At 72.6% G+C, this 114171-nt stretch carries 107 protein-coding genes, 1 tRNA gene, 3 rRNA genes and 1 riboswitch (2 of these 112 cut by a window edge); of the genes, 69 read left to right on the top strand and 42 right to left on the bottom strand.

The annotated features are described in order from the left end of the window. Both CLV35_RS06140 and CLV35_RS06145 read right to left on the bottom strand, forming a co-directional pair. On the bottom strand, positions 1 to 51 hold the 5' portion of the coding sequence (locus CLV35_RS06140) for a spermidine synthase (protein WP_121192586.1). 888 nt of this gene lie to the left of the window's left edge; only the first 51 of its 939 coding nucleotides appear in the window; it begins with the start codon at positions 49 to 51; its stop codon lies beyond the left edge, outside the window. After that, on the bottom strand, positions 26 to 1588 hold the full coding sequence (locus CLV35_RS06145; protein WP_121192976.1) for a DEAD/DEAH box helicase: 1563 nt from the start codon (positions 1586 to 1588) through the stop codon (positions 26 to 28). The genes CLV35_RS06140 and CLV35_RS06145 overlap by 26 nt, the downstream gene beginning before the upstream one ends. A 588-nt stretch (positions 1589 to 2176) precedes the next feature. On the opposite strand from CLV35_RS06145, the gene CLV35_RS06150 reads away from it, so the two are divergent. Next, positions 2177 to 3850, top strand: coding sequence for a serine/threonine-protein kinase (locus CLV35_RS06150; protein ID WP_231121601.1), 1674 nt, complete (start codon positions 2177 to 2179; stop codon positions 3848 to 3850). Positions 3851 to 3875: 25 nt separating this feature from the next. Here the strand turns inward: CLV35_RS06150 and CLV35_RS06155 are convergent, their stop codons facing one another. From CLV35_RS06155 to CLV35_RS06165, 3 genes are read right to left on the bottom strand one after another with little or no spacing between them, the layout of a single operon-like run. Then, the gene (locus CLV35_RS06155; protein ID WP_121192588.1) at positions 3876 to 4550 is read right to left on the bottom strand and encodes a GOLPH3/VPS74 family protein; all 675 of its coding nucleotides are present in this window, start codon (positions 4548 to 4550) and stop codon (positions 3876 to 3878) included. Between the two features lie 9 nt (positions 4551 to 4559). Next, the gene (locus CLV35_RS06160; protein ID WP_121192589.1) at positions 4560 to 5012 is read right to left on the bottom strand and encodes a SufE family protein; all 453 of its coding nucleotides are present in this window, start codon (positions 5010 to 5012) and stop codon (positions 4560 to 4562) included. 2 nt (positions 5013 to 5014) lie between these two features. Then, the gene (locus tag CLV35_RS06165; RefSeq protein WP_121192590.1) at positions 5015 to 5890 is read right to left on the bottom strand and encodes a sulfurtransferase; all 876 of its coding nucleotides are present in this window, start codon (positions 5888 to 5890) and stop codon (positions 5015 to 5017) included. 115 nt (positions 5891 to 6005) lie between these two features. On the opposite strand from CLV35_RS06165, the gene CLV35_RS06170 reads away from it, so the two are divergent. Beyond that, entirely contained in the window at positions 6006 to 6848 is an 843-nt protein-coding gene (locus CLV35_RS06170) for a serine hydrolase domain-containing protein (protein ID WP_121192591.1), read from the top strand. Here CLV35_RS06170 and CLV35_RS06175 read toward each other — a convergent pair. Together CLV35_RS06175 and CLV35_RS06180 are read right to left on the bottom strand one after the other, a co-directional pair. Beyond that, on the bottom strand, positions 6845 to 8368 hold the full coding sequence (locus CLV35_RS06175) for an ATP-dependent DNA ligase (protein ID WP_121192592.1): 1524 nt from the start codon (positions 8366 to 8368) through the stop codon (positions 6845 to 6847). The genes CLV35_RS06170 and CLV35_RS06175 overlap by 4 nt on opposite strands. 18 nt (positions 8369 to 8386) lie before the next feature. After that, the gene (locus CLV35_RS06180) at positions 8387 to 9070 is read right to left on the bottom strand and encodes a sigma-70 family RNA polymerase sigma factor (protein WP_121192593.1); all 684 of its coding nucleotides are present in this window, start codon (positions 9068 to 9070) and stop codon (positions 8387 to 8389) included. A gap of 96 nt (positions 9071 to 9166) precedes the next feature. Here CLV35_RS06180 and CLV35_RS06185 point away from each other — a divergent pair. The 4 genes from CLV35_RS06185 to rrf all read left to right on the top strand — a co-directional run bounded on the left by CLV35_RS06185 (position 9167) and on the right by rrf (position 15035). Continuing rightward, positions 9167 to 9239 (top strand) — tRNA-Trp (locus tag CLV35_RS06185). Between the two features lie 486 nt (positions 9240 to 9725). Continuing rightward, positions 9726 to 11242, top strand: a 16S ribosomal RNA gene (locus CLV35_RS06190). Positions 11243 to 11651: 409 nt separating this feature from the next. After that, positions 11652 to 14758, top strand: a 23S ribosomal RNA gene (locus CLV35_RS06195). A gap of 160 nt (positions 14759 to 14918) precedes the next feature. Then, positions 14919 to 15035, top strand: a 5S ribosomal RNA gene (gene rrf, locus CLV35_RS06200). Together the 16S, 23S and 5S rRNA genes with 1 tRNA gene alongside form the textbook arrangement of a ribosomal RNA operon. Positions 15036 to 15149: 114 nt before the next feature. Here rrf and CLV35_RS06205 read toward each other — a convergent pair. Beyond that, on the bottom strand, positions 15150 to 15644 hold the full coding sequence (locus CLV35_RS06205; protein WP_231121547.1) for a DUF456 domain-containing protein: 495 nt from the start codon (positions 15642 to 15644) through the stop codon (positions 15150 to 15152). Between the two features lie 58 nt (positions 15645 to 15702). After that, positions 15703 to 16674 carry a sigma-70 family RNA polymerase sigma factor gene (locus CLV35_RS06210; protein ID WP_231121548.1) on the bottom strand — a complete coding sequence of 324 codons (972 nt, stop codon included), beginning with the start codon at positions 16672 to 16674 and terminating at the stop codon, positions 15703 to 15705. A gap of 175 nt (positions 16675 to 16849) precedes the next feature. Between CLV35_RS06210 and CLV35_RS06215 the strand changes: the two genes are divergently transcribed. Then, complete coding sequence (locus tag CLV35_RS06215) at positions 16850 to 17242, top strand: DUF2267 domain-containing protein (RefSeq protein ID WP_183061780.1); 393 nt, start codon at positions 16850 to 16852, stop codon at positions 17240 to 17242. Between the two features lie 81 nt (positions 17243 to 17323). After that, on the top strand, positions 17324 to 18601 hold the full coding sequence (locus CLV35_RS06220) for a CehA/McbA family metallohydrolase (protein WP_121192596.1): 1278 nt from the start codon (positions 17324 to 17326) through the stop codon (positions 18599 to 18601). A gap of 167 nt (positions 18602 to 18768) precedes the next feature. Here CLV35_RS06220 and CLV35_RS20760 read toward each other — a convergent pair whose 3' ends face one another. Then, the gene (locus tag CLV35_RS20760; protein WP_269203886.1) at positions 18769 to 19530 is read right to left on the bottom strand and encodes a transglycosylase family protein; all 762 of its coding nucleotides are present in this window, start codon (positions 19528 to 19530) and stop codon (positions 18769 to 18771) included. 2 nt (positions 19531 to 19532) lie between these two features. Beyond that, positions 19533 to 19728: riboswitch (cyclic di-AMP (ydaO/yuaA leader) on the bottom strand. Between the two features lie 126 nt (positions 19729 to 19854). Here CLV35_RS20760 and CLV35_RS06230 point away from each other — a divergent pair. From CLV35_RS06230 to istB, 10 genes are all read left to right on the top strand, one after another. After that, positions 19855 to 20115, top strand: coding sequence for a DUF3072 domain-containing protein (locus tag CLV35_RS06230; RefSeq protein ID WP_121192597.1), 261 nt, complete (start codon positions 19855 to 19857; stop codon positions 20113 to 20115). 135 nt (positions 20116 to 20250) lie between these two features. Beyond that, a complete protein-coding gene (locus tag CLV35_RS06235) occupies positions 20251 to 20652 on the top strand; it encodes a universal stress protein (RefSeq protein ID WP_121192598.1) in 402 nt (133 codons plus the stop codon). Between the two features lie 200 nt (positions 20653 to 20852). Beyond that, entirely contained in the window at positions 20853 to 22583 is a 1731-nt protein-coding gene (locus CLV35_RS06240) for a SpoIIE family protein phosphatase (protein WP_183061782.1), read from the top strand. Positions 22584 to 22895: 312 nt separating this feature from the next. Next, positions 22896 to 24395 (top strand): RNA polymerase sigma factor, encoded by a 1500-nt coding sequence (locus CLV35_RS06245; RefSeq protein WP_407938195.1) that lies wholly within the window; start codon positions 22896 to 22898, stop codon positions 24393 to 24395. 117 nt (positions 24396 to 24512) lie between these two features. Next, a complete protein-coding gene (locus CLV35_RS06250) occupies positions 24513 to 25415 on the top strand; it encodes a tyrosine-type recombinase/integrase (RefSeq protein WP_231121549.1) in 903 nt (300 codons plus the stop codon). Between the two features lie 1294 nt (positions 25416 to 26709). Then, complete coding sequence (locus CLV35_RS06260; RefSeq protein ID WP_121192603.1) at positions 26710 to 27024, top strand: hypothetical protein; 315 nt, start codon at positions 26710 to 26712, stop codon at positions 27022 to 27024. Next, positions 27021 to 27308 carry a hypothetical protein gene (locus tag CLV35_RS19950; RefSeq protein ID WP_183061784.1) on the top strand — a complete coding sequence of 96 codons (288 nt, stop codon included), beginning with the start codon at positions 27021 to 27023 and terminating at the stop codon, positions 27306 to 27308. The genes CLV35_RS06260 and CLV35_RS19950 overlap by 4 nt, the downstream gene beginning before the upstream one ends. After that, positions 27305 to 28450 carry an AAA family ATPase gene (locus CLV35_RS06265; protein ID WP_183061786.1) on the top strand — a complete coding sequence of 382 codons (1146 nt, stop codon included), beginning with the start codon at positions 27305 to 27307 and terminating at the stop codon, positions 28448 to 28450. The genes CLV35_RS19950 and CLV35_RS06265 overlap by 4 nt, the downstream gene beginning before the upstream one ends. Before the next feature lie 331 nt (positions 28451 to 28781). Next, positions 28782 to 30377 carry an IS21 family transposase gene (gene istA, locus CLV35_RS06270; RefSeq protein WP_121192605.1) on the top strand — a complete coding sequence of 532 codons (1596 nt, stop codon included), beginning with the start codon at positions 28782 to 28784 and terminating at the stop codon, positions 30375 to 30377. Beyond that, on the top strand, positions 30374 to 31174 hold the full coding sequence (gene istB / locus CLV35_RS06275; protein ID WP_121192606.1) for an IS21-like element helper ATPase IstB: 801 nt from the start codon (positions 30374 to 30376) through the stop codon (positions 31172 to 31174). Before istA ends, istB begins: the two co-directional genes overlap by 4 nt. Positions 31175 to 31177: 3 nt before the next feature. Here istB and CLV35_RS06280 read toward each other — a convergent pair whose 3' ends face one another. After that, positions 31178 to 31957 carry a hypothetical protein gene (locus CLV35_RS06280; protein WP_147431892.1) on the bottom strand — a complete coding sequence of 260 codons (780 nt, stop codon included), beginning with the start codon at positions 31955 to 31957 and terminating at the stop codon, positions 31178 to 31180. A 178-nt stretch (positions 31958 to 32135) separates the two neighbouring features. Between CLV35_RS06280 and CLV35_RS06285 the strand changes: the two genes are divergently transcribed. The 6 genes from CLV35_RS06285 (at position 32136) to CLV35_RS06315 (ending at position 35985) form a co-directional block, all read left to right on the top strand. Then, positions 32136 to 32666 carry a hypothetical protein gene (locus tag CLV35_RS06285; protein ID WP_147431893.1) on the top strand — a complete coding sequence of 177 codons (531 nt, stop codon included), beginning with the start codon at positions 32136 to 32138 and terminating at the stop codon, positions 32664 to 32666. A 415-nt stretch (positions 32667 to 33081) separates the two neighbouring features. Continuing rightward, positions 33082 to 33384: a WhiB family transcriptional regulator gene (locus CLV35_RS06290; protein ID WP_121192609.1), complete on the top strand. Its 303-nt coding sequence runs from the start codon at positions 33082 to 33084 to the stop codon at positions 33382 to 33384. Continuing rightward, the gene (locus CLV35_RS19680; RefSeq protein WP_147431894.1) at positions 33381 to 33896 is read left to right on the top strand and encodes a hypothetical protein; all 516 of its coding nucleotides are present in this window, start codon (positions 33381 to 33383) and stop codon (positions 33894 to 33896) included. Before CLV35_RS06290 ends, CLV35_RS19680 begins: the two co-directional genes overlap by 4 nt. Before the next feature lie 17 nt (positions 33897 to 33913). Next, the gene (locus tag CLV35_RS06300; RefSeq protein ID WP_183061788.1) at positions 33914 to 34321 is read left to right on the top strand and encodes a helix-turn-helix domain-containing protein; all 408 of its coding nucleotides are present in this window, start codon (positions 33914 to 33916) and stop codon (positions 34319 to 34321) included. Positions 34322 to 34780: 459 nt separating this feature from the next. Then, complete coding sequence (locus CLV35_RS06310; protein ID WP_147431895.1) at positions 34781 to 35233, top strand: helix-turn-helix domain-containing protein; 453 nt, start codon at positions 34781 to 34783, stop codon at positions 35231 to 35233. Next, on the top strand, positions 35230 to 35985 hold the full coding sequence (locus CLV35_RS06315; RefSeq protein WP_121192614.1) for a hypothetical protein: 756 nt from the start codon (positions 35230 to 35232) through the stop codon (positions 35983 to 35985). Before CLV35_RS06310 ends, CLV35_RS06315 begins: the two co-directional genes overlap by 4 nt. Before the next feature lie 139 nt (positions 35986 to 36124). On the opposite strand, the gene CLV35_RS06320 is transcribed toward CLV35_RS06315, so the two are convergent. After that, on the bottom strand, positions 36125 to 36622 hold the full coding sequence (locus CLV35_RS06320) for a hypothetical protein (RefSeq protein WP_121192615.1): 498 nt from the start codon (positions 36620 to 36622) through the stop codon (positions 36125 to 36127). Between the two features lie 80 nt (positions 36623 to 36702). Here CLV35_RS06320 and CLV35_RS06325 point away from each other — a divergent pair, with 80 nt between their 5' ends. The 6 genes from CLV35_RS06325 (at position 36703) to CLV35_RS06345 (ending at position 42262) form a co-directional block, all read left to right on the top strand. Beyond that, positions 36703 to 38859, top strand: coding sequence for a transglycosylase SLT domain-containing protein (locus CLV35_RS06325; protein WP_121192616.1), 2157 nt, complete (start codon positions 36703 to 36705; stop codon positions 38857 to 38859). 71 nt (positions 38860 to 38930) lie between these two features. Beyond that, positions 38931 to 39425 (top strand): hypothetical protein, encoded by a 495-nt coding sequence (locus tag CLV35_RS19685; RefSeq protein ID WP_147431896.1) that lies wholly within the window; start codon positions 38931 to 38933, stop codon positions 39423 to 39425. Positions 39426 to 39542: 117 nt separating this feature from the next. Next, on the top strand, positions 39543 to 39791 hold the full coding sequence (locus tag CLV35_RS06335) for a DUF3761 domain-containing protein (RefSeq protein WP_121192618.1): 249 nt from the start codon (positions 39543 to 39545) through the stop codon (positions 39789 to 39791). 88 nt (positions 39792 to 39879) lie between these two features. Next, positions 39880 to 40149 carry a hypothetical protein gene (locus tag CLV35_RS06340; protein WP_121192619.1) on the top strand — a complete coding sequence of 90 codons (270 nt, stop codon included), beginning with the start codon at positions 39880 to 39882 and terminating at the stop codon, positions 40147 to 40149. A gap of 425 nt (positions 40150 to 40574) precedes the next feature. Beyond that, positions 40575 to 41393 carry a HipA family kinase gene (locus tag CLV35_RS19690; protein ID WP_183061790.1) on the top strand — a complete coding sequence of 273 codons (819 nt, stop codon included), beginning with the start codon at positions 40575 to 40577 and terminating at the stop codon, positions 41391 to 41393. Next, positions 41390 to 42262 (top strand): DUF3037 domain-containing protein, encoded by an 873-nt coding sequence (locus tag CLV35_RS06345; protein WP_183061792.1) that lies wholly within the window; start codon positions 41390 to 41392, stop codon positions 42260 to 42262. The genes CLV35_RS19690 and CLV35_RS06345 overlap by 4 nt, the downstream gene beginning before the upstream one ends. Before the next feature lie 17 nt (positions 42263 to 42279). Here CLV35_RS06345 and CLV35_RS06350 read toward each other — a convergent pair whose 3' ends face one another. The 3 genes from CLV35_RS06350 to CLV35_RS06360 all read right to left on the bottom strand — a co-directional run bounded on the left by CLV35_RS06350 (position 42280) and on the right by CLV35_RS06360 (position 44282). Next, the gene (locus tag CLV35_RS06350) at positions 42280 to 43209 is read right to left on the bottom strand and encodes a tyrosine-type recombinase/integrase (RefSeq protein WP_121192621.1); all 930 of its coding nucleotides are present in this window, start codon (positions 43207 to 43209) and stop codon (positions 42280 to 42282) included. Continuing rightward, entirely contained in the window at positions 43206 to 43829 is a 624-nt protein-coding gene (locus tag CLV35_RS06355) for a DUF6907 domain-containing protein (protein ID WP_121192622.1), read from the bottom strand. Before CLV35_RS06355 ends, CLV35_RS06350 begins: the two co-directional genes overlap by 4 nt. Positions 43830 to 44054: 225 nt before the next feature. Next, entirely contained in the window at positions 44055 to 44282 is a 228-nt protein-coding gene (locus CLV35_RS06360) for a DUF7455 domain-containing protein (RefSeq protein ID WP_121192623.1), read from the bottom strand. A 196-nt stretch (positions 44283 to 44478) separates the two neighbouring features. On the opposite strand from CLV35_RS06360, the gene CLV35_RS06365 reads away from it, so the two are divergent. Both CLV35_RS06365 and CLV35_RS06370 read left to right on the top strand, forming a co-directional pair. Then, the gene (locus CLV35_RS06365) at positions 44479 to 46593 is read left to right on the top strand and encodes a DNA gyrase/topoisomerase IV subunit B (RefSeq protein WP_121192979.1); all 2115 of its coding nucleotides are present in this window, start codon (positions 44479 to 44481) and stop codon (positions 46591 to 46593) included. 89 nt (positions 46594 to 46682) lie between these two features. Continuing rightward, the gene (locus tag CLV35_RS06370) at positions 46683 to 49415 is read left to right on the top strand and encodes a heparinase II/III domain-containing protein (protein WP_121192624.1); all 2733 of its coding nucleotides are present in this window, start codon (positions 46683 to 46685) and stop codon (positions 49413 to 49415) included. Between the two features lie 4 nt (positions 49416 to 49419). On the opposite strand, the gene CLV35_RS06375 is transcribed toward CLV35_RS06370, so the two are convergent. Continuing rightward, positions 49420 to 51039 carry an ATP-binding cassette domain-containing protein gene (locus CLV35_RS06375; RefSeq protein ID WP_121192625.1) on the bottom strand — a complete coding sequence of 540 codons (1620 nt, stop codon included), beginning with the start codon at positions 51037 to 51039 and terminating at the stop codon, positions 49420 to 49422. Positions 51040 to 51111: 72 nt separating this feature from the next. Further along, a complete protein-coding gene (locus CLV35_RS06380; RefSeq protein ID WP_121192626.1) occupies positions 51112 to 52230 on the bottom strand; it encodes a TIGR03118 family protein in 1119 nt (372 codons plus the stop codon). A 154-nt stretch (positions 52231 to 52384) separates the two neighbouring features. Here CLV35_RS06380 and CLV35_RS06385 point away from each other — a divergent pair, with 154 nt between their 5' ends. Then, positions 52385 to 53032, top strand: coding sequence for a helix-turn-helix transcriptional regulator (locus tag CLV35_RS06385; RefSeq protein WP_121192627.1), 648 nt, complete (start codon positions 52385 to 52387; stop codon positions 53030 to 53032). Here CLV35_RS06385 and pip read toward each other — a convergent pair. Together pip and CLV35_RS06395 are read right to left on the bottom strand one after the other, a co-directional pair. Further along, entirely contained in the window at positions 53025 to 54020 is a 996-nt protein-coding gene (gene pip / locus CLV35_RS06390) for a prolyl aminopeptidase (protein ID WP_231121550.1), read from the bottom strand. The genes CLV35_RS06385 and pip overlap by 8 nt on opposite strands. Further along, entirely contained in the window at positions 54017 to 54958 is a 942-nt protein-coding gene (locus CLV35_RS06395; protein ID WP_121192628.1) for an NAD(P)/FAD-dependent oxidoreductase, read from the bottom strand. Before CLV35_RS06395 ends, pip begins: the two co-directional genes overlap by 4 nt. A 90-nt stretch (positions 54959 to 55048) precedes the next feature. Between CLV35_RS06395 and CLV35_RS06400 the strand changes: the two genes are divergently transcribed. Beyond that, positions 55049 to 55651, top strand: coding sequence for a helix-turn-helix domain-containing protein (locus CLV35_RS06400; RefSeq protein WP_121192629.1), 603 nt, complete (start codon positions 55049 to 55051; stop codon positions 55649 to 55651). A 70-nt stretch (positions 55652 to 55721) separates the two neighbouring features. Here CLV35_RS06400 and CLV35_RS06405 read toward each other — a convergent pair whose 3' ends face one another. After that, positions 55722 to 58187, bottom strand: coding sequence for a DNA gyrase/topoisomerase IV subunit A (locus CLV35_RS06405; RefSeq protein WP_121192630.1), 2466 nt, complete (start codon positions 58185 to 58187; stop codon positions 55722 to 55724). Positions 58188 to 58267: 80 nt separating this feature from the next. Here CLV35_RS06405 and CLV35_RS06410 point away from each other — a divergent pair, with 80 nt between their 5' ends. From CLV35_RS06410 to CLV35_RS06435, 6 genes are all read left to right on the top strand, one after another. Further along, entirely contained in the window at positions 58268 to 60961 is a 2694-nt protein-coding gene (locus CLV35_RS06410) for a bifunctional acetate--CoA ligase family protein/GNAT family N-acetyltransferase (protein WP_183061794.1), read from the top strand. A gap of 44 nt (positions 60962 to 61005) precedes the next feature. After that, complete coding sequence (locus CLV35_RS06415) at positions 61006 to 61581, top strand: DUF5998 family protein (protein ID WP_121192632.1); 576 nt, start codon at positions 61006 to 61008, stop codon at positions 61579 to 61581. 9 nt (positions 61582 to 61590) lie between these two features. Beyond that, positions 61591 to 62718 carry an alkaline phosphatase family protein gene (locus CLV35_RS06420; protein ID WP_121192633.1) on the top strand — a complete coding sequence of 376 codons (1128 nt, stop codon included), beginning with the start codon at positions 61591 to 61593 and terminating at the stop codon, positions 62716 to 62718. Positions 62719 to 62764: 46 nt separating this feature from the next. Continuing rightward, on the top strand, positions 62765 to 63421 hold the full coding sequence (locus CLV35_RS06425; RefSeq protein ID WP_121192634.1) for a thymidine kinase: 657 nt from the start codon (positions 62765 to 62767) through the stop codon (positions 63419 to 63421). Between the two features lie 118 nt (positions 63422 to 63539). Next, the gene (gene sigK, locus CLV35_RS06430; protein ID WP_121192635.1) at positions 63540 to 64142 is read left to right on the top strand and encodes an ECF RNA polymerase sigma factor SigK; all 603 of its coding nucleotides are present in this window, start codon (positions 63540 to 63542) and stop codon (positions 64140 to 64142) included. Then, the gene (locus tag CLV35_RS06435; protein ID WP_121192636.1) at positions 64139 to 64864 is read left to right on the top strand and encodes an anti-sigma factor; all 726 of its coding nucleotides are present in this window, start codon (positions 64139 to 64141) and stop codon (positions 64862 to 64864) included. Before sigK ends, CLV35_RS06435 begins: the two co-directional genes overlap by 4 nt. A gap of 120 nt (positions 64865 to 64984) precedes the next feature. On the opposite strand, the gene CLV35_RS06440 is transcribed toward CLV35_RS06435, so the two are convergent. Then, entirely contained in the window at positions 64985 to 65920 is a 936-nt protein-coding gene (locus tag CLV35_RS06440; RefSeq protein ID WP_121192637.1) for an aldo/keto reductase, read from the bottom strand. 152 nt (positions 65921 to 66072) lie between these two features. Here CLV35_RS06440 and CLV35_RS06445 point away from each other — a divergent pair, with 152 nt between their 5' ends. Together CLV35_RS06445 and CLV35_RS06450 are read left to right on the top strand one after the other, a co-directional pair. Continuing rightward, positions 66073 to 66726, top strand: coding sequence for an AzlC family ABC transporter permease (locus CLV35_RS06445; protein ID WP_231121552.1), 654 nt, complete (start codon positions 66073 to 66075; stop codon positions 66724 to 66726). Then, positions 66726 to 67025: an AzlD domain-containing protein gene (locus CLV35_RS06450; RefSeq protein ID WP_121192639.1), complete on the top strand. Its 300-nt coding sequence runs from the start codon at positions 66726 to 66728 to the stop codon at positions 67023 to 67025. The genes CLV35_RS06445 and CLV35_RS06450 overlap by 1 nt, the downstream gene beginning before the upstream one ends. 4 nt (positions 67026 to 67029) lie before the next feature. Here CLV35_RS06450 and CLV35_RS06455 read toward each other — a convergent pair whose 3' ends face one another. The 3 genes from CLV35_RS06455 to CLV35_RS06465 form a co-directional block, all read right to left on the bottom strand. Then, positions 67030 to 67956: a class I SAM-dependent methyltransferase gene (locus CLV35_RS06455; RefSeq protein ID WP_121192640.1), complete on the bottom strand. Its 927-nt coding sequence runs from the start codon at positions 67954 to 67956 to the stop codon at positions 67030 to 67032. A 39-nt stretch (positions 67957 to 67995) separates the two neighbouring features. Then, a complete protein-coding gene (gene sepH, locus CLV35_RS06460; protein ID WP_121192981.1) occupies positions 67996 to 68940 on the bottom strand; it encodes a septation protein SepH in 945 nt (314 codons plus the stop codon). A 98-nt stretch (positions 68941 to 69038) separates the two neighbouring features. Further along, positions 69039 to 70292, bottom strand: coding sequence for an MFS transporter (locus CLV35_RS06465; RefSeq protein ID WP_121192641.1), 1254 nt, complete (start codon positions 70290 to 70292; stop codon positions 69039 to 69041). A gap of 95 nt (positions 70293 to 70387) precedes the next feature. Between CLV35_RS06465 and CLV35_RS06470 the strand changes: the two genes are divergently transcribed. Together CLV35_RS06470 and CLV35_RS06475 are read left to right on the top strand one after the other, a co-directional pair. Next, positions 70388 to 71461: a ferrochelatase gene (locus CLV35_RS06470; RefSeq protein ID WP_121192642.1), complete on the top strand. Its 1074-nt coding sequence runs from the start codon at positions 70388 to 70390 to the stop codon at positions 71459 to 71461. Between the two features lie 34 nt (positions 71462 to 71495). Further along, positions 71496 to 72326: an inositol monophosphatase family protein gene (locus tag CLV35_RS06475; protein ID WP_121192643.1), complete on the top strand. Its 831-nt coding sequence runs from the start codon at positions 71496 to 71498 to the stop codon at positions 72324 to 72326. Between the two features lie 4 nt (positions 72327 to 72330). On the opposite strand, the gene CLV35_RS06480 is transcribed toward CLV35_RS06475, so the two are convergent. Then, the gene (locus CLV35_RS06480; RefSeq protein ID WP_121192644.1) at positions 72331 to 72564 is read right to left on the bottom strand and encodes a hypothetical protein; all 234 of its coding nucleotides are present in this window, start codon (positions 72562 to 72564) and stop codon (positions 72331 to 72333) included. 126 nt (positions 72565 to 72690) lie between these two features. Further along, the gene (locus CLV35_RS06485; RefSeq protein WP_121192645.1) at positions 72691 to 73209 is read right to left on the bottom strand and encodes a gamma carbonic anhydrase family protein; all 519 of its coding nucleotides are present in this window, start codon (positions 73207 to 73209) and stop codon (positions 72691 to 72693) included. A gap of 191 nt (positions 73210 to 73400) precedes the next feature. Between CLV35_RS06485 and CLV35_RS06490 the strand changes: the two genes are divergently transcribed. Together CLV35_RS06490 and CLV35_RS06495 are read left to right on the top strand one after the other, a co-directional pair. Then, positions 73401 to 73697: a DUF4193 domain-containing protein gene (locus CLV35_RS06490; RefSeq protein WP_121192646.1), complete on the top strand. Its 297-nt coding sequence runs from the start codon at positions 73401 to 73403 to the stop codon at positions 73695 to 73697. Continuing rightward, complete coding sequence (locus CLV35_RS06495; protein ID WP_121192647.1) at positions 73688 to 74536, top strand: hypothetical protein; 849 nt, start codon at positions 73688 to 73690, stop codon at positions 74534 to 74536. Before CLV35_RS06490 ends, CLV35_RS06495 begins: the two co-directional genes overlap by 10 nt. 16 nt (positions 74537 to 74552) lie before the next feature. Here the strand turns inward: CLV35_RS06495 and CLV35_RS06500 are convergent, their stop codons facing one another. Then, positions 74553 to 75044, bottom strand: a complete 492-nt coding sequence (locus CLV35_RS06500) for a DUF3093 domain-containing protein (protein WP_183061796.1) — start codon at positions 75042 to 75044, stop codon at positions 74553 to 74555. Positions 75045 to 75081: 37 nt separating this feature from the next. Here CLV35_RS06500 and CLV35_RS06505 point away from each other — a divergent pair, with 37 nt between their 5' ends. The 6 genes from CLV35_RS06505 to CLV35_RS20765 all read left to right on the top strand — a co-directional run bounded on the left by CLV35_RS06505 (position 75082) and on the right by CLV35_RS20765 (position 80532). Continuing rightward, complete coding sequence (locus CLV35_RS06505; protein WP_183061799.1) at positions 75082 to 76728, top strand: DUF885 domain-containing protein; 1647 nt, start codon at positions 75082 to 75084, stop codon at positions 76726 to 76728. After that, positions 76725 to 77279, top strand: coding sequence for a dUTP diphosphatase (gene dut / locus CLV35_RS06510; RefSeq protein ID WP_121192650.1), 555 nt, complete (start codon positions 76725 to 76727; stop codon positions 77277 to 77279). Before CLV35_RS06505 ends, dut begins: the two co-directional genes overlap by 4 nt. 7 nt (positions 77280 to 77286) lie before the next feature. Further along, positions 77287 to 78078 (top strand): DUF3710 domain-containing protein, encoded by a 792-nt coding sequence (locus CLV35_RS06515; RefSeq protein ID WP_121192651.1) that lies wholly within the window; start codon positions 77287 to 77289, stop codon positions 78076 to 78078. A 32-nt stretch (positions 78079 to 78110) separates the two neighbouring features. Then, complete coding sequence (locus tag CLV35_RS06520; RefSeq protein ID WP_121192652.1) at positions 78111 to 78497, top strand: OB-fold nucleic acid binding domain-containing protein; 387 nt, start codon at positions 78111 to 78113, stop codon at positions 78495 to 78497. Next, positions 78494 to 79183, top strand: coding sequence for a DUF3159 domain-containing protein (locus CLV35_RS06525; RefSeq protein ID WP_231121556.1), 690 nt, complete (start codon positions 78494 to 78496; stop codon positions 79181 to 79183). The genes CLV35_RS06520 and CLV35_RS06525 overlap by 4 nt, the downstream gene beginning before the upstream one ends. A gap of 68 nt (positions 79184 to 79251) precedes the next feature. Beyond that, positions 79252 to 80532: a methyl-accepting chemotaxis protein gene (locus CLV35_RS20765; protein WP_121192653.1), complete on the top strand. Its 1281-nt coding sequence runs from the start codon at positions 79252 to 79254 to the stop codon at positions 80530 to 80532. A gap of 17 nt (positions 80533 to 80549) precedes the next feature. Here the strand turns inward: CLV35_RS20765 and CLV35_RS06535 are convergent, their stop codons facing one another. Together CLV35_RS06535 and CLV35_RS06540 are read right to left on the bottom strand one after the other, a co-directional pair. Next, the gene (locus CLV35_RS06535; RefSeq protein ID WP_121192654.1) at positions 80550 to 81212 is read right to left on the bottom strand and encodes a potassium channel family protein; all 663 of its coding nucleotides are present in this window, start codon (positions 81210 to 81212) and stop codon (positions 80550 to 80552) included. A 1-nt stretch (position 81213) separates the two neighbouring features. Then, positions 81214 to 81879 carry a potassium channel family protein gene (locus CLV35_RS06540; RefSeq protein WP_121192655.1) on the bottom strand — a complete coding sequence of 222 codons (666 nt, stop codon included), beginning with the start codon at positions 81877 to 81879 and terminating at the stop codon, positions 81214 to 81216. A gap of 166 nt (positions 81880 to 82045) precedes the next feature. On the opposite strand from CLV35_RS06540, the gene CLV35_RS06545 reads away from it, so the two are divergent. The 8 genes from CLV35_RS06545 (at position 82046) to dxs (ending at position 94803) form a co-directional block, all read left to right on the top strand. Continuing rightward, on the top strand, positions 82046 to 84106 hold the full coding sequence (locus CLV35_RS06545; RefSeq protein WP_121192656.1) for an APC family permease: 2061 nt from the start codon (positions 82046 to 82048) through the stop codon (positions 84104 to 84106). After that, the gene (locus tag CLV35_RS06550) at positions 84103 to 85431 is read left to right on the top strand and encodes a class I SAM-dependent RNA methyltransferase (protein WP_121192657.1); all 1329 of its coding nucleotides are present in this window, start codon (positions 84103 to 84105) and stop codon (positions 85429 to 85431) included. The genes CLV35_RS06545 and CLV35_RS06550 overlap by 4 nt, the downstream gene beginning before the upstream one ends. 149 nt (positions 85432 to 85580) lie before the next feature. Next, positions 85581 to 88370, top strand: a complete 2790-nt coding sequence (acnA, locus tag CLV35_RS06555; protein WP_121192658.1) for an aconitate hydratase AcnA — start codon at positions 85581 to 85583, stop codon at positions 88368 to 88370. A 34-nt stretch (positions 88371 to 88404) separates the two neighbouring features. Continuing rightward, the gene (locus tag CLV35_RS06560; protein WP_231121557.1) at positions 88405 to 88803 is read left to right on the top strand and encodes a hypothetical protein; all 399 of its coding nucleotides are present in this window, start codon (positions 88405 to 88407) and stop codon (positions 88801 to 88803) included. Positions 88804 to 89082: 279 nt separating this feature from the next. Further along, positions 89083 to 90249, top strand: a complete 1167-nt coding sequence (locus tag CLV35_RS06565) for a sugar ABC transporter substrate-binding protein (RefSeq protein WP_121192659.1) — start codon at positions 89083 to 89085, stop codon at positions 90247 to 90249. 203 nt (positions 90250 to 90452) lie between these two features. After that, the gene (locus CLV35_RS06570; protein ID WP_121192660.1) at positions 90453 to 91235 is read left to right on the top strand and encodes an ATP-binding cassette domain-containing protein; all 783 of its coding nucleotides are present in this window, start codon (positions 90453 to 90455) and stop codon (positions 91233 to 91235) included. Between the two features lie 11 nt (positions 91236 to 91246). Beyond that, entirely contained in the window at positions 91247 to 92731 is a 1485-nt protein-coding gene (locus tag CLV35_RS06575; RefSeq protein ID WP_121192661.1) for a sugar ABC transporter permease, read from the top strand. 173 nt (positions 92732 to 92904) lie between these two features. Beyond that, on the top strand, positions 92905 to 94803 hold the full coding sequence (gene dxs / locus CLV35_RS06580) for a 1-deoxy-D-xylulose-5-phosphate synthase (protein ID WP_121192662.1): 1899 nt from the start codon (positions 92905 to 92907) through the stop codon (positions 94801 to 94803). Between the two features lie 8 nt (positions 94804 to 94811). On the opposite strand, the gene CLV35_RS19700 is transcribed toward dxs, so the two are convergent. Then, the gene (locus tag CLV35_RS19700; protein WP_147431898.1) at positions 94812 to 95678 is read right to left on the bottom strand and encodes a hypothetical protein; all 867 of its coding nucleotides are present in this window, start codon (positions 95676 to 95678) and stop codon (positions 94812 to 94814) included. Between the two features lie 150 nt (positions 95679 to 95828). Between CLV35_RS19700 and CLV35_RS06590 the strand changes: the two genes are divergently transcribed. Beyond that, positions 95829 to 97028 (top strand): GNAT family N-acetyltransferase, encoded by a 1200-nt coding sequence (locus CLV35_RS06590; protein ID WP_147431899.1) that lies wholly within the window; start codon positions 95829 to 95831, stop codon positions 97026 to 97028. 48 nt (positions 97029 to 97076) lie between these two features. Further along, positions 97077 to 97286: a hypervirulence associated TUDOR domain-containing protein gene (locus CLV35_RS06595; RefSeq protein WP_121192665.1), complete on the top strand. Its 210-nt coding sequence runs from the start codon at positions 97077 to 97079 to the stop codon at positions 97284 to 97286. Positions 97287 to 97292: 6 nt separating this feature from the next. Here the strand turns inward: CLV35_RS06595 and CLV35_RS06600 are convergent, their stop codons facing one another. The 5 genes from CLV35_RS06600 to CLV35_RS06620 all read right to left on the bottom strand — a co-directional run bounded on the left by CLV35_RS06600 (position 97293) and on the right by CLV35_RS06620 (position 102699). Next, a complete protein-coding gene (locus tag CLV35_RS06600; protein WP_121192666.1) occupies positions 97293 to 98549 on the bottom strand; it encodes an HRDC domain-containing protein in 1257 nt (418 codons plus the stop codon). 26 nt (positions 98550 to 98575) lie between these two features. Then, a complete protein-coding gene (locus CLV35_RS06605; protein ID WP_121192667.1) occupies positions 98576 to 99208 on the bottom strand; it encodes a response regulator transcription factor in 633 nt (210 codons plus the stop codon). A 269-nt stretch (positions 99209 to 99477) separates the two neighbouring features. Further along, positions 99478 to 100374 carry a carbohydrate ABC transporter permease gene (locus CLV35_RS06610; RefSeq protein ID WP_121192668.1) on the bottom strand — a complete coding sequence of 299 codons (897 nt, stop codon included), beginning with the start codon at positions 100372 to 100374 and terminating at the stop codon, positions 99478 to 99480. A gap of 1 nt (position 100375) precedes the next feature. Then, on the bottom strand, positions 100376 to 101212 hold the full coding sequence (locus CLV35_RS06615) for a carbohydrate ABC transporter permease (protein ID WP_121192669.1): 837 nt from the start codon (positions 101210 to 101212) through the stop codon (positions 100376 to 100378). A 77-nt stretch (positions 101213 to 101289) separates the two neighbouring features. After that, a complete protein-coding gene (locus CLV35_RS06620) occupies positions 101290 to 102699 on the bottom strand; it encodes an extracellular solute-binding protein (protein ID WP_121192670.1) in 1410 nt (469 codons plus the stop codon). Between the two features lie 350 nt (positions 102700 to 103049). Here CLV35_RS06620 and CLV35_RS06625 point away from each other — a divergent pair, with 350 nt between their 5' ends. Together CLV35_RS06625 and CLV35_RS06630 are read left to right on the top strand one after the other, a co-directional pair. Continuing rightward, complete coding sequence (locus tag CLV35_RS06625; RefSeq protein ID WP_121192671.1) at positions 103050 to 105518, top strand: glycoside hydrolase family 3 N-terminal domain-containing protein; 2469 nt, start codon at positions 103050 to 103052, stop codon at positions 105516 to 105518. Continuing rightward, positions 105487 to 106548 (top strand): LacI family DNA-binding transcriptional regulator, encoded by a 1062-nt coding sequence (locus CLV35_RS06630; protein WP_121192672.1) that lies wholly within the window; start codon positions 105487 to 105489, stop codon positions 106546 to 106548. Before CLV35_RS06625 ends, CLV35_RS06630 begins: the two co-directional genes overlap by 32 nt. Before the next feature lie 53 nt (positions 106549 to 106601). Here the strand turns inward: CLV35_RS06630 and CLV35_RS06635 are convergent, their stop codons facing one another. Beyond that, a complete protein-coding gene (locus tag CLV35_RS06635; RefSeq protein ID WP_231121559.1) occupies positions 106602 to 107285 on the bottom strand; it encodes a DUF3000 domain-containing protein in 684 nt (227 codons plus the stop codon). 1 nt (position 107286) lies between these two features. Beyond that, the gene (locus CLV35_RS06640) at positions 107287 to 107514 is read right to left on the bottom strand and encodes a hypothetical protein (protein ID WP_121192673.1); all 228 of its coding nucleotides are present in this window, start codon (positions 107512 to 107514) and stop codon (positions 107287 to 107289) included. Positions 107515 to 107681: 167 nt separating this feature from the next. Here CLV35_RS06640 and hemE point away from each other — a divergent pair, with 167 nt between their 5' ends. From hemE to CLV35_RS19960, 5 genes are read left to right on the top strand one after another with little or no spacing between them, the layout of a single operon-like run. Further along, positions 107682 to 108737 carry a uroporphyrinogen decarboxylase gene (gene hemE / locus CLV35_RS06645; RefSeq protein WP_183061851.1) on the top strand — a complete coding sequence of 352 codons (1056 nt, stop codon included), beginning with the start codon at positions 107682 to 107684 and terminating at the stop codon, positions 108735 to 108737. Between the two features lie 47 nt (positions 108738 to 108784). Further along, positions 108785 to 109141 (top strand): PRC-barrel domain containing protein, encoded by a 357-nt coding sequence (locus tag CLV35_RS06650; protein WP_121192675.1) that lies wholly within the window; start codon positions 108785 to 108787, stop codon positions 109139 to 109141. Then, entirely contained in the window at positions 109138 to 109458 is a 321-nt protein-coding gene (locus CLV35_RS06655; RefSeq protein ID WP_121192676.1) for a hypothetical protein, read from the top strand. Before CLV35_RS06650 ends, CLV35_RS06655 begins: the two co-directional genes overlap by 4 nt. After that, a complete protein-coding gene (locus tag CLV35_RS06660; RefSeq protein ID WP_121192677.1) occupies positions 109455 to 109742 on the top strand; it encodes a hypothetical protein in 288 nt (95 codons plus the stop codon). Before CLV35_RS06655 ends, CLV35_RS06660 begins: the two co-directional genes overlap by 4 nt. Beyond that, the gene (locus tag CLV35_RS19960; RefSeq protein WP_183061852.1) at positions 109739 to 109909 is read left to right on the top strand and encodes a hypothetical protein; all 171 of its coding nucleotides are present in this window, start codon (positions 109739 to 109741) and stop codon (positions 109907 to 109909) included. Before CLV35_RS06660 ends, CLV35_RS19960 begins: the two co-directional genes overlap by 4 nt. Here the strand turns inward: CLV35_RS19960 and CLV35_RS06665 are convergent. The 5 genes in view from CLV35_RS06665 to CLV35_RS06685 are tightly spaced (at most 3 nt apart) and all read right to left on the bottom strand, a layout consistent with a single transcriptional unit that may run on beyond the window. After that, entirely contained in the window at positions 109906 to 110913 is a 1008-nt protein-coding gene (locus CLV35_RS06665) for an N-acetylglucosamine kinase (RefSeq protein WP_231121560.1), read from the bottom strand. The two genes, CLV35_RS19960 and CLV35_RS06665, sit on opposite strands and share 4 nt — an antisense overlap. After that, entirely contained in the window at positions 110910 to 112187 is a 1278-nt protein-coding gene (locus tag CLV35_RS06670; protein ID WP_121192678.1) for a 6-phospho-beta-glucosidase, read from the bottom strand. Before CLV35_RS06670 ends, CLV35_RS06665 begins: the two co-directional genes overlap by 4 nt. Further along, the gene (locus tag CLV35_RS06675; RefSeq protein WP_121192679.1) at positions 112184 to 113083 is read right to left on the bottom strand and encodes a carbohydrate ABC transporter permease; all 900 of its coding nucleotides are present in this window, start codon (positions 113081 to 113083) and stop codon (positions 112184 to 112186) included. The genes CLV35_RS06670 and CLV35_RS06675 overlap by 4 nt, the downstream gene beginning before the upstream one ends. A gap of 1 nt (position 113084) precedes the next feature. After that, the gene (locus CLV35_RS06680; protein ID WP_231121561.1) at positions 113085 to 114050 is read right to left on the bottom strand and encodes a carbohydrate ABC transporter permease; all 966 of its coding nucleotides are present in this window, start codon (positions 114048 to 114050) and stop codon (positions 113085 to 113087) included. Between the two features lie 3 nt (positions 114051 to 114053). Next, positions 114054 to 114171, bottom strand: partial view of an ABC transporter substrate-binding protein gene (locus CLV35_RS06685; protein WP_121192680.1) — the final stretch only. It continues 1229 nt past the right edge of the window; 118 of the gene's 1347 nt are visible here — the last part of the coding sequence; its start codon lies beyond the right edge, outside the window — the gene reads right to left on this strand; it ends in the stop codon at positions 114054 to 114056.

Genomic DNA, 114171 nt, shown 5'->3' on the forward strand with positions numbered 1-114171 from the left:
CGCCCGCCCTCCGGCCGGGCGCCGGTCAGGCGCGGGAGCTCCCCGCGTCACCGGCCGGGCGGCCGTCGCGCCGCGGGCGGGCCGAGCGGCTGGGGCCCTCGGGGTGCGCGCGGCCGGGGCGGCTGTCGCGGCCCTCGCCGAAGCGGCCGCTCGGGCGCTGGCCCCGGCGCGGAGCGCCGAAGCGGGCGTCGCGCGAGGACTCGGAGCGCTCGGGCAGCGGCTGCACGACGACCGGCTCGCCGGACTCGGCGAGGGCGCGCACAGCGGGGTGCCCCGGCGCGACGTCGACGACCTCGGCGTCCACGTTGGCGCGCCGGCGCAGCTGCTCGGCACCGCGGCGCTCCGAGGGGAGCAGCAGGCTGAGCACGACGCCGGAGTTGCCGGCGCGAGCCGTGCGGCCCGAGCGGTGCAGGTAGTCCTTGTGGTCGTTGGGCTGGTCGACGTGCACGACCAGGTCGACGTCGTCGACGTGGATGCCGCGGGCCGCCACGTCGGTGGCCACCAGCACCCGGGTGCGTCCGGCCGAGAAGTCGTCGAGCGCGCGCTGGCGGGCGTTCTGGCGCAGGTCGCCGTGGATCGCCGCGGCCTGCACGCCGGAGCGCTCCAGCTTCGTGGCGAGGCGGTCGGCGCCGTGCTTGGTGCGCACGAACAGGATGCTGCGGGCCGGTCGGCCGCTGATCTCGGTGAGCACGGCCATCTTCGACTCCTGGTCGGAGACGACGAACGCGCGGTGGTCCATCAGCTCGACGTGCGAGTCGGCCGACGCGACGGCGTGGAGGGCCGGCTCGTGCAGGTAGCGGGTGACGACGGTCTCGACCGCACCGTCGAGGGTGGCGGAGAAGAGCAGGCGCTGACCGTCGGGCCGGGTCTGGCCGAGCAGGCGCAGCACGACCGGCAGGAAGCCGAGGTCCGACATGTGGTCGGCCTCGTCGATCGCGGTGATCGTGACGTCGGCCAGCGAGCAGGCGCCGCGCTCCATGAGGTCCTGGAGCCGGCCCGGGGTGGCGACGATGAGGTCGACCCCGCGCTCGAGGGCGTTGATCTGGCGGCCGATCGAGGCGCCGCCGAAGATCGCGGTCGAGCGCAGGCGCACCGCGGCGCCCAGCGGGTCGAGCGCGTCGCGCACCTGCACGGCGAGCTCACGGGTCGGCACGAGCACCAGGGCGCGGGGGCGGCCGGGCGAAGGAGCGCTGACCTCGCGCAGCTCGGCGAGGCGGGCGAGCAGCGGCAGGCCGAAGGCGAGCGTCTTGCCGGAGCCGGTCTTGGCGCGGCCGAGCACGTCGCGGCCGGCGAGGGCGTCGGCCAGGGTGGCCGCCTGGATCGGGAAGGGCGCGGTGACGCCGCGCCGCTCGAGCGCGGTCACCAGGCGCCCGGGGAGGCCGAGCTCGGCCCAGGTGGCGGTGCTGTCAGGCGCGACCGGCGCGGCGGCGAACGCCTGCTCGAGCGCGCTGGGAGCGGGTGCCGGGCGGTCGGCGCGGGCCGAGGACGAGCCGCGGCGGGGGCCGCCGGGGCGTCCGGAGCGCGACGGCCCGGGACGGAACGAGGTGGAGCGGGAGGACGAGGAGCGAGGTGCAGGGGTCTGCGGCATGAAGAAGGGGACTCCCAAGAGGATCGGGTGCGCTGCGTAGTCGGCGGAGTGCCGGGCGCGGGGTCGCACGCATGATCTCGAGGGCCCGGGGTCTGAGCGCAGAGTCTGGTCTGCGGCGTCCGCGGAACGGCGGCGCCGGAAGGACCCGGGACAGGACGACCCGGACCAGAACGACCCCTGAGAGGAGCAGGCGACCCGCGGGCGTCGTCGCCCGCGCTGTCGTACAACCCGAGAGGCTACACGACCATTCCCCCAGGCAGCGGCTTCGCCGCGGTCGGCGGCGGCGCGTACGGGCACCAACCGGGACGAAAGGGATCGTTACCATCCCGAGACCCGCAGATGCTTGCCTCAGGCTCGTGCACCAGATTGCATGGGACACAGGGACGGGCGCAAGGGCGCGCCCGGCTCCGCACGATGGGGTCGGCCCGGGCGCAACGGCGCTCCCGGGCCCTTCGTGTCTCCGGACCCGTGCACGTCCCCGCCGCTGCGCGCACGGGCTGCCCACCCCGCGCGCGACACGCCGGCCGCGTCGGCCGCTGCAGGCGCTGCGGCGCAGGTCAGGACGGCTACGGTGCGGAGGTGGACGTGATGGAGACCGGCGAGCGCCTCGGTCCCTACCGTCTGCTGACCCGCATCGGCGAGGGCGGCATGGGCGTCGTCCACCTCGCCCTCGACGCCGACGGCCGGGCCGTCGCGGTCAAGGTCCTGCGCCCGCACCTGGTCACCGACGAGAACGGCCGTCGCCGGCTGGCCCGCGAGGTCGAGGCGCTGCGCCGGGTCGTGGGCCCCCACGTCGCCGAGGTGGTCGACGCCGACGTCGCCGGCCCGAGCCCCTACGTCGTGATGCGCTACGTGCAGGGCCGCTCGCTGCCCGAGCGGGTCGAGCGCAGCGGCCCGCTGCGCGGCGACGAGCTGCACGCCGTGGTCGTCGGCCTGGCCCGCGCGCTCGGCGCCATCCACCGCGTCGGTGTCGTGCACCGCGACCTCAAGCCCGCCAACGTGCTGCTCGCCGACGGCGAGCCGGTCGTCGTCGACTTCGGGCTGGCCCAGTTCAGCGACGACACCCGCCTGACCGCCACCGGCATGCTGCTGGGGACCCCCGGCTACCTCGCGCCGGAGGCCATCGGCGGCGCCGCGGCCGACGCCTCGGCCGACGTCCACGGGTGGGGCGCGACCGCCGTCTACGCCGCCACCGGCCGCCCGCCCTACGGCACCGGCGCCTTCGAGGTCGTGCTCGCGCGCGTGCTCGCCGGCGAGCCCGACCTCGACGGCGTGCCCGGGTGGCTGCTGCCGGTCGTGGAGGCGGCCCTCGCTCCCGACCCGGCCGACCGCCCGGACGCCCAGGAGCTGCTGCTCGCGGTGCAGGACGCGGCGATGGGCTTCGCGCCGCGGCTGCCGGCGCGTACGCCTCGCGACCGCGCCGACGACGCCACCGAGCTGCGCGCCGACGGGCGCGAGCACGCGACCGAGCACGTCGCGGCGCTCGCAGCTGCGCCGGTGCCGCCGCTGCCGCGCCAGGACGCGGGGCCGGAGCACACCCGGCTCGAGACCTGGGTGTCGTCGCCGGCCGGCTGGGCCGTCCCCGACGACGACCGCCCGCACGAGGGCACCGCTGGCGGACACCTCGACGACGGGTCCGAGGGGGTCGGACCGGCGCGGCTGGTGGCCCACCCGCTGCTCCTGCTCGTGGCCCTCGCCGCCGCGGCGGCGGCAGCGGTCTTCGCGCCCGTGGCAGCCGCGGCCGGTGCGCTCGGCGTCAGCGTCTCGCTGCGTGCGGTCGACGGCGCCGCCTCCTACCTGGCGCGCCGGCGCAGCGCCTACGGCCGGCGCCGCGCCGACGCGCTGCTGGCCCTCGCCAGCCTGCCGTGGTACGCGGTGCGCGGGACCCTCACCACTCTCGCCACGCTGCCGCAGGCGGTGCTCGGCGCGCTCGCCCCGGGTGCGGTGGTGCTGGCCAGCACCCACGGGCTGCGGCCCGAGGTGGACTCAGGAGCCTTCGACGGGCTGGTGGGCGCCCTCGCCGCAGGGGCGCTGCTCGCCGTCTTCTACGGCCCGGCCTCGGCGCCGCTGCGCCGGGGCTTCGACCGGGTCGCCGAGGCGCTGGCGCCCGGGAGGCTGGCCCCCGTGCTCACGGGCCTGGTGCTCCTCGGGGCCGGCGCGCTGCTGGTGTCGGTCGCGGTGGGGGAGCGCACGCGCACCTGGCCCGTGCACCACACGCCCGAGCCGGTCGCGAGCTGGGTCGACACGCTGCGCAGCTACTGACCCTGCACAGCAGGGGGCCCTGACGCTAGGTGCTGCTGATGACCGCCGCCGTCGTCGACGCGGTGACCGCACCCGCGACGGCCGCCGAGACCGCGCGCACGGCGCTCGCGACCGCACTCGCCGCCCACACGTCCTCGCTGATCGCCTTGGCGCGCTTGCGCGCCTGCTTCTTGTCGACGCCCGGCACCACCTTGTGAACGGCGTCGACCGCGGAGAGCAGGGCGAGCAGGGCGGCCGCCCGCTGCGTCGGCTCCTGGCCCTCGAGCGCCCGGCGGAGCTCCTCGACGACCGCAGCCTCCCCGCTGCCGTCGGCCTGCGGGAAGCGGTGGCGCGGGAAGACCCCGAGCACCTTGTCGTCCTGGCGCCGGACGGCGCCCGCGTCCTCGACCCGGCGCAGCAGGTCGGAGCGCAGGCCCTTGGCCAGCTTGGGCACCCACGACTCCGGCTTGCGCTGCTCCACCGCGATGCGCGAGAGCACCTTGTCGAGCAGCGGGTCGTCGACCGGGTCGCGGTCGAGCGCGTAGAGCCGGCCCTTCTTCACAGAGCTGCCCTCGCCGGCGACGTCGATGCGGCCGGCGAGGGCGAGCTCGAGCAGGAGCGAGCCTGCGAGGGCGTAGTCGACCGAGGTGGAGTCCACCACGGTCGACCCGCGTCTGTCGTCGAGCAGCAGGAGCAGCAGGTCCTCCGCGAGCAGCGCCATGGCTAGACGCTACTCGCTGGCGCCGGTCGCCCGGCCGTCGCGGGCCGCCCGCACCTGGCCCTTGATGCGGGCGAGCATGGCCGCCATGCCGCGCAGCCGCAGCGGGCTGACCAGCTCGGCCAGACCGAGCCGGACGTAGAAGTCGTCGGGCACGTCGAGGACCTCGTCGGGCGTGCTGCCCTCGAGCCCGGCGTGCAGGATGCCGGCGAACCCGCGGGTGGTCGGCGCCTCGCGCGGCGCGTCGAAGAACAGGTGCACGGCACCCGGCTCGGTCTCGACGGCGAGGAACAGCGGCGACTGGCACTCGTGCACCTGCTCCATGGCCTCGTGCGAGGCGGTGAAGCGCTCCGGCAGCGGCGGCAGCTCCTGGCCCATCTCGAGCAGGAGCTGGAGCCGGTCGCGCGGAGCGACCGCCGCGAAGTCGTCGACGACCTCGGCGAGCGCGGGAGGCAGGGCCGCCACGCTCAGGCGCCCTGCTCGATCGGCACCCGCACGCTGTTGCCCCACTCGGTCCACGAGCCGTCGTAGTTGCGGACCTTCTCGTAGCCCAGCAGGTGCGTCAGCACGAACCACGTGTGCGACGACCGCTCGCCGATGCGGCAGTAGACGACCACGTCGTCGTCCGCCGAGAGCCCCGCCTGCCCCTCGTAGAGGTCGCGCAGCTCGTCGACGGTGCGGAAGGTGCCGTCCTCGGCGGCGGCCTTGGCCCACGGCACGTTGGTCGCGCCCGGGATGTGGCCGCCTCGGACAGCGCCCTCCTGGGGGTAGTCGGGCATGTGCAGCGTCTCGCCGGAGAACTCGCTGGGGGAGCGCACGTCGACCATCGGGCGCCCGAGGTGGGCCAGCACGTCGTCGCGGAAGGCGCGGACCGGTGCGTCGCTGCGCTCCACCACGGGGTAGTCGGCGCGCGTCCGCACGGTCTGCTCGGTGGTCATGGGTCGCCCCTCGGCGAGCCACGCCGCGCGACCGCCGTCGAGCAGCCGCACGTCCGGGTGGCCGAACAGCGTGAAGACCCACAGCGCGTAGGCCGCCCACCAGTTGTTGCGGTCGCCGTAGAACACCACGGTGGTGTCGCGCCCGATGCCCTTCTCCGACAGCAGGGCAGCGAACCGCTCGGCGTCGACGTAGTCGCGCGTCACCGGGTCGTTGAGGTCGGTGTGCCAGTCGACCTTGACCGCGCCGGGCACGTGGCCCGTCTCGTAGAGCAGGACGTCCTCGTCGGACTCGACCACGACGAGGCCGGGGTCCGACAGGTGCTCGGCCAGCCAGGCGGTCGTCACCAGCCGCTCGGGGTGCGCGTAGGCGGCGAGCTTGGCGTCCGGGTCGGTGGGCAGGGGCACGGGCTCTCCTCGGGGTTCGGCGCGCTCGTGCGCGTCGGTCGACTCTTGCACGGCCAACGCCGGGGAGCCCGTCCTGCTTCCACAGGGGGCCTGGCCTCGCCCTAGGGTCGGGAGCGTGACCCCGCTCCCCGACGTGCTCGCCACGATCGACACCTGGCCGGTGCCCGCGGCAGCGGCCGCCGTCGTGGTGCGCGGACGGGGCACCGTTGCCGAGCACGGGCCCGTCGATCGGGCGTTCGCGCTGGCGAGCGTGACCAAGCCCCTCACCGCGTACGCGACGCTGCTCGCCGCCGAGGAAGGTGCCCTCTCGCTCGACGACCCGGCGGGCCCGGCCGGGTCCACGCTGCGCCACCTGCTCGCGCACGCCTCGGGCCTGCCGCTCGAGGGGACGGTGCCGCTCGCGGCGCCCGGGGTGCGCCGGATCTACTCCAACTCCGGGTTCGAGGTGGTCGCCGACGTCGTCTCCGGGGCGGTGGGGATGCCGTTCGCCGACTACCTGGGTGAAGGCGTGCTCGCTCCGCTCGGGATGCGTACCGCTGCCCTGCGCGGCTCGGCGGCGCGCGCGGGCTGGGGGAGCGTGCGCGACCTCGCCGCCTTCGTCGGCGAGCTCCTCGAGCCCCGGGTGCTGCACGTGTCGAGCTCCGAGGAGCTCGCCCGCGTGCAGTACCCCGAGCTGCGCGGTCTGGTCCCCGGCTTCGGACGCCAGGACCCCAACCCGTGGGGGCTCGGGGTTGAGGTACGCGGTGCGAAGTCCCCGCACTGGACCGGCCCCTCGCAGAGCCCCGCGACCTTCGGGCACTTCGGCCAGAGCGGCACCTTCGTCTGGGTCGACCGCGCGGCCGGCGTCGGGTGCGTGTGCCTCACCGACCGCGCCTTCGACACCTGGGCCGCCGAGGTGTGGCCGCCGTTCAACGACGCGGTCCTGGGCGCTGCCGTGGCGGACCTGCGGGTCGTCTAGCGCCGGTGCAGCGCCCGTACCGCGTCGAGCGTGTCAGCCTCGTCGGGCCGCTTGTCGGGCCGGTAGCGCACCACGCGGGCGAAGCGCAGGGCGACGCCGCCGGGGTAGCGCGGCGAGGTCTGCACGCCGTCGAGCGCGATCTCGACGACCAGCTCGGGACGCACGACCACGCCCCACGGCGGCCGGTCGACGACCAGCTCCTGCAGAGCGGCGGTCTGCTCCTCGAGCATCGCGTCGGTGAGGCCCTTGAAGGTCTTGCCGAGCATGACGGGCGGGCCGCCCTCGGGGTCGCGGGCGCCGAGGTGCAGGTTCGAGAGCCACCCGCGCCGGCGCCCGGAGCCCCACTCGGCGCCGAGCACGAGCAGGTCGAAGGTGTGCACCGGCTTGACCTTGAGCCAGGCGGCTCCGCGCCGGCCCGCGTCGTAGAGCGAGCCCGGCGCCTTGACGACGACTCCCTCGTGCCCTTGCGCCAGGACGTCGGCGGCGAAGCGCTCGCCCGCGTCGGCGTCAGCGGTCTCCAGGCGCGCGACGCGCAGACGGGCCGGCACGACGGCGTCCAGGACGGCGTGCCGCTCCGAGGCCGGCAGCGCCAGCAGGTCGCGGCCGTCGACGTGCAGCACGTCGAAGAACAGCGGGGTGAGCGGCAAGCGGGTGCGGGCGCTCGCCACGTCGACCCTCGACCCTGTGCGCCCGGCCGTGGCCTGGAAGGGGTGGGGGCGCCCGTCGTGCCCGAGCGCCACGGCCTCGCCGTCGAGCACCACGGTGTCGACGGCCAGCTCCCGCACGAGCTCGACCACGTCGGGCAGGCGCTCGGTGATGTCGTCGAGGCTGCGGGAGAAGACGCGCACCTGCTCGGCGGAGCGGTGCACCTGCACCCGGATGCCGTCGATCTTGGCCTCCACCACGGCCGCGCCGAGCCGCTCGAGCGCCTCGGTCACGCTGCCCGCGGTCGAGGCGAGCATGGGGAGCACGGGCCTGCCCACCTCGAGCACGAACCGGTCGAGCGCAGCGGGCCCGTCCGCGCGGACGGCGGCAGCCACCGGCGGCAGCGAGCCGGCGAGCATGACCGCGCGCCGCAGTTCCGGCAGCGCGAGCCCGTCCGAGCGCGCGAAGGCCTCGATGACCTGGGCGTCCAGGGCGCCCTGCCGCAGCTCGCCCAGCGCCAGCCCCCGCAGCAGCCGCTGCTCCTCGGGAGTCGCCCGGGAGAACAGCGCGTCGAGCAGCGCCCGGCGCCGTGCCTGCGAGCCCGTCCCCGAGACCTGGCTGACCTCCTGCCACGCGCGATCCGTCCCGGCGATGGTGAGGGTCGGCTCGTCGGCCGCCGGCGGGAGCTGCTGGAGCGCTGCCCACCCGGCACCGGTGCGCCGCTGCGGCAGCTCGCCCGAGAGGTAGGCAGCGACGACCGCCACCTCGTCCGGCGTGGCGGCGGACAGCACCTCCGCGAGCCGGGCGGTCTTGGCCAGTCGCGAGCGGGTGCGCTGCAGGTCGGCTGATGCGGCGGCGATCTCGGCGAGGAGCATGGCCGCACCCTAGGACGGTCAGGCGGTGCCGAGCGCTCCCGTGCGCAGCGCCGGCAGCGACAGCGACGGCGTCGTGCGCTGGCGGGAGACCGGCTCGCGGTGGGCGAGGGAGACCCGCAGGAGCGCGCGGCCGCGGTGGAGACGGCTGCGCACGGTGCCCAGCTTGATGTCGAGCACCTCGGCCGCCTGCTCGTAGCCCATGCCCTCGAGGTCGCAGAGCACGACCGCAGCGCGGTAGGGCGCCGGCAGCTCGGCGATCGCCGCGCGCACGTCGACGTCGAGGGAGGCAGCGGCCCAGGCGTCCTCGGAGGAGGGGCTGGCCGTGCCGAGGGCGGCGAGGTCGTCGTCGACGGCCGGCTCGATGAGGATCCGCTTGCGCCGGCGCCAGCGGTCGCGGAAGAGGTTCATCGTGATGCGGGTGACCCAGCCGTCGAAGTTGCCCTCGGTGTAGGTGTGCAGCGAGTTGAAGATGCGCACGAAGACGTCGTGGGTGAGGTCCTCGGCGTCGGCGGCTGAGCCGGTGAGCCGGTAGGACAGCCGGTAGACCCGTGCCTGCTGCTCGGTGACGATCCGCTCCCAGTCGGCGGGGGTGAGCGCCGACGAGCCGCGCCCGGCCGCCGAGCCCTGCGCAGACCCCGCCCCACGAGGAGCCGTCCCGGCCGGACCCGCCGGCACCTGTGCTGCACCCACCGTACTGATCATGGGCACCATGGAACGGCGCGGTGGCGAAAGCAGTGCGAAAGCAGTCCGGGGCGCACGGTAGTCTGTCCGCGCGCTCGGCCGAGAGGCTGCGTGCGTAGGGGCGTAGCTCAACTGGCAGAGCAGCGGTCTCCAAAACCGCAGGTTGCAGGTTCAAGTCCTGTCGCCCCTGCTCCGACACCTCCTGGGCTCCGGTACGCCGGAGCTCCTCGGTCGTCGAGGCACCCGCTGGTCGGGGAGGCCTCGTCGACCGTCGAGGAGGTGTCGGCAGGCCCCGGGAGGCCGGACTTGACAAGGGTCCGGCAGAGCCGTAAGTTTTCTCCTCGTGCCTCGCGAGAGGAACGGACGGATCGGGGTCTTCTCCGAGCGGCCGGTCTGGCGGGAAAGGCGCAACGCAGGGTCTGCTAGAGTAGACCACGCACACAACAAGCCCCGAGACTGAGGCCGAAAGGCCGAAGCTTCGAGCGCGTTCGTTTCTTGAGAACTCAACAGCGTGTTTTTCGAGGATTTGCCATATGTTTTTTCCTCGTCATGTCTCGCGCTCTCTTCGGGGGGTGTGGGGTGGTGATGTGGTTTTTGTTGGTTGCCGCACGGTCTACGCGGGTCGTGTGGTGGCTGGCGTTTGCTCTGCTTCGAGAGTCCTAGTTTTCTAGGTTCTTTGTTGGAGAGTTTGATCCTGGCTCAGGACGAACGCTGGCGGCGTGCTTAACACATGCAAGTCGAGCGGTGAACCTGCTTCGGTGGGGGATCAGCGGCGAACGGGTGAGTAACACGTGAGCAACCTGCCTCTAGCTTCGGGATAACTCCGGGAAACCGGGGCTAATACCGGATATGACTTCTCGCCGCATGGTGGGGGGTGGAAAGATTTATCGGCTGGAGATGGGCTCGCGGCCTATCAGCTTGTTGGTGGGGTTGTGGCCTACCAAGGCGACGACGGGTAGCCGGCCTGAGAGGGTGACCGGCCACACTGGGACTGAGACACGGCCCAGACTCCTACGGGAGGCAGCAGTGGGGAATCTTGCGCAATGGGCGGAAGCCTGACGCAGCGACGCCGCGTGGGGGATGAAGGCCTTCGGGTTGTAAACCTCTTTCAGCGCCGAAGAAGCGAAAGTGACGGTAGGCGCAGAAGAAGCACCGGCTAACTACGTGCCAGCAGCCGCGGTAATACGTAGGGTGCAAGCGTTGTCCGGAATTATTGGGCGTAAAGAGCTCGTAGGTGGCGGGTCACGTCGGGTGTGAAAGCCCGGGGCTTAACCCCGGGTCTGCATTCGATACGGGCTTGCTAGGGTCCGGCAGGGGAGACTGGAATTCCTGGTGTAGCGGTGAAATGCGCAGATATCAGGAGGAACACCGGTGGCGAAGGCGGGTCTCTGGGCCGGTACCGACGCTGAGGAGCGAAAGCGTGGGGAGCGAACAGGATTAGATACCCTGGTAGTCCACGCCGTAAACGTTGGGCGCTAGGTGTGGGGAGCATTCCACGTTCTCTGTGCCGTAGCTAACGCATTAAGCGCCCCGCCTGGGGAGTACGGCCGCAAGGCTAAAACTCAAAGGAATTGACGGGGGCCCGCACAAGCGGCGGAGCATGTGGCTTAATTCGACGCAACGCGAAGAACCTTACCAAGGCTTGACATCCACGGAAAAGCCGCAGAGATGTGGTGTCCTTCGGGGTCGTGGACAGGTGGTGCATGGCTGTCGTCAGCTCGTGTCGTGAGATGTTGGGTTAAGTCCCGCAACGAGCGCAACCCTCGTCCCATGTTGCCAGCATTCAGTTGGGGACTCATGGGAGACTGCCGGGGTCAACTCGGAGGAAGGTGGGGATGACGTCAAGTCATCATGCCCCTTATGTCTTGGGCTGCACACATGCTACAATGGCCGGTACAAAGGGCTGCGATACCGTGAGGTGGAGCGAATCCCAAAAAGCCGGTCTCAGTTCGGATCGGGGTCTGCAACTCGACCCCGTGAAGTCGGAGTCGCTAGTAATCGCAGATCAGCAACGCTGCGGTGAATACGTTCCCGGGCCTTGTACACACCGCCCGTCACGTCACGAAAGTCGGTAACACCCGAAGCCGGTGGCCTAACCCGCAAGGGAGGGAGCTGTCGAAGGTGGGACTGGCGATTGGGACGAAGTCGTAACAAGGTAGCCGTACCGGAAGGTGCGGCTGGATCACCTCCTTTCTAAGGAGCACCTACCTCTTAGTCACGCTCACCGGTTGGTGAGGGTGGGGGGTCAGGAGCCACGCGCGGGCCGTACGTGTCCGTGGTGGTGCTCATGGGTGGAACGAGTCCTCGAAGTAGTCCTTCCCGGTGCCGGCTGTGTCTGGTGCGGGGGTGGGCGGCACGCTGTTGGGTCCTGAGGGAACGAGCGGCCTCTGTGGCCCTGCTTCGGCGGGGTGGTGGGGGTGCTGGTTTCTTCTGGCCGGTCCATCGGCTGCATCGCATACCGTCCTCGTCGTGGGGGTGGGTGGGTGTGTCGGGTTGGTGGGTGCCGGGTGGTGTTTGAGAACTGGATAGTGGTTGCGAGCGATTCATCTTTACTGTTTTTGTGGTGTGGTTTTCGTGGTGTGTGTCTGTGTTCGTTCGATGTGGTCAAGTTGTTAAGGGCGCACGGTGGATGCCTTGGCACCAGGAGCCGATGAAGGACGTGGGAGGCTGCGTTAAGCCTCGGGGAGCTGCCAACCGAGCGTTGATCCGAGGATGTCCGAATGGGGGAACCCGGCAGCAGTCATGTGCTGTCACCTCCGCCTGAATATATAGGGCGGTTGGAGGGAACGCGGGGAAGTGAAACATCTCAGTACCCGCAGGAAGAGAAAACAACAGTGATTCCGTGAGTAGTGGCGAGCGAAAGCGGATGAGGCTAAACCGTTCCCGTGGGATACCCGGCAGGGGTTGCGGGGGCGGGGTTGTGGGGCGTGTCTGTGTCGATGCTGCCGTGTCGGCGCGCGTTGTCCGTTGGGGTAGTCGAAGGCTCTGGGAAGGGCCGGCGTAGAAGGTGAGACCCCTGTAGGCGAAAGTCCAGCGGCGCGTGTGGGACGTGTCCCCGAGTAGCACGGGGCCCGAGAAATCTCGTGTGAATCTGCCAGGACCACCTGGTAAGCCTAAATACTTCCTGGTGACCGATAGCGGACTAGTACCGTGAGGGAAAGGTGAAAAGTACCCCGGGAGGGGAGTGAAAGAGTACCTGAAACCGTGTGCCTACAAGCCGTCGGAGCATCCTTGTTGGTGTGACGGCGTGCCTTTTGAAGAATGAGCCTGAGAGTTAGCGGCGTGTGGCGAGGTTAACCCGTGTGGGGAAGCCGGAGCGAAAGCGAGTCCGAATAGGGCGTCTGTAGTCGCACGTTCTAGACCCGAAGCGGAGTGATCTACCCATGGGCAGGGTGAAGCGCGGGTAAGACCGCGTGGAGGCCCGAACCCACCAGGGTTGAAAACCTGGGGGATGACCTGTGGGTAGGGGTGAAAGGCCAATCAAACTCCGTGATAGCTGGTTCTCCCCGAAATGCATTTAGGTGCAGCGTCGCGTGTTTCTTGCCGGAGGTAGAGCTACTGGATAGCCTAGGGGCCCTACAAGGTTACTGAAGTTAGCCAAACTCCGAATGCCGGTAAGTTCAAGCGCGGCAGTGAGACGGCGGGTGATAAGATTCGTCGTCGAGAGGGAAACAGCCCAGACCACCAGCTAAGGCCCCTAAGCGCGCGCTAAGTGGGAAAGGATGTGGAGTCGCACAGACAACCAGGAGGTTGGCTTAGAAGCAGCCACCCTTGAAAGAGTGCGTAATAGCTCACTGGTCAAGTGATTCCGCGCCGACAATGTAGCGGGGCTCAAGCGCGCCGCCGAAGCTGTGGCATTCCCGTGTTAACCCCAGCATGTATGTGTTCAGGGGCGGGGATGGGTAGGGGAGCGTCGTGCCGTGGGTGAAGCAGCGCTGGAAGGTAGCTGTGGACGCGGCACGAGTGAGAATTCAGGCATGAGTAGCGAAAGAAGGGTGAGAATCCCTTCCGCCGGATGACCAAGGGTTCCTGGGCCAGGCTGTTCCGCCCAGGGTGAGTCGGGGCCTAAGGCGAGGCCGACAGGCGTAGTCGATGGATAACGGGTTGATATTCCCGTACCCGCTGTGATGCGCCCATGCTGAATCCAGTGATGCTAAGCCCTCTCAACGTGTGGATCCTTCGGGTGATGCGCGGGCGGACGGTGACCCGATCTGGTAGTAGGCAAGCGATGGGGTGACGCAGGAAGGTAGCCCATCCCGGGCGATGGTTGTCCCGGGGTAAGGATGTAGGGCGTGCGGTAGGTAAATCCGCCGCGCACTGAGCCTGAGATCTGATGCCGAGCCGATTGTGGCGAAGTGGGTGATCCTATGCTGCCTAGAAAAGCCTCTAGTGAGTGTCACGGCGGCCCGTACCCCAAACCGACACAGGTGGTCAGGTAGAGAATACCAAGGCGATCGAGCGAACCGTGGTCAAGGAACTCGGCAAAATGCCCCCGTAACTTCGGGAGAAGGGGGGCCTCGTCTGGTGATAGGCCTTGCGTCTTGAGCTGGGTGGGGCCGCAGAGACCAGTGAGAAGCGACTGTTTACTAAAAACACAGGTCCGTGCCAAGTCGCAAGACGATGTATACGGACTGACGCCTGCCCGGTGCTGGAACGTTAAGGGGACCGGTTAGCTCTTCGGGGCGAAGCTGAGAACTTAAGCGCCAGTAAACGGCGGTGGTAACTATAACCATCCTAAGGTAGCGAAATTCCTTGTCGGGTAAGTTCCGACCTGCACGAATGGCGTAACGACTTCTCAGCTGTCTCGACCACGGACTCGGCGAAATTGCACTACGAGTAAAGATGCTCGTTACGCGCAGCAGGACGGAAAGACCCCGGGACCTTCACTACAGCTTGATATTGGTGGTCGGCTCGGCTTGTGTAGGATAGGTGGGAGCCTGTGAAGCCCGGACGCCAGTTCGGGTGGAGGCGACGTTGAAATACCACTCTGGTCGTGCTGGCTGTCTAACTTGGGCCCGTGATCCGGGTCAGGGACAGTGTCTGGTGGGTAGTTTAACTGGGGCGGTTGCCTCCCAAAAGGTAACGGAGGCGCCCAAAGGTTCCCTCAGCCTGGTCGGCAACCAGGTGTCGAGTGCAAGTGCACAAGGGGGCTTGACTGTGAGACCGACAGGTCGAGCAGGAGCGAAAGCTGGGACTAGTGATCCGGCGGTGGCTTGTGGAAGCGCCGTCGCTCAACGGATAAAAGGTACCCCGGGGATAACAGGCTGATCTTGCCCAAGAGTCCATATCGACGGCAAGGTTTGGCACCTCGATGTCGGCTCGTCGCATCCTGGGGCTGGAGTAGGTCCCAAGGGTTGGGCTGTTCGCCCATTAAAGCGGTACGCGAGCTGGGTTTAGAACGTCGTGAGACAGTTCGGTCCCTATCCGCTGCGCGCGTTGGAGACTTGTGAAGGGCTGTCCCTAGTACGAGAGGACCGGGACGGACGAACCTCTGGTGTGCCAGTTGTACCGCCAGGTGCATGGCTGGTTGGCTACGTTCGGAAGGGATAACCGCTGAAAGCATCTAAGCGGGAAGCCTGCTTCAAGATGAGGTCTCCCACCCCTTCGAGGGGGTAAGGCCCCCAGCAGACCACTGGGTTGATAGGCCGGACGTGGAAGCACTGCAAGGTGTGTAGCGGACCGGTACTAATAGGCCGAGGGCTTGACTACCTCGAACGAGCACACACGCACATCATCACGCCCTGCCACACGAGCTTGTGAAGCATGGACTGCGCCCGCAACCACTACCCGGTTCTGAGACACCACCACACAGACCCGCCCCGCCCCCGTGACAGGGGGATGTGGGGAGGGTGTGTGGGTCTCGTAGAGTTACGGCGGTCATAGCGGAGGGGAAACGCCCGGTCCCATCCCGAACCCGGAAGCTAAGCCCTCCAGCGCCGATGGTACTGCCCGCGCCAGCGGGTGGGAGAGTAGGACACCGCCGAACAACCATTCCCTTGTAGGGGTGCCACCGACCACCGGTGACACCCCTACAAGCGTTTCCAGGGCTTTCTAGCCACGCGGCCCCCCAGGCGCTGTCACGCGCTGGGAGTCGCAGGCCTCACAGGTGCAGCGCCAGGGCGCCGCCGGCCCAGGTGGCCACGGCCAGGACGCCGGCCGTCAGCTCGAGCAGCATGCCGAGCCCGATGCCCTTCAGCGTCGCCCACGTCGACGCCCAGGCGCCGGCCGCCGTACCGACCCGTGCCAGCTCGGCGACGAAGACCCCGAGCACGAAGCCGACGACGAGGCCCACCACCGGCACCACGAAGAAGCCGACGACCGCGCAGACGACGCCGACCAGCATCGTGCGCCGCGGCGCACCGGTCTCGCGCAGCGAGCGGGAGGGCACCGCGTACTTCGCCAACGTGCCGGCGACCAGGACCGCGAGCACGACGGCGCACACGACCCACCGCCCACCGCCGCTGTCGTCCAGCACCGCCCACAGCACCACCGCAGCGGCGATCAGCAGCAGGCCCGGCAGGCCAGGCACGAGGACGCCCGCCAGCCCGACGAGCATCAGCAGGGCGACGAGGACGGCGAGGGTGGAGGAAGGCACGAGGGCCAGCATGCCGCGTGCGGCGTGCTGGCCCTCGTGGGGTGCTGCGGGTCTGCTGCTAGCTGGCCCAGGCGAGCAGGCCGACAGTGGCGGCGGGCGAGCGCAGCTTGCTCATCGCCTCCTTCTCGAGCTGGCGGATGCGCTCGCGGGTGAGACCCAGAGCGCGGCCGATCTCGTCCAGGGTGTGCGGACGGCCGTCGTAGAGGCCGTAGCGCATGCGCACGATGGTCGCCTCGCGCTCCGGCAGCTGGTCGAGCGCCGACTGCAGGTCGCTCAGCAGCGCCCGGTGCTCGAAGGCCTCGGAGGCGCTCACCGCGTCGGTGTCGACGACCAGCTCACCCACGCTGGTGTCGGCCTCGTCGCCCACCGGGGTGTCGAGGCTGATGGCTTCGCGGCTGACGCGGCGCAGGTTCGTCACGTCGGGCAGCTTCCAGCCGAGCACCTCGGCCAGCTCCTCGTCGGTGGGGTCGCGCTCGAGCGTGCTCGAGAGCTCCCGCAGCGCTCGGGTCAGCTTGCCGATCTGCTCGTGCACGTGGACGGGCAGCCGGATCGTGCGGGCCTGCTCGGCGAGCCCTCGACCGATCGCCTGACGGATCCACCAGGTCGCGTAGGTGGAGAACTTGTAGCCCTTGCGGTAGTCGAACTTCTCGACGGCGCGCACGAGCCCGAGGTTGCCCTCCTGGACGACGTCGAGGAACGGCAGTCCGCGGTGGGCGTGCTTCTTGGCGACCGAGACCACGAGCCGCAGGTTCGCCCGCAGCATCTGGTCCTTGGCACGCTCGCCGTCACGGACCAGCGAGCGGAGCTCGGCCGCGTCGTGCCCGTCGGTCTCGCCCTCGGCGAGCAGGTGCGCGGCGTAGAGGCCGGCTTCGATGCGCTGCGACAGCTCGACCTCGTCGGCCGCCGTGAGCAGCGCCGTGCGTCCGATGTCGTCGAGGTAGAGTCGGACCAGGTCCGAGGTGGGTGCTGCCTGGTCGAGGTCGGCACCGGGGGCCGGCTCGAGGGTGCTGTCCTCGCTGACCGGTGCCACGGTGGCTGGCTGGAGTGTCGCTGTCTGCGTTGTCATAACGTCTTCTTCAACGCACAACCGGCCCTGTCTGCTTCCGCGCCAACCTTGTGACTCGCTGTGAACGTGTGTCTCCGGCGTGTGTGTGCTTCCCAGGTGCGGGGTAGACCTGCGGGCAACCGAACGACGGGGGTGCGCAGTGCGCTACGAACAGCTGACCCGACTGGTCCAGACACGGGCCCGACTGGCCTCGGCCGACGACGCTGCGCGCGCGACCAGCATCACCCTCTGCGCGCTGGGGGAGCGGGTGCCCGACACCGTCGCGGCCACGCTGGCCGAGCGGCTCCCGCCCGACCTCGCTGCGCACGTGCGCGACGGCGCGGGCCACCCGTTGGGCAAGGACGCCCCGCTCGCCGACGACTTCGTGGCCCTGCTGGCCGAGCGCGCCAGCATCGACGCCCTGCGCGCGGCCTCCGTGGCCCGTACGGTGTTCCGCGTCGTCGACGTCGAGACCGGTGGCGGCCTCGCCCAGCGGGCGCGCGGCGTGCTGCCCGAGGACGTCCGCGACCTCGTCGCGCGCGGCCGGCGCTAGCAGCCGCGCACCCGGCGCACCCACCCGCCTCGCGCCGACCCACGTGCGGGCGGGGTCGGCCCGACCGCGTAGGTTCCCCGCGTGAGCTCGTACTCCGCCTCCGGGCTGATCGTCGCCGGCGGCCGGCCGACCCTCGCGGTGGCCCAGGGGCCAGGGGCCGACCTGCACGGCGCCGAGGGCGCCGAGCGCGCGCCGCGGCTGCCGGGCAGCGCCGGCACCGTCCTCGTGCACGCCGACCTGCACAACCACACGCTGCTCTCCGACGGCGCCGGCAGCCCCGAGGACGCCTTCGCGGCGATGCGCGCGGCCGGTCTCGACGTGGCGGCGCTCACCGACCACGCCTCGGTCGCCCCCGGGTTCGACATCCCGGAACGCACCCGCGACAACGCCGAGGCCGTGGCCCGCTGGACCATGGCGCCGCGCAGCATCGACGCGGCGGGATGGGCGCGGACCGGGCGGCTGGCCGACGAGCAGGACTCGCCCGGCGAGTTCACCGCCGTGCGCGGCTTCGAGTGGACCGAGCCGTGGCTGGGCCACGTCAACGTCTGGTTCTCCGAGGACTGGACCGACGTGCAGGAGCTCGGCGGCACGAGGCACCTGTTCGACTGGCTGGCCGAGCGCTCCGCCCCCGGTCCCGCCGGCACGCCGGCGCTCGCGGGGCTCAACCACCCGGGCCGCGAGCCCGGGCGCTTCGACGGCTTCCGCTACGACGCCCGCCTGGCCGACCGGGTCGTGTCCATGGAGATGTTCAACCGGGGCGACGACTACCTGTTCGAGGGCTGGGCCGAGGGGCGCCCCTCGCCGCTGCTCGCGGCTCTCGACGCCGGTTGGCGCCCGGGGCTGCTCGGCGTCACCGACGAGCACGGCCGCACCTGGGGCTCGGCCGAGGGCCGCGGCCGCGGCGGGCTCTGGGTGCACGAGCACAGCCGGGCCGGCGTGGCGGAGGCGCTGCGCGCCCGCCGGTTCTTCGCCACCCGGCTGTCGGGGCTGCGCCTCGACGCGGCGCTCGACGGCGTACGCATCGGCTCGGAGCTCCCCTCGCCGCCACGAGCGGCGCGGCTGGAGCTCGACGTCGACCGCGGGCCGGCGTGGGCCGGGCGCGAGCTCGTCGCCCAGCTCCTGCGACCCGGCGCCGACGACGACGTGCCGCGCGTAGCGGCCGAGGTCGCGGTCCGCTGCGGCGAGCCCGTCGACTGCGAGGCCGAGCTCGGCGACCCTCCGCCCGCCGGGCGCCCCGACTGGGTCGTGCTGCGCCTGGCCGACCCCGACGCCGCCAACCGCACGCCCGGGCCGCGCGGGCACGCCGCCAACGCGCTCGCCGTCGCCTACGCCAGTCCGTGGTGGGCGGGCCGCGCCTAGCCGACGCCGCCGGGCGCCAGGTGTGTCCGAACGCCGCCGCGCTGACCTGCGCGGACGTCGCGGTGGCTTCGGACACGCGCCCGGGGCTGCTCAGCACGACGGCGCGGCACCCCCGAGGGGTGCCGCGCCGTCGTCGTGCCGGACGCGCCGCGACGGGCGCGAGGGGGTCAGCTGTAGAGCAGCCGGCCGCAGGTCGGCCACGGGCTCGAGCCGCGGCGCGCGTAGAGCAGCTGGGCGCGGTAGGTCTGCTCCTCGGCGCTGGCCGAGGAGGGGGTGCCGCTGCCGCCGACGCCGTGCCAGGTGCCGATGCTGAACTGGTAGAGGCCGTAGTAGCCGGCCGCGTTGTAGGCGCGGGGGTTGCCGCCGGCCTCGCAGCGCGCGAGCGCCGACCAGTTGAGGCCCTCGACGCTGTCGGAGACGCGCGCGTCGGAGCGGGACACCCGCTTGCTCGAGACCTTCGTGCGCGTCGTCGACGCCTTGGTGCGCGAGGTCGTGGCCTTCGTGGCGGCGACCGGCTTGCTGATCGCCTTCGCGGCGGGCAGGGCGCGCCAGGTCAGCTTGTCGACCACGCCGGTGGAGTGCAGCCCGTGGCGGGTCTGGAAGGCGCGCACCGCGGCGCGGGTCTGGACGCCGAAGCGGCCGTTGACCGCGTCGAGGCCGAGCCGGGCCTGCAGGCTGCGCACGGCCGGGCCGTGGGCGCCGAAGACGAGGACCGGGGTGCGGTGGGCGACGGTGCGGCCGTGGGACGAGCTGCCCGACGCGTTGGTCGAGGCGGGCGCGGCCGACGCGCTGGTGGCCGTCGCCGTGAACGCGGCCCCTGTGACGCCGAGCCCGGCGATGGCGACGGCAGCGCGCGGGACGGCGGCGCTGGGCGGGGCAGGACGGCGGTGGCGGCCGGCGTAGGGCCGCAGGGTACGCGAGAGCGTCACGCGAGTTCTCCGTGCGCCTGCGAGGTGAGCTGTCGGGTTCGGGATGGAGTCTCCCGGCCGCTGGTAGGCGGCTTCACCCCAAGGACGCCCCGGTGACGCTCGGCGCTCGGCCCAGGTCAGGGCGCCCGCGGAATGGTTCCCCCGCTCCTGCCCGAGGACGTGGACCCCGTGCCGGGCAGGACTCGGCGCTTGCACGGGGGACCCGGACCAGAGTCCGGGCCGTCCGAGGATACGGGGCGACGCGTACGCACGTCCAGACCCCGACCCGCGGCGCGGCGCCCGCGGAGGGTTGCGCACGCCTGGGCAGGGGGTAGTCGAGGGGGCATGAGTGAGCAGGACGACACCACGACCGGCACGACCGGCACGACCGACGAGACGACGGGGAGCACGACCAGCGGGAGCGGGCGCTCCGCGGAGAAGGACCCCAGCGACTGGGTGACGGGCGACGAGCCGTCGACCGGCCCCCAGGAGAGCTACCTGGCGACGCTGGCCCGCGAGGCGGGGGAGCCGGCGCCCGAGGGACTGACCAAGGCCGAGGCCAGCGAGGAGATCGACCGGCTCCAGGAGCAGACGGGCCGGGGCTGAGCGGGCGCCGACCGGTAGCGTTGGCGCGAGCCAGCGCCACCCCGACCAGCGCCGCCGACCCCCCGCCAGCCAGGCGGGCGCCACCCACGGTGGCGCGGTCGGCGCGCTGGCGGTCGACGAGCAGGAGGTCCGGCAGTGACGATCGTGGTCGGCTACGTGCCCAAGCCCGAGGGCCGGGCCGCGCTGCGCCGGGCCGCCGAGGACGCCCAGAGCCGCCGCGAGCGCCTGGTCGTCGTCAGCTCGGTGCGCGACGCCTCCGCCGACGGCCTGGCCGACTACGAGCGCGAGCTGAGCGCGGTCGGCGCGGCGCTGCAGCAGGCGGGCATCGACTACGAGGTCCGGCAGCTCGTGCGCGGGCAGGACGCCTCCGAGGACCTCATCGCCATCGCCGAGGAGGTGCAGGCCGACGTCATCGTCATCGGGCTGCGCCGGCGCACCCCGGTCGGCAAGCTGATCCTCGGCAGCAACGCCCAGCGCATCCTGCTCGACGCCCCGTGCCCGGTCCTCGCCGTCAAGGCGGGCGAGGACGACCGCTGACCGAGACCTCCCTGGGCCGGACGAGTCCGACTCGTGCCGAAACGCTGACCGTGACCGCGCCCTGCCGCTAGCGTGAGTGCCAGCAGCAGCAAGGTCGCACGGAGAGAGGCAGGTAGGCCGTGGCTGGGCACGCTCCTGCGCCCCCTCCCTCGGCGGCCGCACCCGAGGCGACGCCTCCAGGAAGCCCCGTAGGGAGCTCCGTGGAGGGCGCTGACGTCGAGGCGGTGTTCGACGCGACCGACGCGGCCCTGCTCGACACCCTCGTGCGCGAGGCGCCGCTCGGGTTCGCGCTCTACGACGCCGACCTGCGCTACCGCCGCATCAACCGCGTGCTCGCGCTCGCCAACGGGCTGACCGTCGCCGAGCACCTGGGACGCCGGCCCTCGGAGGTGCTGGGCGACCTCGGCGAGGCGGTCGAGGCCGTGCTGCGCCGGGTGCTCGTCGACGGCGCGAGCATCCACGACGACGACTTCGTCGGCACCAGCGCCGACGGCGTGCAGACCCGCTGGCAGTCGCAGTGGTTCCCGGTCCGCTCCCGCTCCGAGGTGGTCGGCGTCGCCGTCTTCGTCTCCGACGTGACCGCCCGCCGCCAGACCGAGGACGCGCTGCGCGCCGCCTACCGCCGCGGCGAGCGCCTGCTCGCCGTCACGACCCGGCTGGCGCAGGCGCTCACCCTCGAGCAGGTCACCTCAGTGGTCACCGAGGAGCTCCGGGACGGCTTCGGCGCGCTGGGGGCGGGGCTCGCCCTGGTCGAGGCCGACCAGCTGGCCTACATCTCCGGCCCGGGCATGCCCGTGATGGGCGCGCGCCGCGTGCCGCTGCGGGTCGACGCCGACGCCACCACGCCCACCGCCCAGGCCATGCGCACCGGTCGCCCCGTCTACGTCGCCTCGCTCGACGGGCTCGCCGAGGTCGGGCTCGACCCGGCGGCCGTCGGGCCCGGGCTCCAGTCGGCCGGCGAGCGCAGCTGGGCCTGGCTGCCGCTCAGCACCGCCGCCGGCGTCCTCGGCGTGATGCGCGTGGCGTTCGGCGAGGCCCGCGTGCTGCCGCCCGAGGAGCGGGTCTCGCTCGAGGCGGTCGCCACGCAGTCGGCCATCGCCGTCGAGCGGGCGCTGCTCTACGACCGCGAGCACAGCACCGCCGAGGAGCTCCAGGGCAGCCTGCTGCCCGACCGCCTCCCCGCGGTCCCCGGTCTCACGCTGGCGGCTCGCTACCTGCCGGCGACGCTGAGCACCCTGCGCGCCAGCGGCGCGGCGAGCGTAGGCGGCGACTGGTACGACGCGTTCGTCCTCCCCGGCGGCCGGCTGGCCTTCGTCCTCGGCGACGTGATGGGCAAGGGCGTACGAGCGGCGGCCGGCATGGGCCGGGTCCGCTCCGCCCTGCGCGCGCTGGCGTTCACCGACGAGTCGCCGGCCTCGGTGCTCTCCGGGCTCGACCGCGTCTTCACCGCCACCGAGGACGTCGACCAGATCGTCACCCTCGTCTACGCCGTCGTCGACCCGGCGACCCGTGAGGTCGTCGCCACCTCGGCCGGCCACCCGCCCGTGCTGCTCGTGCCGGCCGAGGGGGCTCCTCGCCTGCGCCCGATCGTCGAGGGCTCGATGCCCCTGGGCATGCCGGAGCCGCGCGTCGAGCAGACCCTCCAGCTGGACCCCGGCGACAGTCTCGTCGTCTTCTCCGACGGACTGGTCGAGACCCGCGAGGGCGGGATCGGTGCAGGCCTCGACGACCTCGTGCGCGGCGTGTCGACGGTCTACGGGCCCGACGCGCGCCCGCCCGTGGTGCCGCGCGGCCGCGTGGGCCGACGACCTGCGGAGGTGGCGCCCGAGCCCGGCGTCCTGCTCGACCGGCTGCTCGAGACCGTCGTCGGTGCCGGGGTGCCGCTCACCGCCCGTCGGGACGACGTGACGCTGCTGGGCATCCGCGTCTAGGGCGGTGTCCGGGTCGCGACCGGGCCGAACTGCTCAGGCGGAGCCCGCCACGATCGAACAGGGACGGGTAACGTGGCTGGGATCCCGGCCTGACCCGCTCCGTGAGCCCTCGGGTGCGCCCTGCGCGCCGACCCGCTGGCCTACGTCGCGTGTCACAATGGGATGTTGCTGCGCTCCGCAGCTCCCAGCCCAAGACGTGGTGCGGCGGCTCGTCGCCCAGGTCCTTCGCAGCTCCACACAGACGAGAGGTCGTAGGTGTCGGTCACGCCCCGCCCGCTCCCGCCAGAGTTCGCCGTCCCCGAGGTCCAGGAGCTGCTGACGCAGGGCAAGGCCACCGGTTCGGTGTCCGCCGCCTCCGTCCGCGCCGCCTGCGAGGGCCGCATCGAGGTGTCCCGGGTGAAGGCCGTGCTCCGCGCCCTCGCCGAGGAGGGTGTCGTGGTCGCGCTCGAGCCCCAGGCCACCGCCGCTGCCGCGCCGCGCCGCCGCGCGGTCGCCGCCGCGGCCGCACGCCGCACCACCGCCACCTCGAGCCTCGACGCCGAGGTGCCGAGGCCGGCCAAGAAGGCCACGGCCAAGAAGGCCGCCACCAAGAAGGCCGCCTCGCCGGTGGCCGAGGTGCCGCCGGTCGACGCCGCCGACGAGGCCGAGGGCGACCTCGACATCGCGCTCGAGGAGATCGTCATCGACCCGGCCGAGCTGGCCGAGGTCGACGGCGCCGCCGCCGTGGTCGACGTCGTGGCCGTCGGAGCCGAGGCGACCGAGGTCGTCGAGGGCGTCGTCGTCGAGGGGGCCGCCGCCGCGGCGGCCGTCGCTCCCGCCGCCGAGGGCGACGGCGAGAGCGAGGGCTTCGTGCTCTCCGCCGACGACGACGACGAGCCGGCCCAGCAGGTCGCGACGGCCGGCGCCACCGCCGACCCCGTCAAGGACTACCTCAAGCAGATCGGCAAGGTCGCGCTGCTCAACGCCGAGCAGGAGGTCGAGCTCGCCAAGCGCATCGAGGCCGGCCTGTTCGCCGACGAGAAGCTGGCCTCCGGCGACAAGCTCCCGATCAAGCTGCGCCGCGAGCTCGAGTGGATCGCCACCGACGGCCGCCGCGCCAAGAACCACCTGCTCGAGGCCAACTTGCGACTCGTGGTCTCGCTGGCCAAGCGCTACACCGGCCGCGGCATGCTCTTCCTCGACCTCATCCAGGAAGGCAACCTCGGCCTGATCCGTGCGGTCGAGAAGTTCGACTACACCAAGGGCTACAAGTTCTCGACCTACGCGACGTGGTGGATCCGCCAGGCCATCACCCGCGCCATGGCCGACCAGGCGCGCACGATCCGCATCCCGGTGCACATGGTCGAGGTCATCAACAAGCTCGCGCGCGTCCAGCGCCAGATGCTCCAGGACCTGGGCCGCGAGCCCACGCCGGAGGAGCTGGCCAAGGAGCTCGACATGACCCCCGAGAAGGTCGTCGAGGTCCAGAAGTACGGCCGCGAGCCCATCTCGCTGCACACCCCGCTCGGCGAGGACGGCGACAGCGAGTTCGGCGACCTCATCGAGGACTCCGAGGCGGTCGTGCCGGCCGAGGCCGTGTCGTTCACCCTGCTCCAGGAGCAGCTGCACTCGGTGCTCGACACCCTGTCCGAGCGCGAGGCGGGCGTGGTCTCGATGCGCTTCGGGCTCACCGACGGCCAGCCCAAGACCCTCGACGAGATCGGCAAGGTCTACGGCGTCACGCGCGAGCGCATCCGCCAGATAGAGAGCAAGACCATGTCGAAGCTGCGGCACCCGTCGCGCTCGCAGGTCCTGCGCGACTACCTGGACTGACGATAGTCGGCGTGTCGGGACATCTTCGCAGGTCAGGGGCTAGTTGTGCGGCCTGACGAGAGACACGGTAGGCGGCTACACCGCTCCTAGTCAAGATATTCGGCTAGGCTGCGTGTCGTGCCGCCTGCCGTGGACCCCGATCTGCCGGTCCTGCTCGAGTCGTGGGAGCTCGCTCTGCGCGCCGAGCGCAAGAGCCCGCAGACCATCAAGGCCTACGGAGACGGCGTCCGACGCTTCCTCACCTGGTGCCAAGCCAACGACCGGCGCGCCGTCCTCGACCGTCCGACGGTCACCGCGTTCGTCGCGGCCCTGCTTGAGGCCGGCGCCGAGGCCTCGACCGCCCGGTCGCGCCAGCTCGCGCTGCGGAGGTTCTCGGCATGGCTGCTCGAGGAGGGCGAGTCCAGCACCGACGCGCTGCTCGGGACCAAGCCGCCCAAGCTCGACACCAAGGTCGTCGAGCCCTTGACTGACGGCCAGCTCAAGGCCCTGGTCGCGGCGTGCTCCGGCACTGAGATGCGCGACCGGCGTGACGAGGCCCTCGTGCGCTTTATGGCGGAGTCTGGTGCGCGCGCCGGCGAGGTCGTCGCCCTCGCGGTCGCCGACGTCGATCTCAAGGCCGGTACGGCCACCGTACGGCGAGGCAAGGGCGGCAAGGGCCGCACCGTGCCCTTCGGACCGCAAACCGTACGATCGATCGACCGCTACCTACGCGCACGACGCACACACCGGCTCGCCGAGGACCCCGCGCTCTGGCTCGGCGACCGCGGCAAGGCGTTCAGCTACGACGCCCTCCACAAGACCCTCGCCATGCGCGCCGAGCGCGCCGGCATCGACGGTTTCCACCCGCACCGCCTTCGGCACACCGCCGCGCACCGCTGGCTCGCCGCCGGTGGCTCCGAAGGCGGCCTCATGGCCGTCGCCGGCTGGACCCGCCCCGACATGCTCTTGCGCTACACCAAGGCGCAAGCCTCGGCGCGCGCCGCCGACGAAGCCCGCCGACTCAACCTGGGGGACTGGTGATCAGAACCTTGAGTGACGCGAAACGCCTGGCGGAGGGACAGGCGTTCTGGTCCCAGGAGGCAAATTGGCGGAGGCTTCGCCTCAAAGCGCATCGTTGGCAGGAACAGGGTTGCCCCCGACCCATTCCTAAGACGCTGCCAATCGTGGACCGACCATGTTGCCCTTTGTCTCGGCGAGACTTGGCCGTCATAGAGGTGTTTGACAGCGGTCGGGCGTTTCGGAGCCGGCAACTCGGGGCGCGCGTCCTCCTGACTGTTCGGTGCGCCCGAAAAGGGCACACCCTAGCGTTCGTGCACGCTTCCGCCTTCGGTTCAGTGCTCGTCCCGACTTCCTCCCTATCACCCGTCGATCCGACGGCGTCTGCTCAGAGAAGGAACCTTCGGGACCAGCTCGACTTGAACACGGACGACGAGGTGCACCGCATCTTCCTGGAGTTGACTGCGCCTCGTGATCCGTGGGCGACAGATCGTGCTCAGATCGCGGTGGAGCTTCAAGGAGGCGCATGGGCGATGGATGACGGGTCGTGGCAACTCGTCGCCGCAACATCGATGAGTCTTCTGTGCCGATGCGGTTCTCGACGGCTCGACTTCGAGCTGCTGCGCTCGCTCATAGGCGAAGGCGTTCCTACCGTGAGTGTCTAACCGTCCGCTACAGCGCTTGGGTGGTATGTTCGTCATGTAGCCCGAGCTGTTGCAGCCGAACAATACTGCTAGCCGAGTTGGGCGCGGTGCAGATCCGTCAAGGGATCTCACTGTCATGTCTGAAGCCCCATCCGGGCAGGCTGCCTTCAACGGCCGCATCGGCGCCGCAGTGCGGTGGGCCGCAACCGAAGACCGCGTGGCTGCCACAGCGCCCGCACGCAAGGCCTTCGACCGCAGCTTCGAGAAGCAGGTCGACCCCGACGGGGTCCTGCCGCCTGACGAGCGAGCCATCCGTGCAGCTCACGCCCGCAGGGCGTACTTACTACGCCTCGCCCTGAAGTCCGCCCAGGCCCGCCGCAAGCGCGGCACGAGCGACTTGCGACCCCCGGCCTCTACCCTCGCCGACGAGGGAGGGTCTGCCGCATGATGAGGCCACCCGAACGAAGAAGCCGGCCTGGGAAGTCCCCACTCCCCAAGCCGGCCACAAGTCAGGTCGCCGCCAAGCTCACCGACATCGTCAGTATGGCGCAGGCCCGCACAGAAGGCGAGCAGCGCCGGCTCAAGGCCGACCTGTACCGCGTCGCCCGCGACCGCCGCGCAGCCGGTGACCGTGAAGCCGCTGACCTCGCGCTCGCATGGGCTGAGAGTGCCGCATGAGCGCCGAACGCGACCCGTTCGAGCGGGCACGACTCTCGAGCGAGACAGAGCTCGACGCCTTCTACAACCTCGGGCTGTCGAGCACCCATCACTGGCTCGAGAGCCGACCAGGCACTCAGTACGCCGAGGTCGAGGCCATGGCGCTGACGGAGCGCCGACACCGCCTTCACCGCATCGTCGACGGGATGATCGACCGCATCGCCGCCGAACGGCTGCGGGAGCGCCGACGTGGGCTGCTTGTCCCGCCCGGCGTGCTGGCCACCGTGTCCAGCATCGACGACGCGCGGGCGCGGCGAGGCGGTGCAGCGTGAGCGCCGACGTCCCGTTCTTCCTCGACGGCCCCGACTGGCTCCCGCCGCTGCTGCGGCAAGGGTGGGAGGCCTACCAGTGGCACCTCGAAGGCCTGGAAGCTGAGGCACCAGCTCCCGCTGCCGCCTGGCACCGTCACAGCCCCGAGCGCGCCGCACGCGTCGCCGCCGGATGGGTTCCTCGGGACCTGACACTGCAGCCAGCCTTGCCGCGTTACCTCATGACCACCGAGGAGCTCGCTCGACCGGAGACCCACGCGACCAGCCGGCACGTGGAGGCCGCGTGAGCGCCGCCACGCACGGGTGGAGCATCAACGGGCCCGACCCGACGTACCAGCCGATGGACGAATACGACGACCGCCACGACGATTACGACGCCCCGGTCGTTCTGCCACTGCCCGGCCTGGACATGACCCGCCTCGACGGTCCACTACCGGAGCCACGCTGGCTCGTCGAGAACCGCATCGTCCGTCAGAGCCTCACAGTCCTGGGCGCGAAGCCCGGAGTCGGCAAGTCCTGGCTCTCCATGGACCTCGCCGTCGCCCTCGCGGCCGGACGCCCATGGGTCGGCATCGACATCCCCCAACCGATGCGCGTCCTCTACGTCGACGCAGAGAACGGCGACGACATCGCGCTCGAGCGGATCCAGCAACTCGGCGGCACAAGCACGTCGCTCGGTGGGCGCCTGCACTACGTCACCGCCAGCATTCAGCTCCCTGCAGCGTCGGGTGTCGCCCGACTCAGAGCGACCATCGAATGGCACCAGCCCGACCTCGTCATCGTCGACACACTCGCCTCAGTCGCGCCCCTCGCGGAGAAGGACACCGAGAACTCGTCACTGTTCCTCGCCGGCGTCTGGCACCTCGCCAGAGACCACGGAGCCGCGATGCTCCTCCTGCACCACCTCCGCAAGTCACTGCAAGGCGCACCCCGGGACGACCCCAAAGACGCCTTCCGCGGCGCGGGCCACCTCATCGGGACAGCGTCGCGGGCGTGGGTCCTCGACCCGCTCCACCCGAAAGAGCCCAAGTTCCTCTGGCACGACGCCAAAGCCCGACGCGGCAAGGCGCAGCCCGCCACCCGCGTCGAGGTCGTCGACTACGAGGACGACGACGGCAACAAGCGCACGCGACTCGAGACGCAAGGCACCGTCGCCGGCGTCGAAGGTGGCTACGACGCGTATCTCGCGGCCGTCCTCGCCTACATCGACGCACGCCCCCTCAGAGAGGCCCGCACCGTCGACCTCCTGGCCGTCGAAGATGCACCGGCCGAGCGGACAGCGAAGGACTACCTCAACCGGGCCACCGCCTCCGGCGTGCTTCACAAACCACGCCGCGGCGTCTACCGGCGAGCCGAACCAGAAGCCCTCATGGACCCACCCCGAAGTGGATCTTTGCACGAACCTAACGACCCGGAGGACGACGACTGATGTGCACGAACCCTGCACAAACCCCGCACGAACCCTGCACAACCAGTGCCCAAGACGCCCGTCGTGCCGCCCGCAGGAAAGCGGCGACGACGAAGTGCACGAAGTGCAGGAGGTATATAGAGATGCACGTCCCGCACTTCGCAGGAACGAAGGTGGCCGTGACAGCCTGAACTGGCCCCGGTAGGACGCCTCGATCCGGCCCCACCTGTTGCTGGCTGTGACGGTTTGATCTGGCCCCACTTCGACACGCCGGGTTGGTTGTGACGGTTTGATCTGGCCCCACCCTGAGGGTGGTCATCGACATCGGTGACCAGCGGAGGGCGGGGCGGGGATGGGGTCGAGAGTGGAACAGTTCGCGGCGATCAGGCGGGACGAGCGGGTCGAGGGGTTGTCGATCCGTGAGCTCGCTGAACGTCATCACGTTCACCGGCGAACCGTCCGGCAGGCGTTGGCCAGTGCGTTGCCGCCGGAACGCAAAACGCCAGTGCGAGTCTCGCGTCGCCTTGAGGTGTTCAAGCCGGTCATCGACACGATGCTCCGCGCGGATCTCGACGCGCCGCGCAAGCAACGCCACACGGCCCGCCGTGTCCTGGCCCGTCTGGTCGATGAGCACCAGGCCGTCGAGGTGTCCTACTCGACGGTGCGGGACTACATCGCTCATCGACGGCCGGAGATCGCGATCGAAGCAGGACGGGCGTCAGCGGACGGGTTCGTGCCGCAGACCCACCCGGCCGGCGCGGAGGGCGAAGTCGACTTCGCAGATCTGTGGGTGGTGCTGGCTGGGGTGAAGACAAAGACGCAGTTGTTCACGTTGCGGCTGTCGCACTCGGGCAAGGCGATCCACCGGGCGTTCCCGACACAGGCTCAGGAAGCTTTCCTGGAAGGGCACGTCTACGCTTTCGAGCAACTCGGTGGTGTCCCCACAGTGCATGTTCGCTACGACAATCTAAAGTCGGCGGAGTCACGGGTCCTGCTCGGTCGCAACCGGGAGGAATCCGACCGGTGGGTGGCGTTCCGCTCGCACTACGGCTTCGACGCGTTCTACTGCCAACCTGGAGTCAACGGGGCGCACGAAAAGGGCGGTGTCGAAGGCGAAGGCGGCCGGTTCCGCCGCAACCACTGCGTCCCGATGCCCGTCGTCGACTCGATCAGCCAGCTGAACGAGCTGTTGGCTGCGGCCGATGCGAAGGACGACTACCGGCGCATCGCGAACCGGGCCACGACCGTCGGCCACGACTACCTCATCGAGAAGCCACTGCTGCGGCCGTTGCCGGCGACGGAGTTCCCGACCTGGCTGACCCTCGAGCCGCGGGTGGATCGCTACGCCCGGATCACGGTGCGGCAGTGTCACTACTCGGTGCCGGCGAAGCTGATCGGGCGCCGAGTCCGCGTTCGGCTCGGCGCAACGACGTTGACCGTGTTCGACGCCCGGCACGAAGTCGCTCGACACGAGCGGATCACAGTTCGCGGTGAGCAGTCGCTGAACCTGGACCACTACCTAGAGGTGCTGCAACGCAAACCGGGTGCGCTGCCCGGCGCGACAGCGTTGGCCCAAGCCCGCAAGGACGGCACGTTCACCCCAGCGCACGAAGCGTTCTGGGCCGCCGCCCGCCACGCGCTCGGCGACTCCAAGGGCACCCGAGCGTTGGTGGAAGTGCTGCTGCTGCACAGACACCTGCCCGCTGCTGACGTGATCGCCGGGATCACCGCGGCGTTGCGCCTGGAGTCGGTCAGCCCTGACGTCGTCGCCGTCGAGGCCCGCAAGTTCGGCAACGCGGCCGCGCCGCCGTCGCCTGGATCCACCGGGCCCCAGGTGATAGACCTTGCCCAACGTCGAACCATCGCAGGCGCCGTCGTCCCAGTCGACGAGCGGCCTCTGCCGTCCGTGGCGCCCTATGACGATCTCCTCGGGCAGGTAAACCGATGAGTACCCGCACAGGCGTGACGGAGCAGGCCGCGTTAGCAGCGATCGACGGCGGTTGCCGCACGCTACGGCTACCCACGATGCGCTCACGGTTCGCCGAGATCGCGACTGCCGCGGAACGGGAACAGCTGTCCTACCTGGGATTCCTCGCCGAACTGGTGATGGCCGAATGCGATGACCGCGACACCCGCCGCGCTGCCCGGCGCCTCGCAGCAGCTGGGTTCCCACGCGACAAGCGAGTCGACGAGTTCGACTTCGCCGCCAACCCCATCGTCACCGCCGCCGTGATCAACCAGCTCGCGACGTGCGCCTGGGTCAGGAACGGGCAGCCGCTCTGCCTCATCGGGGACTCCGGCACCGGCAAAACGCATCTGCTCATCGCGTTGGGAACCGCCGCCGCCCAGGCTGGGCACTCGGTCCGCTACGTCCTCGCCTCAAAGCTGGTCAACGAGCTGGCCGAAGCGGCCGACGAGAAGCAGCTGTCAAAGACGATTGCCCGCTACGGCCGCCTCGATCTCCTGCTGCTCGACGAGCTGGGCTACATGGAACTCGACCGCCACGGTGCCGAACTGCTCTTCCAAGTGCTCACCGAACGCGAAGAGAAGTCCGCAGTCGCGATCGCATCCAACGAGCCGTTCTCCGGCTGGACCAAGACCTTCACCGACCCCCGGCTCTGCGCCGCCATCGTCGACCGCCTCACCTTCAACGGCCAGATCATCGAAACCGGAACGACCAGCTACCGGCTGGCCCACGCGCGGGCGAAGCGGTCAACGACCACTGAACGCCGCGCGCAGGCATGACCGTCAAGCGGATCGCAGCCTGACTCCCGGCGGTCGAATTGGCTCGGGCATGTATTCGACGTGGTACTCCTGACCCAGTTCGGCCTGAAGTTTCGACACAAGCTGGCGACCCGCGTCGACGAACCGTTCAGCATCCGTCGCGGACTCGAACCCACCTCTCTCCGGCCAACCCGCCATTACCCAGGCATGCTGGGCGTTCCACGCTGCCAGGTCGGAACGAAGTCCCTCGCTGATCGCCAGGTCCGCGGGGTCGACTCCGACAGCGCCGTCGCGAGCACTGCGCGAAAGGCCGGAACCGCCGTTCACCGCCATCAGCTTGATCCAGACACGTGGAGTCGACCGCTGAAGCAGCTCCACCGCCTCGGCGAGAACCTGAGTCTCCAGAAGAGCGCGGTCTTCAGGATGGTCCTCGAGCTCCGACGCCAGCCCGACGAAGATCCGCAGGTCTCCGCTGTCTTCGACCTCTGAAGCCCACCGCCAAATCCTGCGCGCTCCGGCCTCCGGCACGATCTCAGCCTCGACAACGGCGCGCGCCGTCTCGCGGACCAGGTTCCACCGTGCTCGATCCTGGTCAGGAAGCTCGATGCCAAGTTCGTCGAGCACCCGTACGAACAGATCGCGCGAGGCCCTCACATCTGACGGGCTCTGCGCCGCGAGCTCGCCCAAAGTCGGGCTGTCCACTCCGCGCCCGAGCGCTTCAACTGCGAGCGCGGGCAACTCCTCCGTTCGGAGCTCTCCAGTGACAAGCTCCCACGCTGCAATCGCCAACGGGTCTGCTCGCACCTCATGAACCCTAGCGACACGAACGCCTGGCGGGGCCACTTCGAGGCGTCACACCGGGGCCAGTTCAGGTTGACATGGCCACGAAGGACAGGAACCGTCCCAAGACACGCTCCGTCGGCAGGTGGGCAGCAGGTAGTCGGGGACCCCTTGGAGCGGTCGACCTCATGGGAGTCGGCCGATGACGACGCCGCTGTCTTCCCGGTGTCCCGCCCGGTCTAAGCGCTCGGGAGAGCAGTGCAAGAGGTTCGTCGTCGGGGGCGGTGTCTGCCCGATGCATGGCGGGTCGGCCCCGCAGGTACGCGCGAAGCGTGAGGTGCGAATCGCGCTTCAGGAGCAGCTCGCGTCGTCTGAGCGTCGTTCCTCGGCTGACATCTTGGTCGACGCGCAGCACGCCGCTGACGTGGTCGCACGAGACCTGCAGACGAGCATCGAGCGCGGCACGGCGACCCCGGGCGACGTCGAGCAGCTGATGGCGGCGTGGCAGCGGGCTGCGTCGCTGGCGAAGGTGACGGCGGACGCGCGGGTCGATGAGCGGCGGGTCGGTATCGCGGAGCAGCAGGGCGACTTGATGGCCGCCGGTGTGCAGTGGTTGCTCGACGAGCTCGGTCGGAACGACGCGGCGGGTCGTGCGCTCGCCGGCCGCATGTTCAGCGCCCTCGGGCAGGGTGTGTTGCCGTCTCGGGTGGTCCCCGGGGAGGTGTCGGCGTGACGGAGGAGGAGTGGATTCGGCAGCAGGTGCGGCGCGACTTCACGGCCGCGGCGAGGGAGTTCGAGCGGTTGCTGGCAGACCGCGACCGACGCAACCTAATGCCGAAGGATGGTCAAGACGAGGCCTCGGGCGCCCTGTCTGGGGCGCCCGAGGCCGCTTCCTCAGCTCGTGTGCTCAGTGGACGGGCAACGCCTCACGACGTCGAATCGGACGGGGAAGTCGCTCTGCGCGGATCGGATCGCGATCTCGACCTCGATCGGCACGAGGTCGGGGTGGTAGGGGCACCTGTCGGCGGTGCTGGTTGTGGCCATGGCGTCGCGGTCCAATCCGTAGGCGGTCCAGTGCTGGGTCGTTCAAGCGTTGAGAACGCTACGGACGACGCCAGCGTTACGTCCGGTCGAAACGAGTTGACCTCGTGAGCGGCCCCGGCGCCCTGTGGGAGCTCGGGCAGGATGCGGCGTCGGCGTGGCTGGCGCTGGCGAAGGCGCTCGAGGTGTCCGGGCCGACGCCGTGCGAGGCCGCCGACGCCCGCCTGTGGTTCCCAGAGGGCAACGGGCAGCGGTTGGCGTCGCAGGCCGCGAGGGAGGCGTGTGGGGGCTGCCTCGCCCGTGCTGAGTGCCTGGCGTTCGCACTGGCCGCGGACGAGCGGCACGGCATCTGGGGCGGGCTCGACGTCGACGAGCGGCGTGAACTGCGCCGGCAGGGGAGGGCAGCGTGAGCTACGACGAGCTCTCACGCCGACTTGATGATCACGAGGAGTCCGATGAGTGCGATGGCGGCGGTGGCCCACATGAGCAGATCGTCGAAAGAACCCCATGGGCGCTTTCCGCGACGCTTGCGCCAGCGGTCCTGGAGGAAGCCGAGCGTGCCGACGGCGAGCAGCACTATCCCGAACGTCAGGTCGTCCACGTCCGAATCCTCGCAGGCGGTGTTCTGATGAGCAGCGGGCTGTCGTCTGCGGAGATTACGCGGGTCGCGGTGCGGGTGCTGCAGGTCGCGCATGCTCAGCCGACCCCGAACGCCGCGGTGGCGGCGGTGCGGAACGTCCTCGAGTCGGTGTCGGATGCGGACGCCCGCCGGGTCGTGGCGTGCCTGGCGGTGCTGTCGACGCAGATGGCTCCGGTACGGGCTGACGTGCCGCGCTGGCTGTCGTGGCTTGACCGGGAGCGCAAGCGCGGCGAGGAGCTGCTGCTGTTGCGCCAGCTGTGGGATGAGGAGGTGGCTCCGTGAGCGGGACAGGTGTGGACGTGGCGCGCGTGCGGGAGTTGCGGGACGAGGGCATGTCGGTGCGGGCGATCGCGGCCGAGCTCGGGACGTCGAAGTCGACGGTCGCGAGGCTGCTGCGTCCGCCGGCCGTGATGAAGCCTGAGGCGCCGCCGGTTGAGCCTGAGCGGTACTTCCGGTCGGTGCGGACTGGTGGGCGGTGGCCGGACGACCGGGCCACGGTCGAGCTGTTCCTGGCTGAGCGGTGGGGCCGGCAGGTGCTGGTCGACGCGAGTGGGCGGTACTTCTGCTCCGCGTGCCAGCGTCTGCTCGACGAGGCGGAGACCCTCGAGCTGGGGAACGGGCATGCGGGCACGCCGGGCTTCGGCGTGCGGTCCCGCCGGTGGGTGCAGTTCGGTGACGAGCCGGTGCGGGTGGTGGGGTTGTGGTGAGCGCGTGGGCGTCGGGGGAGGGCGTGTCGTGGCGCGGCGGTGGTTGGCGCCGGCTGGTGTGTGTGGTGCGTCGTCACCGGTGGTCGTCGTCGGTGGTGTCGGGGTCGGGCGCTGTTGCTGTGGCGTGTGTCCGGTGTTCGGAGTGCCTGCTGGTGCCGTTCGCGGATCGGGCGGACGTGTTGGGCGCGGAGCGGGAGGTGCCGGGGGCCGCGTGGTTGGGGACGGGTGTGCCGTCGCGGCGGGCGTTGGCGATGTTGGGTGCGTTGAACTTGGACGACGGTCCGTCGCTGGCTCGGCTGCGGGCGGAGGCTGCGTCGTCGCCTGGCCCGTCGTTGGATGCCCAGTTGCGGCTGTCGTTGCTGTTGCTGGACTTCGCGGCGCGGGACGGGTGGGCGTCGCGGGGGGCGCTGTTGAACCGGGTGGGGTTGCTGCACGAGCGGGACTTGCTGGAGGCGCAGCGTGTGGCGGCTGGCGGTGAGGGCCTTGTCTGATGAGCGGTTGGTGACGGCGTTGTCTGGCCCGTGCCTGGTGGTCGGCCCCGAGGGGGCGTTCTTGTTGCTGCGGGCGCTGCAAGAGATGGAGCGCCGCCTGCGTCGGGACGGTGTCGGTGTGTCGGGTGAGGTGCGGCGGTTGAGGGAGGCGTTGGAGCCGGCGGCGTTGGCGTGGGTCGAGTCGGTGGGTGGTTCCGCTGGCGGTAGTGCGGAAGTTCCGCAGCGGCCGGAGTCGTCAGAGTGGGTGGAGTCGATGACGGTGGAGGAGGTGGCGCAGGTGCTGGGGACTTCGACACGGTACGTGCGCTCTCTGGCCATGTCGGAGGCTTTGCCGGCTCGCAAGGTGGGCCGGTCGTGGACGTTCGATCAACTCGATGTGCTGGCGTTCGCCGGCGCCCGGCAGGACAGGAACAGCGCATGAGCAAGCACGGCACGGACGCGCAGGACTTCATCGCGGCCCGCCCTCTGGGTGGTGGCGCGACGAAGGTCGCTGCTGCGGCGGCGGAGTCGCTGAGTGACGTCGAGTTGGTGAAGTGGGCCTATGCGACGGGGCGCGTCGATGCGCGAGGAGCCGACAAGGCCCGCATCATGATGTTCTTCGACAAGAAGCGTGCGGAGACGCGTGCAGAGCTGCTCGCCGCAGAAGGCGACCGGCATCCCACCACCGGCAGCTACCTCGACCTGAGCGAGCAGGCCGTGATCGAGCGGCTCGGCGAGTACAAGAAGCAGAACGACGAGGCGGCCCGCGAAGCGCGACAGCGAGCGGAGATCGCCGCGTCTAGGGCGGCGACGCAGGCGGCTGTTGCCGCGGCGTCTGCGTCGCGCGCGCCCGTCCGGTTGTCGGCTGTGGCGGCGACGCAGGGTCTGCCGCCGGTGATGGCGTCGGGGATCGACCCGTCGGTGCTGCTGCGGGTGCCGCAGGTGGCGTGGAACGGGCTGGCTCACAACCCGAACCGGGCGGAGGTGGCGCAGGCGATCCTCGAGCTGACGTCGCTGCCGGCGGGGAGCGCGGAGCTGACGGACACGGCGCTGATCTACGCGAGCAACGAGGACGCGACGGCGCATCACCACGCCGCGGACGCGGCGGCGCGTGCGGCGGACGAGGCCGCGGTCGACAACGACCCGGAGTTCAAGGCGTTCGTGCAGGGCCTGTCGGAGTGGGACGGCCGGTAGTGCGGGTCGCGGCTCGCGGCGTCAACGTCACCCCTGGGCTGTTGCTGGTCCGGCGCGGGGGAGCGAAGGTAGGTGAGCGGTGCAGTCCCTTCTCGCTGCGGTGACCCTGCCTGCGCCAACGGCCGCTGTCCCCGTCTTCTCAGAGCAGCTTGGAGAAGCGGTCGAGTTCGCTGCGCGCCCGCAGCAGACTGTACGCAAGCTGCGGCATTGTGGCCGCATCGAGGTGCTCAAGGAACTGCTCGGCGAGGGTGAGGCAGTCGTGGGCGACGGAATTCATCCATCGTCCGAGGTCGCCGATGACTTGGAGTTCGTCGAGGTTGGCCGGCACTCGGTGCAAGCTGAAGTGCACGACGTGCTGCGACGCGGTGTCCCACACCGCGCCGAGACGCTCTGCTTCGGGGCCGGTCGCGCGAGGGACTCCGAAGTGCGACGAGTTGAAGTCGCGACGGTCGCCGTGCTTCACCAGGAATTCGATGAGCAGCCGTGCGCTCGTGAGGAAGGACTCGATGCACGCTTCCTGGATGACCAGGTCGCTGGTGGCGGCCATACGCACGGGTGTCCCGCCGACTTGGTCGATCGCGAGCCGCAGGTAGTCCGTCATGCGCTGCAACTGGTCAGTGTTGGGCTGCGTCGGCATGGTATTGCAGGCTAGGGCGCGGCATGCAGTCCCGGGAGGCAGGCATGCCTGAAGCGCCTACGAAGGAGCCGCGGAGCGCCTTGGCGGCGCTGGTGCCGTCCCCCTCGCCGAACGCGCGGCCGGTGTCGCCGGACTACAAGCCGACCCCCGCGCCAAAGCCGACGTTCACCGTCATCCCACCGTCGAAGACGCAGCAGGCGGAGGACGACCGGGTCGCGAAGCTCGCGCCGCGCACGCTGGGCGCGTACGAGATCGCGCTCACCGCGCAGAAGGCGGGGTTCAAGGGTGACGCGCTCGTCGTCGCCGTAGCGGTCGCCGAAGCCGAGTCGTCCGGGCGGACCGACGCGACCGGCCCGGTAGTCCCCGACATCCCCGCCAACGACTGGATCGGCGCGGTCCGCTCGGCGATGGGCCTGTGGCAGATCATGCCGGCAGCGGCGCAGTCCGGGGCCGCGTACACCGGCTCCGCGTACGACCGCGTCCTCGACCAGTCCGTGTCGGGTGTGCGGGACTCGCGGCTGCTGTTCGACCCCGACTTCAACGCCCGCTCCGCGTACGCCATCTCCAAGGGCGGCACCAACTGGAAGCCGTGGTCGACCTACACCAGCGGCGCTTACCTCACCCACATGGCTGACGCCCGCGCCGCCGTCCAGTCCATCGGCGCCGCACCCGTCGACGGCAACCCGTCGGCGTCGACGTCCGGTGAGCCGTTCGTCGACGTCACCTGGTCCGACGGCGCCCTCATCGGCGTGCACTTGGGCGGCACCGCCCGCGGCACCGACTTCGGCGCGAAGGTCGTCGGCGGCTCCATCGACCAGTCCGTGAAGCAGCCGTCGGAGCTCACCCTTGAGATTCACGACGCGACCCTCGGCTACCTCACGTCGTCGAAGCTGAAGCGCGGTGTGCGGTTGCAGGTCAACCGGCAGCGGTTCACAGTCACCGCCGTCGAGATCAGCGACGGCGGCGCGGGCGCGCACCTCACCGTGCAGGCCATGCCCACCGGCATCGTGTCGCTGATGCACACCGACCCGCCCACCGTCACCGGCATGCCCGCCGGCGACTACGTCGGTCTCCTCGCCCGCGCCGTTGGCGTGAGCTACATGCCCGCGTCAGGCAAGGGGGTAGCGACCGGTGCGGGGGACGCCGGGCAGGGCGCCACGGAACCGCAGGACGTGAAGGCGAACCCGACTGATGACGTGCTGTCGGTGCTGAACCCTTACCGGCCGACGCCGCCGGCGGGTCAGCGGCGGGAGAACGCGTGGGAAGTCGTGCAGCGGCTCAACACCGCCAACGGGTACGAATGTTGGGAAGACGCCCGCGGCCTGTACTGGGGGCCGGCAACGTCCAGCATGTTCGCGCCGGCGCTGTACGTGTCGTGGCGCGGGCAGCCCGCGACGTCCCCGTCGGGGGCGGTCCGCGCGCTGCAGGTGCCGTCGGTGTCGTTCTCCACGCCCGGCAGGGGCCGGTACGCGCGCGTGTCCGGTTCGTTCCAGATCGCCGCCGCCGACGCCGGCAGGGTGGTGCTGGGGCAGCGCGTCGACATGGCGCTCGGCGCGCTACTCGTCGCCCGCCCCGACGTGACCGACCCGCGCGGCATCCTCGGCTCCAACGCCCCGGCCGTGCACTCACCGACCGGCGGGCCGGCCACAACGCAGGCAGCGGACGGCATCACCGACACCGGGCAGCTGCGTGTCACGCGCATCCACCGTGACCTCGGCCGGCTCGAGCAGCCGTTGACGGTCGAGTTTGAGTCGGCGGTCAACCTGATCGGTACCGACGCGCCTGACCCGGCGATGAAGGCACCTGTCGGGCTGCCCGTGCCGGCTCTGTTGGACGGCACTGTGAACCCGTACAGCTCGGACGTGGCGGTGGCGACGGCCAGGAAGGCATCGCGTGGGACTTGTGTGCCGAACTCGTGCATGCACACGGTGGGGAACTGGTACGGCTACCAGTCATCGGGCTGGGAGCGGGCGATCGACGGGTGGAACGGCACCCCCGACCGGTACAAGCACCCCGACGACCCGAACCCGCCGGCGGGCGCCCTGTGCTACTGGGCGGGCGGAGCGGCCGGACATGTGGCGATGTCGATAGGCGACGGCACGGTCATCAGCACCGACGCCCCTCAGATCGGGCGGGTCGGCGACCCGCTGCCCCTGGCATGGTTTAGCGCACATTGGCGAGGCAAGCGGTACCTCGGTTGGTGCAGCCCCTACTTCCCGCACGGGGTGCCCTATTGACCGAGCCGGTGGGATGTGCCGGTTACCTTGTTCCGCTGACGTCGGCACTCTCATCCTCTAGCGTCAGCGTGGTGCGCCGGAACGACTGCCTGAGCCCTTCGTCTATGGGTCGCCTCACGTTCGGGCTTGTGGGATTAATGCTCGCCGCAGTGCTGGTGGGCTGCTCCTCGTCTGGTGCTGCCAGCAGCGTGGCGGCTGAGCCGGCCGCGTCCGCCCCTCCACCCGCTGCGGCGCCTACGCCCGCCGAGTGCCCACCGATCAAGGCTGTGCTGACAGAATTGGCGGCGCACAGTGGGGATTCGCCGGAGCAGTTGTCCGACTTGAGCGAGCAGTTGGCGAGCGCGCACCTCGACGCTGTCGCGGCGCCGCCCGACGACGCGGGGTTCATGTTGTTGACGACGAGCCAGGCCTTGCTAGACCTGCTGATGACCGAAGCACTGCCGAGCATCCCTGTCGATCAGTTGGAGTCTTCAAAGGCAGCGGCTGCGGCCAACTTCGGCCACGCTCACGATCAGTTCGTCGCGGTCTGTGGGCCCCTTCCGGCGACGACCTTGAGCGTCGGGTAGCAACAAGATCACTCCTGCAGCTGCCGCGCACTCGCCGTTGATTGAGCCGTTCGCCTGACGAACAACCACCGGCCGTCTTACGGTGCTCACCGTCCGCTAAGTCCTTGGGGGGAAACGATGAGCCGTCACACCACCAACCGCGTCCTGGCCGCACTCGCCGGCGTAGGCATCGCCACGCTCAGCATCGGGGTCATCGCGCCCGCAGCCGAGGCAGCGCCCAGCCACTCGATCATCGTCGCGGCTAAGCCCATGCACCCCCGCGGCCCCGGTGGTGCGACCGCCAAGTGCCGCGACGGGTCCTACTCGCACAGCAAGCACCGCCAGGGCACCTGCTCGCACCACCACGGTGTCGCCCGCTGGTACTGAGAGCGTCACAGTGGCTGGCAAAGGCAAGAAGGGCGGCTCGGCCGGTGGGTCGGAGTCAGACGACAGGCAGTGCGTGATTTGTCGGGACGTGATCGAGCCCGACCCTGACGAACCGGGTTCATGGATCGACGCGTGGGGCGATTACCGGGGCAGTGACCTCGAAGGGCTCGACGTCTACCACGATCACGATCCCGACCCCGACAGCGTTCGCACGATCGCGTCCCAGAGGGCTCTTGTGCGTGCTCGCGCTGACGAGCGACGGACCCGGGAGAGGCAGCGGCTGATACAGGGTGCCCTCGTTGGAGGGTGGGTCGTGTTCACCGTGGTCTGTCTGTGGGTGGCCTTCACGCGGTACTGAAGCTAGGTGCCTGCCAGTCGGGCTGTCGAACAGGGCCAAGCCCGCTCACACTCGACGCAGACACTCAGGCCATCGACGTCCGGATGAGACGCCTGGTGCAGCGTGAGCAGAGCGGCGACGAGGCGTTCGTACGGTCGGCCTCCGTGGTGCCGGTCGAGGTGCGGCTCAGCTGCCAGTAGGACCGCACGGGCGACGGCGTACTCGCCCCCAGCTGGGACCGTGGGGGGCAGCATGCGAGCCGCGGCCTCCACCGCCTCAGCCAGGTGCGCGCTCATGCCGCAGCATCGGCTCGCCGCTCTTCCGCTTGAGGCGGCGACGGCGAACTGTCCGCCGCAGCTCACCGACGAGCCCAAGGCGTCAGAGTTGCGTCGAGATCGTCTATCAGGCATCTACGATGCCAAGCCACTAGATCTGGGGGTTATCGCGTGGTGGAGATGAGCGACTGGGCCGGGCTCGTCAGGGGCCGGACAGACGACTTCGACGCCCTGACCGTCAGTGCTACCGTCGCGCCGGCTGGGGGCAGTTGGAGCGGGCCGTTCCGGGTCGTTGGTAGTGACGGGAACGACTACTTCGTCAAGTCCCTCGAGACGTGTCCCGCTGGAGAGGGCGCGTCTCTGGCGATCGAGCACGTAGTGGCGGGTGTTGGCCGGCTGATCGGTGCTCCGGTCTGCACCACCAGTCTGATCCGCATCACCTCAGACATCGCTGGCTGGGAACCTCGCCCCGGCGTCCCGCTGGCCCCAGGCCTTGCTCACGCGAGCCGGGCGCTCGAGCACGCAGACGAGATGGGTCGGCCGGCCCTGTCGGCGCGCCATCAGGACGACAACCGCCGTCGCCACGCCGGCATCTACGCCCTCTTCGACTGGTGCGTGGGCTCTGACAACCAGTGGTTGTACGACCTCGACAACGACCGGACCATCTACAGCCACGACCATGGCCTCTACCTTCCCCCGCCCGGGCGTGCGATTATAGATGCAGCGTCGCTTCAAGCCCAGGTGGACGTGCCGAACCAGCTCTCAGACCCCGCTGACGGTCTTCTCCCGGGTGCGGTCGAGGATGTGGCGCAGGCGTTGGAGCGGGTGACGCGAGCCGACTTGGCGGCGGTGCTGAACTCCGTTCCCGCTGCGTGGCCCGTGACCGATGCGGACCTCGAAGCACTCGGCTGGTTCTTGGAGAGGAGATGCACCCCGGTGGCGGAACGACTTCGGCGGATGCCTCTAACGACGACTGGGACCGCTCAATGAGCCGGTTCAGCTACTCCCTTGTGCGCTGTGTGCCCGACCCCAGGACGGGCGAGTTCGTTAACGTCGGCGCGATCGCCGGCAGTGCCGAAGCCGGAGAGTGGGCCGTCCGGCAGGTCAGCAGCGAAGCGCGCGTGCGCAAGCTCGCCGGCCCGCGCGAACTTGAGGCGGTTCATGGCTTCCTTGCGCGCGTTGGCGAGCAGGTCGACATCCAGATGGAACTGGACGCGGGCGATGTCAATGAGTCGCTACCCGCGTCCTGGCTTGAGGACCTGCACCATGATCACCGCAATGTGGTCCAGCTATCGCCGCCGGCCGTGGTCGCCGCATCCAGCGCGGAGTCGGCCCTAGACTTGATCTTCGAGCGCATGCTCATCGACCCCGTATCACAGCCGCGCGACTTCGTCGATAAGAAGAAGGTTGTAAGCGGTCTTCGTGCCGCCTACAAGCGCGCAAGTATCGCTGACGATCTTGTCAAGACTCGCGTTGACCTCTTCGTTGGGGACCACCTCCGAGCACCCCTGGACTTCGCCATCGCCAACGGAGTCGCCCTCCAGTTGACGCAGGCCTGGTCCTTCCAACGGGCGAGTGTTGACCAGGTAACGACCGAAGTGAAGGCATGGGGGTATGCCCTCGCCAGGCTGCGAGAGGGCGCGGCCGCTCGCGTCGTCGGTGTCGGCGGTCACGTGAGCTCCCTGGCGCCCGAAGTTGACCTCGAGGTCGTTGTCGCCCTACCGAAGACAAAGGACCAGGAGGCCGCATACGAGGAGGCCACGCAGGTGTTCAATCAGTTGGACGCTTCGGTGCGCCCCCTGGACGAGGTCGACTTCGTTAGTGCTAAGGCGGCTGAGCTTGTGGCTGCACATCACTAAGGAGGAACTCCACTGAGTCATGACACGGCACCGACCCGGGGTAGGTTCAGGAGCGCGGCGGTCGTCTCCTCGTCCGCGACCTGCACGTACCCCGCGGTCGTCTGCAGCGACGCGTGCCGCAGCAGCTCCTGAGCGACCCGCAGGTTGGCGCCGGAGCGCACGAGCTCGGTGCCGTACCAGTGCCGCAGGCTGTGCGGCGTGCCGGGGATGCCGGCGCGGCGCATCGCGTTCCCGATGATCGTCGACACCGACCCGCCAAGGATCGGCGCGGCGGCCAGCGACTCGTCGGGCCGGCGCCGACCGGAGCCCTGCACGTTGCCGACGTGCGTCGGAAACCAGAACCCGCGCCGCGGGTAGCTGGCCGCTTCCGCGGCGATGATCGGGTGCAGCGGCAGCGCCGAGTCGAGCCCGCCCTTCCCGACGACCCGCAGCTGCTGGGAGACGAGGTCGACGTCCTCGCCCCTGATCTTCGCGATCTCATGCACCCGCAGCCCCTGGTACGCGGCCAGCAAGATCATCGTGCGGGTGCGCCTGTGCATGCGGACGTTGAGCAGCGCCTCGAGATGCCCGGTCGCGACCGGCTTGGGGCGGCGGCGCGGTGTCCGCGGCGGGGGGAGCAGGTCGCACGGATTGTCCGTCCGCAGGCCCATGGCCTGCAGCCACTTGAACCACGACTTGAGGCTGGCGTAGTACGTCTGCTTGGTGCCGGCGCTAAACGGGCCGTCGAGCCCGCGTGCGATCTCCTGAGCGGAGGCGTGAACCGGGTCCGCGCCGGTGCGGGCGGCGAACCGGACGACGAGGTTGTGCCGATCGTGGATGGTGCGAGCGCCGTTGCCCTGGGCGCGCTGCCAGATCGCCCACTGCCGCAGCAGCAGGTCGAGCTCGACCGTGGGGATGTACCGGGGGCGGATCGCTGTCCCAGGTCGCGTGGCGAGGGCGGTGCTCACGCCTGGCCGCCGGCCCGCTCGACCGTCGCAGCGGCACGGAGCACCGCGCGGGACACGCGGCGCGCTTCCGCCGCGGTGAGCGCTCGACCGGTCGGCACGTTGACGACGACCTCCGGCTCGAGCAGTTCGTGCACGGGCGCGTCGCCGAGGATGGCGCGCTCGTACTGGTCGACGGCCACGCTCACCTCCCCGCCACCGAGCAGCGGGAAGCGGTCGAGCACCGCGTGGTGCGAGCGTGACGTCTCACCGCCGAGCACCTCGTCGAACGCGTGCGACTCCGCGCGCCGCTCGCACCACGCCGGGCACGGGAGTGCGGTCGCCGCCAGGTCGGGCGCCGCTTCCGCTAGAGACGGGTCCTGAGGCGCGCGGCCGGCAGTCGCGAGGAGCTGCTGCAGCGCGCCGGAGAGGGTGCCCGCGTCCGCCAGCGACAGGACGCCGGCGGCCGGCAGGTCGACGACGACCCGGGTCGGCTCGCCACGGTCGGCGATCAGCCACCCGCTCGGCCCGGCCTGCGGCCCGAGCGGCTCGCTCACGCACTGGTCGACGCCGGCGACGTCGGGGCTGTCAGGGGCGATGTGCTGGCTGCACCACGGCTGGTGGGCGGTGGTCGTGATGGTCATTGCGGGCGTCTCCCTTAGTCGGAGATATTGCGCCGCACAACGCTTCCACCTGCGACGCTGTGGAAGTGGTGCACCACAGCGCTAACTCGTTCCTAGTGCGCGACTACCTGGACTAGCAGCTGTCGAGCAGAGCGGTCGACGACAGAGCCCCGGCCCCCCGCGAGGGGGGACCGGGGCTCTGTCGTGCTCGCGGTCGTACGCGTGCTGCCTCGGGGCGCCGGGCGCCTACCGCTCGTCGGCGGGCGCGACCGCCGGGGTCTCCTCGAGCCGCTCGGTCTCGTCCTGGATGTCGGTGGCTACCTGGCGCAGCGCGTCGGCGTGCTCACGGCCGTGGTGCGCGCAGAACAGCAGCTCGCCGCCGCTCTCCAGCGTGACGCGGACGTAGGCCTGGGCGCCGCAGCGGTCGCACCGGTCGGCTGCCGTGAGGGCAGCGTGGGCAAGGGTGGTGGTCACGGTCCCTCGTCTCTTTCGTCTGGCCCCTGCTCGCAGGGGCGGGTGTCCGGTGCTCAACAACGTCCTACCACGTTACGTTCGTCGCCCACCCTCCCACGGACGTGTTCGCGCACCGCGATGCGCGTCCCCGCCCGCGGGCGCGTCGCGGGATAGCCTGGCGCCGCCAGTCAGCACGAAGGAGCAGGTGTCAGCCACGGTGGCAGCCAACCCCGAACCCGTCCCCACCGCCAGCGGGGGCGCCGACCGCACCAGCGGCTACACCGCCCGCCACCTCTCGGTCCTCGAGGGGCTCGAGGCGGTCCGCAAGCGTCCCGGCATGTACATCGGGTCCACCGACGGCCGCGGCCTCATGCACTGCATCTGGGAGATCATCGACAACGCCGTCGACGAGGCCCTGGCCGGCTTCTGCAGCCACATCGACGTCGTGCTGCGCGCCGACGGCTCGGTGGAGGTCCGCGACGACGGCCGCGGCATCCCGGTCGACGTCGAACCGCGTACCGGTCTGACCGGCGTCGAGCTGGTCATGACCAAGCTGCACGCCGGCGGCAAGTTCGGCGGCGGGTCCTACGCCGCCTCCGGCGGCCTGCACGGCGTCGGCGCCTCGGTGGTCAACGCGCTGTCGAGCCGGCTCGACGTCGAGGTCGACCGCGCCGGCAAGGTCCACCTCATGAGCTTCCGGCGCGGCGACCCCGGCGTGTTCGCGGGCGAGGGCCCCGGCGCGCCGTTCACGCCGCAGTCCGGGCTCGTCGTCGCGGGCAAGGCCAAGCGCGGCGTCACCGGCACGCGGGTGCGCTGGTGGGCCGACCCGCAGGTGTTCCTCAAGGACGCGGTGCTCGACCTCGAGCAGCTGCGCTCGCGCGCCCGGCAGACCGCCTTCCTGGTGCCCGGGCTGCGCATCGCCGTCCACGACGAGCGGGGCGTCGACGGTGCACCGGCGAGCGTGGAGGAGTTCCACTACGTCGGCGGCATCGCCGAGTTCTGCGAGTTCCTCGCCCCTGACGCGCCGCTCAGCGATGTGGTGCGCCTGCAGGGAGTGGGGCACTTCAAGGAGACCGTGCCGGTGCTCGACGACCAGGGCCACCTGGTCTCGACCGAGGTCAGCCGCGAGATGGCGGTCGACCTCGCGCTGCGCTGGGGCACCGGCTACGACAGCGTGACCCGCTCGTTCGTCAACATCGTCGCCACCCCCAAGGGCGGCACGCACGTCTCGGGCTTCGAGCGCTCGATCACCAAGACGCTCAACAAGCGGCTGCGCGACGCCCGCGTGCTGCGCGCCGCCGAGCCCGACGTGACCAAGGAGGACGTGCTCGAGGGGCTCACCGCGGTCGTCACGGTCAAGTTCCCCGAGCCGCAGTTCGAGGGCCAGACCAAGGAGGTCCTCGGCACCAACGCGGCCTCCCGCATCGTGGCCCACGTGGTCGAGAAGCAGCTGGGCGACCTGCTGGCCAGCACCAAGCGCAACGACAAGGCGATGGTCGCCGCGATCCTCGACAAGGTCGCGTCGGCGGCGCGCACCCGCATCGCGGCGCGCCAGCACAAGGAGAACCAGCGCCGCAAGAACGCGCTCGAGACCTCGTCGCTGCCGGCGAAGCTCAAGGACTGCCGCTCCGAGGACGTCACCCGCACCGAGCTGTTCATCGTCGAGGGCGACTCGGCGCTCGGCACGGCGAACTACGCCCGCGACTCGGCCTACCAGGCACTGCTGCCCATCCGCGGCAAGATCCTCAACGTCCAGAAGGCCTCGGTCTCGGACATGCTCAAGAACAACGAGTGCGCCTCGATCATCCAGGTGATCGGCGCCGGCAGCGGGCGCACGTTCGACCTCGAGGCGGCGCGCTACGGCAAGGTCATCCTGATGGCCGACGCCGACGTCGACGGCGCCCACATCCGCTGCCTGCTGCTGACGCTGCTCTACCGCACGATGCGCCCGCTCGTCGACGCAGGAAGGGTCTTCGCGGCGATGCCGCCGCTGCACCGGATCGAGGTCACGGCGCCGAAGAAGGGCCAGCCGAAGTACCTCTACACCTACACCGACGTCGAGCTGCGCCGCACGCTGCACGACCTCGAGCGCCGCGGCGTCAAGTGGAAGGACCCGGTGCAGCGCTACAAGGGCCTCGGCGAGATGGACGCCCACCAGCTGGCGGAGACCACCATGGACCCCGCGCGCCGGACGCTGCGGCGGGTGTCGGTGAGCGACGCCGAGGCGGCCGAGTCGGTCTTCGAGCTGCTGATGGGCAACGAGGTGGCGCCCCGGCGCGACTTCATCGTCGACGGCGCCGCCAAGCTCGACCGGGAGCGGCTCGACGTCTGAGCACGTACGCCGTCGGCCAGCGTTGCGATCAGGCAACGACCCGGCGTGGCTGGTCAGGAGCGCGGCGAGTCGCACCGATACTGGTGCAAGTGTCCCGCCCTGCTCGCCTCGTCGCCCTCTCGCTCGCCGTCTCGCTGACCCTCGGCCTGGCGGGGACGACCGCTGCCCGCGCCGAGGACCCGCTGTCCGCGCCCGCGGACCTCGCCGCAGCCGTACGCCTCGCGGCTCCTGCCGCTGCAGGCGCGACGACCGCGGCCGCCGCCTCGCCTGTCGACCAGGCCGCTGCCGCGGCGCAGTGCGACCTCTCCTTCGGGAAGGCAGCCCCGACCCGCGACCCGGCCGACGCCAACGCCCTGATGCACGGGCGCGTCGTCATCGGGCACTACGGCAGCTTCCGGCTCACGAAGGACCCGAGCTGGCGCCCGGTCCGCACGCTCGACAGCTCGGGCAACGACCACATGCACAGCCTGTTCTGGCTGCTGCCGCTGCTGCGCGAGGGCGTGCGGCGGCACAACAAGGCGATGGTCGACCGGTTCTACGCGGTGCTGGCCGACTGGGTGGAGGACAACCCGCCCGGCGGGCGCACGCAGGCGCACGCCTGGGGCGACCCGATCCAGCAGGGCTACCGCGCGCTGGTGCTGACCTGCGCCGCAGCCGGCCCCTTCGGCACGGCGCCGTGGCTCGTCGCCTCGATGAAGCAGCACGTCGCCTACCTCTCCAGCGCGCGGCACTACCAGGGCAGCAACAACGCCTCGCTGCACCAGCAGATGGGCGTCTACGCGCTGTCGGCCGCGCTGCGCTGGCCGGCGCCGCGGGCGGTCGCGGTGCGCCGCATGAGCGCGCTGGTCACCCGCCTGGTGAAGGCCGACGGCTCCGACGGCGAGGCGTCCCCGGCCTACGCGCTGAGCAACTACGGCTGGTTCCTCGACGCGGCCGAGCGGATGCGCCGGGTCGGCGACCCGATCCCGGCGAGCTTCGGCGTGCTGGGCAACGTCCCTGGCTTCATCGCCGCCGCCACCCGCCCCGACGGCAAGCTCGAGTCGCTCGGCGACACCAGCCCGGCGGCCGTCTCGCCGACGCTGTGGCGCGGCACGGTGGCCGAGTTCGCCGCGACCGGCGGCCTCACCGGTCCCCGTCCTGAGTCGGTCTTCGCCGCCTACGCCGGTGGCTACGTGTTCGGCCGCTCCGGGTGGGGGCAGTCGCGGCCGCTGACCGACGAGACGTTCTTCTCGCTGCGGGCCGGCGCCCGCAGCGGCATCCCGCACGCCCACGACGACGCCACCTCGCTCACGCTCTACTCCCACGGCAGCCCGCTGGTGCTCGACCCGGGCCAGTGGCAGTACCAGTACGGCCCCATGCGCTCCTACGTCATCGGCCACTCGGCGCACAACGTCGTCGTGGTCGACGGCGCCCGCCGGGTCTCGCAGGGCACGCCGCCGCTGCAGGTGGCCTCGACCGGTGACATCGACGTCGCCACGACCGTCGACCGCGGCTACCGCGGGACGACGGTGACCCGCACCGTCGCCTACGACCGGGCGCACGACGCGATCGTCGTCTGGGACCGGCTGCACAGCGCCACGTCGGTGCGCGCCGCCCAGCAGTGGACGCTGGGCGCCGACCGCAGCGTGCAGCTCGCCGCCGACGCCGCCCACACCGGCGGCGCGGGCGGCAACCTCGACGTGCTGGTCAGCACGCCAGGCACGGCGCTGACGGTCGCGTCCGGGGCGAAGAGCCCCTACCGCGGCTGGGTCTCGTCGGGCTACGGCACCATCAGCGCCGCTCCGTCCCTGCGCTCGACCGCCACCGGCACCGACCTGCAGTGGGTCACGGTCCTGGTGCCGCGGGCGGCCGGCACCTCGGCCTCGGCCGCGGCGAGCTCGGCCTCGGTCGGCCCCGCGGGCCTCTCGGTGCGGGTCGACACCGCGGCCGGCTCCTCCGTGCTCACGCTCGACGGCGGCACGGGCGCTGCGCGCTCGGGCACCGTGACCCCGACGGTCGCGGCCTCCGACGGTCTCGTGCTGGCCGGCACAGCGGCCGGCTTCTCCCTCAGCGGGCTGGTGCCCGGCGCGCCGGTCTCGCTCGAGGCGGCCCCGGTCGACGGGGCGACCGGCTGGGCCCCCGTGGTGGCCGGCACCGCCTCGGCGGCCGGCACCTTCACCACCTCGGCCCCGGTGCCGGTGTCCACCCAGTTCCGCGCGGTCTCGGGCGGCACGGCGTCGACGCCCGTCCTCGTCGCCGCCGCTGTCGCCCCCACTGCGCCGGTCGTCTCGGTGAGCGCGGGCGCCGCGGGCTCGGCCACCGTCAGCTGGACCCCGCCCGTCTCCGACGGCGGCGCGCCCCTGACGGGCTACACGCTGGCGATCGGCGGCCGGACCACCAAGCTGGCCCCCGACCGCACGAGCGTGTCGCTGACCGGGCTGGCTCCCGGGCCGCTGCCCGTCGTGCTCACCGCCACGAACGCGGTCGCCCGCTCGGCGGCCGGCCGTGCCCGCGCGGACGTCGCGGTCTACCCGACGCTGGTCTCGGTGTCGCCGCGCGGGCGCATCCGCGACGGCCACGTCGTGACGCTGCGCCTGGCGGGGCTGCTGCCCGGCCAGGCCGCCGTGGTCGAGGCGACGCCGCCGGCACCCGCGGCGGGCGGCGCGGCGGTCGCACCGTCGCGTACCCGCGTGCGCGTGGCGGCCGACGGCACCGCGGTGCTGCGGATGACCCCGCACGCCACGGCGACCTGGACCGTCACCTCGGCCGGCGTCACGTCGAGCCCGGTCGCGATCACCGTGGTCCCGAAGCCGGCAGCGAAGCCGGCGCCGAAGAAGAAGTAGCCCGCTAGCGGGGGCGCACCACGCGCGCCTCGTCCCACACCGGCTCGGGCGCTTCATAGACCGTGCCGTCCGAGCCGAAGACCAGGAAGCGGTCGAAGCCGCGCGCGAACCACCGGTCGTGCGTCACCGAGACGACCGTGCCGTCGAAGCCCTCGAGACCCTCTTCGAGCGCCTCTGCCGACTCGAGGTCGAGGTTGTCGGTCGGCTCGTCGAGCAGCAGCATCGTCGCGCCCGACAGCTCGAGCAGCAGGACCTGGAACCTCGCCTGCTGGCCGCCCGACATCGAGTCGAAGGCCTGCTCCGCCTGGCCGTTGAGCCCGTAGCGGCGCAGCACGCTCATCGACGCGCGCAGGTCGAGCCCCGAGCGGTCGCCCTCGCCCCGGTGCAGCACCTCGACGAGGGTCCGCCCGAGCAGCTCGGGGTGGGCGTGGGTCTGCGCGAACCAGCCCGGGACGACCCGCGCGCCGAGCCGCGCGACGCCGGTGTGGGCGACGGGTTCCCCTGCCTGCAGGCGCAGGAAGTGCGACTTGCCGGAGCCGTTGGAGCCGAGCACCGCGAGACGCTCGCCGTAGAACAGCTCGAGGTCGAACGGCTTCATCAGCCCGGTCAGCTCGAGCGACTCGCAGGTGAGGGCGCGCACGCCGGTGCGCCCACCGCGCAGGCGCATCGTCACCTTCTGCTCGACGACCCGCTCGGGCGGCGGCCCGGCCGCCTCGAACTTCGCGAGCCGGGTCTGCATGGCGGAGTAGCGGCTGGCCATGTCAGGGCTGATCTTCGCCTGCTGGCGCAGCGTGAACACCAGCTGGCGCAGGCGCTCGTGCTCTTCCTCCCAGCGCTTGTGCAGCTCGTCGAGCCGGTCGCGTCGCGCCTGCCTCGCCGCGGCGTAGGTCTCGAAGCCCTCGCCGTGCACCCAGGCGCCGTGCGCCTCGATCGTCACCACCCGGGTGGCGCTGCGGGCGAGCAGCTCGCGGTCGTGGCTGACGAACAGCACGGTCTTGGCCGACTCCTGCAGCGCGGCCTCGAGCCAGCGCTTGCCCGGCACGTCGAGGTAGTTGTCCGGCTCGTCGAGCAGCAGCACCTCGTCGGGCCCGCGCAGCAGCGCCTCGAGCGCCAGGCGCTTTTGCTCCCCGCCCGAGAGCGTCGAGAGCCGGCGGTACTGGCAGGAGACGAACGGCATGCCGAGCGCGGCGGTCGTGCAGACGTCCCACAGCACCTCGGCCTCGTAGCCGCCCGCGTCGCCCCAGTCGGAGAGCGCGTGCGCGTAGGCCATCTGCGTCGCCTCGTCGTCGCGCTCCATCATCGCGAGCTCGGCGGCGTCGAGCGCGGCGCCCGCAGCGCGTACGGGTGGCGGCGCGACGGAGAGGAGCAGCGAGCGCACGTCGCTGTCGTCGCGGATCGAGCCGATGAACTGGCGCATGACGCCGAGCCCGCCCTGGTGCACGACCGCTCCGCTGACCGGCGCCAGGTCACCGGAGACGATGCGCAGCAGCGTCGTCTTGCCGGTGCCGTTGGCCCCGACCAGCGCGGTCTTGGCGCCGTCGGCGACCCGGAAGCTCACCTCGGCGAAGAGCTCGCGCCCGTCAGGCAGCGCGTAGCCGACGCGTTGCACGTCTACATACCCCATGGGCCCAGTGTCTCGTGCCGGGGCTGCTGGCCACGACCCCCGTGGGTGGCCAGCAGCCCGGCACGTTGGGGCTCAGTCCGCCGCGCGCACCCGAGTGGGGGTGATGGCGGCGACGAGACCGTGCTGGTACTCGTCGATGCCTGCGGCCACGATCAGCGTGTCGGGCGTGGCGATCACGCCGTTGCCGAAGGCGATGCCCCACAGCCCGTCGTTGGTGATGGGCATGCCGCTGGCGTCGGCGACCGTGCCGTCGTAGCTGCCCGTGCGCGGGTTGAAGGCGTTGATCTGCCCGCTGTCCTCGTTGCCCACGAGCAGGTCGCGCGCGAAGGGACCCCAGTGGCGCGGCGCGATCGCGAGCCCCCAGGGCCCGTCGAGCGGACCACCGATGACCAGGTGCCGCAGGAAGCGGCCGTCGGCCTTGAACAGGTCGATGGCGCCGCCGACCGAAGACTCGACCCCGGGCGGAGGTGCGTAGGTCACGTAGATGGAGTCGCCGAGCACGTGGACGTTGTAGACCGACAGGCCTGCAGGCAGTCCGCTGCTGCGCAGCTCGCCGACCTGGCGGAAGGACCCGTCGAACACGCGGACGACGTTGCCCGCCGCGTCAGCGGCGTAGAGGCGAGGTCCCGCCTCGGTCACCGCCACCGACAGCCCGGTGAACGAGGCTCCGGGGACCGTGACGACCGGGGTCGCCGCCGGCTTGCCGGGCGCCCACGCCGAGATGCTTCCACCGAGGTCGTCGAACAGGAAGCGCGACACGGTGCCGTCGGGCAGCGCGAAGGCGTCCGCAGTCGGGTTGAAGACGGTGCCGGTGGAGTGCGGCGGTGTCGGCACGACGAGGGGTACGGCTGCGGCCGGCATCCCGGGAGCACCGCCGCGGTAGAGCGTGCTGGTGGCGGTGCCCTCGTTGGCCGTCCACAGCGGGGTCGCGGGGCCGAAGGACACCCCCCACGGGTTGACGAGGTTCGGGTCCGTGACCTGCGCACGGCCGGGGACGTCGGAGACGAGGTCTGTCTGGACGTAGGCACCCTGGTGGGCGGCGCCCTTGCCCGCCGCCTGGGCCGGGCTGGTGACCAGGCCCACCTGCAGGCCGACGAGGGCACCGGCCGCGAGGGCCGCGGCGAGGCCGCGGCGCAGGTGGCTCGCTCGGGAGCCGGTCAGGCGGCGGGGTGGGTCGAGGTGGTCGTGCATGCTGTGCTCCTTCGTCGAGGAACGAGTACGACGCAGGGAGTACGCGGCGGCCGCCGCTCCTGTTCACGATCTTCGTGCGCCTCCGGACGTATCTTTCGGGCAGCAGCGCTCTCTGTCCTTGCACACGAGTCGGCGAGGGAAGGGGGCGGTCCGCATGATGCGGATCCCGGTGCGAGTGCAGGGACGAGACCCGATCATCGAGGCGGGAGTGGCGAGCTCGCTGCGCCCGTGCCCGGAGATCCGGGTCGTCGGGGCCGACGACCCCGACACCGCGCGCGTCGCGGTCGTGGTCGTCGACGCGGTCGACGACGAGGCGCTGCGGCTGCTGCGCCTGGCGCGTCGCGGAGGGACGGCGCGCGCCGTGCTGGTCGCCGGCCGGCTCGACGAGGGCACGGTGTCCACCGCCGTCGAGTCGGGCGCGCTCGGCCTGGTCCGGCGCTCCGAGGCGACGCCGGCGCGCCTGCTCCGGGTCATCAAGGCCGCCGACGTCGGCCAGGGCAGCGTGCCGCCCGACCTGCTCGGCCGGCTGCTGCAGCGGGCGGGGGAGCGCTCGGTGCCGTCACAGCGGTCGGCTGCACCGGCCGGGGGTCCGGTGCTCGGCGCCGTCGGCGGCGTGCTGGCCGACCGGGAGGTCGAGGTGCTCCGGCTGGTCGCCGACGGCTACGACACGGCGGAGATCGCGCGCACGATGTCCTACTCCGAGCGCACCATCAAGAACGTGCTGCACGACGTGATGAGCCGGCTGCAGCTGCGCAACCGCTCGCACGCCGTCGCCTACGCGCTGCGGCAGGGGCTCATCTGACCCGTCGTTCCGCTCGGCCCTCGCTGGGGTGGTCCTCGCGGCGGTCGGCCAGGCGGTCGGTCGCCGCGGCGAGGGCGGCGGCGAAGCCCGGCCCGCCGTGACCGTCGGAGTCGAGCACGACGAGCTCGCTGCCGGGCCACCTGGTGTGCAGCCGCCACGCGCTGTCGAGGGGGCTCGACACGTCGAGGCGGCCGTGGACCAGGACGCCGGGCACGTCCGTGAGGGCAGCCATGCCGTCCTCCAGCCCGCCGTCGGGGAGGAACGCTGCGTGCGACCAGTAGTGCGTGACCAGCCGGGCGAAGCGCATGCGGAACGCCGGGTCGTCGTAGCGGGCGTCATGCCGGTAGCCCGGCACGAGCGAGACGTGGGTGTCCTCCCACCGGCACCACTCGGCCGCGGCGCGCTCGCGGACGACCGGGTCCGGAGAGGCGAGCAGCTCGGCGTACGCGGCGCTCAGGTCCCCGTCGCGCCGCCCGGCGGGCACGACGTCGCGGAACCGCTCCCACTCCCGCGGGAAGACCCGGCCCATCTCGCGGGTCACCCACTCGACCTCGCGCCGGGTCGTCGTGGCCACGGCGAAGAGCACGAGCTCGCTCACGCGCTCAGGATGCGCCTGTGCGTAGGCGAGTGCGAGGGTGCTGCCCCACGAACCACCTAGTACCAGCCAGCGGTCGACGCCCAGGTGCGAGCGCAGCCGTTCGATGTCGCCGATGAGGTGCGAGGTGGTGTTCGTCGACAGGTCTGTCGATGCGTCCCCGGCCGACGGGGTGCTGCTTCCGGAGCCGCGCTGGTCGAACTGGACGATGCGGTAGCGGTCGGGGTCGAGGAACGAGCGCCAGCTCTCCGACGAGCCGCTGCCCGGGCCGCCGTGGAGCAGCACCGCCGGCCAGCCGGTGGCGCTGCCGCTGACCGTCCAGCTCACCCGGTGGCCGTCGCCGACGTCGAGCACCCCGCGCGCGGTCGGCGCGGCCACCGCGTACGCGCTCACGCGGCCTGGCGGGCGGCGACCGCCGAGCGGACGTCCTCGGCGACCAGGTCGGCGTTGATGGCTGCGCCTGCGGTGAGCCCCTGTGCGGCGGAGGCGATGACCTGAGCCATGAGGTTGGTGACGTTGCCCGCCACCCACACACCTGGCACGCCGGTGGCGCCCGTCGGGTCGGCCGGGACGGCACTGCCCAGGACGTGGCCGTTGACGACGAGGTCCTCGGTGGCCAGGCCGAGCCCGGGGAGGGTCCGCGCCTCGAAGCGCGGTGCCACCGCGAGCGCGTTGAGCTCGACGACCTGCCCGGTCGAGAGGCGTACGCCGGTGAGCCGGTCGTCGCGGACCACCAGCTCCTCCACGGGACCCTCGACCACCGGGATCCCGCGTGCTGCCAGCTGCTCGGACTCCTCGGGCGCGGGGGCTGTCGTGCCGTGGAGGAGCAGCGTCACGTGCGGGCTCAGCTGGCGGAAGAGCTGGGCGTGGTGCAGCGCCACCGGCCCGGTGGCGAGGATGCCGATGCGCTGGTCGCGCACCTCCCAGCCGTGGCAGTAGGGGCAGTGCAGGACGTCGCGTCCCCACCGCTCCTGCAGGCCGGGGACGTCGGGCAGCCGGTCGACCAGGCCGGTCGCGACGAGGAGCCGGCGGGCGCGCACCTGGCGCTCTGCCGTGGTCACCACGAACCTGTCGCCGACGAGCTCGGCGGACCGGACCACTGCGTACGTCACCGTGCCTCCGTATGCCTCCACCTCCGATCGGCCTGTCGCGAGCAGCTCCTGCGGCGGTGTGCCCTCACGGCCGAGGTAGTTGTGCACGTGCCCGGCGGGCGCGTTGCGCGGCTCCTGGCCGTCGAGGACCAGCACCGAGCGCCGCGAGCGCACCAGCGCCAGGGCCCCGCTGAGGCCGGCTGCTCCGCCGCCGACCACCACCACGTCGTACTCGTCCATGGCTCGTCCTCCTGTCTGTGCGTGTGCCTCGACGGTGCCCCCGGCGAGCGGCGCTTGACAAGGAGAGTTGCTGTCCTGGCAAATGGTGGGGTGGTCGAGGACGAGGAGCTCACGGCGGTCCTGCAGGCGGTCGGCCCGCGGCTCCGGGCGACCCGGCTCCAGCGCGGCACGACGCTGGCGGAGGTCTCGACGGCGACCGGCATCTCGGTGAGCACGCTGTCGCGACTGGAGTCGGGCCAGCGACGGCCGACGCTCGAGCTGCTGCTCGCCCTGTCGCGCGCGCACCGGGTGAACCTCGACGAGCTGGTGGGTGCGCCCGCGACCGGCGACGCGCGCGTGCGGCCCAAGCCGGTGAAGCACAGGGGCATGACATACCTGCCGCTGTCCCGGCAGGCAGCCGGTGGCCTGCAGGCGGTCAAGATGCTCATCCCTCCCCACTGGCCGGCGGGCGAGCCGGAGCAGCAGGCGCACGAGGGCTACGAGTGGTTCTACGTGCTGTCGGGGACAGTGCGCCTGCTGCTCGGAGACCACGACCTGCTCCTGCGCCCCGGCGAGGTCGCCGAGTTCGACACCCGCACGCCGCACTGGTTCGGCAACCCGAGCACCGAGGCGGCCGAGGCGCTGGTGCTCTTCGGGCCGCAGGGCGAGCGGCTGCACCTGCGCGCCGCAGCACGGCGTACGCCGCGCCCCTGACGCCCCTTCGTTTGGCACGATGTGACTTCTTGCCAATCCGATTGGCAAGAAGTCACATCGTGCCAAAGGGTCAGGACGCGGGCTGGACGAGGACGCCGAGGGGCGTGCCGCCCACGGCGGCGACGTCGCTGGGGACGCCCGAGCCGTCACGGCGGCCGTCGGCTGCAGGCAGGTCGACCGGCATGCCGGTGGCCGCCGCACCGCGGGCCGGCGCCGGGCCGACCCAGGCGAGGGCCAGCGAGTCCTCGCCGCGCAGGAAGCGGTGCGCGCGCACGCCGCCGGTCGCGCGACCCTTGGCGGGGTACTCCGTGAACGGCGCGACCTTGACGCTGCCGCCCGTGCCGGGCAGTGCACCGGTCGACGACGCGAGCGTCACCACGACGGTCGGGAGCGACGGGTCGACCGCGCCGAAGAAGACGACCGACTGCTTGGCGGCGAGCCGGACCCCCGCGATGCCGCCGCCCGCCCGACCCTGGGGTCGCACGGCCTCGGCCCCGAAGCGCAGCAGCTGCGCGTCGCTGGTCACGAAGACCAGCTCCTCCTGGCCGGTGACGAGCTCGACGGCGCCGACCACCCGGTCACCCGGCTCGAGCCGGATGACGGGGAAGAACTCCTGCGTCGCAGGGTATTCGGGCACCACGCGCTTGACGATGCCCTGCGCGGTGCCGAGGGCGAGACCGACCGACTCGGCCGACAGCGAGCACACCGCCAGCACCTGCTCGTGGGCCTCGAGCGGCAGCAGCTCCGACACCGGCGCACCTCCGGCCAGCGAGGGCAGTCCGGCGACCGGCGGCAGCGCGGGCAGGTCGATGACCGGCAGGCGGAGCAGCCGGCCCGCTGTGGTGACCAGGCCGATCTCGCCGCGCGCGGTGGTGGCGCACGACGAGACCAGGGCGTCGTGTCGCACGCGCTCGCCCTCGGACGGCAGCGGCTCGCGCGAGGTCGTGCGGGCCAGCAGCCCGGTGGTCGACAGGAGCACGAAGCACGGGTCGTCGGCGACCTCGAGCGGCACCGCCGCCGACTTCACCGGCAGGCCCGCGCTCTCGAGCAGGACGGTACGCCGTGGTGTCGCGTGGTTCTTCGCGACCTCCGCGAGCTCCGAGGACACCAGCCTCCGCAGGCGCCGCTCGTCCTCGAGGATGGCTGTCAGCTCGTCGATCTCGCTCTGCAGCTGGTCGCGCTCGGTCTCGAGCTCGATGCGCGAGTAGCGCGTCAGCCGCCGCAGCGGCATGTCGAGTATGTAGGTGGCCTGGACCTCCGACAGGTCGAAGACCGTCATCAACCGCTGGCGCGCCTGCGCCGTGTCGTCGGACGTGCGGACGATCGCGATGACCTCGTCGATGTCGACGATCGCGATGAGCATGCCCAGCACCAGGTGCAGGCGGTCCTCGCGCTTGCGGCGCCGGAACACCGAGCGCCGCCGGACCACCGAGGTGCGGTGGTCGACGTAGACCTGGAGCAGCTCGCGCAGACCCAGGGTGCGCGGCTGGCCGTCGACGAGGGCGACGTTGTTGATGCCGAACGACTCCTCCATGGGAGTGAGCCGGTAGAGCTGCTCGAGCACGGCCTCGGGGACGAAGCCGTTCTTCACCTCGATGACCAGGCGGGTGCCGTTCTTGGCGTCGGTGAGGTCCTCGACGTCGCTGATGCCCTGGAGCTTCTTGGCCCGGACGAGCTCGCCGATCTTCTCCTTCACGCGCTCGGGCCCGACGCCCCACGGGAACTCGGTGACGACGATGCCCTTGCGCCGCGCGGTGATGCTCTCGACCGACGTCGTCGCCCGGGTGCGGAACGTGCCGCGGCCCGTCTCGTAGGCCTCGCGGACGCCCTCGAGCCCGACGATGCGCCCGCCGCTGGGCAGGTCGGGGCCCGGCACGAACCGCATGAGGTCGTCGAGCGAGGCGTCGGGCGAGGCGATCAGGTGGCGGGCGGCGGCGATGACCTCGCCGAGGTTGTGCGGCGCCATGTTCGTCGCCATGCCGACCGCGATGCCCGACGCGCCGTTGACCAGCAGGTTCGGGAAGGCCGCGGGGAGCACCTCCGGCTCCTGCTCCTGCCCGTCGTAGTTGGGCCGGAAGTCGACGGTGTCCTCGTCGATGCCGTCGAGCAGCAGCATGGCGGGCGCGTCGGGGCGGCACTCGGTGTAGCGCATCGCGGCCGGGCCGGCGTCCGGCGAGCCGAAGTTGCCGTGGCCGTCGACGAGCGGCAGGCGCATCGAGAACGGCTGGGCCATGCGCACGAGCGCGTCGTAGATCGCGCCGTCGCCGTGCGGGTGCAGCCGACCCATCACCTCGCCGACGACGCGCGCGCTCTTGACGTGGCCGCGGTCGGGGCGCAGCCCCATCTCGCCCATCTGGTAGACGATGCGGCGGTGCACGGGCTTGAGGCCGTCGCGCGCGTCGGGAAGCGCCCGGGAGTAGATGACGCTGTAGGCGTACTCCAGGTAGGACCCCTGCATCTCCTCGGAGACGTCGACGTCGAGGATGCGCTCCGGGACCTCGGGCGGGGGAGTGGTCGTACGGCTGCCGCGGGCCATGCCTGTGTGCTGCTCCTCGCCGGACGGGGGCTGTGGACGCCGCCCATCCTCTCAGCCCGCGCGCCGGTAGCGTTGAAGGCGTGGAGACGACGGCGCGTACGCGTGAGGAGGAGCGCGGCTACCCCGACCACTGGGAGGCCGACGTCGTGCTCCGCGACGGGGGCACCGCGCACCTGCGCCCCATCCGGCCGTCCGACTCGGACAAGCTGGACGCGTTCCACAACGCGCAGTCCGAGGAGTCGACCTACCTGCGGTTCTTCGCGCCCTACCCGCGCCTGTCCGAGCGCGACCTGCACCGCTTCACCCACGTCGACCACCGCGACCGCGTGGCGATCATCGCCCTGATCGGCGACGAGATCGTCGGCGTCGTCCGCTACGACAAGATCAACGCCAGCCAGGCCGAGGTGGCGTTCAACATCTCCGACGCGCACCAGGGCCGCGGGCTCGGCAGCGTGCTGCTCGAGCACGTCGCCGCCGCAGCGCGCGAGCGCGGCATCACCCGCTTCTTCGCCGAGACGCTGCCCAGCAACGCCCGCATGATCAACGTGTTCCAGGAGGCGGGCTACACCGTCGCCCAGGACCTCGACGACGGCATCGTCACCGTCGACTTCGACCTCACGCCGACCGCCGACTCGGTCGCCGTCATGCGGGCGCGCGAGCACCGCGCCGAGGCGCGCTCCATCCAGCGCGTGCTGCGCCCGCAGCACGTGGCGGTCGTCGGCGCCAGCCGCGCCTACCGCACCGTCGGGCGCACCGTGCTGCGCAACCTCGAGGCGGCCGGCTTCACCGGCTCGGTCTCCGTCGTCAACCCGGGGGCCTCCGAGGTGGCGGGCCACCCGGCCTACCCCAGCGTGCGCGACGTCCCGGGCGAGGTCGACCTGGCCGTCATCGCCGTGCCGGCCGAGGCGGTCGAGGCGGTGGTCGTCGACTGCGCGGCCAGGGGCGTGCTGGGGCTGGTTGTCCTGTCGGTCGGCTTCGGCGAGGACGGCTCGGCCGAGGGCCGCCGCCGCCAGCGCGAGCTCGTCCGGCTGGCGCGCTCCCACGGCATGCGCGTGATCGGGCCGAGCTCCTTCGGCGTCGTCAACACCGAGCCCGAGGTCCAGCTCAACGCCTCCCTCGCGCCGGTCGCGCCCGCGCGCGGGCGCATCGGGATGTTCAGCCAGGCAGGCGCACTGGGCCTCGCGATCCTCGACGGCGCCGCCCAGCGCGGGCTCGGCATGTCGACCTACGTCTCGGCCGGCAACCGCGCCGACGTCAGCGCCAACGACATGCTGCAGTACTGGCAGGACGACGAGGGCACCAGCGCGGTCCTGCTCTACCTCGAGTCCATCGGCAACCCGCGCAAGTTCACCCGCCTCGCCCGGCGGGTCGCCCTCGACAAGCCGGTCGTCGCGCTGCGCTCGGGGCGCGCGTCGCAGGGCGTGCCGATCGGCCACAGCGTGCGCGAGAGCCGCGTGCCCCGCGAGGCCGTCGACGCGCTGTTCCGCCAGGCCGGCGTCATCCGCGTCGAGTCGATCTCGCAGCTGTTCGACGTCGGCCAGCTCGTGGCGACGCAGCCCGCGCCGGCCGGCGACCGGGTGGCCGTCGTCGGCAACAGCGACGCGCTGGGCCTGCTCACCGCCGACGCGCTGGAGAGCTGGCGCATGCAGCTGGCCGGCGACCCCGTCTCCGTGCGTCCCGAGGCCACCGCCGAGGAGTTCGCCGCCGCCGTCGAGCAGGTGTTCGCCCGCGACGACGTCCACAGCGTGGTCGCGGTCTTCATGCCCCCCCTCGTGACGCCCGGCCAGGACGTCGCGAGGGTCGTCGCCGACGCCGCCCAGCGCTACGGCAAGACCACGGTCGCCACCTTCCTCGGCATCCGCGGCGTGCCCGAGCAGCTGCGCGGCGAGCCCGACGGCACCATGCCGCCGCGCGGGTCGGTGCCCTCCTACCCGACGCCCGAGGAGGCGGTCCGGGCGCTGGTCGCGGCCTCGCGCTACGCCGCGTGGCGCCGGCGCCCCCGCGGCACGGTGCCCGAGCTCGAGGGCGTCGACCGCGTCGCTGCCCGTGCGCTGGTCGAGGAGCGGCTGGCGCAGGCGGGGGAGGGCGAACGCGTACGCCTCGACTACGCCGACGCGGCCACGCTGCTCAGGCACTACGGCGTACGCGTCGAGCCGACCGTCTTCGTCAGCACCGTGGGCGAGGCGGTCGCGGCCGCCCGCCGGCTGGGCTACCCCGTCGTGCTCAAGACCGCGGTGCCGGCGCTGCGCTCCCGACCCGACCTCTCGGACGTCCGGCTCGACCTCGGCGACTCCACGGCGCTGGTGCGCGCGTGGAGCGAGCTGCGGCTCTCGCTCGGCGAGGAGGCCGTGCGCGACGCGATGGTGCAGCGCATGGCGCCCGTCGGCGTACCCGTGGTCATCTCGGCGCTCGAGGACCCGCTGTTCGGGCCCGTCGTCACGTTCGGGGTCGGCGGCGTCGCCAGCGAGGTGCTCGGCGACCGCACCTACCGCTTCCCGCCGGTCACCGACGTCGACGTCGCCGAGCTCGTCCGGGGCGTGAAGGCGCTGCCGCTGCTCACGGGCTACCGCGGCGGCAACGAGCCCGTCGACCTCGCTGCGATCGAGGTGCTGGTGCAGCGGGTGGCCCAGCTCAAGGACGACCTGCCCGAGGTGGCCGAGGTCGTGCTCGACCCGGTGCTCACCAGCGCGGGCGGCGCGACCGTCGTGCGGGCGGTCGTGTGGCTCGCGCGGCCCGGCGCGCGCGAGGACGTCGGGCCGCGACGGCTGGTCTGACGCCGCGCGCCGGCGCTGTCGGACGCGGGTGGGAGGATGGCGCCATGGCGGACACCAAGGCCCTCGACAGCATGCGCCAGCGCATCCAGCGCGCCGGCTACTACCCGGACCTCGTCGCCGAGGCCGTGGAGACGGCGCTCGCCGGCGAGCCGGTCGAGGCCTCGCTGGTGCACCAGGAGACGACCTTCGACGGCGACGAGGTGCGCCGCCACGTCACCGTGCTGGCCATCACGCCGACGCGGCTGGTCGTGGGCCACACCGACGACTCCAACGAGCCCGGTGCGCCCGTCGCCACGACCTCCACCGAGGCCGTGCCGCTGCGCAAGGTCGGCAGCGTGGTCGTCACCCGTGTGGTGAGCGACCCGGCGAGCCACCAGCCCGGCGCGCTGCCGCTCGAGGTCACCGTCACCGTCGGCTGGGGTGCCGTGAGCCGCGTCGACCTCGAGCCCGCGGGGTGCAGCGACCCCAACTGCGAGGCCGACCACGGCTACACCGGCACGCTGTCGGCCGACGACCTCGCGCTGCGCGTCAGCGCGACCGCCGAGGGCGAGGAGCCGGTGCGCCAGGCCCTCGAGTTCGCGCGGGCGCTGTCGGCGGCGACCGTGCGCTACTCCGCCTGACCCTCGCGCGTGACCGCCTTCGCCGCGCCGCCCTACGGCGCCGGCACGCTCTCGGACCTGCTCCCGGCCGTGCTGGCCTCGCTCGGCGTCGCCGGCGAGCCCGACGTCCTCGGACTCGAGCCGGCCCAGCGGGCCTGCGTGCTGCTGGTCGACGGGCTGGGGGCCGAGCAGCTCGCGGCCGCCACCGGCTCCGCGCCGAACCTCGCGGCGCTGAGCGGCCACGGTCGTACGCTGCACGCCGGCTTCCCGACGACGACCGCCACCAGCATCGCCTCGGTGCTCACCGGTGCTCCGCCCGGCGAGCACGGCCTGACAGCGCTGGCCGTGGCCGTGCCCGGCACCGACGAGCTGCTCAACCTGCTGCGCTGGCGCGACGAGGTCGACCCCGGCGAGTGGCAGCCGCTGACCACAGCGTTCGAGCGGGCGGGTGCCGCGGGCGTGACCGCGACGGCCGTGCTGCCGCGCTCGTTCCACGGCTCGGGCCTGACCTCGGCGGTGTTCCGCGGCGGTGCGCTGCGCGCCGGCCAGTCCGCGGGCGAGGTCGTCGCCGCGGCGGCCTCGGCGCTGGCCGCCTCGGACCGCGCGCTCGTCTACGCCTACTACGGCGAGCTGGACGCCACCGGGCACCGCTCGGGCGCCGGGTCGGAGGCCTGGCGCCTGCAGCTGGCCCACCTCGACCTGCTCGTCGGCCAGCTGGTCGACCGGCTGCCGGCCGGCACGGCGCTGCACGTCACGGCCGACCACGGGATGGTCGACGTCGACCCGGCCGACTGCGTCGACGTCGACACCGAGACCGCGCTGCGCGACGGCGTACGCGTGCTGGCCGGCGAGCCGCGGGCGCGCTTCGTGCACACCCGGCCCGGGGCGCTCGCCGACGTCGCGGCCACCTGGCGCGAGGTGCTCGGCACGCGCGCGAGCGTCCTGCTGCGCGACGAGGCCGTCGCCGCCGGCTGGTTCGGGCCGCGCGTGCGCGAGGAGGTGCTCGAGCGCATCGGCGACCTCGTCGTCGCCGCCCACGGCCGCAGCGCGGTGCTGGCCTCGCGCGCCGAGCCCTGGCAGCAGGTGCTCGTCGGCCACCACGGCTCGCTCACCGACGCCGAGCGGCTCGTGCCCCTGCTGACCGCCCGCCCGCGTTGAAGCTCCCCGCCCGCGTTGACCAGTCGTCCAGGAGGACCCGACCCGCATGCCCGAGCTCGTCTTCTTCACCGGCACCATGGACAGCGGCAAGTCGACCCTCGCCCTGCAGATCGACCACAACCACCGGGCGCGCGGCCGCGCCGGGCGCGTGTTCACCGCCCACGACCGGGCGGGCGTCGGGCGGCTCTCGAGCCGGCTGGGGCTGACCGTCCCGGCCACCGAGGTGACGCCCGAGCTCGACTTCCGCGAGCTGATGGTGCGCGAGCTCTCGGCAGGGGCGCGCATCGACTACCTGCTCTGCGACGAGGCGATGTTCTACACCGGCGCCCAGATCGAGCAGCTCGCCCGCGTGGTCGACGACCTGGCTCTCGACGTCTTCGCCTTCGGGCTCACGACCGACTTCCGCACGCGGCTGTTCGAGGGCTCGCAGCGCCTGCTCGAGCTGGCCGACCGGGTGCAGATCCTGCAGGTCGAGGCGCTGTGCTGGTGCGGGCGGCGCGCCACCCACAACGCGCGCACCGTCGACGGGGTCATGGTGGTCGAGGGCGAGCAGGTGGTCGTCGGGGACATGGGCTCGCCGGGCGGCCCGTCGGGCGTCGTGGGCTACGAGGTGCTCTGCCGGCGGCACCACCTGCGCGGGCTCACCGCGCGCTCCGGGGCGCCGACGCTCTCGCCCGAGCCGTTGCCGTTCGGCGGGCGCTGAGCACCGTGGCCACCGACCCGTCCGGGGCGCGTCCTGCACCGAACACTGCTCGGAGCGCCGTGCCGCGACGCGGTGAGGGGACGGCGCGCGCTCCACGCCGCCGACGAGAGGACGCACCGTGACCGAGCCCGTCCCACTGCGCCTGGTCCGGCCCGCCGAGGGCCGGGGTGACGCCCCCGAGGTGCTCGCCGGCCTGGTGGCTGCCGTGGCCAGGGGCGACGAGGCCGCCTTCGGCCTCCTCTACGACGCGGTCGCGCCGCGGGTGCTGGGCGTGACCCGCCGCGTGCTGCGCGACCACGCGCAGGCTGAGGAGGTCGCCCAGGAGGTCCTCCTCGAGGTGTGGCGCACCGCCACCCGGTTCGACGCCACCAGGGGCAGCGTCCTGTCGTGGTCGCTGACGATCGCGCACCGGCGGGCGGTCGACCGCGTACGCAGTGAGCAGGCGGCCGGCGACCGCGAGGAGCGCGTCGCCCACCGCGACATCGACACCCCGCACGACGAGGTGGCCGAGGAGGTCGAGCTCCGGCTCGAGCACGAGCAGGTGCGCCGCTGCATGGGCGGGCTGACCGAGCTGCAGCACGAGGCGATCAGCCTGGCGTACTGGAAGGGATACACCTACCGGGAGGTGGCCGAGCTGCTCGGCTCGCCGCTCGGGACGATCAAGGCGCGGATGCGTGACGGTCTCGTCCGCCTGCGCGACTGCCTGGGAGTGGAGTCATGAGCGAGCCGACGATCCGTGACGACGTGCACGCCCTGCTGGGCGCCTACATCCTCGACGCCCTCGTCGACGACGAGCGCGCCGCCTTCGACCGACACCTCGAGGCGTGCGCCGACTGCCGGTCGGAGCTGCCCGGCATGCGCGCCGCAGCCGCGCGCCTGGGCGCCACCGCGTACGTCTCGCCGCCCGAGCGGCTGCGCGCGGCCGTGATGGCGGAGGTGCGGCGCACGCGCCAGCTGCCCCCCGTGACCGAGGTGAGCTCGCTCGAGGAGCGGCGGCGTACGCGGCTGGGCGCCCGGCTGCTGAGCGTCGCGGCCGCCCTGCTGCTCGTGGTCGCCGGCGGGCTGGGGGTCGCGGCGACGGTGCAGCACCGGCGGGCGGAGGACCGGGCAGCCCAGCTCGCGGCCATCGAGCAGCTGATCACCTCGCCGGAGAGCCGCCGCACGGCGATCGTGCCCGGCGGCGGCACAGCGGTCGTCTCGACGGCCGGGTCGGCAGCGCTGGTGGAGATGTCCGGCGTGGCGGCACCGCCGGCCGGCAAGACCTACGAGCTCTGGCTCGTCCCGCACTCGGGCGACCCGCGGCCCGCGGGCCTCATGCCGGGGGGGCAGGGGAAGGCGTTCGTCGCCGATACGAGCGACCTGCGCGCCCTTGCCGTCACCGTCGAGCCCAGCGGTGGCTCGAAGCGCCCCACCACCGACCCCTTCCTCACCGTCCCCGTCTGAGGGCGCGTCCGTGCGGGATGTTGATCAACCACGTTGATCAACAGGGCACCAGCCGTAGCAACGCACATGCGGTTGGTGCCCTGTTGATCACGTACGTTGATCAACGTCCGGCGGCCCGCCTCAGCGGTCGATGGAGCTGAGGTCGGGGTAGCGGTCGCCCTGGACGGCGCCGACGGGGACGATCGAGTCGAGGCGGGCGAGGTCGTCGGCGTCGAGGGTCAGCTCGAGGGCGCCGGCGTTCTCCTCCAGCCGGGAGACCTTCTTCGTGCCCGGGATCGGCACCACGTCCTCGCCCTGGGCGAGCAGCCAGGCCAGCGCCAGCTGGGCCGGGGTCACGCCCTTCTCCCGCGCCATCGCGCTCACCTGCTCGACGAGCGAGGAGTTCGCCGCGAAGTTCTCCTTGTTGAAGCGCGGGTCGGCGGCGCGGAAGTCGCCCTGCTCGACGTCGGCGCGGCTGGTGAAGCGGCCGGTCAGGAACCCGCGGCCGAGCGGGCTGTAGGGCACGAAGCCGATGCCCAGCTCGCGCACGGTCGGCAGGATCTCGGCCTCGACGCCGCGCTCGAACAGCGACCACTCCGTCTGCAGCGCGGTGATGGGGTGCACGGCGGTGGCCCGCCGGATCGTCGCCGGGCTCGCCTCCGACAGGCCGAGGTGGCGCACCTTGCCCGCCTGCACGAGCTCGGCCATCGCCCCGACCGTCTCCTCGATCGGCGTGCTCTTGTCGACCCTGTGCTGGTAGTAGAGGTCGATCACGTCGACGCCGAGCCGCTGGAGGGAGGCGTCGCAGGCGCGGCGGACGTAGTCCGGTGACCCGTTGATGCCCAACCGCGTGCCGTCGGCCAGCCGCTCGTTGCCGAACTTCGTGGCCAGCTGCACCGAGTCGCGCCGCCCGGCGATCGCGCGGCCTACCAGCTGCTCGTTGGTGAAGGGCCCGTACATGTCGGCGGTGTCGAGGAAGGTGATGCCGAGGTCCAGGGCGCGGTGGATCACGGCCACCGCCTCGGTCTCGTCGGAGGCGCCGTAGAACTCGCTCATGCCCATGCAGCCCAGCCCCATGGGGGAGACCTGCAGGGCGCCGCCCAGCGTTCGTGTCGTGCTGCTCACAGAGGGATGCTCCGATGCTCGTGCGAGCGCCCTGCCAGGGGCGGCAGGGCGCGGACGTCCCTCAGGTGCCTACCCGCTGACTCGCGCTCAGTAGCGTGGCGCCCGTGAGCAGCTCGCGCCGGTCGGTGGCCCTCGACGGTCTGGCGGTGGGCGTGGCCACCGGCGCCTACGGCCTGTCGTTCGGCGCGGTGTCGGTCGCCGCCGGGCTGGGCGTCGCGCAGACCGCGGTGCTCTCGGCCGTGATGTTCACCGGAGGCAGCCAGTTCGCGCTCGTCGGCGTGCTGGCCGGGGGCGGGTCGGCGCTCGGCGCCGCGGCGACCGCCGTGCTGCTCGGCTCGCGCAACGCGTTCTACGGGCTGCGGCTGGCCAGCCTGCTGCGGCTGACCGGCGTGCGCCGGCTGCTGGGCGCCCACCTGGTGATCGACGAGTCCACAGCGATGGCCGTGGCCCAGGACGACGAGGACTCCGGCCGGCTCGCCTTCTGGGTCACGGGCGCAGCGGTCTACGTCTTCTGGAACCTGCTGACGGTGGTCGGCGCGCTGGGCGCGCAGGCCGTCAGCGACCCGCGCACGCTCGGTCTCGACGCCGCCGCGCCGGCGGCGTTCCTCGCGCTGCTGGCGCCACGGCTGCGTACGCGGCGCAACCTCGCGCTCGCCCTGCTGGCGGGCGCCGGAGCCCTGCTGCTCACCCCGGTCACTCCTGCGGGCGTGCCCATCCTCGTGGCCGGCGCCGCCACCGTCGTGCTGGGCCTGCGCTGATGTGGACGGCGGTGCTGGTCGGCGCACTCGGCTGCTACGGCGCGAAGCTGGCCGGGCTGTCGGTGCCCGAGCGGGTGCTGGAGGACGTGCGGGTGCAGCGGGTGGCGGCGCTGCTCCCGCTCTCGCTGCTGGCGGCGCTCACGGCCGTCCAGGCCTTCGCCGACGGTCGCCACCTGGAGCTCGACGCACGGGCGGGCGGGCTGCTGTTCGCGGCGGGTGCGGTGCTGCTCCGGGCGCCGTTCCTGGTCGTCGTCTTCGGCGCTGCGGCCACTGCAGCAGCGCTGCGAGCGCTGACCTGAACACTCAACTGGAGGTTGAGCCTCGCCTCCGGAAGACGTAGACAGCGCTGTCGAGCTCCGGCGGCAGCACCAGCCGGCTGAGCGACGGCACCTCGGCCCACTCGAACGCCGCCTGCGCGCGGTAGTCGTCGAACGCCCCGGCGGCGAACTCGTGCCGGCTCGCGATGACGACGTAGGTCTGCACGCTGCGGGTCGTGAACACCGCGCGCTCGAAGCGGTTGCCCGCAGGTGGCCAGGAGCAGACGACGACCGCGGGCTCGTAGCGCCTCAGCGCAGTGACGGCGTCGACGCGCACGACGTCGTCGGGGAACTCGACCGCGGAGCTCCAGCTGTGGTCGTCGGTGGCGGTCACGTCGACACCGGCCTCGCGCAGGAACCGCGACAGCGTCCCGTCGCCCGCAGCGATCTCGAGGCAGGACCGGTCGCCGACCTCGCGGGCGAGCGCGGCCACCAGCTCGCGCGAGTAGAAGCAGTAGACGCCCTTGGGCCCCACCAGCGGCATCAGCCGGCGGCGCGTGCGCAGCCGCGGCCAGAGCAGCGAGAACCAGCGCATCGAGACCGGCTTGCGCTCGAGGCCCCGGGCGAACAACAGCCGCTGCATCACCCGGCCCTCGACGCGGCCCAGCCGGACCGGTCCGTCGGGGCCGCCGCTGGCGAGCGACAGGCAGGTCGTGCGCAGCGCGGCGACCATCATCTGCCGGCGCACCTCGTCCTCGACGCTGGCCGCACCGCCGCCCGCGGCCACCCGGTGGACGTAGGCCTTGAGCTCCTCGACGTCGCCGCGCGCGACCAGCCCGGCCATCTCGGCCTCGACCTGCTCCCACACCTGCGGGTAGGCCGCGCGCAGCTCCTCGAGCGGCGGGCGTCCCTGCAGCCAGGCCTCAGCGGCCGCGTCGCGCCGCCGCGGCGGGCGGGCGTCGCGCCGGCTCACGCCGCGGACCTCCGCCGGTCGTGCACCAGGCCCCGCCGCCTACTGCGGGGGGCGCGACGAGCCGAACAGGATCTCGTCCCAGCTCGGCACCGCTGCACGCCGCCCGGGCTTCACGCCGTCGGCGATCGCCTGGCGGTCGGTCGGCGCGTTCTGGAGCTCGGTACGCGGCTGTGCTCTCCGCGCGCGGCGCTCGGCGCGCCGGTCGCGGCGAGGCTCCTCACCGGCCTGCGCCGGCACGGCGCCGTCAGCGTCGTCGTCGTCAGGTGCCGGCTGCAGCGGCTCGGCTCGCAGGTCGACGACGCCGGGGGCGTCGAGCTCGTCGGGCCCGTCGAGGTCCTCCACCTGCGACACCGGGGCCAGCCGCGGGACGAAGGGCGCCCGGGGCGCGGGCTCCTCGCCGAGCAGCCAGCGGGCCGCGTCGTCGTCGGCGACCGCGGTGCGGGTGGCCGGGTCGAAGGCGAAGTGCGCGCGAGCCGGTCCGGCGCCCGCCGCCTTGGCGGCCGCGTGGGTCACCGGGTGGGTCACCTCGACGGTCCACGTGCCGTCGTCGCGGCGCCACGCGTCCCAGCCGACGACCGCGACGTCGGCGCCCGCGGCGGCCAGCCGGGTCTCGACCGCGTCGTAGAGGACCGGGGCCGGTCCCTCGCCGCGCGAGCTGGTGCGCGCCGTGGCGCGCTGAGCCTGCTGGGCGACGTGCTCGCGCTCGGCCAGGACCGGCCCGGCGTAGCGGCGCACCCGCTCCAGCGGCATGCCGCTGGCGGTGGAGAGCGCCTCCGGCGAGGCGCCGGCCCGGACCCGGGTCTGGATGTCGCGGGGGCGCAGGTCGCCGGTGTCGATCTGGAGCTGGCCGAGCCGCGAGCGGTCGCCGCGGACGGCGGCGGCCAGCGCCTCGTCGACGGGCAGCCGGTAGGAGCCGCCGTCGGGGTCGGCGAGCACCAGTGCGGTGCCGTCGTCGGACACGGTGACCAGCCGCAGGTCGAGCATGGAGGCCTCCGGGGAGCGAGCCGAGGGGTCGATCGGGTAGCAGCCTGCCATGCCGGGGCCCGCACCCGTGCCCACCACGCGGGCGGGAGCCGGAGCGACTAGGCCGGGCGCACGTCCGACGCGGAGGACGCACGCGCGGTCGACGCGCGCTCGGCGCGGTGCAGCAGCGGCCCGCCGCACAGCGAGAGCCCGCCGCCCAGCACGCCGCAGGCCGCGGCCACCCAGAGGGCGCGGGCGCCGCTGCTGGCGTCGATGACGTGGCCGGCGAGCGCGCCGCCGGCGGACGCGCCGATCGTCAGCCCGGTGGTGGTCCAGGTGATCGCCTCGGTGCGCCGCCCGGCCGGCGCCAGCTCGTCGGCCAGCCCGAGCCCGCTGACGATCATGGGGGAGATGGCGAAGCCCGAGAGGCAGAGCAGCCCCGCCAGCGCCCAGTCGCTGCCGGCGAAGGGGAAGGTCAGCGTCGAGAGCCCGAACGCGGCGCTGAGCACGAGGTAGCGCGTCGACAGCGTGCCGGTGAGGTGCAGGGTGCCCCAGACCAGTCCCGCGACCATGCTGCTCACGGCGAAGGCGGCCAGCACGCCGCCCGCGGCGCCCGCCGCGCCGTGCTCCTCGGTGAAGGCCACGACGCTCACCTCGACCGAGCCGAAGGTGCCGCCCAGGAAGACGTAGACCAGCGCGAGCAGCGCGATGGGCGGCAGCCCGATGACCGTGCCGGCCACGTGGTGCTCGCCGCCCACCGGCGCGGGCGGCGGCTCGGTGCCGCGCTGCCCGGCGAGCAGCAGCGCGCCGGTCAGCAGCCCGGCGGCGGGCAGCAGCAGCCCCGCCGTGGGCGAGACCTGCGTCGCGACGAGCGTCACGGCGACCGGGCCCACCACGAAGATCAGCTCGTCGAGCGCCGACTCGAGCGAGAAGGCGGTGTGCACGAGGGCCGGCCGCTCGCGCAGCACGTGCGACCACCGGGCCCGGACCAGCGAGCCCGGCTGGGCGGTCGCGAGCCCGGCCGTGCAGGCGAGCGCGACGAGCACCGCCAGCGGGGCGTGCGCCCGGGCGCAGAGCACGAGCAGGAGGTAGGACAGCACGCGCACCAGCGGCACCCTCCGCAGCACGAAGCCCTGCCCGCGCCGGTCGCTCACCCGCGCCGTGACCGGCGCCCCGACCGCCGTGGAGACCCCGAGCGCGCCGGTGACGACGCCGGCCGACGCGTACGAGCCGGTGGTCGACTGCACGAGGAAGACGACCCCGAGGCCCTCCATCGACATGGGCATCCGGGCGAAGAACGCGGCGGCGCTGAAGCGGGCGGCGCCGGGGACGCGGAGGACCTCGCCGTAGGGACCGAGCAGGGCGAGGGACACGACCGCCAAGGGTAGGCCGCACGCGTACCCGTCCTCACCTGCGTTTCGCACCGCGCGACCGCCTGCGGTCGCGGTCCGCCGCGGGCGCTGGGAGGATGCTCGACGTGCTCGGACCGTACGACGCCCTCGTCCTCGTCTCCTTCGGCGGCCCCGAGGGCCCCGACGACGTGCTGCCCTTCCTCGAGAACGTGACCCGGGGGCGCGGCATCCCGCGCGAGCGGCTGCTCGGCGTCGCCGAGCACTACGGCCACTTCGGCGGCGTCTCGCCGATCAACGAGCAGAACCGCGAGCTGATCGCGGCGCTGGAGGCTGAGCTCGCCCGGCGCGGGATCGAGCTGCCCGTGCACTGGGGCAACCGCAACTGGGCGCCGTTCCTCGGCGACACCCTGGCCGGGCTCGAGGGCCGGCGGGTGCTCGCGCTGGTCACCAGCGCGTACTCCTCCTACAGCGGGTGCCGGCAGTACCGCGAGGACCTCGCCGCCGCCGTCGAGCCGCTGGGCGAGCGCGCGCCCCAGGTCGACAAGGTGCGCCACTACTTCGACCACCCCGGGTTCATCGGCCCGACCGTCCGCAACGTCGCCGCGGCGCTCGACCAGGTGCCGGCCGGCTCGGTGGTCCGCTTCGTCACCCACTCGATCCCGCTCGCCATGGCCGAGGTCTCGGGCGGGCCGGGCCAGGACATGTACGTCCGCCAGCACCGCGCGGTCGCCGCGCGGGTGATGGAGGAGGTCGACGCCGTACGCGGTGGTGCGACCCCCTGGGAGCTCGTCTACTGCTCGCGCTCCGGACCGCCGAGCCAGCCGTGGCTCGAGCCGGACGTGAACGACGACCTGCGGGCCCTGCGCGAGGGCGGCGTCCCCGGCGTCGTCGTCGCGCCCATCGGCTTCGTCAGCGACCACATGGAGGTCAAGTTCGACCTCGACACCGAGGCGGCCGAGACGGCCGCCGAGATCGGGCTGCCGTACGCCCGGGCCGCGACCGTGGGCACCGACCCGGAGTTCGTGGCCGGCCTGGTCGACCTCGTCCAGGAGCGCGCGGCGGTGGAGTCCGGCGGCTGGACCACGCACCGTCCGGCGCTGACTGAGCTCGGCCCGTGGCCCGACCGCTGCCCGGTCGGCTGCTGCGCCAACCTGCGCGGGCCGAAGCCGGCCCTCTGCGGCTCCGACTGACCCGCACCGCCGGCCCGTCCCCGGGGCGGGCAGGATGGCGGGCGTGACGACTCCCGACGCGCCCCGTCCCGACGACCTGCTGGCGCTCGCGCTCGAGGCGGCGCGCGCGGCGACCCGCCTGCTGGTCGACGAGCGGCCCGCCGACCTGCGCGTCACCGCCAAGTCGAGCCCGACCGACCCGGTCACCGAGATGGACCGGGCCTCCGAGCGGCTGGTCGTCGAGACCGTGCGCGCCGCCCGCCCGGGCGACGGGTTCTTCGGCGAGGAGGGCAGCGACTCGGCCGGCACCACCGGCGTGGTCTGGGTCGTCGACCCGATCGACGGCACGGTCAACTACCTCTACGGCCTGCCGCACTGGTCGGTCAGCATCGCCGCCGAGGTCGACGGCACCGTCGTGGCCGGCGTGGTCGCGGCGCCCGTGCTGGGCGAGACGTTCGTGGCGACGCAGGGCGGCGGCGCCTTCGTCGAGCGCGCCGACGGCAGCCGTAGGCGCCTGCAGGTCACCGAGGACGTGCCCCTCGAGCGCGCGCTCGTCGGCACGGGGTTCGGCTACGCCGCCGAGCGGCGCGCGGCCCAGGGCGCCGTGCTCGCCCGGCTGCTGCCGCAGGTGCGCGACATCCGGCGCAACGGCTCCGCCGCGCTCGACCTGTGCGACCTCGCCGCGGGCCGGCTCGACGCCTACTACGAGCGCGGGGTCAACCGCTGGGACACCGCGGCGGCGGCCCTCGTGGCGCGCGAGGCCGGCGCCCGCGTCGGGGGCCTGCGCGGCGAGCCCGACTCGCCGCAGCTGACCGCAGCCGCTGCTCCCGCGCTGTTCGAGCGGCTGGTGGAGGTCCTCGCCGGGCTGGGCGCCGACGCGGGCTGAGAGGTCAGGCCGACTCGGCCACCGGCCGCTCGTCGAGCCCGGTCACCTCGACCGTGCGCAGGTCACGCGTGCGCAGGTCGACCACGTCGACCCCGTGCTCGGCGGCCAGCCGGGTCAGGTCGGCCAGCTCGGCGCTGTGGAGCTCGACGGCGTAGTCGTCGCCGGCGGCTCGTGCCGCCTCGAGAGAGCGTGCGGTCTCCGCGACCCGCTCGTGCAGTCCTCGGACGAACTCACCCATGGTCGGGCCCTCCTCCGTGCTCGGGTCGCCGGCCCCTGCGGGGCCACGGGCGTGTGCGTGGCAGGCCAGCGTCGCACTCCGTGCTGTGGAGACGCTGTGACGAACCGCCGTGCAGCAGATGAACGTTCAGGAGAGCCGACGCAATCCCGCGCAGTGGCGTCGACCGTTGGCGACGTAGCGAGCGACGTTCTCGGCGAAGGCGCCGTCGGGTACGCAGTCGGGCCGGACGCGCGCCGGCACCCCGAGCGCCATGGCCCTGGCCGGCACCTCGATCCCCTGCGGCACCACCGCGCCGGCACCCACCAGGGCGCCCGTGCGCACGACCGCTCCCGGCAGCACCACGGAGCCGGAGCCGAGCAGGCAGTGGTCCTCGACCGTGCAGCCCTCGAGGTGCGCGACGTGCCCGACGACGCAGTCGGACCCGATCACCGTCGAGAAGCCCTCGGCCACGTGCACGACGGCGCCGTCCTGCACCGAGGTGCGCTCCCCGACGGTGATGGTGCCGAAGTCGCCGCGCAGCACGGCCCCGGGCCACACGCTCGTGCCGGCCCCGATCGTGACGGCGCCGATCACCACCGCCTCCGGCGCGACGTAGGCGTCGGGGGAGATCGTCGGGACCAGGTCGTCGAGCGCGTAGACGGGCACGCGCGCATTCTGCCGCCTCTCGTGCGCGCAGGGTGACCCCCGGTTGTGGCACCATTCCCGGCTCGACGGGGAACACTCCGCCGGGTCCGGGCACAAAACCCGCACCCGGTGCGTTTGCGGAACCGCGCGGCCCCGGTCCCGGAGCCGCACGACGAGGGGCGGACGATCCGCCCGGGGAGGCCCAGGCCGACATGGCGACTGACTACGACACCCCGCGCAAGACCGACGACGAAGCCGGCGAAGACAGCATCGAGGAGCTCAAGGCACGACGCAACGACAAGGGCGGGGCGATCGTCGACGTCGACGAGGCCGACCTCGCCGAGTCGCTCGAGCTGCCCGGTGCCGACCTGTCCAACGAAGAGCTCAGCGTCCAGGTGATCCCCAAGCGCGCCGACGAGTTCACCTGCTCGCGCTGCTTCCTGGTCCACCACCGGAGCCAGCTGGCCAAGGAGGACGGGAACACCTACATCTGCACCGAGTGCGCCTGACCCGGCGCCCGTCAGGGGCGTCAGAGCCGGACCGCTCGGTCCCGGCCGAGCTGGCGCGGCTGGTCTCGGCCGTCGCCCGCTCGACCGGCGAGGAGCGCGACGCCGCCGACGGGCAGGAGCCTGTTGACACCGCCGCGCGGGCCCGCGAGCTGCGGGCGCTCGGCGTCGCCCTGGCCCGCTCGGCGCGCGGTGCCGGTGGCCGGGCGGTGCTCGGCGGGCGCTGGCTCGTCGACACCTTGCTCGAGGCGGCTCCGCGGCTCCCGCTGCGCGACCGCGAGACGCTGCGCCGCCACCACCCGGGCCTGAGCGACGACGAGGTCGCGGCGGCCCTCGTCCGTGCGGCGGCGCGAGCCACCTCCGTGGTCGGAGCCGCCGGTGGCGCGGCCGCGGCCGCCTCCTGGGCGGTGCCGCCCTCCCTGCTGCTCTCGGTGCCGGTCGAGCTCGCCGCGGAGACCCTCGCCGTGGCCGCGGTCGAGGTCAAGCTCGTCGCCGAGCTGCACGCCCTGCGCGGCGTGGTGCCCGGGGCCACCGTGCCCAGCGGCGTCCCGGGCGGGATGCTGCCGGCGGGGCTCGCCTCCAGCGGTGTCCTCGCCTACGTCATGTCGTGGGCCAACGGTCGCGGCATCGACCCGTCCGACCCGCGCTGGATGGCCACGACGCTCGGCACCGCGGCCAAGGCGCAGATCCGCAAGCGGATGTTCGGCCGCGCCGCCCGCGGAGTCACCAGCCTCGGCCCGCTGCTCACCGGCGCGGTCGCCGGGGCGGTGGTCAACGGTCGCGCGACGCGCAGCCTGGGCGAGAAGATCGACAGCGACCTGCGCAGGTCCGGCCGGCGCTAGGCCGGCACGGCGGGGCTCAGGCGGTCGTCGCGCGGCCCTGGGCCGCGACCAGCGCGGCGGCCAGCGCCTCGGGGTGGCGGGTCGCGACGTACCAGTAGGGCGTCGAGTCGGCCGGGTCCTGCACCGGCACCGTCACCGCGGTCGGCACCCATGCGCGGATCAGGTGGTAGGCCCGCGGCTCGATGTCGCGGCCGCGCAGCAGCGCCGACGCCTCGGCGTCGTGCGCGGTCGGGGCGCCGAGCAGGCTGACAGGGATGCGGGCGCTGCCCGCGCGCAGCTCGCCGCGCTCGAGCACGACCTCCGCGGCCCAGGAGCGCACCGCGAAGGTCACCACGACGTACGCGAGGGCTGTCAGCCCGAGCACCGCGGGCAGCGGCATGACCGGCAGGCAGATCGGGAGGACCCCCAGCGCCAGCGCGTAGGCCGTCAGCCAGACGCCGAGCGGCGGGCTGAGCCGCTCGCGGTAGGAGTCGGGGGCCCCGCCGGCGCCTCGCGGAGCTGTCTGCATGACGTCCATTGCACCAGAGGGGGATACGGTGCTCTGCGTGCCTGGCGACTTCTCCGACCTCGCGGCCGAGCTGGTCGCCGAGACCCTCGCGGCCTCCCCGCTGCTGGCCTCGGCCGTGGGGCGCACGGAGCACGACGGGCTCCTGCCCGACGTGTCGGAGTCGGCGGTCGCCGGGCGCGCGCGGCGCGACGACGAGTGGCTCGAGCGCCTCGACGCGCTCCCCGACACCGAGCTGACGCTGGACGACGCGGTCGACCGCGACCTCGCCCGCATGGCGCTGCGGGGGCGCCGGGCGATGCGCGACTGGGCGTCGTGGCGGCGCGACGCCGACACCTACGCCGGTGCGGCCCTCCAGGGCGTCTTCGTCCTGCTGCTCCACCGCCTGCACCCCGAGCCCGAGCTCGCCCGGCTGGTCGGGAGCCGGCTGCGCGCCGCACCGGAGCTGCTCGAGCAGGGCATCGCGAACCTCGACCCCGAGCTCGCCTCGCCCGAGCTGCTGCGCCGCTCGCTCGGCATGGTGGCGGCCGGCGCCGCCTACGCCCGCTCGGTCGCAGGCGACCTGGCGCCCGAGCACCGCAGCGAGGTGGCCGAGGCGGGCGAGCTCGCAGCCGCGGCCTTCGAGCGGTTCGGCGCCCACGTCAGCGCGCTCGCCGAGCGGGCCAGCGGCACCTGGGCCATCGGCGAGGCGCGCTACGACGCGCTGCTCTGCGACGCCGAGGGCCTCGGCTACGGCGCCCGCGAGATGCGCGAGCGCGGTCAGCGCGCCTACGACGAGCTCGACGCCGAGATGCGTGAGCTGGCGCGCGGGATGCGCGGCGTCCCCGACTGGCGGGCCGCGATCGAGGCCGTGAACGCCGACGCCCCGGACTCCCCCGAGGAGATGCTCGCGCTCTACCGCGAGGCCACCGGCTCGGCTCGCTCGTTCGCCGCCGAGCACGACCTGGTGACGCTGCCGGCGGGGGAGCGGTGCGAGGTGGTGCCCAGCGCGCCGTTCAACCGCGGCATGCTCGCGGTGGCCCACTACATCGCCCCGCCGCCGTTCCAGGGCGGCGGCGTCGGCCACTTCTTCGTGCCCTACCCGCCCGAGGGCGCCTCGCCCGAGCAGGTCCGCCAGCGCCTGCTCACCAACAGCCGCGAAGCGCTGTGGTCCGTGGCCGTCCACGAGGCCTACCCCGGCCACCACTGGCACTTCGCCACGCTCGCCGCGGGCGGCCTCGTGCGCCGGCCGCTGCGCGCCGTGCTCGGCAGCGCCTACTTCGTCGAGGGGTGGGGCCTCTACGCCGAGGACGTCATGCGCGAGCAAGGCTTCTTCACCACGCCGGGCCGCCTGCTCGCCCAGCGCGACGCCCGCATCTGGCGCGCCGCCCGCATCGTGGTCGACACCTCGCTGCACCTGGGCGAGATGAGCATCGAGCAGGCCACCGAGCACATGTCGACGAAGGCGTCGCTCTCGCCCGAGACCGCCCGCGCCGAGGTGCTGCGCTACTGCGCGATGCCGACGCAGGCGTCGTCCTACCTCACCGGCGCGCTGGAGATCGCCCGCCTGCGCCGGCGGTGGGAGGCCGAGGGGCGCGGGTCGCTGCGCGAGTTCCACGACCGCGCCGCGGCCACCGGCCGGCTGCCGGTGCCGCTCGTCGAGCGGCTGCTGTTCCCCGAGGACGAGACGCTCGAGCTGGCCGGATGAGCGACGCGCCGCACGCCCCCGTCGACGTCCTGGTCGCCCGCCTCGACGACGGGCTCGACCTGCCGTCCTACGCGCACCCCGGCGACGCCGGGGTCGACCTGCGCACCGCGGTCGACGCGGTGCTCGCGCCGGGGGAGCGGGCGGTGCTGCCGACCGGGGTCGCGATCGCGCTGCCCGACGGCTACGCCGCCTTCGTGCATCCCCGCAGCGGGCTGGCCGCGCGGTGCGGAGTGGGCGTGCTGAACTCCCCGGGCACCGTGGACGCGGGATACCGCGGCGAGATCCAGGTGGTCGTGGTCAACTTGGACCCGCGCGAGACGGTCCACCTGCGCCGCGGCGACCGGATCGCGCAGCTGGTGGTCCAGCGGGTCGAGAAGGTCCGGTTCCACGAGGTGGCCAGCCTGCCGGGCAGCGCGCGCGGCTCCGGCGGGTTCGGCAGCTCCGGGGGCGCCGGCGCACTGGACGCTCAGCAGCAGGGTTCGCAGCCGCAGGGCACGCACGAGCAGACGACGGCGAGGGGCGTTCCCGCCCCCGCCACGGAAGGGATCTGAGGACACGGTGTTCGGCCGACGCAAGCGCAACGACGACTCCTCCGGCTCGCCGACGGCGGACGAGGCCGTCGAGGGCGCGACCGAGCCGACCGAGCTCGACGAGGTCGCTGACGCGGCGGAGCCGGTGGGGGCCGCTTCGCCGGCGGCCGCCGGCGGGGCCGCCGCGCCGTCCGGCTGGCGCGTCGACGGGCCCTTCGACATCACCGAGGTCGACGACCCCTCCGACGGCGGTCGCCGCCTCGACCTGGGCGGCATGTGGCTCGCCGGCCAGCCCGGCGTCGAGCTCCAGGTCCAGGTCGACCAGGAGTCCGGCAGCCTGGAAGGCGTGCAGTTCCTCGACGGCGAGAGCGGGCTGGAGGTGCGCCCGTTCGCAGCGCCGCGCAGCTCGGGCATCTGGGCCGAGGTGCGCGAGGAGCTCGCCGCCAGCCTGCGCGCGCAGGAGGCCATGACCGAGGAGGGCGACGGACCCTTCGGCACCGAGCTGCGCGCGGCCATCCCGGCCACGCTGCCCGACGGCTCGCCGGGCTTCCAGCCGCTGCGCTTCGTCGGGGTCGACGGGCCGCGGTGGTTCCTGCGCGGGGTGATCTCCGGCCGCGGCGCGGTCGAGCTGGGCGCCGCCGCGGTGCTCGAGGCGATCTTCCGCGACGTCGTCGTCGTGCGCGGCAAGGACCCCATGGCTCCGCGCGACCCCCTCGCTCTGCGCCTGCCGGCCGGTGCCGTGCAGGCGCCCGAGGAGCCCGGGGCCGGCGACCCGCTCGAGCTGCCCGAGCGGGGGCCGGAGATCACCGAGATCCGGTGATCGGGGCGCTCGCCACGCGGTAGCCTGGACCCATGGGCGCCAGTGGCAAGCCGGGCATGCTCCGACGGGCGATCGAGCGGCTGACCTCCTCCGACGAGGAGATCGAGGCCGAGGAGCTGCGCACGAGCTGCACCCGCCGCGGGTCGCAGCTGATCGCGCGCTGCGGCGACCGCGAGCAGGTCACCGTCGACGGGGCCCTGCGCACCGTGACGCTGCGCCCGCGGGCCGGAGTGCCCGCGCTCGAGGCCGAGCTCTACGACGGCTCGGGCACCCTGCACGTCGTGTGGCTGGGCCGCCGGCGCATCCCGGGCATCGCCCCCGGCCGCGGCATGCGCGCGACGGGCCGCGTCTCGATGGACGACGGACGGCCGGTCATGTTCAACCCCATCTACGAGCTGCACCCGTCGGCGCACGCGTGAGCGACGCCCCGCCGCCCGGCCGGGGGTCCGTGGCGGCCGGGCTCGACCTCGGGGCCGCCATCGGCGGCCCCCGGGGCATCGTCGAGAGCTCGGTGCCCGGGGCGCTGTTCGTGCTCGTCTACGCGGTGCGCCACTCGCTCGCCGCCGCCCTCGTCGTCAGCGTCGCCAGCGCCCTGGTGCTGGTCGCGGTGCGCCTGGCCCGTCGCGAGACGGTCCAGCACGCGGTCTCCGGGCTGCTCGGCATCGGCATCGGCGCCCTCATCGCCTGGGTCACCGGCAGCGCGCGCAACTTCTACTTCCCGAGCCTCGTGCGCAACCCCGCGCTGGCCGTCGCCTACGCGGTGTCCGTCGCCGTGCGCTGGCCGGTCGTGGGGATCTTCGCGGGCGCGGTCCTGGGGGAGTCGCCGGCCGAGTGGCGGGCCGACCCGGCCCGGATGCGCGCCTACGTGCGCGCCACCTGGCTCTGGGTCGCGATGTTCGCCCTGCGCTTCGCGATCCAGCTGCCGCTCTACCTCTCCGACCGGGTCGACGCCCTCGGTGCGGTCAACGTGGTGCTGGGCCTGCCCCTCTACGGGCTGGTGCTGCTCGCCACGTGGGCGATCGTGCGCAAGCCGCGCGAGGAGCTGGACGCAGGGCTTCCCGGCTCTGAGCCCCTCGATGCCGGACGCCCGGGGACCGAGCCCTAGCCCCGGGCGCTCAAGGGCGCACCCGTGGGCGCCGAAGCGCTCGTGTGACGACCTCTCGCTCTGACCCCGTGGCCCAGCGCTCGTGGCTGCCGCGAGGGATGACCCTCTCCGACGAGGTGTTCGGGGCGCGCCACCGGGTGCTGATGGTGGTGCTGCTGGCCCAGGTGCCCGTCCTGGCGGTGATCGGGCTGGCGAGCTCCTCCGGCGGGGTGATGCTGTGGGCGCAGCTGCCCGTCGTCCTGCTCCTGGCTGCGTGCGCGCAGTGGACGAGCAGCCAAGCGGGTCGCGCCGCCACCCTGAGCCTGGGGCTCATGGTGTGCGCCGACGTCCTCGTGCACGTCACCGGCGGCCTCACCGACGCCCACCTGTGGTTCTACGTCATGCTCGTGCTGGTCTCGCTCTACCAGATGTGGACCCCGTTCGTCCTCGCGATCCTGTTCGTCGCGGTCCACCACCTCAGCATGAGCCTGGCCGACCCGGCGTCGGTCTTCTCCGACCCGAGGGCGCAGCGCCACCCGGTGGGCTTTGCGCTGCTCCACGCGTTCTTCCTGCTCGCGGAGGGCGTGGGTCTGGCCTACGGGTGGCGCTTCGCCGAGGCCGCCGAGGCCGAGCGGGCCGCCCAGGCCGCCGCGGCCGCGCAGGAGCGCCACGAGCGCGACGGCGAGCTCGCTGCCGAGCGCGCCCGGGCCGCCGAGGAGGCCGCCGAGCGGTTGGCCGCGCGGGAGGCGCGCTCCGGCGAGCTGGCACGGCGCCTCGACGTGCTGGACGGAGCCGGCGCCCGGCTCAGCGAGGACGTCGCCAGCGCGAGCGCCGTCATGCACGAGCTGCGGGTCGCGGGCCAGCAGATCGCCAGCACCGCTGACGCCGCGGCCCGCCACGCCCAGCAGGCCGACGAGCGCTCGGACGGCTCGGCCGCGACGATCGCCCGGCTGAGCTCGACGATGGCCCAGATCGAGCAGACCGCGACCAGCATCGCGACGATCGCCGAGCAGACCAACATGCTCGCCCTCAACGCCACCATCGAGGCGGCGCGGGCGGGCGAGTCAGGGCGGGGCTTCGCCGTCGTCGCGGACGAGGTCAAGCAGCTCGCGCAGGCGACCTCGCGAGCGACCGAGCAGATCCGACAGGTCGTCGACACGGTCCGCGCCGACGTCGACGAGGCCGGCCGGGCCATCGGCGGGATCCGCGAGGTCATCCGCGACGTCGTCGCCTTCCAGGAGACCATCGCGGCCGCGGTGGAGCAGCAGTCGGCCGCCACGGAGTCGGCGAGCGCGGCGATCAGCTCCGCCAGCACCGAGGCAGCCCGCGTGGCCGAGGACCTCCGGGGGGTGGCGCTGGCCGCCGAGTGACCCGCGCCTGCGGCTGCTCAGTCCTGGGGCGCGAGGACGCCCTCGAGCTGCTCGGCGACGTCGAGCGCCGAGACGAACAGCAGCTCGTCGCCCGACTCCAGCGGGTCGTCGCTGCTCGGGGCGATGGGGCGTCCCTCGCGCACGATGGCCACCAGCACGGTGTCGGCCGGCCAGGGGACGTCGCCCACGCGCGAGCCGACGTAGGGCGAGTCCTTGGGCATCGTGAGCTCGACCAGGTCGGTGCCCGACTGCTGGAACGTCATGATGCGCACGATGTCGCCGACGCTGACGGCCTCCTCGACCAGCGCGGTCATCAGCCGCGGGGTCGAGACGGCGACGTCCACGCCCCACGCCTCGTCGAACATCCACTCGTTCTTGGGGTTGTTGACGCGCGCGACCGTGCGCGGCACCGCGAACTCGGTCTTGGCGATGAGCGAGACGACCAGGTTGGCCTTGTCGTCTCCGGTGGCGGCGACGACCACGTTGCAGCCCTGCAGGCCGGCCTCGTCGAGCGAGGACATCTCGCAGGCGTCGGCGAGCAGCCACTCGGCCTCGGGCAGGGTGTCCGGCTTGACCGCACGGGGGTCGCGGTCGACCAGCAGCACCTGGTGGCCGTTCTGGACCAGCTCGCGGGCGATCGAGCGCCCGACGCTGCCTGCACCTGCGACGGCGACGCGCATGTCAGCCCTCCTGCTGGGGTCCGCGGGCGAACACGGACTCGACGTGGGCCACCTCGGACTCGCGCATGACGACGTGGACCAGGTCGCCGTCCTGCACGACGGTGTCGGCGGTGGGCAGCACGCCCTCGCCGAAGCGGGTGACGAACGCCACCCGGGCGCCGGACTCCTGCTCGAGGCGGCTCAGGCGCGTCCCCACCCAGGCGGTCGCGACGGCCACCTCGGCCAGCTGCACGGTGCCCGTCTCGTCGTGCCACTCGACCGAGGACCCCTCGGGCAGCAGCCGGCGCAGCACCTGGTCGGCTGTCCAGCGCACCGTGGCGACCGTGGGGATGCCGAGGCGCTGGTAGACCGCGGCGCGGCCGGGGTCGTAGATGCGGGCCACGACGTGGTCGACGCCGAAGGTCTCGCGGGCCACCCGGGCGGCCAGGATGTTGGAGTTGTCGCCGCTGCTGACCGCGGCCAGCGCCGACGCGCGCTCGATGCCGGCTTCGAGCAGGGTGTCGCGGTCGAAGCCCTCGCCCTCGACGCGAGTGCCCATGAAGTGCGAGCCCAGCCGCCGGAAGGCGTCGGCGCGGCGGTCGATGATCGCGACCGTGTGGCCGGCGTCCTCGAGGCTGTGGGCCAGCGTCGAGCCCACGCGGCCGCAGCCCATGATCACGAAGTGCACGAGGTCCTCCCGTCGCGCCCCCGGCGGGCGCGCCCGGCGCACGGTACACGCCGGGGGTGCACAGCGTACGGCGAGCACCGCGTACGCACACGGCGCCGCAGCGTTCGTCCACAGCGTCGGGCCACTCGGCCACCGCGCGCGCCGCGTGGCCCTAGCATCGTCGGTCGTGGCTGTCTTCACCGATCTGTCCAAGCGCCTGATCCTCGGACGGGCCCTGCGCAGCGACCGGCTCGGTGAGACGCTTCTCCCCAAGCGCATCGCGCTGCCCGTGTTCGCCAGCGACATGCTCTCCTCGGTCACCTATGCGACCCAGGAGATCCTCGTCTTCCTGAGCCTCGGCGGGCTGGCCTACCTCTACCTCACGCCGTGGCTCGCCGGCGCGGTCATCCTGTTGCTGCTCGTGGTGGTGGCCTCCTACCGCCAGCTGGTGCGCGCCTACCCGACCGGTGGCGGCGACTACGAGGTGGCGAGCAAGAACATCGGCCAGCCGGCCGGTCTCACGGTCGCCAGCGCGCTGCTCGTCGACTACGTGCTCACCGTCGCCGTGTCCGTCTCGGCCGGCGTCGACAACCTGATCTCCGCGGTCCCCAGCCTCGACTCCTCACGGGTCCTGCTGGCGGTGCTCGCCGTGCTGCTGCTGACGGCGGTCAACCTGCGCGGCCTGCGCGAGTCGGGCACGGCGTTCGCGATCCCGACCTACGCGTTCATCTCGATCGTGCTGCTGCTGATCCTGTGGGGCCTGGTCAAGATCGTGGCCGGTGACCCGCCGGTCGCCGAGAGCGCCCACTACACGATCGATCCCGAGAAGACCCACATCGCCGGCTTCGCGCTGGTGTTCTTCGTCCTCCGCGCGTTCTCCTCCGGCTGCACGGCGCTCACCGGCGTCGAGGCCATCGCCAACGGCGTGCCGGCGTTCCGCAAGCCCAAGATCGCCAACGCCCGCAAGACGCTGCTCGCCATGGCGGTGCTCTCGATGGCGATGTTCGGCGGCATCACGGCCCTGGCGATGAAGGCCAAGGTCCACTACGTCGACCCGGCCGACAGCTGCGACCTCGGCGGCTTCGACTGCACCACCCAGGTCCAGCGCACGGTCATCGCTCAGGTCGGCAAGGCGGTGTTCGGGCAGAGCGTCTTCTTCTACCTGCTCATCGCCGCCGCGGCGCTGATCCTGGTGCTGGCGGCCAACACCGCCTTCAACGGCTTCCCGCTGCTGGGCTCGGTGCTGGCGCAGGACCGGTTCCTGCCCCGCCAGCTCCACACCCGTGGCGACCGGCTGGTCTTCAGCAACGGCATCCTCGTGCTCGCGGGCTTCGCGATCCTGCTGATCGTGGCCTTCGACGCCTCGGTGACCCGGCTGATCCAGCTCTACATCGTCGGGGTGTTCACCAGCTTCACGCTCGGCCAGACCGGCATGGTCCGGCACTGGAACCGCGAGCTCACCACCGAGCAGGACTCCACCGCGCGGTCCCACATCCGCCGCTCGCGCGTCATCAACTTCATCGGCGCCGTCTCCACCGGCACCGTCCTGGTGATCGTGCTCATCACCAAGTTCCTCGCCGGCGCCTACATCGTCTGCATCGCCATGCCGGTGATCTACGCGCTCATGCGCGCGATCAACAAGCACTACGAGTCGGTCGCCGCCGAGCTCGAGCCCGACGACGGCTACGAGTCGATGCTCCCCTCGCGCACCCACGCGATCGTGCTGGTCTCGCGCATCCACAAGCCGACGCTGCGCGCGCTCAACTACGCCCGCGCGGCGCGGCCCTCCACGCTCGAGGCGGTCACCGTGGGCGTCGACGCCGAGGAGACCGCCCACCTGCAGAGCGAGTGGGACCGGCGCGGGCTGCCCGTGCCGCTCAAGGTGCTCGACTCGCCGTTCCGCGAGGTGACGGCGCCGATCGTGCGCTACGTGCGGGCGATCCGTCGCAGCAGCCCGCGCGACGTCGTCGCCGTCTACATCCCCGAGTACGTCGTGGGCCACTGGTGGGAGCAGCTGCTCCACAACCAGAGCGCCCTGCGGCTCAAGACCCGGCTGCTCTTCACCCAGGGCGTCATGGTCATCAGCGTGCCGTGGCAGCTGAAGTCCTCGGAGGAGCTCGAGGCGCGGGTCGTGCAGGCCCACAAGGAGCGGGTCAAGGCCGCGATCGCGTCGGGCATCATCCCGCCGCCGCCCGGCAAGGACGACGGCGGAGTCGCCGCCACGGTGCCGGCCAAGGACCCCCGGTGAGCCCCGCGGCGAGGCAGCGCCCGGCTCCCGGCCGGCGCGCGCCGCAGGCGCCCGCCGACTCGCTGGTCGGCACCACGCTCGAGCTCGAGGTCGGTCCGGTCGCCCACGGCGGCGCCTGCGTCGCGCGCCACGAGGGCCGGGTGGTCTTCGTGCGGCACGCGGTGCCGGGCGAGCGCGTGCGCGCGCGGGTCACCGACGGCGGCGCCGGCTCGCGCTTCCTGCGCGCCGACGCCGTCGAGGTGCTGAGCGCCTCGCCCGACCGCGTCGAGCCGCCGTGCCCCTGGGCCGGGCCGGGGCGCTGCGGCGGCTGCGACTGGCAGCACGTCGCCCTGCCCGTGCAGCGCGAGCTCAAGGCGGCGGTCGTCCGCGAGCAGCTGGCCCGCCTCGCCGGTCTCGACCTGCCGGTCACGGTCGAAGCGGTGCCGGGCGACACCGACGGGCTCGGCTGGCGCACCCGCGTGCGGTTCGCCGTCGACGCAGAGGCGCGGCTCGCGCTGCGCAAGCACCGCTCCCACGAGCTGGTCGCCGTCGACCGCTGCCGCATCGCCGCGCCGGGCGTCGACGAGGTGCACGCGACCGAGGCGCGCTGGCCCGGGGCCGGCGAGGTCGAGGTCGTCGCGTCCGCCGGCGGCGACCGCACGGTGCTGGTGAGCCCGGCGCAGGGCGCCCACGTCAAGCTGCCCAAGGTGCCGGCGGCCAGCTCGGTGCTGCTCGAGGGCGCCGAGCGGCCGGTGCGCGGCCGGGCCTGGGTCCGCGAGCAGGTCGCGGGCGCCGACTGGCGCGTGGCGGCGGCCGGCTTCTGGCAGGTGCACCCCGGCGCGGTCGACGCGCTGGTGGCCGCGGTGCTCGAGGGCGCGCAGCCCGCGCCGGGGGAGACCGCCCTCGACCTCTACGCCGGCGCCGGCGTCTTCGCCGGCGTGCTCGCCGAGCGGGTCGGGGTCACCGGCACGGTCGTGGCGGTGGAGGGCGACCGGCGGGCGGCGTCCGACGCCCGCCGAAACCTGCACGGGTACTCCCACGTACGCATCGAGACCGGTCCCGTCGACCGCGTGCTCCGCGCGGGCGTCGGCGTCGAGCGCGCCGACGTCGTGGTGCTCGACCCGCCGCGCGACGGAGCGGGCCCGCAGGTGGTCGTGGGCATCGCCGCCCTTGCGCCGCGAGTCGTCGCCTACGTCGCCTGCGACCCGGCGCCCCTGGCGCGCGACCTGCGCCACTTCGCGGCGGCCGGCTACGCCGTGCGCACCCTGCGCGCCTTCGACCTGTTCCCGATGACCCAGCACGTCGAGTGCGTCGCGGTCCTCGACCGGGTCGAGCAGCCGGCCTGACGCGCGCCCCCGGGCGCGTCTCGTGGTGAGGTGAGATATCTTGATGTCGAGATACTTTCCCGCAGGCAAGGCGACCCTCACTGGATCGGGCGGGCCGGCCGCGGGGCAGGATTGCGGGCAGCAGTGCAGTGGCACGGGAGGAGACCCCAGTGAGCGTGGACAGCTTCGGAGCAAAGGGCCAGCTCGACGTCGGTGACGCGTCGTACGAGATCTTCCGGCTGAGCGCGGTGGACGGGCAGGACAAGCTGCCCTACAGCCTCAAGGTGCTCCTCGAGAACCTGCTCCGCACCGAGGACGGCGCCAACATCACGGCCGACCACATCCGCGCTCTCGCCGGCTGGGACCCCAGCGCCGAGCCCGACACCGAGATCCAGTTCACGCCGGCGCGCGTGGTGATGCAGGACTTCACCGGTGTCCCCTGCGTGGTCGACCTGGCCACCATGCGCGAGGCAGTCCGCGAACTCGGCGGCGACGCTTCCAAGATCAACCCGCTGGCGCCCGCCGAGCTGGTCATCGACCACTCCGTGATCGCCGACCTCTTCGGCGCGCCGGACTCCTTCGCCCGCAACGTCGACCTCGAGTACGACCGCAACAAGGAGCGCTACCAGTTCCTGCGCTGGGGCCAGACCGCGTTCGACGAGTTCAAGGTCGTCCCGCCGGGGACCGGCATCGTGCACCAGGTCAACATCGAGCACCTCGCGCGCACGGTCATGACCCGCACGGTGGACGGCGTCCTCCGCGCCTACCCCGACACCTGCGTCGGCACCGACTCGCACACCACGATGGTCAACGGCATCGGCGTGCTCGGCTGGGGCGTCGGCGGCATCGAGGCCGAGGCCGCGATGCTCGGCCAGCCGGTGAGCATGCTCATCCCGCGCGTCGTGGGCTTCAAGCTGACCGGGGAGCTGCCCGAGGGCGCTACCGCCACCGACCTGGTGCTCACGATCACCGAGATGCTGCGCAAGCACGGCGTCGTCGGCAAGTTCGTCGAGTTCTACGGCCCGGCCGTCTCGGCCGTGCCGCTCGCCAACCGCGCCACCATCGGCAACATGAGCCCGGAGTACGGCTCGACCTGCGCGATCTTCCCGATCGACGCCGAGACCGTGCGCTACCTCCAGCTGACCGGCCGCTCGGCCGAGCAGGTCGCGCTGGTCGAGGCCTACGCCAAGGAGCAGGGCCTCTGGCACGACCCGGCCGCCGAGCCGGCGTACTCCGAGCACGTCGAGCTCGACCTCTCGACGATCGTGCCTTCGATCGCCGGCCCGAAGCGCCCGCAGGACCGCGTCTCGCTCTCCGACGCCAAGACCAGCTTCCGCACCGCGCTGGCCAACTACGCGGGCGCCGCGCCCGAGACCAAGGTCGACGAGGGCGTCGAGGAGACCTTCCCGGCCTCCGACCCGATCGCGGTCGGCTCGGTCGCCGAGGAGCAGGTCCCGGCCTTCTCCGCCGTGGTCGGGGACGTGTCCGACCGTCCGAGCAGCCGCATCCGCACGACGCTGGCCGACGGCACCGAGGTCGAGCTCGACCACGGCGCGGTCGTCATCGCGGCCATCACCTCCTGCACCAACACCTCGAACCCGAGCGTGATGATCGGTGCCGCGCTCGTCGCCAAGAAGGCCGTCGAGCTCGGGCTGACCAGCAAGCCGTGGGTCAAGACCACCCTGGCCCCCGGGTCCAAGGTGGTCATGGACTACTACGAGCGGGCGGGCCTCACGCCCTACCTCGACAAGCTCGGCTTCAACCTGGTCGGCTACGGCTGCACCACCTGCATCGGCAACTCGGGCCCGCTGCCCGACGAGGTGTCCGCCGCGGTCAACGAGGCCGACCTCGCCGTCGTCTCGGTGCTCTCGGGCAACCGCAACTTCGAGGGCCGCATCAACCCCGACGTGAAGATGAACTACCTCGCGTCGCCGCCACTGGTCGTGGCCTACGCCCTCGCGGGCACGATGGACATGGACATCACGACCGAGCCGCTCGGCACCTCGACCGACGGCAGCCCGGTCTACCTGCGCGACATCTGGCCGACGGCCGCTGAGATCGAGGGCGTCGTCGAGCAGGCGATCGAGTCCGAGATGTTCACCCGCGACTACGCCGACGTGTTCGCCGGCGACGAGCGCTGGCGCGCGCTGCCGACCCCCGAGGGTGACACGTTCGCGTGGGACGCCGAGTCGACCTACGTGCGCAAGCCCCCGTACTTCGAAGGCATGTCGCCGGAGCCGACCCCCGTCTCCGACATCTCGGGCGCGCGAGTGCTTGCGAAGCTGGGCGACTCGGTCACGACCGACCACATCAGCCCGGCCGGCTCGATCAAGGCCGACTCGCCGGCAGGGAAGTACCTCGCCGAGCACGGCGTCGAGCGCCGCGACTTCAACTCCTACGGCTCGCGCCGCGGCAACCACGAGGTCATGATCCGCGGCACCTTCGCCAACATCCGGCTGCGCAACCAGCTGGCGCCGGGCACGGAGGGCGGCTTCACGCGCGACTTCACCGCGCCCGACGCGCCCGTCACCACCATCTACGACGCGGCCCAGTCCTACGCGGCCGCCGGCACGCCGCTGGTCATCCTGGCGGGCAAGGAGTACGGCTCCGGCTCCTCGCGCGACTGGGCGGCCAAGGGCACGGCGCTGCTGGGGGTCAAGGCGGTCATCGCCGAGTCCTACGAGCGCATCCACCGCTCGAACCTCATCGGCATGGGCGTCCTCCCGCTGCAGTTCCCCGAGGGCGAGACGGCCGAGTCGCTGGGCCTGACGGGGGAGGAGACGTTCGAGATCACCGGCGTCACCGCCCTCAACGACGGCACCACGCCGCGCACGGTCACGGTGAAGGCGGGGGAGACGACGTTCGAGGCGCGCCTGCGCATCGACACCCCTGGCGAGGCCGACTACTACCGGCACGGCGGGATCCTGCAGTACGTCCTGCGCAGCCTGCTGGCCTCCTGACGTCGGCCACACTGCGTCGGAAGTGAGCAGCGCCGTGGCTGAGCGGCCGGTGCGGGGCGGCGGCCGGGAAGGCCATGCCCCGCCCGGCTGGCCTGCAGAGGTACGCCCGCCGGGGGCTCCCGACTGGGAGCGCACGGCGGTCGGCTGGCTGCTCGACCTGTGCCCGCCGGACTACCGGGCCTACGAGGTCCTGCGCCGCCACCCCGCCGTTCTCGCGCGCTTCGCCGCCGTGCACGTCGAGGCGGCGGTGGAGGGCGCCCGGCGCGGGCTCGCCCACGCGCGCGAGGACCTGCGCGACGTGGTGCCGCCCGAGGCCCTCGAGGCGGCGGTGCAGGCCTACGAGCGCGAGGGTGCGCGGCTGCTCGCCACAGGGCGCGCGGTGCTGCTCGTGGAGCAGGCGCTGCGGGGTGGCCGGTTCGTGCCCAGACTGTGATCGTTTCGTGACGTGTCGCGCCCCGGGAGCGCCGCGTTCTTTCGCAGGATGGCAGCGCGGGTCACACGTTGGTCACATTCTTGCTCAGGCGGTGAACAAACCCGGGTGCGGCGTACTAGCCTCCCGGGTGTCCGCTTCGCTCGAGCCCAGCGCGCCCACTCGGCGCCGGAGCTCTTGCGCAGCTGCGTGACACGGCACGTCCCACTTGCGGTACGCGTCAAGAACCATGTCGTCAGGCGTGAAGCCCGCCGTCCCCGGCGGGCAGACAGGGAGTCATACATGAAGAAGTCCGTCGAGCGCGTCGCCATCCTCGGCGTCGCGGGCGCGTTCGCGCTGGCCGCCTGCGGCGGCAGCAGCAGCCCCTCCGACAACAGCGGCGCCGCTCCGGCGACCTCCTCCGGCTCCGGCAGCTCGGCTCCGGCGCCCGCGGCCTCGGGCTCCACGAGCTCCGGCGGCGGCGGCGGTGCGGGCACCAAGGTCGGCGTGCTGCTCCCCGACACCCAGTCCTCGGCCCGGTGGGAGTCCTTCGACCGCCCGCTGCTGACCAAGGCGATGCAGGACGCCGGCCTCGTGGCCGACGTGCAGAACGCGCAGGGCGACACCACCAAGCAGGAGACCATCGCCCAGGCGATGATCACCTCGGGCGACAAGGTCATCATCCTCGCCGCCATCAACTTCACCGTGGGCGCGCAGATCGAGGCCCAGGCCAAGCAGGCCGGCGTGCAGGTCATCGACTACGACCGCCTGAACCTGGGCGGCTCGGCCGACTACTACGTGTCGTTCGACAACGTGAAGGTCGGCGAGGAGCAGGGCACCGCGCTGGTCGACTGCGTGGGCGACAAGGCCGACGCGCGCATCATCGAGGTCAACGGCGACCCCGGCGACTACAACGCGACGCTGTTCAAGCAGGGCTACGACAGCGTGCTCGACAAGAAGTACGCCGCTGGCTGGAAGAAGGTCGGCGACCAGTCGATCCCGAAGTGGGACAACGCGGTCGGCGGCACCACCTTCGAGCAGCTGCTCACCAAGGCCGGCAACAAGGTCGACGGCGTCGTCGCCGCCAACGACGGCCTCGGCAACGCGGTCATCACCGTCCTGAAGAAGGCCGGCATCAAGGCTCCGGTCACGGGCCAGGACGGCACCGTCCAGGGCATCCAGAACATCCTCGCCGGTGACCAGTGCGTGTCGGTCTACAAGCCGGTCCAGGCCGAGGCCGCTGCGGCTGCCAAGCTCGCCATCGCCCTGGCCAAGGGCGAGGACCCGGGCGTGACCCAGACCCTCAACGACCCCCAGGGCAAGCGCGACGTCAAGTCGGTCCTGCTCGAGTCGTTCCCGGTCACGCTGAAGAGCAACCTCACCAAGCCCTTCGACGACGGCGCCCTCAAGGCCGCCGACGTCTGCAAGGGCTCGTACGCGGCGCTCTGCACCAAGTACGGCATCAAGTAGCACTCCCGTCACCGTCCGCCGCTCCTCCAGCCCTCGGGCAGGAGGGGCGGCGGAGGTGCGTCACGGGTGGGTCGCGTGTCCACCGCTCGACCGGGCCATCTGGTCCTATCCTCGGCTTGCGCCGCGTCTCCACGCGGCTCTGCCGCTGCATCAACCGCGGCAACGCCGCATCAACCGCGGCAACGCCGCACTGGGAGGTCTTCGTGGCTGAGCAGCCGATCCTCGAGCTCCGAGGGATCAACAAGAGTTTCGGACCGGTCCACGTGCTCCATGACGTGGACTTCGCGGTCTACCCGGGCCAGGTGACCGCGCTGGTCGGTGACAACGGCGCGGGCAAGTCCACGCTGGTCAAGTGCCTGGCCGGCATCTACCACATCGACACGGGCCAGGTCTTCTTCGAGGGCAACGAGGTCCACATCACCGGGCCGCGCGACACCGCCGCCCTCGGCGTGGAGATCGTCTACCAGGACCTCGCCCTGGCCGACAACCTCGACATCGTGCAGAACATGTTCCTCGGCCGCGAGATGAAGAAGGGCGCCGTCCTCGACGAGGCGAGCATGGAGCGCAAGGCGCGCGACACCCTCGCCAGCCTCTCGGTCCGCACGGTGAAGTCCGTGCGCCAGCTGGTCTCCAGCCTGTCCGGCGGCCAGCGCCAGACGGTCGCGATCGCGAAGTCCGTGCTGTGGAACAGCAAGGTCGTGCTCCTCGACGAGCCGACCGCCGCCCTCGGCGTCGCCCAGACCCGCCAGGTCCTCGACCTCGTGCGCCGCCTGGCCGACCAGGGCCTCGGCGTGGTCCTGATCTCGCACAACATGAACGACGTGCTCGAGGTCTCCGACAACGTCTCGGCCCTCTACCTGGGCCGGCTCGCGGCGACCGTGAAGGCCAAGGACGTCAACCGCAGCCAGATCGTCGAGCTCATCACCTCCGGGCGTTCCGGTTCCATCGGGCTGTCGGCCGCCGAGGCCACCAGCACGACGATCTGAGGAAGAGAGACATGTCCACCAACATCCCCGGGTCGCAGACCCCGGCACCGAACACCTCTCCCACCGCGGCCGGCGCCGGCGCCCCCGCGGGCACCGCGGTCAACGAGGGCGTCGCCCAGAGCGACTTCGCCCGCGACAGCGGCGTCGGCTCGCTGACCGAGTTCGTCGGCGACTACTTCCGCCGCGTACGCGGTGGCGAGGTCGGCGCGCTGCCGGCCCTCGCCGGCCTCATCGTCCTGGTCCTCGTCTTCGCCCTGAAGTCCGACGTCTTCCTCTCCAAGGGCAACCTGGCGAACCTCACCACGCAGGCCGCCGGCACGGCCCTGATCGGCATGGGCCTGGTCTTCGTCCTGCTGCTCGGCGAGATCGACCTGTCGGCGGGCACCGCCTCCGGCGTGTGCGCCGTGACGATGGCCATCGTCGTCAACAACGGCGGCAGCCTGCAGCACACGGTCCACACCGGCACCTACATCGCGGTCGTGGCGCTGCTCATCGCGGCGATCGTCCTGGCGGCGCTGAGCAAGCTGTGGCCGGCTGCGGTGATCATCGGGCTGGGCCTGATCGCGATCGTGGCCAAGCTCGGCGACAACGCGGTCATCTCGGTCTACATCGCCATCGCGATGGGCGTCGCGATCGGCGTGCTCACCGGCTTCCTCGTCGCCCGCGTCGGCATCCCGTCCTTCGTCGTGACCCTGGCGCTGTTCCTCGCGTGGCAGGGCGTGCTGCTGCAGTTCATCGGCAACGGCGCGACCGTCGACACGCGCAACATCGACTTCATCAACGGGTTCGCCAACAAGAACGTCAGCCCGACGCTGGGCTGGCTGCTGTTCGTGGTCGTGCTGGGCATCTACACCGCCTACACGATCTTCCGGTCGGTGCGGCGCTCGGCCGCCGGCCTCGCCGCCGAGCCGCTGACCGCGGTCGTCGCGCGCGCGGCCGCCCTGATCGTGCTCGGCGCCATCATCGTCGGGTTCCTCAACCAGGAGCGCTCGCCGAACCCGAAGGTCACCTCGATCCAGGGCATGCCCTACGTCGTCCCGCTGATCCTGTTCATCATGATCTTCTGGACCTTCGTGCTCACCCGCACGTCGTTCGGCCGGCACATCTACGCGACCGGCGGCAACGCCGAGGCCGCGCGCCGCGCCGGCATCGACGTGCAGCGCATGAAGACCGCCGTGTTCGCGATCTCGTCGGGCATGGCGGGTCTCGGTGGCGTGCTGCTCGCGTCCAAGACCGGTGGTGTCCCGTCCGACGCCGGTGGCGGCAACACGCTGCTCTACGCCGTCGGTGCCGCGGTCATCGGTGGCACGTCGCTGTTCGGCGGCCGCGGCCGCGTCCGTGACGCGGTCCTCGGCGCCGTCGTGATCAACCTGATCCCGAACGGACTGGGCCTGCTGAACCTCTCGGCGTCCTACAACTTCATGATCACCGGCCTGGTCCTGCTGATGGCCGCCTCCGTCGACGCGATCTCGCGCCGCCGGACCGCCGTCAGCTAGCGCTCCCGGCTCCGCCGTCCACTGCGGCCGGCACCCTCTCGGGGGTGCCGGCCGCGGTGCGTCCGGGGGAGCGCGGCGGTGCGTGGCGTGCCAACGGCGGGCAGGCTGCGTACGATCGGTGGGCTGGACAGCGGTGCGCAGGAGTGCACCGACGGACGAGGGAGGCGCACCGCGTGGGGTTGCTCGAGACGATCGGCGGCCCTGCCGACCTGCGCAGGCTCGACCGCTCGCAGCTCGACGCGCTGGCCGCCGAGATCCGCACCTTCCTGGTGCGCTCGGTCGCCAGGACCGGCGGGCACCTCGGGCCGAACCTCGGCGTGGTCGAGCTGACGCTCGCGCTGCACCGGGTGTTCGACTCGCCGAGCGACGTGCTGCTCTTCGACACGGGCCACCAGTCCTACGTCCACAAGCTGGTGACCGGCCGGCGCGAGGGCTTCGAGACGCTGCGGCAGAAGGGCGGGCTCTCGGGCTACCCGAGCCGGGCCGAGTCGCCGCACGACGTCATCGAGAACAGCCACGCCTCGACCTCGCTGTCCTACGCCGACGGCATGGCGAAGGCGTTCCAGCTGCAGGGCCGCAGCGACCGCCGCGTCGTCGCGGTCATCGGTGACGGTGCCCTGACCGGCGGGATGGCGTGGGAGGCGATCAACAACATCGCCGCCGGCGACCGCCCGGTCGTCATCGTGGTCAACGACAACGAGCGCTCCTACGCCCCGACGATCGGCGGGCTCGCGCGCCACCTCGCGACGCTGCGCACGACCCGCGGCTACGAGCGCTTCCTCGACTGGGGCAAGGCCACGCTGGCACGCACCCCGGTCGTCGGCCAGCCCATCTTCGAGACCCTGCACGGGATGAAGAAGGGCATCAAGGACATCGTCGCCCCGCAGGGCATGTTCGAGGACCTCGGCCTGAAGTACGTCGGGCCGGTCGACGGCCACGACATCGACGCGCTCGAGCACGCGCTGCGCCAGGCCAAGGCCTTCGGCGGGCCGGTCATCGTGCACGCCATCACGCGCAAGGGCAACGGCTACCAGCCGGCCGAGAGCTTCGAGGCCGACCTCTTCCACGCGGTCGGCGTCATCGACCCCGAGACCGGTGAGCCGCTCGCCTCCAGCGGCACGTCGTGGACCAGCGTGTTCGCCGACGAGATGGTCACGATCGGCGCTTCGCGCCCCGACGTCGTCGGCATCACCGCCGCCATGTGCATCCCGGTCGGGCTCGACTCCTTCGCCCGCGCCTACCCTGGCCGCGTCTTCGACGTCGGCATCGCCGAGCAGCACGCGACCACCAGCGCCGCTGGCATGGCCACGGCCGGCATGCACCCTGTCGTCGCCGTCTACGCGACGTTCCTCAACCGGGCCTTCGACCAGGTGCTGCTCGACGTCGCGCTCCACAAGTGCGGCGTCACGTTCGTGCTCGACCGCGCCGGCGTCACCGGCGACGACGGGGCCAGCCACAACGGCATGTGGGACCTCTCGATCCTGCAGGTCGTGCCGGGCCTGCGGCTGGCCGCGCCGCGCGACGCCGAGACGCTGCGCCAGGAGCTGCGCGAGGCGGTCGCCGTCGACGACGCGCCCACCGTCGTGCGCTTCCCGAAGGGCAAGGTGCCGGCCGCGATCCCTGCGGTGGGCACCGTGGGCGGGTGCGACGTGCTGCGCCGCGAGGGCGACGAGGACGTGCTCATCGTCTCGGTCGGCGCCATGGCCGGGCTCTGCCTCGAGGTCGCCGACCGCTTGACCGCCCAGGGCGTCGGCGTGACCGTGGTCGACCCGCGCTGGGTCAAGCCGGTGGACCCGGCCCTCGTGCCGCTCGCCGCCCGCCACGACCTCGTCGTGACGGTCGAGGACGGCGTACGCCGCGGTGGCGTCGGCGGGGCGGTCGCCCAGGCGCTGCGCGACGCCGGCGTGCTCACCCCGCTGCGCGACTTCGGCATCCCGGAGCAGTTCCTCGACCACGGCAAGGTCGCAGAGGTCAACGCCGAGATCGGCCTGACCGCCCAGGAGGTCAGCCGCCAGGTCGTCGAGGCGGTCGCCAAGCTGTCGGCGAGCTACGGCTCCGCGACCTTCTCCTAGCGGGCCGCTCAGCGCTGGGTCGGCAGGCCCGGGTGCGTCACCGGGTCGCGCAGGTCGATCTCAGCTGGGCGGCCACCACTGCGTACCTCGCTCACCTCCTCGGCGGTCACGAGCAGCGGGCGCTCGAACGCCCGGTCGTCGGGGTCGCTCAGCTCGTAGGCGACCGAGGCGAGAGCCGGGTCGAGCCGACGGGGGTCGAGCCAGCCGCGCCGCCGTGAGGCGACGACCGCGCCGCGCATGCCCAACGGGTCCTCGGCGGCCAGCGCACGCCGGAAGCTCGCGCTGGCGAGCAGCGTGGGGACGTCGCTGTCGCCGACCGGCGCGAGCTGCTGGGGGAGCCGGGCGAGCCGGGCCCCGGCCAGCGTCCCCATCGCCTCGAGGTGCTCCTCGAGCACGGCGAGCTCCTGCTCTGCGCCCGGCACTCCGACCCGCCCGGCCGCGCACACCAGTCCGGCCGCGGCGAGGGTCACCGACGGCACGGCGACGACAGGCAGTGCATCGCTGCGCTCGAGCGCCAGGCCGAGCCCGACCGCGAGGGCGCCGCCCGCGACGCGGTGCAGCGGCCAGCCGCCGTCGGGCACGCGCGCCGAGGGGAGCGCGAGGAGCCGCAGCCGGGTGCGGGCGAGCTCCGGCTCGGCGACGACCTCGTCGAGGGCCCCGCGCAGCCGCAGGTGCCGGGCGACGCCGGCGCGCGCCGCATCGACCTGGTCGGGCTGCGGGCCGGCGGCCCACGCCAGCTCGTCCCAGCCGACGAGCAGCGGGCGGGCACCGGGCAGCAGCACGCCGTCGTCGCGCGGCTCGAGGTCGACGTCGTCGAGCACCGCGACCGCCAGCACGGCGCGCCGCACGGCACGCCAGGAGTCTGCTACGGGCACCCGGGCACCGTACGCCGTGGACGCCCCCGCGCCACGCGCTGGGAGAGCGCCCCGCCCGAACGAGCGAGGCCCTACCAGCCGATCGAGCGACACGCCCGTCCTGTGGTGGCCCCTCCCGCCGGGGCGGACGACGCACCAGAATGGCCGACCGTGACCCTCCCCCGCGCGCGCCGACTCGACCCCTCCCACGACGACGCGGTCCGCGAGCTCGGCCGGGTCGCGTTCGGCGGGGTGAGCTCCGACCCGCCCGAGCCGGTGTCGTGGACGGCTGTCACCCGGTGGGGCGTCGAGGACGCGCGGGGTCGGCTGGTGGCCAACGCGACCGAGCGCGACCAGCAGCAGTGGTTCGGCGGTCGCGCGGTGCGGTGCAGCGGAATCGCGAGCGTCGCCGTGGCGGCCGAGGCCCGCGGTGGCGGCGTGGCGCGGGCGGTGATGCAGGCGGCCCTCGGGGAAGCGCGTGAGCGCGGCGCGGTCGTCTCGACGCTGTTCCGCACCGCGCCGGCGCTCTACCGCTCGCTGGGCTACGAGCAGACGGGGCTGCTGTGCACCTGGGCGGTGCCGACCGAGGCGCTGTCGTCGGTGCGTGTCCCCGAGGGCATCACCCTGCGGGCAGCGGACCCTCACGACCCGGGCGACATAGACGCCGTGCGGCGGGTCTACCGCGAGGTCGCGCGCGCCGGCAACGGCTACCTCGAGCGCGAGGGCCCGCTGTTCGACTGGCCGCGGATCCTCGCCCGCCACTCCGGCACGACGCTCGCGGTGGACGGTGACGGCGTGGTGCAGGGCTACTGCGCCTGGCAGCGGGGCGCCGGCTACGACGAGAAGTCCCGGCTGGAGGCGCGCGACCTGCTGGCGCTCACCGGCCCGGCGGGCCGGGGGCTGCTCGCCATGCTGGGCAGCTGGGCGTCGGTCACCGGCACGATCGTGCTCCGCGTCCCCGCGCACGACCCGGTGCACTTCGAGCTGCCCCGGGCCGGCATCCGACCCGAAGCAGCGGTGCCCTGGATGCTCGCGGTGATCGACGGTCCCGGTGCCGTGGCGGCGCGGGGCTGGCCGCCGCACGTTCGCGGGACGGTCGACCTGGACTTCGTGGGCGACCGGGTCCTCGGCGCGTTCGCCGGATCGCCGACCTGGCGCCTCGTGCTGGAGGGCGGCGAGGCCCGGCTGGAGCCCGGCGGCTCGGGCGCGACGCGGCTGCACGTACGCGGCCTGTCTGTGCTGTACGCCGGTGGCGCCGACCCGGCGCTGCTGCGGCGGGCCGGGTTGCTGGAGGGCGGCAGCGAGGCCGACGACGCGCTGCTCGCGGCGGCCTTCGCGGGGCCGGCGCCGGCGACCAACGACTACTTCTAGGCGACGTCCCGGCGTGCGAGCGGCCGCGGGCAGGGGTAGACCTGGGACATGGCTGACGAACTGCACAAGGGCGACAAGGTGACCTGGAACTCCCACGGCGGTCAGGCCGAGGGCACGGTCGAGAAGAAGATCACCTCCGACACGCACGCCGCGAAGCGCGACGTGAAGGCGAGCAAGGACGACCCGCAGTACCTCGTCAAGAGCGAGAAGTCCGGCGGCGAGGCCGTGCACAAGCCGGGCGCCCTGCACAAGGAGTAGCCGGGCTCAGTCCTCGGGGACCCTGCCCAGCGCGTCGGCCCTGCTGAGCGCGTCGGTCAGGGCCGCCGCGGTCAGCCCGACCTGCCACTCCCGGGCGCCGTGGGCGCGCGCGAACTCGGCGACTGCCTCGACCGTCAGCGGCACGGGCGGGTCCCACGCCAGCCGGCGCACGGTGTCGGGGGTGAGCAGGTTCTCCACCGGCATCGAGTGCTCGGCGGCGATCGCCCCCATCGCCGTGCGGGCGAAGGTCAGCCGGTCGGCGGCGGCCGGGTCGCGGTCGGCCCAGGCACGCGCGGGGGGCGGGCCGTCGAGGGGCGCGCCCGCGCTGGGCAGGGCGTCCTCGTCGAGAGCGAGCGCGCGGCGGACAGCACCGGCCCACTGGCCGGCCCGTCGACGCGTGCCCCGGCCTCCGAACAGCGGCAGGGCGACGAGCTCCTCGACCGAGCGGGGCGAGGCGAGCGCGGCCTCGACGATGGCGGCGTCGGGCAGCACCCGGCCCGGCGCGATGTCGCGGTCGCGCGCGACCTCGTCGCGGGTGGTCCAGAGCTCGCGCACCACGGCGAGCTGGCGGCGCTTGCGCACGCGGTGGAGGCCGGACGTACGCCGCCAGGGCTCTGCGCGCACCAGCGGCGCGCGCGGGGTGGCGAGCGCCGCGAACTCCTCGCGCGCCCACTCGAGCTTGCCGGCGTCGGCGAGCCGCTGCTCGAGCGCGTCGCGCAGCTCGACCAGCACCTCGACGTCGAGCGCGGCGTAGCGCAGCCACGGCTCGGGCAGCGGGCGCGTCGACCAGTCGGCCGCGGAGTAGCCCTTCTCGAGGTGGTAGCCGAGCAGGTCGAGCACCATGGCCTGGAGGCCGACGCGCGGCATGCCCAGCAGGCGGCCGGCGAGCTCGGTGTCGAACAGCGTGCCGGGGTGCATGCCCTCCTCGGCCAGGCACGGCAGGTCCTGGCTCGCGGCGTGCAAGACCCACTCGGCGTCCTGCAGCGCCTCGCCCAGCGCCGCCATGCCGCCCAGGCCGATCGGGTCGACGAGGACGGTGCCGGCGCCCGCGCGGCGCAGCTGGACGAGGTAGGCCCGGGCGGAGTAGCGGTAGCCCGACGCCCGCTCGGCGTCGATGGCGACGGGTCCGGTGCCCGCCGCCAGCCGCGCCACGGCGTCCTCGAACGCGGCGCGGGTGGCGACCGGCTCGGGCACCGGCTCGCGCGTCTCGAGCACGGGCGCCGGCGGACCGGTCTCCGGCTCGACGACGGGCTCCTCGCTCATGGGCTAGAACCTAAGGCCTCGTGCGCTCAGTCGATGACTCCGGCACGCAGGGCGACGACGACCATCTCGGCGCGGTCGCCGGTGCCGAGCTTGCGGGCGATGCGGGCGAGGTGGCTCTTGACGGTGAGGGCGGACAGGCCGAGCGCCTCGCCGACCTCCTTGTTGGAGCGGCCGTCGGCGACCAGCGCCAGCACCTCGATCTCGCGGGCGGACAGGCTCGCGGTCAGGCCGCGCGGCGAGTAGCGCGCGGCGCCCGTCGGAACCGGGGCGGGGCTCGCCGGGGTCGGCTCGCTGCCGATCACGACGTAGCTGCGGGCGCCGGCCGCCAGCGCGGCGCGCACCGCGAACGGGTCGTCGGTGGCGGCGAGCACCAGGGCGCGGTTCCAGCCCAGGGCGCGCAGCTCGGCGACCAGGCTGACGCCCGAGCCGTCCGGCAGGCCGGAGGCGACGACCGCGAGCTCGCGGGTGGTGTGCGACGCGGCGCGGGCGCGGGCCTCGGCGGCGCTGCCGGCCTCGAGGACGTCGCGGGCGCCGATCGAGCGCAGGGTGCGCGCGAGGGTCTCGCGGGCGAACGGGTTGGCCACCGCCACGAGGGCGGTGAAGCGGGGGGCGCGCTGGGCGGGGACCGCGCCATGGGTGCGGTCGGCGAGGGTGGTCACCGGGATCCTCCGTGATGTGTCCGGTCTAGCTCACCTGGCGTCCTGCCTGGTGTGCCGTACTCATCGACGCAGCAGCGGTGTGCTGAGGGATCTCCCGGCGCGCGGGCACTGGTTCCCACCAAGGAGTGACACGGCGCGCCCACGGATGGCGGAATGCCGGCCCTCCGTGCGCCCGAGCGGGTGACGCGCCTCGGAGGAGCAGCCCGGACACGACCGAGCCGCCCCGGGCTCAGGGCACCGGGACGGCTCGGACGGGACGGGGCGGGGTGCTACTTGCTGAACCCCGCGGTGAGGCCGCTGAGGAGCTGGCGGCGGCCGACGACGTACAGCACCAGGATCGGCAGGGTGCTGAGCACGACCGACGCGGCGATGGCGGGGACGTTGACGCCGTACTGCCCCTGGAATGTCCACAGCGCCAGCGGCAGGGTGCGCTTGCTGGGACTGGTGAGCATGATCAGGGGGAGCAGGAAGCCGTTCCAGACCTGCAGCCCGTTGTAGATCGCCACGGTGACGAGCGCCGGGCGGGTCAGCGGGAAGGCCAGGCGCCACAGCATGGCCCACTCGCTGGCGCCGTCGACGCGCATGGACTCGAAGAGCTCCTTCGGCACGTCCCGGATGAAGTTCGAGAGCACGAGCACCGAGAGCGGGATCGCGAAGGCGATCGACGGCAGGATCAGCGCGAGCAGGGTGTCGTAGAGGTGGAGCTTGATGATGATCAGGTAGACCGGGATGATCGTCGCCTGCAGCGGGATCGCGAGCCCCATGAGGAACAGCGAGTTGGTGCTCTTGAGGAAGAGCCCCTCGCCGCGCACGATCGCGTAGGCCGCCATGAACGAGATCAGCACGGCGGGGATGAGCGTGCCGGCGGCCACGACGACGCTGTTGACGAAGTACGACGCGAAGTCGTTGTCCAGCACCATCTTGTAGTTGCTGAAGTCGAGGTCGGTCGGCGGCTTGAGCGGGTTGCTGCCGAAGTAGTTGGCCTGCAGCTTGAAGCTGGTGATGACCAGCCAGTAGATCGGGATGATGACGATCGCCAGCCACACCCAGCCCAGCAGGCCGCCGAGCCAGTTGGGGCGCTCGCCGCCGCGACGGCGACGACGCGTCGGCCCGCCGGCGGAGCTGCTGAGCTTCTCGGTGCCGGTCGTCGGCAGGGTGGTCGCCACCTCAGACTCCCTCGAGCTGGCTGCCGGTGCCGCCGATCCGGCGCAGGAGCAGCGCCAGTCCGAGGCCGAGCAGGACGATGATGACCGCGATCGCGCTGGCAGGTCCCATGAGGTTCGCCTGGAACCCCTGCTGGTACATGTCGAGCGCGAGCACCCGGGTGGAGTCGCCCGGGCCTCCGGCCGTCAGGACGTAGATCAGGTCGAAGAAGGTCAGCGAGCCGACGACCATCAGCGTGGACGACGTCAGGATCGTGTACTTCAGCTGCGGCACGGTGATCGAGAAGAACTGGCGCACCCGGCCGGCGCCGTCGAGGGCCGCCGCTTCGTACATCGAGGCCGGGATCTGGCGCACTCCGCCTTGGTAGATGAGGGCGTGGAACGGGATGAACTGCCACGACACCACGAAGATGATGACGCCCATGGCGAGCCCGCCCTTGCCCAGCCAGTCGCGGGTCAGCAGGCTGAAGTGCAGTCCGGGCCCGAGGCCGAAGTTGGGGTCCAGCAGGGCCTTGTAGGTGACGGCGAGGGCGGCCGACGACAGCAGCAGCGGGATGAAGTAGAGCACCGCGAGCAGCTCGCGGTAGCGCTGGTTGCCGGCGAGGAACACCCCGATGATCAGGCTCAGCGGGGTCTGCACGGCCCACGACAGGATCATGACCTCGAAGGTCACCCAGATCGCGTGCGGCAGGCCAGGGTCGCTGAGCACGGCGTGCCACGAGTCGAAGCCCGCCGGGTGGATGTCGCCGATGCCGTCCCACTGGCAGAAGCTGAGCACCAGCACGCCGAGCAGCGGGACGACGCCGAAGGCGATGAAGAAGATCAGCGCGGGGAGAGCCATCCAGGAGACGGACCCGCTCCGCCCGGCGTGCGGGGTCCGATGGACGGTGGCCCGCGCGGCGGGCGGAGCGGCGGTGCTCACTTCCCGATGACCGCGTTCATGTTGGCGATCCACTTGTCGGGGGTCACCTGGAGCTGGAACAGCTTGGCGATGTTGTCGAGGAGGACCTCGGCCTGGGTGGGGGGCAGCGCCTGGTCCCACGACTGCTGGAAGACCTTGGCCTTGCTCGCGATGTCGTAGTTGAAGGTCAGCCAGTCGGAGTCGCCCTTGTCGGGCTGGGCCGCGAGCTGGTCGCGGGTGCCCTGCACGACCGGGACGGCGCCGGTGGCCACCCAGTCCTTGATCGAGGCGTCGTCGAGGGTGTTGTCCAGCAGGAACTGCTTGGCGACGGCCTGCTCCTCGGCCGAGGCCTTCGAGGAGATCGAGAGGTACTGGCCGGGGTTGCCCGTGGTGTCGCTCGGGTCGCCCTTGCCGCCGTCGACGGCCGGGAAGTTCATGTAGCCGAGCTTGCCGTCCTTGACGAAGCTGCCGCCCTGGGACTTCATCGTGCCGTAGGTCCAGGCGCCGTGGACCATCATCGCGGCCTTGCCGCTGTAGAAGACGGCGAGGTCGGCGTTGGAGTCGGCGGTGATCGAGGAGAAGCCCTTGATGAAGCCGTTGGCCTTCACGAGGTCCTGGACCTTGGTGAGCATGTCCTTGACGGCCGGGTCGGACCAGGCGTCCTTCTGCCCGTTGAAGACGTTGAGGAAGACCTCGCTGCCGCCGATGCGGTCGAGCAGGAACTCGAGCCACATCATGTTGGTCCAGCGCGACTGGCCGCCGAGCGAGAACGGCGCGATGCCCTTGGCGTTGAACTTGGGCACGAGGTCCATGATGTCGCCCCACGTCTGCGGGGGCTCGGCGCCGATCTTCGCGAAGGCGTCCTTGTTGTAGTAGAAGATGATCGGCGTGACGGTCTCGACCGGCAGCGCGTAGACCTTGTCGTTGACCGTCGCGGCACCGAAGGCGCTCGGGAAGATCTTGCTCTTGAGTGCGGAGGCCGGGCCGTTGACGAAGTCGGTCAGGTCGAGGACCTGGTTCGCGTCGACGTAGCTCTTGAGGCCGCCGCCGCCCCAGCCCCAGATCAGGGTGGGGGCCTGGCCGGCGCCGATGGCCGTCTTGATCTTCTGCTTGTAGGCGTCGTTCTGGAACTCGGTCGGCTTCAGCGTCGCGCCGGGGTGCGAGGAGTTGAAGCGCTTGACCTGGTTCTCGCGCACGCCCTGCTGCGGCTGGCCGTTGAGGAACCAGTACGACGCGTTGCCCTTGACGGCGGCCGGTGCCGCCGCGCCGCCGCTGGCGGCACCGCTCGCGGCCGGGGCGGCGCTGGTGCCGCCGCCGCTGGCACCCGTGGAGCCGCCGCTGGGGCCCGAGCTGCCGCACGCGGCGAGGCCGGCGCCGGCCGTGCCCGCCAGTGCGACGCGAAGGAAGTTCCGACGTGACGTCGTCATGGGATCCACTCTGATCTCCGTACTCGAGAGCCGAGGGCTGGCCGCGGCGGGTTCGGTCGTGTGGCGCGGTCACCGTCGCCCGCGCCTGAGCTGCGCGCGGAGCCGGACTCGTACCGCAACTGGCAACGTAGGTTTCGGAAATGGAGGTGTCAAGCACCTTGCAGGTTTCGGTCGCAAGGTTCATTGTGAGACCCGGTCGAAGCGCTGCCACACAGGCAAATCGCGCTCTCGGCGAGGTCTCGGAGAGGTCACGGCGAGGTCTCGGAAGCGCATCGAAACAGTTTCGAACCTGACGGTCCTGGCTGCCGCCGCCAGTCGAGGTTCCCCGGTCCACGAGGAGTTCCGCGCCCATGACAGCCCCGCCCTCGTCCCCGTCGCCGCACGGGGACCTGCGTCCGTGGCAGGACTCCTCTCGACCGGTCGCCGAGCGCGTGCAGCTGCTGCTCGACGCCATGACGCTGGAGGAGAAGGTCGCCCAGCTCGGCAGCCGCTGGGTCGGCAACGACATGCACGCGGACGACGCCGCACCCGGTGCAGAAGCGGTCGAACCACCGCAGACCACTGACCACGAGCTCATCGTCGCGCCGATGCAGGACGTCTTCGCCGCCTCCGGCACCGTGCCCCTCGAGGAGGCGAGCCGCCACGGCCTCGGCCAGCTGACCCGCGTGTTCGGCAGCGTGCCGCTGACGGTCGCCGAGGGCGTCGCCGAGCTGGTGCGCCAGCACCGGGTGGTGCTCGAGGGCTCGCGGCTCGGCGTGCCGGCACTGGTCCACGAGGAGTGCCTCACGGGCTTCACGGCCTTCGGCGCCACCGTCTACCCCGCCGCCATCGCCTGGGGTGCGACCTTCGACCCCGGGCTCGTCGAGCGCATGGCCGCGGCGATCGGTCGCGACATGGCCGCCGTCGGCGTGCACCAGGGGCTCTCGCCCGTGCTCGACGTCGTGCGCGACTACCGCTGGGGCCGCGTCGAGGAGACGATGGGGGAGGACCCGTACCTCGTCTCCGTGCTCGGCGCCGCCTACGTCCGAGGCCTCGAGAGCGCCGGCGTCGTCGCGACCCTCAAGCACTTCGCGGGCTACTCCGCCTCGCGCGCGGCCCGCAACCACGGCCCCGTCTCGATGGGCCGCCGCGAGCTGCTCGACGTCGTCCTGCCGAGCTTCGAGGCGGCCGTCGCGCTCGGCGGCGCCCGCTCGGTCATGAACTCCTACTCCGACGTCGACGGCGTGCCCGCCGGTGCCGACGCGTGGCTGCTCACCGAGGTGCTGCGCGAGGAGTGGGGCTTCGAGGGGACCGTCGTTTCCGACTACTGGGCCGTGCCGTTCCTGGCCTCGATGCACCACGTCGCGGCGGACGACGCGGAGGCGGGGGTGCTGGCGCTGCGCGCCGGCATCGACGTCGAGCTCCCCGACACCCTCGGCTTCGGTGCGGGCCTCGTCAGACGCGTACGCAGCGGCGAGCTCCCCGAGGACCTCGTCGACCGCGCCGCCCGCCGCCACCTCACCCACAAGGCCCAGCTGGGCCTGCTCGACGCGGGATGGACCCCCGAGGGCTCCGTGCGCGACGCCGCGGTCGAGCTCGACTCGGCCGAGAACCGGGCGCTGGCGCGCGAGGTGGCCGAGCGCTCGGTGGTGCTGCTCGACGCGGGCACCGCCCTGCCGCTGGCCGGCGAGGGGCGACCGGTGCTGGGGCGGGTGGCGGTCGTCGGCCCGTGCGCCGACGACCCGCGCACCTTCATGGGCTGCTACGCCTTCCCCAACCACGTGCTGCCGCGCTACCCCGAGCTCGGGCTGGGGCTCGAGGTGCCCACGGCCGTCGACGCGCTGCGGGCCGAGCTGCCGGGCGTCGAGGTCGTGCACGAGCGCGGCTGCACCGTGCTGGGCGAGGACCGCTCCGGGTTCGCGGCCGCCGTCGAGGCAGCGCGCGGGGCCGACCTCTGCGTCGCGCTCGTCGGCGACCTCGCCGGCCTGTTCGGCAACGGCAGCTCGGGCGAGGGCTGCGACGCACCCGACCTGCGGCTGCCCGGTGTCCAGGCCGACCTGCTGCAGGAGCTGCTCGCGACCGGTACGCCGGTCGTCGTCGTCGTCGTGTCCGGCCGGCCCTACGCGCTGGGCGAGGTCCACGGCGCGGCGGCGGGGCTCGTGCAGGCGTTCATGCCGGGCGAGGAGGGCGGCGCCGCGATCGCCGGCGTCCTCTCGGGCCGGCTCAACCCCGCCGGGCGCCTGCCGGTGCAGGTGCCCCGCACCCCCGGTGGGCAGCCCAGCACCTACCTCCAGCCCGCCCTCGGCTCGGCCGGGAGCGCCGGCATCAGCACGCTCGACGCGACGCCGCTGTTCGCCTTCGGCCACGGCCGGTCCTACACGAGCTTCGAGCTCGGCGACCTGCAGCTGAGCAGCCGGACGATGGGCACCGACGGCGAGCTGAGCGTGCAGGTGACGGTCCGCAACACCGGCGAGCGCGCCGGCGAGGAGGTCGTGCAGCTCTACCTCAACGACGTCGTGGCTCAGGTCGCCCGCCCGCTCCAGGCGCTGACCGGCTTCGCCCGCGTCGCGCTCGAGCCCGGGGCGGCGAGCGACGTGCGCTTCACCGTGCACGCCGACCGCACGGCCTACACCGCGCCCGACCTGCGCCGCATCGTCGAGCCCGGCGACGTGCAGGTGCTGGTGGGCACGTCGGCGGCCGAGCTGCCGCTGCGGGCGACCGTGCGGGTCACCGGGCCGGTGCGCACCGTCGGTCACGACCGGGTGCTGACCACCCCGGTCGAGCTGGTCCCACGAGAGGCGGACGAGGATGCGCGCGTCGTCGCGGGCAGCGTCGCCTAGCACCGCCGTGACGAGCGCCCCGACCGGCCGGGCCACGCTCGCCGACGTCGCGGCGTCGGCCGGCGTCTCGGTCGCCACGGTCTCGAAGGTGCTCAACGGGCGCAGCGACGTCTCCGCCTCGACCCGCGCACGGGTGCTCGAGCTGCTCAACCGGCACGACTACGTCGGTCGGCGCCCCGACCCGGTCGAGGCGCCGACCGTCGAGCTGTTCTTCCAGGGCGAGCTGACGAGCTACTCGACCGAGGTCATCCAGGGGGTGCTCGACGAGGCGTCCGAGCTCGACGTCTCGGTGGTCCTCAGCGTGCGCGCCGCCGGGAGCAGCGGCTCCGCACCCGCGTCCTGGGCGCGGGAGGCGGCCGCGGCCGGACGGCGGGCCGTCATCGGCGTGACGAACGAGATGACCGAGCGCGACCTCGCGGCGCTCAACCGCGTGCGCCTGCCGATGGTCGTCATCGACCCGCTCAACACGCCGCAGGCGCGCATGGCCAGCGTCGGGTCGACCAACTTCGCGGGTGGCATCGCTGCCACCCAGCACCTGCTCTCGCTCGGCCACCGCCGCATCGCCTACCTCGGCGGACCGGCGCAGGCAGGGTGCAACCAGGCGCGGATGCTCGGCTTCCGCGGGGCGATGGAGGCCGCCGGCGCGGAGGTGCCCGCCGGCTACGTGCGCACCGGACCGTTCCGCTACGAGGAGGGCGTCAGGGGCGGGTACGCGGTGTTCGACCTCCCGACGCCGCCGACCGCCGTCTTCGCCGGCAACGACGAGCTCGCCCTGGGCGTCATCGAGGCCGCCCGGTCGCGCGGGCTGCGGGTGCCCGAGGACCTCAGCGTCGTGGGCTTCGACGACACCCAGGTCGCCCGCCTGTCGTCCCCGCCGCTGACGACGGTGCGCCAGCCGCTGCGCGAGATGGGCGCCGTGGCGCTGCGGACGGCGCTGCGCCTGGCCTCGGGCGGCAAGGTCGACTCCCACCACGTCGAGCTCGCCACCGAGCTCGTGGTGCGCCGCTCGACCTGCCCCCTGCGCGACTGACGCTGCTGCTCGGCCCAGCGGCCCAACAGTCGGCGGCTCAGCGGCTCAGCGGCTCAGCGGGTGGCGCCGAGGACCGCGACGCCGGGCGGCAGCGGCGGCAGGCCGGCCGCCTGGCAGAGCAGGGTGCCGAAGGCGGCGCTGTGGTCGACCAGCCGCGCCGGGTCGTCGAGGACCGGGGTCCACGACGCGCGCAGCTCGACCTGGGCGCTGGTGCGCTCCGACATCGTGCCGAAGCCCTCGCTGACCACGCGGGTGATGGTGCCGCTGGCCTCGACGTGCTCGGCGCCGCAGTCGGCGAGCGACTCGAGCAGCCAGCCCCACGCGACCTGGGCCAGCAGCGGGTCGCCCGCCATGTCGGCCTCGAGGTCGGCCTTGAGGTAGGCCACCAGGCGGGTGTCGCCCTGCCAGGCGTCGTGTCCGGCGGGGTCGTGGAGCAGGACCAGCCGGCCGGTCGCGAGCTCCTCGTCGTCGACGACGAGGTCGGCCGTGACGGCGGCGGTGTGGGGGGCCAGCCGGGCCGGCCCGGGCGCGAGGTCGACCTCGAGCTCGGGGCGCACGCGGACCCCCGGGAGGCCGGCGGCCATGGCCTCCCAGCGGGCGAGCGGGTCCTCGGTCACCGGCCGGCGCGGCACGAGCGGGGCGGAGCGCACGACGCCGAGCGCCGTGACGGCCGCCGCGGGGCGCGCGGGGTCGATTGAGCGGGCGGGGAGGGCCGAGCGCTCGACAGCGTCGACCACCTCAGGCCGTGCGCGCGGAGGACCACGAGCGTGCGGCGGCAGCGCCCGGGGCGCCCACGCCGTAGGCCAGGTCGGCGTCGAGCAGGCTGCCGAGCAGGACCGCGGTGCCGCACTCGATGCACGCGAGCTCGGGGCACTCGACGTGGTCCTCGCAGTGCGGGGTCTCGAAGGCCCGCACCTCGCGGCAGTCGGCGCACCAGTGCAGGACCAGGGCGCTGCGACCCGTCATGACGATCTCTCCTCGCTCGCTCCGACGCGCTCCGAGCTCGAGCGCGCTGCCGGCCCTCGGGGACCAGCACGCCCACGGTCGCACGCACCACTGACAGAGTCACGGACCCGGCCCCGCCCGGAGCCGGCGTGTCGCGGGGCCCCCGCCGGTCTGGGACCATCGACGCTGTGACGAGCACCGCGACAGACACTGCCAGCCGCCCCCTCGCGGGCTCGCCGTTCCTCGAGGCCTGCGCCGGGCGCCGGGGCAGCCGCACCCCGGTGTGGTTCATGCGCCAGGCCGGTCGCGCGCTGCCGGAGTACCGCGCGCTGCGCGAGGGCGTGCCGATGCTCGAGTCCTGCGCCCGGCCCGACATGGTCGTCGAGATCACGATGCAGCCGGTCCGCCGCTACGCCGTCGACGCGGCGATCTTCTACAGCGACATCGTGGTGCCGCTCAAGGCGATCGGCGTCGACCTCGACATCGTGCCCGGCGTCGGGCCGGTCATCGCCCACCCCGTGCGCAGCGCCGCCGACCTCGCCCAGCTGCGCCCGCTCGAGCCCGACGACGTCTCCTACGTCACCGAGGCGGTCCGCGCGCTGGTCGCCGAGCTGGGGCCGACCCCCCTGATCGGCTTCGCCGGTGCGCCGTTCACCCTCGCCACCTACCTGGTCGAGGGCGGTCCGTCGAAGGAGCACGCGCGTACCAAGGCCCTCATGCTCGGCGAGCCCGAGCTGTGGTCGGCCCTGATGGGCCGGCTCGCCGCGATCAGCGCCGCGTTCCTCGAGGTGCAGGTCGAGGCCGGCGCCTCGGCGGTGCAGCTGTTCGACTCGTGGGCGGGCGTGCTGCCGCGCCGGCACTACGACGCCCACGTGGCGCCGTGGTCGGCGCAGGTGCTCGGGCGCTTCGCCGGCCGGGTGCCGCGGATCCACTTCGGCGTCGGCACCGGCGAACTGCTCGGCTCGATGGCCGACGCCGGCGCCGACGTGCTCGGCGTCGACTTCCGGGTGCCCCTGGACGAGGCGGCCCGCCGCGTGCCCGGCCGGGTGCTGCAGGGCAACCTCGACCCCGCCGTCACCCTGGCGCCATGGGACGTCGTCGAGCGGGAGGCGCTCGGCGTGCTCGACGCGGCGGAGGGGCTGCCGGCCCACGTCTTCAACCTCGGCCACGGCGTGCTGCCCGCCACGGACCCGGGCGTGCTGCAGCGGGTGGTCGAGCTGGTGCACGAGCGCACCGCCCGCTGACCTCCGCCGCGCTGTTGGCCGGCAGCCCGGCTGGGTATGGCTGGGTCATGATCGACGAGAGAGCCCTCGAGACCGGGCACGTGTTCGACAGCCGAGGCAAGACGGTGGGCGCCGTCCTGGCGGTCTACCGCCGGGCCGGCGGCGAGTCGCCGGACTGGGTGGCGGTCGGCTTCGACGACGGCCCCCGCTTCGTGCCGCTGCGCACCGCCGAGCAGGTGCCGGACGGCGTACGCGTGCCCTTCACGACCGACACCATCGTCCAGGCGCCGGTGCTCGACCCCGACGCCGGCAACCTCAGCGCCGAGGACGAGGCCGAGCTCTACGAGCACTACGGTCTCGACCACCCGCTGCCCTTCGAGCCCACCGAGGGCGGCCCCGCCGACGCGTCAGGAGCAGTGCTGTGACCGAGCAGGACCAGACCGCGAGCACGCCCGCCGACAGCCTGCTGGCGCCGCAGGCGGTGCGCGACTGGGAGGGTGCGGCCCCCGACGAGGGCGACTACGCGGGCGAGCCCGCGACGGGCGGGCACCTGCCGGCCTCCGACGCGGTGGCGCCGGGGGAGACCTACCACGGCGACAGCGTCCGCAACGAGATCCAGGAGATCACCGACATCGAGCTCAGCGGTGAGACGCTGACCGACGAGCAGCGTGCGGTCCGGCGCCACGGCGAGGAGCACGTCATCGACATGGAAGTCCGGCCCGACGATCGGAGCGCGCGATGAGCAAGGAGCACGTGGACTCGACCGGCAACACCGGGGGCGAGCCGTCGTTCGGCACGGGTCCCCTGGGCAGCCGCATGGGGGGCGCCAGCCTCAACTCCGCTGCGGGCACCGCCTCGCTGCGCGAGCGGCCGACCGACGCCGGCGACGAGACCGACGCCCTGCACGACAGCGACCTCTACGTCGTCACCGACGCGGGGCAGCACCTCGCGGTGCGCCCCGACGCCACGGGCCGCTGGACGGTGGAGGACCGCCCCGACCCCCAGGCCGGGGGAAGCGAGGAGTGAGCGCTCGCGGCGAGGGACCTCCGCGGAGCTGGCTGCGCCGCAAGCTCATGAAGGTCTTCGGCCCGGCCGACCTCGGTCCCGAGCACCAGGGCAACCCGCTGGTCGGCACGAAGTACGACCCGGCCCTGAAGAAGGCCCGCCGGGAGGCGCGCAGGCGCTCCTCCTAGCCGGCCGCTGGTGCACGTCCTCGCCCGAGCGCCATGCGCAGAGACTGCTCGGCGGTGCGTCGCTCGTCGTCGGCCAGCAGGCCGCGGCTGACGAGCAGGTCGAGCCCGAGCAGTGCCGCGCCCAGCACGGGCGGCGCGTCGACGACGTGCGGCACCGCCCAGGGCGCGGTGCGGGCGAGCCGCTCGGCGATGCCGTCGACGAGCAGCGGCTCGCGGGCCGCCAGGACCCCGCCGCCGAGCACCACCGGCGCAGGCGCGTCGAGCATGCCCAGCCGGGTCAGGGCGATCGTCGAGAGCAGCGCGATCTCCTCGGCCTGGCGGGCGACGATCTCGAGGGCCACCGCGTCGCCCTCGCGGGCGGCCGCGAACAGCACCGGCACCAGCTCGTGCAGCCGCCCGGCGTCGATGCGCCGCAGGTGCACGGCCTCGGCCACCGCCACTGCGGTGGGCAGCCCGAAGTGGGCGGCCGCGCGCTCGGCGAGGAGCGTGCGGCGGCCGCGCCCGTCCTCGCAGCGGGCGGCGGCCCACATCAGCTCGCTCGCGAGGCCCATGCCGCCGCCCCAGTCGCCGGTCAGCATGCCGAGAGCGGGGAAGCGGGCCGACCGGCCGTCTGGCAGCAGCCCGACGCAGTTGATGCCCGCCCCGCACACCACGGCGACGCCGCGCGGCTCGTCGGTGCCGCTGCGCAGCACGGCGAAGGTGTCGTTGGCGACCACCGTCTCGGCTCCCCAGCCCGCCTTCTCCAGCCGGGCCAGCACCTCGACCTCCTCGGCGGGCAGGTCGACGTTGGCCAGGCACGCCGACACGTGGTCGACCCGGGCGACGCCGGCCTCGGCGAGCACCTGCTCGACGCAGGGCGCCAGCCGGGCGACCGCCTCCTCGGCACCGACCGAGTGGGGGTGGAAGCCTCCGGTGCGCCCGGTGGCCAGTACCTCGCCCGCGTCGGTGAGCAGCACGACGTCGGTCTTGCTGTTGCCCCCGTCGACGGCCAGCAGGTGGGTCACGCCGTCGCCCAGGGCAGGTGCTCGCGGTTGTTGGCCAGCAGCAGGTCGGTCAGCCGCTCCGCGGTGTCCCACTGCCCGACCAGCGGGTGGGCGAGCAGGGCGTTCGAGACCCGGTCGCGCCCGCCGTGGAGCGCCGCGTCCAGCGCCAGGTGCTCGTAGGCCGTGACGCCGGCGACCAGCCCGGCGTAGATCGGCTCGAGCGGAGCCACGGGCAGCGGGTGGGCCCCCGACGCGTCGACGCGCGCCGGCACCTCGACCACCGCGTCCTCGGGCAGGAACGGCAGGGTCGAGCCGTTGCGCACGTTGACCACCTGGACGTCGCCCCCGTCGAGCAGCAGCGAGCGCACCAGCGCCACCGCCGCCTCGGAGTAGTAGGCGCCGCCGCGCTTCTCGAGCAGCGCGGGCTTGGTGTCGAGGGCGGGGTCTGCGTACATCTCCAGCAGCTCGGCCTCCATGCGGGCGACGGTAGCCGCCCGGCTCTCCTCGTGGCGCAGCTCCTCCACCACCGCGTCGTGCTGGTAGAAGTAGCGCAGGTAGTAGGACGGCACGGTGCCCAGGCGGCGCAGCAGGGGCTCAGGCAGGTGCATGTGCCCGGCGATCTCGGTGCCGAAGCGCTCGAACAGCTCGGGCAGCACGTCCCGCTCGCCGGTGCCGTCGGCGTCGACGAGGCGCACGCCGCGCTCCCAGGTCAGGTGGTTGAGGCCCACGTGGTCGAGCCGGATGCGCGCGGGCTCGACCTCCAGCAGGCTCGCGAACCAGCGCTCGAGCCCGATCGCCACGTTGCACAGGCCCACTGCGCGGTGGCCCGCCTGCAGCAGGGAGCGTGTCACGATGCCGACGGGGTTCGTGAAGTCGACGATCCACGCCTCGGGTGCGCGCTTCGCGACCTGCTCAGCGATGTCGAGGACGACGGGTACGGTGCGCAGCGCCTTCGCGAGGCCTCCGGCGCCAGTGGTCTCCTGGCCGACGCACCCGCACTCGAGCGGCCAGGTCTCGTCACGCTGGCGGGCCGCCTGCCCGCCGACGCGCAGCTGGAGGAGCACGGCGTCGGCGCCCTCCACCGCCTCCTCGACGCTGGTGGTCGTGGTGACGCGTCCGGGGTGTCCCTGCTTGGCGAAGATGCGCGAGGCCAGCCCTCCGACTCGCTCGAGGCGCTGCTCGGAGGGGTCCATGAGCACCAGCTCGTCGGCGGGCAGCTCGGCCTGCAGCCGGGCGAAGCCGTCGACGAGCTCGGGGGTGTAGGTGGACCCTCCACCGATGACGGCCAGCTTCATCCCTTGACTCCTGTCAGTGTGACGCCCTCGACGAAGGCCTTCTGCGCGAAGAAGAACAGCACGACCACTGGGGCCATGACCAGCAGCGTGGCGGCCATGGTGAGGTTCCAGTTGGCGTGGTGGGCACCCTTGAACGACTCGAGGCCGTAGGACAGCGTCCATGCCCCCGGGTTCTCGGACGCGTAGACCTGCGGGCCGAAGTAGTCGTTCCAGCAGTAGAAGAACTGAAACAGCCCGACGGCGACGATCGCGGGCTTCGCCATCGGCAGGACGACCCGGAGCAGCGTACGCAGCTCACCGCACCCGTCGACGCGCGCAGCGTCGAGGTACTCCTGCGGGATCGTGAGCAGGAACTGGCGCAGCAGGAAGATCGAGTAGGCGTCGCCGAACGCCATCGGGATGATCAGCGGCCACAGCGTCCCGTTGAGGTGGAACTGCTTGGCCCACACGAGGTACATCGGGATGATCACCACTTGCGGCGGCAGCATCATCGTCGCCACCACGACCATGAGCGCGAGCCGCCGCATCCGGAAGCGGAAGCGGGCGAGCGCGTAGGCCACCGGGATGCTCGACAGCAGCGTCAGCAGGGTGCCGAGCACGGCGTACTCCAACGAGTTCTTCCACCAGGTGAGGAACCCCGAGGCGTGGAAGACGTCGACGTAGTTGGCGAAGCGCCAGTGCCGCGGCCACAGGTCGGTGGTGAGCGCCTGCCGGTCGGTCATCAGCGAGGTCAGCAGCAGGAAGACGAAGGGCAGGACGAACAGCAGCGCGAGCCCGACGGCCAGGCTGTGCAGCGCCACCCACTGGAGCGTCTGCTGACGGCTGCGGGGCCGCCGCCGCACCGCGGGTGCAGCGGGAGCCGGAACGGTACGCAGTGGTGCCGTGGTCGATGCCACCTCAGTCCTCCTCGCCGAGAAGCCCGGAGCCGCGGCGCATCAGCAGCGCGGTGAACGCCATCGCCAGGGCGAACAGCACGAGGGCGACGACGCAGGCCGAGCCGGTGTCGAAGTGCTGGAAGCCGAGGCTGTAGACGAGCTGCGGCAGGGTCAGCGTCGAGCCGTGGGGGTAGCCCGGCTCGAACGACGTGCCGGGGGAGTCGACGACGCCGCTGGCGACCTTGCCGGCGATGATCGCCTGCGTGTAGTACTGCATCGTCTGCACGATGCCGGTGACGACCGCGAACAGGATGATCGGCCGGATCGTCGGGAGCGTGACGTAGCGGAACCTCTGCAGCGCGTGCGCCCCGTCGAGCGAGGCGGCTTCGTACTGCTCGCGCGACACGTCGAGCAGGGCGGCCATGAAGATCACCATCAGGTCGCCGATGCCCCACAGGGCCAGGGCGGTGAGGCCGGGCTTGGCCCAGTGCTCGTCGGTGAACCAGCCAGGCTGCCCGAGGTGCAGGTGCCCGAGCAGGGTGTTGACCGCGCCGTTGCCGGGGTTGAGCAGGAACGCGAAGGCGATGGTCGCTGCCACCGGTGGAGCGAGGAACGGCAGGTAGAACACAGTGCGGAAGAGCTTGCTGCCGGTCTTGAGGTTGGTGACGAGCAGTCCGATGCCCAGGCCGAAGACGACCCGCAGCGAGACCATGACCACCACGAGCCACAAGGTGTTGCGCATCGCGGGCCAGAAGCCGGCGTACTCGGTGAAGACGTAGCTCCAGTTGCGCAGGCCGACCCACGTGGGCGGGTTGATCTGGTCGTAGTGCTCGAAGGAGAAGTAGACCGTCGAGGCGAGCGGGTAGAGGAACAGCAGTCCGGTGCCGAGCAGCCACGGCGACAGGAACGCGAGGATCGTCAGGCGCTGCTTGCGCCGCCTCCGCCGCAGCCCGGGCGAGACCGCGGCGGACAGGTCGAGGGTCGCCACGGGTCAGCCGGCCGTCTGGGCGTTGGCCTTGTCGATCTGCTTGTCGACCTTCTCGAGGCCGGCGGCGAGGTCGGAGACCTTGCCCGACTCGTAGTCGTAGGCGAAGTTCTGGAAGAGCACC

It is taken from the genome of Motilibacter peucedani, from assembly GCF_003634695.1.
Lineage (GTDB): Bacteria > Actinomycetota > Actinomycetes > Motilibacterales > Motilibacteraceae > Motilibacter > Motilibacter peucedani.

Bases quoted from the DNA above. Each gene is read 5' to 3' on its own strand.
- CLV35_RS06335 (WP_121192618.1), top strand. From the start codon at position 39,543: ATGAGCCGTCACACCACCAACCGCGTCCTGGCCGCACTCGCCGGCGTA.
- CLV35_RS06385 (WP_121192627.1), top strand. From the start codon at position 52,385: ATGATGCGGATCCCGGTGCGAGTGCAGGGACGAGACCCGATCATCGAG.
- CLV35_RS06415 (WP_121192632.1), top strand. From the start codon at position 61,006: ATGGCGGACACCAAGGCCCTCGACAGCATGCGCCAGCGCATCCAGCGC.
- CLV35_RS06670 (WP_121192678.1), bottom strand. From the start codon at position 112,187: ATGAAGCTGGCCGTCATCGGTGGAGGGTCCACCTACACCCCCGAGCTC.
- CLV35_RS06260 (WP_121192603.1), top strand. From the start codon at position 26,710: ATGAGCGCCGAACGCGACCCGTTCGAGCGGGCACGACTCTCGAGCGAG.
- CLV35_RS06565 (WP_121192659.1), top strand. From the start codon at position 89,083: ATGAAGAAGTCCGTCGAGCGCGTCGCCATCCTCGGCGTCGCGGGCGCG.
- CLV35_RS06595 (WP_121192665.1), top strand. From the start codon at position 97,077: ATGGCTGACGAACTGCACAAGGGCGACAAGGTGACCTGGAACTCCCAC.
- CLV35_RS06380 (WP_121192626.1), bottom strand. From the start codon at position 52,230: ATGCACGACCACCTCGACCCACCCCGCCGCCTGACCGGCTCCCGAGCG.
- CLV35_RS06345 (WP_183061792.1), top strand. From the start codon at position 41,390: ATGAGCCGGTTCAGCTACTCCCTTGTGCGCTGTGTGCCCGACCCCAGG.
- CLV35_RS06625 (WP_121192671.1), top strand. From the start codon at position 103,050: ATGACAGCCCCGCCCTCGTCCCCGTCGCCGCACGGGGACCTGCGTCCG.
- CLV35_RS06640 (WP_121192673.1), bottom strand. From the start codon at position 107,514: ATGACGGGTCGCAGCGCCCTGGTCCTGCACTGGTGCGCCGACTGCCGC.
- CLV35_RS06285 (WP_147431893.1), top strand. From the start codon at position 32,136: ATGACGACGCCGCTGTCTTCCCGGTGTCCCGCCCGGTCTAAGCGCTCG.
- CLV35_RS06405 (WP_121192630.1), bottom strand. From the start codon at position 58,187: ATGGCCCGCGGCAGCCGTACGACCACTCCCCCGCCCGAGGTCCCGGAG.
- CLV35_RS06230 (WP_121192597.1), top strand. From the start codon at position 19,855: ATGAGTGAGCAGGACGACACCACGACCGGCACGACCGGCACGACCGAC.
- CLV35_RS06435 (WP_121192636.1), top strand. From the start codon at position 64,139: ATGAGCGAGCCGACGATCCGTGACGACGTGCACGCCCTGCTGGGCGCC.
- CLV35_RS06490 (WP_121192646.1), top strand. From the start codon at position 73,401: ATGGCGACTGACTACGACACCCCGCGCAAGACCGACGACGAAGCCGGC.
- CLV35_RS06145 (WP_121192976.1), bottom strand. From the start codon at position 1,588: ATGCCGCAGACCCCTGCACCTCGCTCCTCGTCCTCCCGCTCCACCTCG.
- CLV35_RS06480 (WP_121192644.1), bottom strand. From the start codon at position 72,564: ATGGGTGAGTTCGTCCGAGGACTGCACGAGCGGGTCGCGGAGACCGCA.
- CLV35_RS06650 (WP_121192675.1), top strand. From the start codon at position 108,785: ATGATCGACGAGAGAGCCCTCGAGACCGGGCACGTGTTCGACAGCCGA.
- dut (WP_121192650.1), top strand. From the start codon at position 76,725: ATGAGCGACGCGCCGCACGCCCCCGTCGACGTCCTGGTCGCCCGCCTC.
- CLV35_RS06575 (WP_121192661.1), top strand. From the start codon at position 91,247: ATGTCCACCAACATCCCCGGGTCGCAGACCCCGGCACCGAACACCTCT.
- CLV35_RS06535 (WP_121192654.1), bottom strand. From the start codon at position 81,212: ATGCGCGTCGCCGTCGCAGGTGCAGGCAGCGTCGGGCGCTCGATCGCC.
- CLV35_RS06355 (WP_121192622.1), bottom strand. From the start codon at position 43,829: ATGACCATCACGACCACCGCCCACCAGCCGTGGTGCAGCCAGCACATC.
- CLV35_RS06150 (WP_231121601.1), top strand. From the start codon at position 2,177: ATGGAGACCGGCGAGCGCCTCGGTCCCTACCGTCTGCTGACCCGCATC.
- CLV35_RS06475 (WP_121192643.1), top strand. From the start codon at position 71,496: ATGGCGGGCGTGACGACTCCCGACGCGCCCCGTCCCGACGACCTGCTG.
- CLV35_RS06440 (WP_121192637.1), bottom strand. From the start codon at position 65,920: ATGGGGCTGGGCTGCATGGGCATGAGCGAGTTCTACGGCGCCTCCGAC.
- CLV35_RS06470 (WP_121192642.1), top strand. From the start codon at position 70,388: ATGCTCGACGTGCTCGGACCGTACGACGCCCTCGTCCTCGTCTCCTTC.
- CLV35_RS06315 (WP_121192614.1), top strand. From the start codon at position 35,230: ATGAGCAAGCACGGCACGGACGCGCAGGACTTCATCGCGGCCCGCCCT.
- CLV35_RS06155 (WP_121192588.1), bottom strand. From the start codon at position 4,550: ATGGCGCTGCTCGCGGAGGACCTGCTGCTCCTGCTGCTCGACGACAGA.
- CLV35_RS06620 (WP_121192670.1), bottom strand. From the start codon at position 102,699: ATGACGACGTCACGTCGGAACTTCCTTCGCGTCGCACTGGCGGGCACG.
- CLV35_RS06500 (WP_183061796.1), bottom strand. From the start codon at position 75,044: ATGCAGACAGCTCCGCGAGGCGCCGGCGGGGCCCCCGACTCCTACCGC.
- CLV35_RS06180 (WP_121192593.1), bottom strand. From the start codon at position 9,070: ATGATCAGTACGGTGGGTGCAGCACAGGTGCCGGCGGGTCCGGCCGGG.
- CLV35_RS06615 (WP_121192669.1), bottom strand. From the start codon at position 101,212: ATGGCTCTCCCCGCGCTGATCTTCTTCATCGCCTTCGGCGTCGTCCCG.
- CLV35_RS06375 (WP_121192625.1), bottom strand. From the start codon at position 51,039: ATGGGGTATGTAGACGTGCAACGCGTCGGCTACGCGCTGCCTGACGGG.
- istA (WP_121192605.1), top strand. From the start codon at position 28,782: ATGGGGTCGAGAGTGGAACAGTTCGCGGCGATCAGGCGGGACGAGCGG.
- CLV35_RS06520 (WP_121192652.1), top strand. From the start codon at position 78,111: ATGGGCGCCAGTGGCAAGCCGGGCATGCTCCGACGGGCGATCGAGCGG.
- CLV35_RS06660 (WP_121192677.1), top strand. From the start codon at position 109,455: ATGAGCAAGGAGCACGTGGACTCGACCGGCAACACCGGGGGCGAGCCG.
- CLV35_RS06425 (WP_121192634.1), top strand. From the start codon at position 62,765: ATGCCCGAGCTCGTCTTCTTCACCGGCACCATGGACAGCGGCAAGTCG.
- istB (WP_121192606.1), top strand. From the start codon at position 30,374: ATGAGTACCCGCACAGGCGTGACGGAGCAGGCCGCGTTAGCAGCGATC.
- sepH (WP_121192981.1), bottom strand. From the start codon at position 68,940: ATGCTCGACCTGCGGCTGGTCACCGTGTCCGACGACGGCACCGCACTG.
- CLV35_RS06175 (WP_121192592.1), bottom strand. From the start codon at position 8,368: ATGCTCCTCGCCGAGATCGCCGCCGCATCAGCCGACCTGCAGCGCACC.
- CLV35_RS06630 (WP_121192672.1), top strand. From the start codon at position 105,487: ATGCGCGCGTCGTCGCGGGCAGCGTCGCCTAGCACCGCCGTGACGAGC.
- CLV35_RS06320 (WP_121192615.1), bottom strand. From the start codon at position 36,622: ATGCCGACGCAGCCCAACACTGACCAGTTGCAGCGCATGACGGACTAC.
- CLV35_RS06450 (WP_121192639.1), top strand. From the start codon at position 66,726: ATGTGGACGGCGGTGCTGGTCGGCGCACTCGGCTGCTACGGCGCGAAG.
- CLV35_RS06600 (WP_121192666.1), bottom strand. From the start codon at position 98,549: ATGAGCGAGGAGCCCGTCGTCGAGCCGGAGACCGGTCCGCCGGCGCCC.
- CLV35_RS06395 (WP_121192628.1), bottom strand. From the start codon at position 54,958: ATGGACGAGTACGACGTGGTGGTGGTCGGCGGCGGAGCAGCCGGCCTC.